The sequence below is a fragment of the Streptomyces sp. NPDC033174 genome, assembly GCF_055577795.1.
On record NZ_JBVIPQ010000005.1, the window covers coordinates 65,767 to 151,598 of the forward strand.

The following is an 85,832-nucleotide window of genomic DNA, read 5'->3' on the forward strand; positions in this document are numbered from 1 at the left end:
AGGGGGGGGGTGGGGGGGGGGGGGGGGGGGTGGGGTGGGGGGGGGGGGGGGGGGGGGAGGGGGGGGAAAAGGGGGGGGGGGGGGGGGGGGGGGGGGGGGGGGGGGGGGGAGACCCCCCCCCCACCCCTGTCTGATCACCCCTCGTCGGCGTAGCCGTCTGTATGGCAATGGCCGCTGAGAGGCTGAGCTGCTGTGGAGAACGGAAAGCAGCCGCTGAACCAAGAAATCTGCACCAAGAAAACGCAGGGCCCCGGGACCGGCGCAGTGGACCCGGGGCCCGGTCAGGGCCGACGGGGTGGGGTCACACCCGCCGCAGTACCGCTACCACCTTGCCGAGAATCGTCGCCTCGTCACCGGGGATCGGCTGGTAGGCCGCATTGTGCGGCAGCAGCCAGACATGGCCGTCCTCCCGCTTGAAACGCTTGACCGTGGCTTCGCCGTCCAGCATCGCGGCCACGATGTCGCCGTTCTCCGCGACGGGCTGGCGACGCACGGTCACCCAGTCGCCGTCGCAGATGGCTGCCTCGATCATCGAGTCGCCGACGACCTTCAGTACGAAGAGCTCGCCGTCACCGACCAGCTGGCGGGGGAGCGGAAAGACGTCCTCCACCGACTCCTCGGCGAGGATCGGGCCTCCGGCCGCGATCCGGCCGACCAGAGGGACGTACGACGCGGCGGGCTTGCCGGTCGTGTCCGTCGGCTGAGCGCTGGGCTGGTCCGAGCCGCGGACCTCGTACGCCCGGGGGCGGTGCGGGTCGCGGCGCAGGAAGCCCTTGCGCTCGAGAGCCATGAGCTGGTGGGCGACCGACGAGGTGCTGGACAGCCCCACCGCCTGGCCGATCTCCCGCATCGACGGCGGGTATCCCCGCCGCTGCACGGAGTCCCGGATGACTTCGATGACCCTCCGCTGCCGGTCCGTGAGGCCGGAGCTGTCCGCCCGGATGCCTGGAGGTCGGCCGGGCAGCGAGCGCGTGGGCTTGGGACCCTCCGGGTTCGTGGCTGCGTCATTCATGGCATGCACCGGCTCGAGTCGGCTCTGGGAGCGGTCCTGTGCAGTGATGATGGCACTGTCTGCGGTAGTGGTCACGTCGGCCCCTCTCGAGATGTTCTCCCTAGCTCGACAACGGTAGTAGCTTTCGAAAGGTTGCGCCAAACACACGTTCGAGTGAAAAATCGCAGATTGTCTTACGCGTGTGTTCGGCTGGGTGTATATGCGCCCCGATCCCTATGGAATTCGGTGCAGACGGTACCGGGCGGCGGCGGCACGGCATGAGCCGGGTGCGCGCCTCCAGTCTGGCACCCGCGGGCCCCGGAGTGGAGGCGGCGCGCGCGTCCCGTACTCTCGTGGCCGGTCTCCAGGGAGAGCCGCGCCGCGACACGCGCGACCTGCTCGAACGGCGACCCAACCCCAGATCTAGTGGTTGGATTGATCCCGCCACCCAGAAGTTGTGGTCCCGGGTCTGCCAAGGCCTTGGCCATCGCCTATGCTTGGGGCTGCTTCGGGGGGCCTTGACGGGCCTGTCGAGGCTATTCAGTCGTGCTGTGAAGGAGGGGTCGGAAGCCATGCACTGTCCCTTCTGCAGGCATCCCGACAGCCGTGTCGTCGACAGTCGCACCACCGACGACGGGACGTCGATCCGACGCCGCCGCCAGTGCCCCGACTGCTCCCGCCGTTTCACCACGGTGGAGACCGCCTCGCTGATGGTCGTCAAGCGCAGCGGCGTGACGGAGCCCTTCAGTCGCACCAAGGTCATCTCCGGCGTGCGCAAGGCGTGCCAGGGGCGGCCGGTCACCGAGGACGCCCTCGCCCAGCTCGGCCAGAGGGTCGAGGAGGCGGTGCGCGCCACCGGCAGCGCCGAGCTGACCACCCACGACGTCGGGCTGGCCATACTCGGCCCCCTGCGGGAACTCGACCTCGTCGCGTACCTGCGCTTCGCGTCCGTGTACCGGGCGTTCGACTCACTCGAAGACTTCGAGGCCGCCATCGCGGAGCTCCGCGCCGAGCGGCCTCCCGCTGAGGAACGCGGGACCGGCGTGACCCGTGAGGTCCCCGTTCCCGCCACCGCCGCCGACTGACCGACGGGCCGGGCGCAGGTGGCCCGGCGATCGGCCGTCGAGCGGCACAAGACCTGTCGAGAGCGCCGTGCGTGGCGTTCCCGGCATCAGAACAGAGAGCGTGCCCTGGGAAGTTTTGGGCACTTCAGGGTGTTTTTGCCCGTATATGGGAGGCGGCATGACAGAGACGGCGAGCGGCCCGGCACGAGGTTCCCGCGCCAAGGGGACCAAGTCGACCAAGGGTCTGCGCATCGAACGCATCCACACCACGCCCGGCGTGCATCCGTACGACGAGGTGGTCTGGGAGCGTCGTGACGTCGTCATGACCAACTGGCGCGACGGCTCGGTCAACTTCGAGCAGCGTGGCGTCGAGTTCCCCGACTTCTGGTCGGTGAACGCGGTCAACATCGTCACCAGCAAGTACTTCCGCGGGGCCGTCGGCACCCCGCAGCGCGAGACCGGTCTGAAGCAGCTGATCGACCGGATCGTGAAGACCTACCGCAAGGCCGGTGAGGACTACAGCTACTTCGCCTCGCCCGCCGACGCCGAGATCTTCGAGCACGAGCTGGCGTACGCCCTCCTGCACCAGATCTTCAGCTTCAACTCGCCGGTGTGGTTCAACGTCGGCACGCCCCAGCCGCAGCAGGTCTCCGCCTGCTTCATCCTGTCCGTCGACGACTCCATGGAGTCGATCCTCGACTGGTACAAGGAAGAGGGCATGATCTTCAAGGGCGGCTCCGGCGCCGGCCTGAACCTCTCCCGTATCCGTTCCTCCAAGGAACTGCTCTCCTCCGGCGGCAACGCCTCCGGCCCGGTCTCCTTCATGCGGGGCGCCGACGCGTCCGCAGGAACGATCAAGTCGGGCGGCGCCACGCGCCGCGCGGCCAAGATGGTCATCCTCGACGTCGACCACCCCGACATCGAGGACTTCATCGAGACCAAGGTCAAGGAGGAGGAGAAGATCCGCGCCCTGCGCGACGCGGGCTTCGACATGGACCTGGGCGGCGACGACATCACGTCCGTCCAGTACCAGAACGCCAACAACTCCGTCCGCGTGAACGACGAGTTCATGAAGGCCGTGGAGTCCGGCGGCAAGTTCGGCCTGCGCGCCCGTATGACCGGTGAGGTCATCGAGGAGGTCGAGGCCAAGTCGCTGTTCCGCAAGATGGCCGAGGCCGCCTGGGCCTGCGCCGACCCGGGCATCCAGTACGACGACACGATCAACCGCTGGCACACCTGCCCCGAGTCCGGCCGGATCAACGGCTCGAACCCGTGCAGCGAGTACATGCACCTGGACAACACCTCGTGCAACCTCGCCTCGCTGAACCTGATGAAGTTCCTCAAGGACGACGGCAAGGGCAACCAGTCCTTCGAGTCCGAGCGCTTCGCCAAGGTCGTCGAGCTCGTCATCACCGCGATGGACATCTCCATCTGCTTCGCGGACTTCCCCACCGAGAAGATCGGTGAGAACACCCGCGCCTTCCGCCAGCTCGGCATCGGCTACGCCAACCTCGGCGCCCTGCTGATGGCGACCGGCCACGCCTACGACTCCGACGGCGGCCGCGCGCTCGCCGGCGCCATCACCTCGCTGATGACGGGTACGTCGTACAAGCGCTCCGCCGAGCTCGCCTCGGTCGTCGGCCCGTACGACGGCTACGCCCGCAACGCCGAGCCGCACCAGCGCGTCATGAAGCAGCACGCAGACGCCAACGCCACGGCCGTCCGCATGGACGACCTGGACTCGCCGATCTGGGCCGCCGCCACGGAGGCCTGGCAGGACGTCGTCCGCCTCGGCGCCAAGAACGGCTTCCGCAACGCCCAGGCGTCGGTCATCGCCCCCACCGGGACCATCGGTCTCGCGATGTCCTGCGACACCACCGGCCTCGAGCCCGACCTCGCCCTGGTCAAGTTCAAGAAGCTCGTCGGCGGCGGCTCGATGCAGATCGTCAACGGCACCGTCCCGCAGGCCCTGCGCCGCCTGGGCTACCAGGAGGAGCAGATCGAGGCGATCGTCGCCCACATCGCCGAGCACGGCAATGTGATCGACGCCCCCGGCCTCAAGACCGAGCACTACGAGGTCTTCGACTGCGCGATGGGCGAGCGTTCCATCTCCGCGATGGGTCACGTCCGGATGATGGCGGCCATCCAGCCGTGGATCTCCGGCGCGCTCTCCAAGACGGTGAACCTCCCCGAGACCGCCACGGTCGAGGACGTCGAGGAGGTCTACTTCGAGGCGTGGAAGATGGGCGTCAAGGCGCTCGCCATCTACCGCGACAACTGCAAGGTCGGCCAGCCGCTCTCCGCCAAGAAGAAGGAGACGGAGAAGGCCGAGGTCACCGCGAAGACCGAGGAGACCATCCGCGCCGCGGTGGAGAAGGTCGTCGAGTACCGCCCGGTCCGCAAGCGCCTCCCGAAGGGCCGCCCGGGGATCACCACCTCCTTCACGGTCGGTGGCGCCGAGGGGTACATGACCGCCAACTCCTACCCGGACGACGGTCTCGGCGAGGTCTTCCTGAAGATGTCCAAGCAGGGCTCCACGCTCGCGGGCATGATGGACGCCTTCTCCATCGCCGTCTCCGTCGGTCTGCAGTACGGCGTTCCGCTGGAGACCTACGTCTCGAAGTTCACCAACATGCGCTTCGAGCCGGCCGGTATGACGGACGACCCGGACGTGCGGATGGCGCAGTCGATCGTCGACTACATCTTCCGCCGCCTGGCGCTGGACTTCCTGCCGTTCGAGACCCGCTCGGCGCTCGGTATCCACTCGGCGGAGGAGCGTCAGCGCCACCTGGAGACCGGTTCGTACGAGCAGTCCGACGAGGACATGGACGTCGAGGGCCTGGCCCAGTCGGCTCCGCGTCAGCAGGAGCCCCCGCAGGTCGTCGCCACGCCGAAGATCGAGGTCCCGGCCCCGAAGCAGGCGCACACCTCGGCGGAGCTCGTGGAGATGCAGCTCGGCATCAGCGCGGACGCGCCGCTGTGCTTCTCGTGCGGTACGAAGATGCAGCGGGCCGGCTCCTGCTACATCTGCGAGGGCTGCGGCTCGACCAGCGGTTGCAGCTGATACCGAGCGCCGTCAGGGCGTGAGGTGAACGGCCGAGGAGGCGGAGTCGATATGTCGGCTCCGCCTCCTTCGGCGTGCGCCGCGCACGCGTGCGCGGCTGTCCAGGTGTGCGCGTCGCTTCTACCGGCGTGCGCGGCGCCGGTTCAGGAGCGGGCCGCGCCCATGAGCGCCGCGAAGGACTGCGGGTCCGTGTCGTAGCCGCGGAACAGCGGGCGGTACTCCCAGCTGCCCGTTCCGACGCGGACGAATTCCGCCACCGTCGCCGCGGTGAACCCGGAGAGCGTGGCGAAGCCGTCGTCGGACAGGACCGTGTAGCCCTCGCGGACGCGGACGCCGGCGTTGGAGATGTCGCCGAACGTCCGACGGCCTCCGCCCTGCTGTATGGCCACGCCCACGACCACGCGCGCGTAGAGGCCGGCAAGACGGTCCAGCTCCAGCGTCAACGCCTCGTCGAAGCCGAAGCCCTGCCCCGTACTGCTTTCGCGGTTGAGGGTGATCGTGCCGTCCGGTGACCTGCTGTCGAAGTGCACGAGGTACGCGGGGACCCCGTACGGGTCGTCCGCCGTGTAGACCCCGGCGACGAGGTCCAGATCGTGCGCCGGTTCACCGAGGGGGCTGGGATCCCACTTGAGCGTGACCTCGACCTTGCCGACCCCCTTGTTGAGACCGCTCACCGGAATCCCCTCTCTCATTACGTACCGTCAACTCCCCGCGTGGACGGGAACGTTGTTCATGGTGTCATGCGGGTGCACTCCCGCGGAGCGCGACCGCGGCCGGTGTCCGGGGCCGTACGATGGCGCGGTGCTGGTCAAGTGGATTCGCTGCACCGTGGTGGACCGTCGGGGGTTCGAGCGTGGGCAGCGGAAGTGGGCGGGGCTGCTGGGTGAGCCGGGATTCCGGGGACAGGGCGGAGGGTGGAGCAGGGGACGGCCCGAAGTGGCCCATGTCTTCGCCTTCTGGGAGAGCCGGGCGTTCTACGACTCGTTCATGGCGCGGTCCCACGACCGGCTGGCCGCGTCGCAGGCGGGCACGTACAAGGACATCCAGGTCAAGCTCTTCGATCACCGCTTCGATGTGAAAACGGGCTTCGAGCCGCGCTTCACGGACGCCGACGTGGTCCGGGTGGCCCACTGCAGGATCCACGAGGAACGGGTCGAGCACTTCGCTCTGATGCAGGAGAAGGTGTGGAATCCGGCGATGGCCGGGTCGCCCGGGATGCTGCGTGGGGTGTTCGGGGAGGCCCCGGGACACGAGTTCCTGGTGCTGTCCATGTGGCGGTCGGCCGCTGAACACGGCAAGTACCGCACCGAGCGGGTGGAACGGCTCGCCCTGCGGGCCCAGATCGAAGCCGATGTGGCAGCGCTGAACGGCGACGTCGTCGCGCTCGAACCGTCCTGGACGGTGTGATCCCCAATCGGGCGCGGGCGGCCGGTGCTTTCGGACCGGATACGCCGGATGGGCCCAGGACGGACACCGGACGCCCACTCGACCGAGCCCGCGCCGGGGGTCGCAACTAGGGTCGACGCATGGCACGACCGCGGCGCATCGTCCTCGTCCGGCACGGAGAGTCCGAGGGCAATGCCGATGACACGGTGTACGAACGGCAGCCCGACCACGCCCTGAGACTCACCGGGGTGGGGCGCCGGCAGGCGGAGGAGACGGGGGAGAGGCTGCGGGAGCTGTTCGGGGACGAGCGCGTCAGTGTCTATGTCTCGCCATACCGCCGCACCCTCGAGACGTTCCAGGCCTTCGGGCTCGACCCGGACCTGGTGCGGGTGAGGGAGGAGCCGCGCCTGCGGGAGCAGGACTGGGGGAACTGGCAGGACCGGGAGGACGTACGCCTGCAGAAGGCCTATCGCGACGCCTACGGGCACTTCTTCTACCGATTCGCGCAGGGAGAGTCGGGCGCGGACGTGTACGACCGGGTCGGCGCGTTCCTGGAGAGCCTCTACCGGAGCTTCGAGGCGCCCGACCATCCGCCGAATGTGCTTCTGGTCACGCACGGGCTCACCATGCGGCTGTTCTGCATGCGCTGGTTCCACTGGACGGTCGCCGAGTTCGAGTCGCTGTCCAACCCCGGAAACGGCGAGACCAGGATGCTTCTGCTCGGGGAGGACGGGCGGTACACGCTCGACCGGCCCTTCGAACGATGGCGTACCCCCGAACCGTACGGCGCCACCGGATAGAGTGGCAGGGCGATGACCGCTGACTCCTCCTCTCTCGACCGGCGCTTCGAACGCGCCCTGGCCAGCCTGCGTGGGCTGTCCGTGGGAGACGCCCTGGGCTCCCAATTTTTCGTACCCGTGAACTATCCGCTGCTGAAACGGCGCGCCCTGCCGCCCGGTCCCTGGCAGTGGACCGACGACACCGAGATGGCCTGCTCGGTTCTCGGTGTGCTCGCCGAGCACCACCGGATCGACCAGGACGCCCTCGCTCGTTCCTTCGCGGAGCACCACGACTTCGACCGCGGCTACGGCCCGGCGGTCAACCGGATGCTCCGGCTGATCAGGGAGGGTGGCGACTGGCGGGAGCTGGCCGCAGAGCTCTTCAACGGGCAGGGATCCTGGGGCAACGGCTCCGCCATGCGCATCGCTCCCCTCGGCGCCTGGTACGCCGACGACCCGGAGCAGGCCACGCACCAGGCCGAGATCTCCTCGTACACCACGCACCAGCACCGCGAGGCCGTCGTGGGGTCCATGGCGGTGGCGGCCGCCGCGGCGCTCGCCGCGGATCCGGCCGGGCCACCCACCCCGGCGGACCTCCTCGACGGAGTGGTCGCCCTCGTGCCGCGCAGCGCGGTGGGGGCGGGGCTGCGCCGCGCGCGGGACATGCTGGACTACGACGACGCGGGAACCGTCGCGGCGGTGCTGGGAAGCGGGCGGCGGACGAGCGCCCACGACACGGTGCCGTTCGCTCTCTGGTCGGCCGCCCGGTCGTTGGGCGACTTCGAGCGGGCGTTCTGGACGACCGCGCAGGTCGGCGGTGACGTCGACACCACCTGTGCGATCGCCGGGGGAGTAGTGGCCGCCGCCGACGGCGGGGCGCCGCCCGGGGAATGGCTCGCCCAGACCGAGGAACTGCCCGGCTGGCTCCCCTCCAAGGCGCCGCACTGAGCCTTGGGCTCCCCACGGCCGGTGGCGTCGCGAGTGTCACGGTCCTGCCACAGCCGCGGACCGGCGGCTGCGCGGGGCCAAGGCGCGGTTAGCCTGTCGGCCACGCGCTGCGCTGATCATGACAAGCGCGCGCCGACGAGAAGCCCGCCCGCACGCGCCGTGGCACCGGCCTGTCCGGGAACGGGCAGGGAGGGGGGCACATGTCAGACACACCGCCCGAACCGTCGCGGGACGCGGCCGCGAACGGGACATCGGGACCGCCCGGGCCCAGCGCGCCGGAGTCGTCGTCGCCCGTGGCGCCCGGTGGAGCGGCCCGGACGACACCGGACCCCGGCTCATCGACGAGGCCGGAGCCGCAGCCGGCCCGGGCGGGGGGAACCCCGGGGACGTCGCCGGGCGCGGCACCCGGTGCGTCCCAGCAGGGTGCGCCGCCGCCGCAGTGGCCGCCGGGGGCGGCGCCGAGGCAGCCGAACCCGTTCGGCCCGCCGAGGCCGCCGACCGTCAGCAGGTTCAGCAAGGTGCGTCCCGCCGCGCCTGCCCGTGTCCCCACGGCCACACTCTGGTCGGCCCTGGTGGCGGCGGCACTCAGCGGTTTCCTGCTCGGCGACGGCCTCGGCGTCAATCTCCTGATCGTCGCCGTCCCCCTCACCTTCGCCGCCTACTTCGCCGCGACGGCCGCGGGCCGGCGGGTCCGCCCCTGGACCCTGATATGGGCCGTCGCCGGAGTCGCCACGCTGGTGATTCCCGCCCTGCGCGACGCCGGCTGGCCCACCTTCCTCGCCGTCGTCTCCGCCCTGGCGCTCGGTTCACTCGCCCTGCACGGCGGCCGGCGCTGGCCGGGCGTCCTCCTCAGCCCCCTGGGACTGCTCGACTCCATCGGCTCCGGCATGGCGTGGGCCTGGGCGGGTGTGCGGGAGCGCGCCGACGGCACCCGCGGACGCTGGGGCCCGGTGGTGCGCACGATCCTGGTGGCCGCGCTGTTGCTCGTCGTCTTCGGCGCGCTCTTCGCGGGAGCCGACGCCGCCTTCGCGGACCTGCTCGGTTCCCTCATCCCCGACATCTCCGTGGCCGACGGACCCTGGCGCTTCTTCCTGTTCTGCCTGGGCCTCGTCGGGGCGCTCGCCGCGGCCCGTACCGCCGCCGCACCCCTGCGATGGGACCGTGTGGCGCTGCGCCCCGGACGGGCCCGAGCGCGGCTGGAATGGGCCCTTCCGCTGGTCGTCCTCAATCTGCTCTTCGCGGCCTTCATCTCGGTGCAGCTCGCCGTCCTCTTCGGCGGATACGACAAGGTGTTGCGGGAAACCGGCCTCACTTACGCCGAATACGCCCGTGAGGGTTTCTGGCAGCTGCTCTGGGCCACCCTGCTCACGCTTCTCGTCATCGGCCTCGCGCTGCGCTGGGCCCCGCGCGACGGTACCCGCGACCGGACCCTTGTCCGCGCGGTCCTCGGCACCCTGTGCGTACTGACCCTGGTCGTCGTCGCCTCGGCGCTGCGCCGGCTGGACCTGTACGTCGACGCCTACGGGCTGACCCGGCTGAGGATCTCGGTCGCCGCCATGGAACTGTGGCTCGGCCTGGTGATTGTGCTGATCATGGTCGCGGGGGTGTTCGGCGCGCGTCTGCTGCCGCGTGCCGTCGCCGCGAGCGCCGCCGGAGCCGTGCTCGTCTTCGGTCTGATCTCCCCGGACGCGATCGTCGCGGAGCGGAACGTCGAGCGGTACGAGACCAGCGGAAAGATCGACATCGGCTATCTGGACGGGCTGTCCGCCGATGCCGTGCCCGCCCTGGACAAGCTGCCGGAGCCGCTGCGCACATGCGCCCTGCGCCACATCGCGGAGGATCTCACCGGCTCCGAGGCCGACTGGTACGCCACCAGCCTGGGGGAGGCGAGGGCGCGGCGGATCCTCGACGAGCACAAGGTCGCCTCGTCCCGCGCGGCATGCGCGGTCCATGACCGGGACGGGTTCGACGACGAGTACGACCCCTACGACCCGTCCGGCGACTACGACCTGAACGAGGACGGCGGGGACTTCGGGCGTCCCTGACGGGGAGGGGCCCGTACAGCCGTCGTGGTCCTGGCCGTAGTCGTTCTTGTGAGCGGAAGCGGGGTCCGTCCCTCCTGGGACGGACCCCGCCCGCGTCCGCGCGTCCCCCGGTCGCCTACGCCACCGGACCCGACGCCTCCGCCTTTCCGCTCAGCGCTTCCAGGTCGCTCTTCCGTACGCGGATCACCACCAGCGCGGTCAGCAGCGCGAGACCCGCCATGGCCACCGCGGCCGTGAAGGCCGTCGATATACCGGCGGTCAGTACGTCATGACCCCAGGGCGCGGGCAGTTCCTTGGAGGTGGCGAACTGTGCCTGCTGCTCCGGTGTCGCCTGCGACAGGAAGGCCGGCACCTGCTTCTCCGCCTCGTTCCTGCTCGCCGTACCGAAGACCGTGACCAGGATCGACAGGCCGAGCGAACCGCCCACCTGCTGGGTCGCGTTGAGCAGTCCGGACGCCGCGCCCGCCTCGTGCTGCGCGACCCCGGAGACCGCGGTCAGGGTCAGCGTCACGAAGTTCAGGCCCATGCCGAATCCGAAGAGCACCATCGGCCCCAGGACTCCGCCGACGTACGAACTGTCCGGCGTGATGAAGGTCTGCCAGAACAGCCCCACACCGGTGATCGCGGAACCGGTGACCATGAACGGCTTGGGGCCCAGGACGGGGAGCAGCCGCTGTGAGAGGCCCGCGCCCGTGATGATCGCGACCGTCACGGGGAGGAAGGCGAGGCCGGACTGGATCGGGCTGTAGCCGAGCACGTTCTGCACGAACAGCACGATGAAGAAGAACATCCCGAACATCGCCGCCGCGAGACTCAGCATGATCAGATACGTGCCCGAGCGGTTGCGGTCGGCGAACATCCTGAGCGGAGTGATCGGTTCCCGGGCCCGCGACTCGACGAGCGCGAAGGCCGCCAGCAGGACCACGGCGGCGACGAAGGAGCCGATGGTGAGCGGGTCGCGCCAGCCCTCCTCCGAGGCGCGGATGAACCCGTACACCAGCGAGGCCATACCGAGCGTCGAGGTCAGCGCCCCCGCGATGTCGAAGCGGCCCGGATGGCGTTCGGACTCGTTGATGTACAGGGGGGTGAGGAAGGCGATGAGCACGCCGATCGGGACGTTGACGAAGAACACCCAGCGCCAGTCGAGCCATTCGGTCAGCATGCCGCCGGCCAGCAGACCTATCGCGCCGCCGCCCGCGGACACGGCCGCGAAGACGCCGAACGCGCGGTTCCGCTCGGGCCCTTCCGGGAACGTCGTGGTGATGAGGGCGAGCGAGGTGGGCGAGGCGATGGCGCCGCCGACGCCCTGCAGGGCGCGCGCCGCCAGCAACTGCCAGGGTTCCTGGGCGAATCCGCCCAGCAGGGAGGCGAGAGTGAAGAGGAGGATTCCGGTCAGGAAGACCCGGCGGCGGCCGAGGATGTCGCCCGCCCTGCCGCCCAGCAGCAGCAGACCGCCGAAGGTCAGCGTATAGGCGCTGAGCACCCAGGAGAGGTCGGTGGTGGAGAAGGAGAGCGCGTCCTGAATGTGCGGGAGCGCGATGTTCACAATGGTGGCGTCGAGTACGACCATGAGCTGACAGGCCGCGATGACGGCCAGGGCGATTCCCGGTCGCCCTTGCCTGCGCGCCGCACCCGGTGGCTTGCTCTGTGTTACCGATTGAGTTGTTGTCACTATGGATCCCCCACGAGTGATTAGTGAACGCACCCGTTCACTGTCGCTCAACGGTAGTGAGTCCCCGTCAGTGAACGCAAGCGTTCACTGACCACTGCCGCGTCAACCGATGTGCACCCATGGAGAGTTGCTGATGGTTACCTCGAGCTCGGCGGCCGCCGCTCGGTCGCAGTCGGCGTCCCCGCGCCGCCGCGGTCCGGTGCTGGAGCGGGCGATTCTGGACGCCGCGCTGGAGCAGCTCAGTACCGTCGGCTGGCGCGGGCTGACGATGGAAGGGGTCGCGGCGGGGGCTCAGACCGGCAAGGCCGCGGTCTACCGCCGCTGGCCGTCGAAGGAGGACCTCGTCGCCGACGCCCTCCGGGCGGGACTGCCCACGCTCGACGAGGCGCCCGACCACGGCAGCGTCCGCGAAGATCTCTTCCAGCTGTGCCGGCGGGTGCGCGAGGCGATGTACTCCAAGCCCGGCTATGCCCTCAGGGCGGTGCTTCACGAATGCGACAGCGCGACCGCCGAACGCCTTCATGGCCTGATCGTTTCGGGGGTGATCGAGCCCTCCACCCGGCTCTTCCGTGAGGTGGTACGGCGGGGGGTCCAGCGCGGCGATGTCCGCGCCGAAGGCCTCGGTGAGCTGGTCTTCGATGTGATTCCGGCCATGATGATGTACCGCTCGAAGGTGTGCGCCAGTGAATGGCGTGACTCCGATATCGCCGAGATGCTCGATCAGGTCATGGTGCCGCTGCTCGCTCCCCGGTCCGTCTGAGAACCAACCGCGAGGCCCGCGGGGGAATCGGGGTACCGCGGGCGGCCCGCATCGGCGTAATCTGTCAGGCGCCATGCCGTACGAACCACCCACTCACACCGTCGAGCGTTCGCTCCGAGCCACCACCGGCGCCAAGATCATCGCCGGGGTCGACGAGGTCGGGCGAGGGGCGTGGGCCGGGCCGGTCACGGTGTGCGCCGCTGTCACCGGACTGCGCCGACCGCCTGCCGGACTCACCGACTCCAAGCTGATCACCCCCAAACGCCGCCTCGAGCTGTGCGGGGAACTGGAGAAGTGGGTCACCGCGTACGCCCTCGGGCACGCGTCCCCGGAGGAGATCGACGAGCTCGGGATGACCGCGGCGCTGCGGCTGGCCGCCGTGCGCGCACTGGACGCACTGCCCGTGCGGCCCGACGCGGTGATCCTCGACGGCAAGCACGACTATCTGGGCAGCCCCTGGAAGGTCCGCACGGTCATCAAGGGTGATCAGTCCTGCGTCGCGGTCGCGGCCGCCTCGGTGATCGCCAAGGTGCGCCGGGACGCGATGATGGCCGACCTCGGTCTGCGGTCGGAGGTGTGCTCCGCCTTCGCCTTCGACGCCAACGCGGGGTACCCCTCGCCCGTGCACAAGGCGGCCCTGGCGGAGCGGGGGCCCACCCCGTACCACCGGCTCTCCTGGGCGTACCTCGACGCGCTCCCCCGGTGGCGGCATCTCAAGAAGATCCGCATCTCCGCCGAGGCGGCCGCACTGGAAAGCGGGGGCCAGCTCGGCTTCGATTTCTGATTCGAGTTCTGAACTGCCGGGCACAGCCAAGGTGAACGGCAATCCGCACTTTTGTGCCCACCCGCCGATGTCACTCGCACCGGCGTTTGATAGACATCCACGTATGCCTCTCATCCCCGAGGAGCCTCAGATTCACGAGAGTGCCCAGGGTCCCCGCGCCACTCCGGCCGCAGGCCGCCCCGCGCCGACCCCCCGTCCCGTACCCGGTCCGCGTTCCGCGGCCTCGCCGCGCCCGGGGCATCCCGGTCCGGCCAGGCCCGCGCCGCCGGTACAGCGCCCGCACCCCGGTGCCGGGCAGTCCCCGTCGTCCCGGCCGGAGAATCGTTCCGTGCCGCAGATCCAGCTGATCCCCGCCCCGGCGGACGGCGCGCTCGACGCCGCCGAGGAGGCCGTGGACCTGCTGCTCGAGACCGGGCGCGCCCCCGGCGACATCCTGGTTCTCACCACCGGTGAGCAGCACCCCTGGGCGACGCACGAGCTGTCGTTCGGGGAGAGCGCCTACTGGGCCCAGCACGACGCCCGCGACGACGTCTTCTTCGCCGACGCCGCCGCCGTCGACCGTGCGTCGGCCCGACCGGTGGTGGTCGTCGCGGTCAACGGAGGCTCCGAGGCCGCCGTCCGCGCGCTGCCCCTGGCGAAGGAGCGTGCGAGCGCGCTCCTCATCGTCTGCGGAGACCCGCAGCGCATCAACGCCGCGCTCGGCGCGGGCGTCTGAGCCGTACGCGGCTCGCACGTCCCGCCAGGCGCGGACTGTACGGACTCGGCACAGCGGTCCTGCCCCGGCTGCCCACACGTGGGCGGCCGGGCCGTGACTGTTCGGCGGTCGTGACTGTTCGGTGCCCGCCGCGTCGGGATCAGCGTGTCCGCCGCGTCCGGGTCAGCGTGCCGCGGTACGTCGCAGCGGCTCCGTCGCGCCACTCGCCGTACGGGGAGCGAAGGACTCGGCGTCGGCCGAGAGCTCCGACAGATCCGTCGGCGGCGACAGCGAGTTGGGCCGCCGGCCACCCCGTCCCTCGCCCAGCACCTGCCAACCGCCGCTGGTCAGCGTGATGTACGCGCCGCAGCGCAGACCGTGGAGCGTGCACGCGTCCCGCAGCCCCCACATCCAGGCGCCGTCCTCCTGCGTCCACCGCTCGTCGCCCTCACGGCAGTAGAGCAGGATCGCGGTCCGCACGGGGGTGCGGCGCCGCAGATCGTGCGGGATGACCCGGCGCAGATGCGCCAGCAGCGTGTTGCGGAACTCCCAGCCGTCCGCGAGGGCGGGGCGACGGGTGAACGAGGCGCTGGCGGCGAGCCGTTCCTCATGATCGAGAACGGCGACGACGGCCGTCGCCGGGCCGGGACGGTGACGGGAATGCAGACCGCTGACAACCTCGCGCGGGTTGCGCAGCAACGGAATTCCGGCCGCCGACCATTCGGCGGGTTCCAGCATCCTGGCGAGGCGGCTGGCGGAATCGGCTGACGCCGTGATCGAGGTGGCTGCGGACGGAGCGAATCCGAAGGTCACGGTCCTCCCTTCGCATACGCGCCCACAGTGCGGGCAGGGTCGGGTGAGGGCGCGCACCGGCACAGCCCTTCCGGACCGCGAACGGGCCGTGCGGGGGGCGCATCCAATTCTTGCGGTCGTATGCGCGGGCGGCAACGAGCAATTGCGGCCGCTGACTGGAATGGGTCGGAATGACACTCATATCCCTGCCCAGTTGAGCCCTTGACGATGCCTCACGTCATCCCTGAACAGCGAGGACCAGGGGAAACACCCCCTGTGCTCCGGCCCGGCGCAGCAGCCTGGCGGCAACCGCGAGCGTCCAGCCGCTGTCGGAAAGGTCGTCCACCAGCAGGACCGGCCCGTCGGCCGCCACCAACTCCTCGGCCAGCGACGGAGGAACGACCAGCGCCTGGTGCAGTCCGCGCACCCGCTGCGCGCTGTTGGTGCGCGAGATCCTCAGGTCCTCCGCCCCCGGCGCGTACTCGACGGAACCGAGCAAGGGCATCCGGCCGATCTCGGCGATGCGGCGGCCGAGCGAGGCGACGAGTTCGGGCCTGCTGTGCGAGGCGACCGTGACGACACCGACGGGCCGGCCCGGGGCGTCCGGCGCCCCCGACGCCCAGCCGCCGGATCCCTTGGACCAGTCGGCCAGCACGCTCACGACTGCCTGCACGACATCGTCGGGCACCGGCCCGTCGGCCGCCCGCGGCGCGAGCATCGGCCGCAGCCGGTTGCCCCACCCGATGTCGGAGAGCCGGCCCAGCGCCCGCCCGGTGAACGCCTGCTCGCCGGCGGGGATCCGGCCCTTCAGGTCGACACCGACCGCGGCGAGACCGGTCGGCCACATCTTGCGCGGCTCCACCTCGACGCCCGGCCGTCCCAGCTCACCCTTGGCGGCGTCCAGCGCGGCACCCGACACCTTGGCTTCGAAGCGCGCCCCCGAGCAGTTGTCGCAGCGCCCGCACGGTGCGGCCTCCTCGTCGTCCAGCTGCCGCCGCAGGAACTCCATCCGGCAGCTGGTGGCCGACGCGTACTCGCGCATCGCCTGCTGCTCCGCCGCCCGCTGGCGCGCCACCCACGCGTACCGCTCGGAGTCGTACACCCAGGGCCGGCCCGTGCTGGTCCAGCCGCCCTTCACCCGGTGCACCGCACCGTCCACGTCGAGGACCTTGAGCATGGTCTCCAGGCGCGTCCGCCGCAGTTCGACCAGAGGCTCCAGCGCCGGGAGCGAGAGCGGCCGCTCGGCCTGCGCCAGTACGTCGAGGGTCCGGCGCACCTGCTCCTCGGGCGGGAAGGCCACCGAGGCGAAGTACTGCCAGATCGCCTCGTCCTCCTTGCCCGGCAGCAGCAGTACCTCCGCATGTTCCACACCACGCCCCGCGCGCCCCACCTGCTGGTAGTAGGCGATGGGGGAGGACGGCGAGCCCAGGTGCACCACGAACCCCAGGTCGGGCTTGTCGAACCCCATGCCCAGCGCGGACGTCGCGACCAGCGCCTTGACGCGATTGGCCAGCAGGTCGTCCTCCGCCTGCTGACGGTCGGCGTTCTCCGTCCGGCCGGTGTAGGACGACACGGTGTGCCCGCACTGCCGTAGATACGCGGTGACCTCCTCGGCCGCCGCGACCGTGAGGGTGTAGATGATTCCCGAGCCGGGGAGCTCGCCGAGGTGATCGGCGAGCCAGGCCAAACGGTGTGCCGCGTCGGGCAGTTGGAGCACGCTGAGGCTGAGGCTCTCCCGGTCGAGCGGGCCACGCAGGACCAGGGCGTCCGTCCCCGCGCCCGTGCCCAGCTGTTCGGCGACGTCCGCCGTCACCCGTGCGTTGGCCGTCGCGGTGGTGGCGAGGACCGGGACTCCGGCCGGCAGATCGGCGAGCATCGTCCGCAGCCGCCGGTAGTCGGGCCGGAAGTCGTGCCCCCAGTCCGAGATGCAGTGCGCCTCGTCCACCACCAGCAGGCCGGTGGCGGCGGCGAGGCGGGGCAGGACCTGGTCGCGGAAGTCGGGGTTGTTCAGGCGCTCGGGGCTGACGAGCAGCACATCCACCTCGCCCGCGGTGACCTCCTCCTGGACCGTGTCCCACTCCTCCGTGTTGGACGAGTTGATCGTGCGGGCGCGGATACCCGCCCGCGCCGCCGCCTCCACCTGGTTGCGCATCAGCGCCAGCAGCGGGGACACGATCACGGTCGGCCCGCTGCCGCGCTCGCGCAGGAGCGAGGTCGCGACGAAATACACCGCGGACTTCCCCCACCCCGTCCGCTGCACGACCAGGGCACGTCGCTTCTCGGCGACGAGCGCCTCGATCGCCCGCCACTGGTCCTCCCGCAGCCGCGCCGTGCCGGTGGCGTCCGAGACGAGGCGGGCGAGTACGGCATCGGCGGAGGCCCTGAGGGCCGCGCGGTCTTCGAGGCGGTCTGCGTTGGTCATGCCCCCATGCAACCCGATGGGTCGGACATTGCGCGAACGCGGCGGCCGCCCTGTGGACAACTCGGCGCCGAGGTTATCCACAGGGGTCGCGGAATGCGGGGTGGCCGGGGGACGGTCGTGACCATGAACAAGCACCACGTAACCGGCGAACCGTCCGACGAACAGCAGATCACCCTGCGCGGCCCCGCCGAGCTGGCCGACGCGCTCCCTTACGTCCTGGGCTTCCGGCCGACCGACTCGATCGTCCTCGTCGCCCTCCACGGCGAGCGAGGCCGCTTCGGCGGGCGGCTCAGGCTCGGCATCCCGCGCTCGCCGCGGGAGTGGTCGCCTGTGGCCGAACAACTCGCGGAATGCCTCGTCGACGGCTGCGAGCGGCGCGGCGCCCGCCCCGACGGCATCGTCGTCTTCCTGTGCCAGGACCCCGGAAGCGGGGAGAGCGGCCGGCAGGTGATGGAGCGGCTGCGGCCGCTCGCGCAGCGGCTGCGCACGGCGTGCGGCGCCCTCGACGTCCCGGTCTACGAAGCCCTTTGTCTCTCCGAGGGGCGGTACTGGTCGTACTGCTGCCCCGACGCCCGCTGCTGTCCTCCCGACGGCACCCCGCTCGCCCTGCCCGGCACGTCGGTGATGGCGGCGGCCGCCGCCTACGCCGGGATCCAGGTGCGGGGTTCCCTGCGGGAGATGGAGGCACGCCTTAAGCCCATGACGGGTCCGCGCGGAGATCGACAGCAGCAGGCGCTGGACACCACAGGCGCCTCGGTGGTGCACCGGCTGCTGGACGAGCGCGGTCGTGAGGAGGTCCGGACGGAGACTCTCCGAGTGGTACGGCGGCTCATGAAGCGACTGGCGGGGACGACGGCAGGGCTGAGCACCGCGGAGGTGGACGCCATGGACGACGGCCTGATCGCCGACATCGAGGCCGCCGTCGTGATTCACGGCCTGCAGGACCGTGAGACACGCGACCGCGCCGCCGAGTGGATGGAGGGACCCCTGGCGGGGCGTGCGCTGCGACTCTGGCGTGCTCTGGCCCGACGCTGCGTGGGCCCGTACACCGAGCACGCCGCCGCGCCGCTCAGCCTCGCGGGCTGGGTCTCCTGGTCCACCGGCGACGAGCCCAGCGCACGTGTCGCACTGGGGCTGGCACTGGCCGCCGACCCGGAGTACGTCTTCGCGCGGCTGCTGCACCAGGCCTGCAACGAGGGCCTCGACCCGGAGTCGCTGCGCAGCTGCCTGCGGGGCGAGCGCCGGGCGAGGGCGGCGGTCGCCGCGCGGGGCGCCGCCCGCGCCCCGCGTCCTCGGGCGGTGCGCCCGCCCATCCCGAAGAAGCCGGACACCCCGGACCGGACGCGGCCGGGGGCGGGCGCGCCTCCTTCCCGGACGCGCACCGCCCGCCGCGCGGGGCACCGGCGTGGATCGAGGAGCGGGCGATGACGGCCGTGACCAGGGCCCCCGTGTCGCCGTTCAGGTGGGTGGCGGAGTCGTACGACCCGTGGAGCCGCACTCCCAGCGGCTGTCCGGAGCGCACAGAAGGCACAGCACACCACCCATGGCCCCCACCGTCCCCGCCTCGCAGCCCGCACCCGCCTCCGGTCACCGGCCCGGTCACCGAAACCCCGCGGACCCCCGAGAGCCCTCCGAGCCGCGCCCCACGCCGGATCAGCGCCGACCGGACCAGCCGCATCCCACAGCCGCCGCCGCCCCGCCCGCAGGGCCTCCTGCTCCGACCATTGGTCCTGGTGCTCCTGCTGGTCATGGAGCCGCTCCTGGGCCTTGCCGCGCGACTGGTCGGGCCGGCGCACTCGTGGCCGTCGCGGGGACCGGCCCGCAGACGGCCGCCCTCCCGGCTCCGCCACCCGCCGGGCGGCCCGGCGAACTGCCGCCCGTCCACAGCGTCCTCATCTGCGTCGCCCTCCCCGGCTTCGCGGTCTCCGCGCCGCACGGACAGCTCACGGGCCAGGGCATGGAAGGCTTCTACCAGGCAGGCCGACGGCTGCTCTCCCGCTGCCAACTGCGAATCGCGGGGCGCGAACCGCTCGCCCTCCAGGCCCGAATGGTCGCCGCCGACCGCGCCCGCTTCCTGGCCGTGGCACGCCTTCCGGGGGACCCCGGACCCGACCCCGGGATCGCCGTGGAGCGCACGCGGGACGCCGACGGCACCGAACGGATCACCCTGCGCAGCTCCGCCGCACGCCCGCTTCGGCTTCCCGTGGAGATCTCGCTGGGGACCGACCTCGCGGACCTCGCGGCGGTGGCGTCGGGCAGTGCAGGGGTCGAACTCCCGGCGAGCGTCCACGCCGCGGGGATGCGCTGGTCGGCGCCGGGCGGGCGGCACGCGACCGTCGTCGCCGACCCGCCGCCCAAGGACGCGCTCGCCGCGGCCGGCCTTCTGCGCTGGGAGCTCGAGCTGCTCCCCGGGGCCGCTCGCAGCATCGAGCTTCGCGTCCGTACGGACCGAGCCGTTCGCCCGGCGGGCCAGTCCGGCGCCCACCCCTTCGCCCGGGCGCGGGCGGAGGGGGACGACCCGCGGACCGAGAAGCTGCTGCGCACCGCCGTCGACGATCTGCGGGCGCTCCTGCTACGGGATCCCGCTCACCCGTCGGACCTGTATGTGGCCGCCGGAGTCCCGTGGCGCTGCGGACCGGTCGGCGCCGAATCCCTCTGGGCCGCGCGCATGGCGCTGCCGCTCGGCACCCGGCTCGCGGCCACGACGCTCCGCGCGATCGCCCGTACCCAACTCGCCCGAGCGGGGCGGCAGTCGGGGCGGATCCCCGGGCCGCTGCGTGACTCCGGCCCTCATCTCCCGCCCCGGTGCACCGGCATCGAAGCCACCCTCGCCTTCCCGGTGGTCCTCGCTGAGGCCCGCAGATGGGGGCTTCCGGACCAGGATGTGGCGGAGCTGCTCCCGGCGGCCGAGCGCTGCCTCGACTGGCTGCGCGCCGCCGCGGACGACGACGGATTCGTGCCGGACCCGGGCCCCGCCGGACCGCGACGGGCCGAGACCCAGGCCCATGCCCACCGTGCCGCCGTGCTCGGCGCCGACCTGCTGGAGGCGTGCGGCCGCCCCGGCGCGGACGGCTGGCGCGAGTGGGCGCGGGCCATGCGGCACCGGTTCCGCGAGGAGTTCTGGCTCGACGACGGCGCCGGCGGCCGTCCCGCCACCGCCCGGACCCCCGGCGAGCGGCCGCTGCCCCACCTCGGCGGCGGCGCCGCGCACCTCCTGGACACCGGGCTCCTCGGCGGCGGGCGACTCGCGCCCGGGCTGCTGGACCCGTCACAGACCGGGCAGCTCGCCAGGCTGCTCGGTACGCCGCCCCTGGACTGCGGGTGGGGACTGCGCAGCCTGGGAGCCAAGGAACCGGGCCACAATCCCTTCGGCCACCGGACGGGAGCCGTGCGGATGCACGAGAGCGCCGTCGCCGTGACGGGACTGGCGGCGGCGGGCTACGAGAAGGAGGCGGTCTCCCTGCTGCGCGGTGTGCTCGACGCGGCCGAGGTGTTCGAGTACCGGCTCCCGGAGATGTACGCGGGGGAGCAGCGCACGGCCGGAAGTGCCCCGGCGCCGCATCCGGCGGCCTGCCGTCCGGCGGCGGTCGGCGCGGGCGCCGCGCTCCAGCTGATGATCGCGCTCGCGGGTGTCCGGCCCGACGCCCCGGGCCGTACGGTCGCGCTGCGCCCGCTGCGCTCCGCGCCGCTGGGCGCCGTGCGGCTCTCCGGGCTCAGTGTCGCCGGGGAGCCGTTCGCGGTACGGGTGAGCAGACTGGGTCTCGGCATGGTCGAGGAGGCCGCCCCGGGCCTCCAGTTGGGGCTGTGAGCGGGTGCGCCGGCACGGCGTCGGAGGGAGGGGAGAGCCCGGTGCAAGAAGTCGTGGCCGGAGATCGCGAGGGGCGTGTTTATCGTCAGGCAGACGACTATGATCGCGGCATGTCTCCCTACGACCCGTCGGCCTTTCCGCCCTTCGCCGTCACCGTCGATCTGGTCGTGCTCACCGTGCGTCGCCACGCCCTGTGTGCGCTGGTCGTGCGACGGGGAGAGCCGCCGTTCCAGGGGCGGTGGGCCCTGCCCGGCGGATTCGTCCGCGCCGACGAGGATCTCGGCGCCGCGGCGGCCCGGGAGCTCGCCGAGGAGACCGGGCTGACCGCCCACGACCCCTCCGCTCCCCACCCCCTGCCGGGCAACGGCGCGCACCTGGAGCAGCTGGCGACCTACGGCGACCCGAAGCGCGATCCACGTATGAGAGTGGTCAGCGTCGCCCATCTCGCGCTCGCGCCGGATCTTCCGGCGCCCCGCGCGGGCGGTGACGCGAACAGCGCGCGGTGGGCCCCCGTCGAGGCGTTGCTCGACCAGGAGACCGGCTTCGGCCGGGAGGACGAGCAGCCCGCGCCGCTCGCGTTCGACCATGCGCAGATCCTCGCCGACGGCGTCGAGCGCGCCCGCTCGAAGATCGAGTACTCCTCGCTCGCCACCGCCTTCTGCCCGCCCCAGTTCACGGTCGGTGAACTGAGGCGGGTGTACGAAGCGGTGTGGGGCGTCGCCCTCGATCCCCGCAACTTTCACCGCAAGGTGACCGGCACTCCGGGCTTCCTGGTTCCGGCGGGCGGCACGACCACGCGGCAGGGCGGCCGGCCCGCCCAGTTGTTCCGAGCGGGCGGGGCGACCCTGCTGAACCCGCCGATGCTGCGGCCGGAGGTCTGACGGACGGTCCACGAGACGCCTGTTCGACATCCGGTCGCGGGGCCGAGGAGTCCCGGTGCGGGGCCCCGTCGGCAGTTAGCGGCTCGACTGGCCCCAACGCTCCGCCAAAAGTCCGAAATGTCGCGTTATCTTTCTGCGGTACCCGCCCAGCCGCCGAGCGGTCTCCTCTACCGCGAGGGAAGCGATGCTCCAGGCCATCGGACTCACCAGCACGTCACGTCGAGGCCGCCCGCCCGCCGTGGACGATCTCTCCTTCGAAGCGCGGCCCGGCAGCGTCACGGCGCTGCTCGGTCCCCCCGGATCAGGCAAGACCACCACCCTGCGGCTGATGCTCGGACTGGAGCCGGCGCGCGGCGTCACCTACTTCCGCGGTCGGCTCCTGCACCGGATCGCCCACCCGGCCCACGAGGTCGGAGTGCTGCTCGGGGACGTGCCGGGCCACCCCTCCCGTACCGTCCGCGGCCAGTTGCGGATGCTCTGCGCGGCGTCCGGAGTTCCCGCCTCCCGCGCCGGCGACCTGCTCCGAGCCGTGGGCCTGGACGGCCTCCAGGACCAGCGCCTCGGGACCCTGTCGCGGGGCATGGACCGCCGACTGGGCCTCGCCTCGGCCCTGTTGACCGATCCGCACGCCCTGGTGCTCGATGAACCGGCCGCCGGTCTCTCCGCCCGCGAGAGGGCCTGGCTGTACGAGTTGCTGCGCGCGCACGCGGACCAGGGCGGCACGGTCCTCTACACGACCGACGATCCCAGGGACGCGGCCCGCAACGCCGACCGTGTCGTCACGATCGACGCCGGCCGGCTCGTCGCCGAACAGGAAGCCGCCGAATTCGCCCGTACCCGACTCCGGCCGCGCGTCGCCGTACGCACCCCGCACGCCGCCCGCCTCGCCTCCGTGGTCCGGCAGGAGGCCCGAGCCGCCCGGCGCTCGGTCGAGGTGGTCATGGAGGACGGCAATCGCCTCTCCGTCTACGGAAGCGATCGCGCCGAGATCGGTGAGACCGCGTTCCGGCACGGCGTCCTCCTCCACCAACTCGCCGACGAGACCGGCGACGGCCACCAGAACGGCGACACCCGCCGGACCGGTGGGGCCTCCGCCCCGCCCGCGCCCCGCCGCGGGCAAGTGCTCCCGCCCGGCTCACCCTCAGACCGCCGGGCCGAGGCCGAGCAGCCCGACGCCGGCGCCGAAGCGGAACCCGCCCCGATCTGGGACCCCGACCCCCGCGGGCTCGAAAGCCCCCTCATCGCGCCGCGTCCTCTGCGCAGCCCCCTGCGCCCCGTGCGGTACGAGATCCGGCGCCTCTTCGGAGTCCGTACAAGCCTGCTGGTCATCGCCGCCGTGCTCGTCGTGTCCGCCGCGGTCGCCGTCCTGCTCGCCCGTGGCGGCAGCACCCCGCTCCCGGCCACCATCGCGGGCTGGCCCGGCGTCTCCCCCCTGCCCCCCGCTGCCCTCGGCGCGGGCCTGCTGGGAGCCCTCTCCTTCGGCGACGAGTACCGCTACCCGGCGCTCTCCTCCGGGCGCGGCACCGTGCCGCGCCGCCTCGGCCTGCTCCTCGCCAAGCTCGCCGTCACCGCGGCCACCGCCCTGCTGATCGCCGTCCTCGTAGTGGCCGTCGACCTGGAGTCCCTGCGACTGGTGTACGGCGGAGATTTGATTCCCGTGCCGCGGAACTGGCTCTCGCTGTGCGGCAGTTGGTTCGGGCTGTCGGTGGGCTGCGCCTGGGCCGGCCTGCTGGCGGCCGGTGTCTTCCGGGCCACCGCCGCCGGGGTGGCGGCCGTCCTCGCCGTCCCCGTCGTCGTCGGCCCGCTCCTGCAGAAGGTCATCACCGGCCCGGCCGCGCGGTCGGCCACCGGACTGCCCGGCAGGCTCCGGGAACTCGTCTGGTTCCAGTGGCCGCACACGGCCGACCACTGGCTGATGGGCGCGCTGCGGTTGGTCGCGCAGCCGGTCGGTGCCGCGCTGTCCCTCTCCCTGACCGCTCTGTTCTGCGCTTATCTGCTCAGCGGCCTTCGCAGTAGGGCCCGTTGGTGACCGCCCCGGTGCCCGAAGACACCCTCTGCCGGGCACCGTGTTCGTAACTGCTGGGCAGTGTGTTCGTAACTCCCCTGGGAATGCCCGGTTCTTTCCGATAAAGCGTCAATTGTGTAGGGGGTGGCGATCACCCTTTCGTGTGCTTTTCACCAAAGACCTCAAGGGCGCTGGAGGGCGCGCCGACAAAGGATGCGTGAGTACCCTTGCGCACACCATGATGACCGCCGCCCGCCCCGCCGACTCCGGCCTCGCCGGCCCGGGCGACCTCGACCGATACGCCTACGGGGAGGCTCCCGGAGCCGACCGCGTCGGCCCGCCCGCCTGGGAGGCGGGTGAAAGCGAGTTGGGCCGCGTCGGCCGCCGGGCGGCGGGCAACCGCGGCCGGGGGCTGCACGGCCAACTCGTCCAGCAGCTCGGCCAAATGATCGTTTCCGGGGACCTGGGCGCCGACCGCCCGCTCGTCCCCGAGGAGATCGGCCAGCGCTTCGAGGTCTCCCGCACGGTGGTCCGCGAATCGCTGCGCGTCCTCGAGGCCAAGGGCCTCGTCAGCGCGCGTCCCAACGTCGGTACGCGGGTCCGGCCCGTCAGTGACTGGAACCTGCTCGACCCCGACATCATCGAGTGGCGCGCCTTCGGGCCGCTCCGCGACGACCAGCGCCGCGAGCTCAACGAGCTCCGCTGGATGATCGAGCCCCTGGCCGCGCGGCTCGCGGCCGGGCACGGCCGCGAGGACGTCCAGCAGCGCCTCACCGACATGGTCGAGATCATGGGCCACGCCCTCGCCCAGGGTGACGGGATCACCTTCTCCCGGGCCGACACCGAGTTTCACGCCCTCCTGATCCAGCTCGCGGGCAACCGGATGCTGGAGCACCTCTCCGGCATCGTCGCCGCCGCTCTCCAGGTCTCCGGCTCCCCGATCACCAGCTGTGACCGTCCCGGGGAGGCCTGCCTCGTGCAGCACGGGCGCATCGTCGACGCCCTCGCGGCCGGGGACGCGAACGCCGCCGAGGCGGCCATGCGGCAGCTTCTCACCGTCCACCCGGAGGTGGAGAGGGTCGTTCCCGCTCCGCGTGAGCACTGACCCGCGGATCGCGGCCGGGTGCAGGGAGTCCCACGCATCGCCTGTCGCCGGACCCGGGGGGAGCCCCGGGGTCCGGCGGTGCGAAATCGGGCAGTAAATGCCGTTCTGGCCGATTCGTGGCATATGTGGTGTGACTCGGGCCACGTGGATTGGGCGTAACACTCCTCGGAACCGTGCGATGACCTAAGAGGTGATAGCCGAGGAGGGAATACAGCAGCCGTACGCGGCGCTGTGCAGCTCCGAGGTTCAGCCCGCGCCGTCGGCACATTCCCAGCCGACGGTCGTCGGCTCCGGCCCGATCATGGGCGGAGCCGGAAGCCGTTTTCCATCGTTCCGAGAGGTTGTTCGTGTCGGCCAGCACATCCCGTACGCTCCCGCCGGAGATCGCCGAGTCCGAGTCTGTGATGGCGCTCATCGAGCGGGGAAAGGCTGATGGGCAGATCGCCGGCGATGACGTGCGTCGGGCCTTCGAGGCTGACCAGATTCCGCCAACCCAGTGGAAGAATGTTCTGCGCAGCCTCAACCAGATCCTCGAGGAAGAGGGTGTGACGCTGATGGTCAGTGCAGCGGAGTCGCCGAAGCGCGCCCGCAAGAGCGTCGCTGCGAAGAGCCCGGTCAAGCGCACCGCCACCAAGACCGTCACCGCCAAGACGACCGTGACGAAGACCGTCGCGGGCTCCGTGGCGGCTGCGGCGGCAGAGGGCGTGGACGCCCCGGCCGACGAGGCCGGAGCCACCGCCCCCAAGGCGGCAGCCAAGAAGGTCGCGGCCAAGAAGACGACGGCCAAGAAGGCCGCCGCGAAGAAGACGACGGCCAAGAAGACGGCCGCCAAGAAGGACACCGACGAGGGCGTCGAGGGCGAAGAGCTGCTCGACGAGGTCCAGCCCGGCAAGGGTGAGGACGAGGAAGCCGAGGGCGAGAACAAGGGCTTCGTCCTGTCCGACGAGGACGAGGACGACGCTCCCGCGCAGCAGGTGGCCGTCGCCGGTGCCACCGCCGACCCGGTCAAGGACTACCTGAAGCAGATCGGCAAGGTCCCGCTGCTCAACGCCGAGCAGGAGGTCGAGCTCGCCAAGCGCATTGAGGCCGGACTGTTCGCCGAGGACAAGCTGGCGAACTCCGACAAGCTGGCGCCGAAGCTCAAGCGCGAGCTGGAGATCATCGCGGAGGACGGCCGTCGCGCCAAGAACCACCTGCTGGAGGCCAACCTCCGCCTCGTGGTCTCGCTGGCCAAGCGCTACACCGGCCGCGGCATGCTCTTCCTGGACCTCATCCAGGAGGGCAACCTGGGTCTGATCCGCGCGGTCGAGAAGTTCGACTACACCAAGGGCTACAAGTTCTCCACGTACGCCACCTGGTGGATCCGTCAGGCGATCACCCGCGCCATGGCCGACCAGGCCCGCACCATCCGTATCCCGGTGCACATGGTCGAGGTCATCAACAAGCTCGCGCGCGTGCAGCGCCAGATGCTCCAGGACCTGGGACGCGAGCCCACCCCGGAGGAGCTGGCCAAGGAGCTCGACATGACCCCTGAGAAGGTCATCGAGGTCCAGAAGTACGGCCGTGAGCCGATCTCGCTGCACACCCCCCTGGGCGAGGACGGCGACAGCGAGTTCGGTGACCTCATCGAGGACTCCGAGGCGGTCGTCCCGGCCGACGCGGTGAGCTTCACGCTCCTCCAGGAGCAGCTGCACTCGGTGCTGGACACGCTCTCCGAGCGTGAGGCGGGCGTGGTCTCCATGCGCTTCGGCCTCACCGACGGCCAGCCCAAGACCCTGGACGAGATCGGCAAGGTCTACGGCGTGACGCGTGAGCGCATCCGTCAGATCGAGTCCAAGACGATGTCGAAGCTGCGCCACCCCTCGCGTTCGCAGGTGCTGCGCGACTACCTCGACTAGTCACGGCCGCACGCACAGCCGCTGAAAGACGCCGGAGCCCGGCTCCCCGAGAGGGGAGCCGGGCTCCGGCGTTCTCCTCCCGGGGTGCGGGATGCCGCCAATTGGTCGACGCTGGGTGAACGGACTTCACCGGAGAGTCAGGGAGGCTCCATGCGTCGTCCCATCGCCCGAGCGGTAACCGGAATTCTGGGACTGATCTCGGCGGCGGCCGTGCCGGTGTCCTCGCCCTCGATCGCCGCCGCGGACAGTGTGATCATCGGCGGACAGCCGGTCTCCGTGGACGACACGCCGTGGGTCGTGGCGCTGTCCAGCCGTGGCCGGTTCGGGGAAAGCCGGGGAGGCCAGTTCTGCGGGGGAGTGGTCGTGGCGCCGACCAAGGTGTTGACGGCGGCGCACTGCCTGGGCCGGGACGTACTGGGCGCGGAGCCGGGGGAGACGGCCGACCTCCGGGTCATCGCCGGCCGCTCGGAACTGCGCGGCAGCGGCGGCCAGGAGATCAAGGTGGCCGCCTCCTGGGTCAATCCGGAGTACGACTCCGCCACCAACGCGGGCGACCTGGCCGTCCTCACGCTCGCCAGCGCCCTGCCGGACACATACGCGATCAAGACTGCACCGACGGGCGACCCGGCGTACGAGCCGGGCACCAGCGCCTCCGTGTACGGCTGGGGCGACACGACCGGGCTCGGCAGCTACGCGTCCGCCCTGCGCGCCGCTCCGGTCAGTGTGCTGGCGGACACGGTCTGCGAGCAGGCCTATCCCGGGGACTCGGACGGCAGGTACCTCGCCACGACCATGCTCTGCGCGGGAGACCCCAAGGGCGGCAAGGATGCCTGTCAGGGGGACAGCGGGGGGCCGCTGGTGGCCCGCGGGAGGCTCATCGGGCTGGTGTCCTGGGGCAGTGGCTGCGGGCAGGCTGAGAGCCCGGGTGTGTACACCAGGGTCTCGGGCGTGCTGCCGGCCGGAGTCCTCTGAGGTGACCCGGCGCGGGGGTATGAGAACGGGCGGTCACCCCCTGATCCGCAGGGGCGCCCGCCCGTCGGCCGGTCCTGAACCGGCCCTTGGCTCGTCGTGGATGAGGTGTCAGCGGTCCTCGTCGACTGCGCTGGCCGGCACTGTGGTCAGCCGGTCCGTCTCATCCTGTATTTCCGCGGCGATCTTCTTGAGTTCCGGCTCGAACTTGCGTCCGTGGTGGGCGCAGAAGAGCAAGTCACCACCGCTGGTCAGGACGACGCGCAGATAGGCCTGGGCGCCGCAGCGGTCGCAGCGGTCAGCGGCCGTCAGCGGGCTCGCGGGGGTCAGAACAGTAGTCACGTCGCCTCTTCTCTAGCTCGACGAGCTGTCGTACCAGGGTCAACATCCAACCAGGCCGAAAACGTTCCCGCTCGTGGCTTTTCCTCGAAACTTCTTCCCAGGTGGCTGTCTGCTGCCGGTTGGCGGCGAATGAGCCGTATTGCTTCGCTCTACGGATTTCGCATTGCTTGTCTCGGTTTGCGCCCTCCCGGCTGTTGCCGGTTGTTCATGAGGACGTGCCCGGAGCCTAAATGGTTCATGCCTGGAAGGGAACGTGATGTGAGCGTCACCCCATCGAGGGATCGAACACGCATACGACTCTGGTCTAGCATGAGAAATCACGAGGGTGGCGTGACAACCGCTCTACCAGGCCTCGGTACCCTCTGACCGGCGACCGAACGCCGGGCCTTTACCCACTGGGCCAGATTTCAAATTCAGCGAGGAGCGAACCGCGTGACCGCCGAAACGTCCGTGCCGTCCAGTGCGCTGCTGACCGCAGACCGTGACGCTTCCAACTACACCGCGCGGCATCTGCTCGTACTCGAAGGACTCGAGGCGGTTCGCAAGCGCCCCGGAATGTACATCGGGTCCACCGACAGCCGCGGTCTGATGCACTGCCTCTGGGAGATCATCGACAACTCCGTCGACGAGGCCCTCGGCGGCTACTGCGACCACATCGAGGTGATCCTCCACGACGACGGCTCGGTGGAGGTCCGGGACAACGGCCGGGGCATCCCGGTCGACGTCGAGCCCAAGACCGGCCTGTCGGGTGTCGAGGTCGTGATGACCAAGCTGCACGCCGGCGGAAAGTTCGGCGGCGGCTCGTACGCGGCCTCCGGCGGTCTGCACGGCGTGGGCGCCTCGGTGGTGAACGCGCTGTCCGCCCGGCTCGACGTGGAGGTCGACCGGAGCAGCGCCACCCACGCGATCAGCTTCCGCCGCGGCGTCCCGGGCATCTTCACCGAGCAGGGACCCGACAGCCCCTTCGACCCGGGGAACGGGCTGCGCAAGATCAAGCGGGTGCCCAAGGGCCGCACCGGCACGCGCGTGCGGTACTGGGCCGACCGGCAGATCTTCCTCAAGGACGCCAAGCTCTCCCTGGACACGCTCTACCAGCGGGCCCGGCAGACCGCCTTCCTCGTGCCCGGCCTCACCATCGTCGTCCGCGACGAGCGGGGTCTGGAGGGTGAGGGGAAGACCGAGGAGACGTTCCGCTTCGACGGCGGCATCAGCGAGTTCTGCGAGTACCTGGCCCAGGACAAGGCCGTCTGCGACGTCCTCCGGCTGACCGGTCAGGGCACGTTCAAGGAGACCGTCCCGGTCCTCGACGAGCGCGGTCACATGACCCCCACCGAGGTCACCCGCGAGCTCGGGGTGGACATCGCCCTGCGCTGGGGAACGGGCTACGACACCGCGCTCAAGTCCTTCGTGAACATCATCGCCACCCCCAAGGGCGGCACCCATGTCACCGGTTTCGAGCGGGCCGTCACCAAGACGATGAACGAGGTCCTGCGCTCGGCCAAGCTGCTGCGCGTGGCCGAGGACGACATCGTCAAGGACGACGCGCTGGAGGGCCTGACCGCGGTCGTGACCGTGCGGCTCGCCGAGCCGCAGTTCGAGGGCCAGACCAAGGAGGTGCTCGGGACCTCGGCGGCGAACCGCATCGTCGCCAATGTGGTCGCCAAGGAGCTCAAGGCGTTCTTGACCTCCACCCGGCGGGACGCCAAGGCGCAGGCGCGCGCCGTCCTCGAGAAGGCCGTCGCAGCCGCCCGGACGCGGATCGCCGCCCGTCAGCACAAGGAGGCGCAGCGCCGTAAGACCGCGCTGGAGACCTCCTCGCTGCCGGCCAAGCTGGCCGACTGCCGCAGCGACGACGTGGAGCGCAGTGAGCTCTTCATCGTCGAGGGGGACTCCGCGCTGGGCACGGCCAAGCTGGCCCGGAACAGTGAGTTCCAGGCGCTTCTGCCGATCCGGGGCAAGATCCTCAACGTTCAGAAGTCGTCCGTCTCGGACATGCTCAAGAACACCGAGTGCGGCGCGATCATCCAGGTCATAGGGGCCGGCTCGGGTCGGACCTTCGACATCGACGCCGCCCGCTACGGCAAGATCGTGCTCCTGGTCGACGCCGACGTCGACGGCGCGCACATCCGCTGCCTGCTGCTCACGCTCTTCCAGCGCTACATGCGTCCGATGGTCGAGGCCGGGCGGGTCTTCGCCGCCGTGCCGCCGCTGCACCGCATCGAGCTGGTCCAGCCCAAGAAGGGCCAGGACAAGTACGTCTACACGTACTCGGACAACGAGCTGCGGCAGACGCTGCTCGAGTACCAGCGCAAGGGGATCCGCTACAAGGACTCCATCCAGCGCTACAAGGGCCTCGGAGAGATGGACGCCGACCAGCTCGCGGAGACCACGATGGACCCCCGGCACCGCACCCTGCGCCGGATCAACATCGGGGACCTGGAGTCGTCGGAGCAGATCTTCGACCTGCTCATGGGCAATGACGTGGCCCCCCGCAAGGAGTTCATCACCAGCTCCGCGGCGACCCTGGACCGCTCACGCATCGACGCCTGACCCGGTCCGCCGTCGCGGCGGACGCAGCCCACGCGGGGGTGGAGCCCGAGGCTCCACCCCTGCGGTACGTCTATCGGCACGGTTCCGTCCCGCGGTCGCGGGACGCCGTCACCTGATGGAGTGAAGAGCGGGGAGAGAAGAGTCCGGGATCTTCCCGCTCTGTCCATCCTTGGGCACGCGGCCGAAACGGTTCGCTGACAAGGAGTTGACGGGTGGAGAAGCCGGAAGGACTCGACGCCGCCGCGGTGCGGATCGACGACCCGTGGTACGACGCGCTGGCCGCCGGGTGGGGGGAGGTGGACGGGACCGGCGGGCCGGCCCCCGTCTCCGTACCGCCGCCGGGGCCCGGGCGCCAGGGCGACCGCACCGAGGCCGACATCTATCTGGAAGTGCAGCGGAGCCCCGCGTTCCAGGAAGTCCGCAGCCGCTACCGGCGGTTCGTCGTGCCGGCCGCCCTCGCCTTCCTGACCTGGTATCTGGCGTACGTCGTCGCGGCCACGACCGTTCCCGGACTGATGGCGCGGCCGGTGGCCGGAGCGGTGAACGTGGCGATGGTGGCGGGGCTGGGGCAGTTTCTCACCACGTTCCTGCTGACCTGGGCCTACGCACGCCACGCCCGGCTGCGCCGCGACCGTGCCGCGCTCGAACTGCGGTGGACCGTCTTCGACGAGACGAGGACTCAGGACACCGGGTCGCAAAACGGCAGGTCGCAGGAGAGCAGCACCCAGGAGATGACGCGGGGGAGGAAGCGTTGACGGGCCACATCCTGACCTCCCATCACCAGACCCTGGCGCTGCTCCTGTTCAGCGCCTTCATCGCGGTGACCCTGGCGATCACCACCTGGGTGAGTCGCAACCGGCACGGCTCGGCGGAGGAGTTCTACGCGGGCGGACGGCTGTTCTCGCCCATGGAGAACGGATTCGCCATCGCCGGGGACTACATGTCCGCCGCCTCCTTCCTCGGCATCTCCGGGCTGATCGCCCTCTTCGGCTACGACGGGATGCTCTACTCGGTCGGCTTCCTCGTGGCCTGGCTCGTCGTCCTGCTGCTCGTCGCCGAACTCGTACGCAACTGCGGCCGGTTCACCCTCGCCGACGTCGTCGCCGCCCGGATGGCCGAGCGCCCCGTCCGGATCGCCGCGGGAACTTCCTCGGTCACCGTGTCCGTTCTCTATCTGGTGGCGCAGATGGTGGGGGCGGGAAGCCTGGTCGCGCTGCTGCTGGGCGGGACGAGCGAAGCCGCGCGCTCGTGGACCGTCATCGGGGTCGGCGCTCTGATGGTCGTCTATGTGTCGCTGGGAGGGATGCGGGCCACCACCTGGATCCAGATCGTCAAGGCCGTGCTGCTGATGGCGGGCACGATCGTGCTCACCGTGCTCGTACTCGTCCGCTTCCACGGCGACATCAACCAGCTGCTCACCACCGCGGCCGAACGCAGCGGCCGCGGCAGGGACTTCCTCGCCCCCGGCCTCAAGTACGGCGGGGACTGGACCGCGCGTCTGGACTTCATCAGCCTCGGCCTGGCGCTCGTCCTGGGCACCGCGGGGCTGCCGCACATCCTGTCCCGCTTCTACACCGTGCCGACGGCGCGGGCCGCACGCCGCTCGGTCGTCTGGTCCATCGGTCTCATCGGCAGCTTCTACCTGATGACGATCGTGCTCGGCTTCGGCGCCGCGGCAATCGTCGGCACCGCCGAGGTCCGCGCGTCCAGCGCCGCGGGCAACACCGCCGTGCCGCTCCTCGCCCTGGACCTGGGCGGCGGGGCGGGATCGACCGGCGGCACCGTGCTGTTCGCGGTCGTCGCGGCGGTCGCGTTCGCGACGATCCTGGCCGTCGTCGCGGGGATCACGCTGGCCTCGTCCGCCTCGGTGGCGCACGACCTGTACGCCTCGCTGCGACGGCGGCGGGCCAAGCAGTACAGCGAGGTGGCCGTCGCCCGGCTCGCGGCGGCCGGTATCGGCGCGGCCGCGATCGGACTCGGACTGCTCGCCCGCGACCTCAATGTGGCCTTCCTCGTCGGCCTCGCCTTCGCGGTCGCCGCCTCCGCCAACCTGCCCGTGCTGCTCTACTCGCTGTTCTGGCGGAACTTCACCACCCGCGGCGCCGTCTGGTCGGTCTACGGAGGACTGATCCCGGCCATCCTGCTGGTGGTGCTCTCCCCGGTCGTCTCCGGCAGCCCCGAGGCGCTGTTCCCGGGCGTGGACTTCCATGTCTTCCCGCTCCAGAACCCGGGAGCGGTCTCCATCCCGCTCGGCTTCCTGGCGGGATGGATCGGTACGGTCACCTCGCCCGAGCCGCCGGACGCGGCCAAGCACGCCGAAACGGAGGTCCGGGCGCTGACCGGCGCGGGGGCGGTGTGATCGTGGGGGGGGGCGGACCCTAGCCGCTCGGCGCCCAGGCGTACCGGTGCTCGGGGCGGCCCGTCTCGCCGTACTTCAGCGACAGGCGCACCCGGCCCGAGCGTTCCAGGAGTTTCAGGTAGCGCTGGGCGGTCTGGCGGCTCATGCCGGCCCGCTCGGCGATCTCCTGCGCCGACAGTGGCCCGTCGGCGGCGAGCAGGACTCTCCGCACCAGCTCGGCCGTCGTGGGGGAGTGCCCCTTGGGCAGGGCCGTCTCCCCCGAGCCCGCCGACAGGGCGCCGAAGATCCGGTCCACCTCGGCCTGTTCGGCCTCACCGCCGCCGTCCAGGGTGCGGCGCAGCAGTGCGTACGCCTCCAGCTTGGTGCGCAGCCCGGCAAAGGTGAACGGCTTCACCAGGTACTGCAGCGCGCCCTGACGCATCGCCGCCTGGACGGTGGCCACATCGCGTGCCGCCGTCACCATGATCACGTCGGTGTGGTGCCCGAGCCGCCGCAGCTCGCGGACGACGGCGAGGCCGTTCTCGTCGGGCAGATAGTGGTCCAGGAGCACCAGGTCGACGGGGACCTCGGCGATGAGGGCGAGCGCCTCCGCCGCCGAGTGGGCCCGGCCGACGACCCGGAAACCAGGGATCTTCGCCACATAGGCCGCGTTGATCCGCGCGACCCGGACGTCGTCGTCCACCACCAGTACGTCGATCATCGCGTCTCCGTCACGGGGACGGGCCCCGGCTCGGTGAGGGCCTCGGGCAGGACGACGGTGAATTCGGCGCCGCCGCCCGCGGCCTCGTCCACCCGGACGCTGCCGCCCGCGCGCTCCGCCAGCCGCCGCACCATGGCCAGACCCAGACCGCGCTTGCCGTGGGAGGGTGGTTCCTTGGTGGACCAGCCCTCCGCGAAGATCAGCTCACGCGCGTCGGCCGGAACGCCCGGCCCGCTGTCCGTGACCCGCAGCAGTGCCGTACGCCGCTCCGCCCGCAGTTCGACCTCCACCCGGGCGTCCTCCGACCCGGCCGCCGCGTCCAGCGCGTTGTCGACCAGGTTGCCCACGACGGTCACCAGCTCGCGCGGATCCACCAGCCGGTCGGGCAGCAGGGTGCCCGCCGCGATCCGCAGGGAGACTCCCCTTTCCGCCGCGACCGTTGCCTTGCCGACCAGCAGCGCGGCCAGCAGCGGATCGTGCACCTTCTCGGTGACCTGCTCGGCGGTCGCCCGGTGCACACCGACCACCTCGGTGACGTACTCCACGGCCTCCTCGTGCATCTCCAGCTCCAGCAGGCCCAGGAGGGTGTGCATGCGGTTCGCGTGCTCATGGTCCTGGGCGCGCAGGGCGTCGATGAGTCCGTGCGTCGAGTCGAGCTCGCGTCCCAGGCGCTCCAGCTCCGTGCGGTCGCGCAGGGTCGCCACCGCGCCGCCGTCGTCGGTGGGCATCCGGTTGGCGATCAGTACCCGCCTGCCGCGTACGGTCACCAGATCCTCGCCCGTGACCCGGCCGGTCAGCACGTCGGTGGTCCGGCCCTCGCCCAGTACGTCGTCCAGGGCGCGGCCCCCGGCCTCCGGACCGATGCCCAGCAGCCGCTGCGCCTCGTCGTTCAGCAGCCGGATCCGGCCGGCCCGGTCGAGGGCGACGACGCCCTCCCGGATGCCGTGGAGCATCGCCTCGCGCTCGGCGAGGAGCGCCGAGATGTCGGAGAACGCCAGGTCGTGGGTCTGTTTCTGCAAACGGCGGGAGATCAGATAGGCGGCGAGTGCCCCGACGGCCAGAGCCCCGCCCGCGTAGGCGAGGAGCCCCGGGATGGCGGCCAGGAGCCGGGCGCGGACGCTGTCGTACTCGATCCCGACCGAGACGGCGCCGACGACCGCGCCGGTCTTGTCACGCAGGGGCACCTTTCCGCGAGCCGAGCGTCCGAGCGTGCCACTGTCGATCTCCATGACCTCCCGGCCGGCGAGCGCCTCGCTGGGGTCGGTCGAGACGATCTTGCCGATCTGGCCGGCGTCCGTGTGGGACCAGCGCACGCCGTGCCGGTCCATGATCACGACGTACTCGGCCCCGGTCGCCCGCCTGATCCGCTCGGCCTGTGCCTGCACGGGCCCGTCGGTGGCCGGAGGGGAGCCGAGCAGCTCGCCCGCGACCTGCGGGGACGCGGTCGTCTCGGCGATGGCGAGCGCGCGGCGCATCGCCTGGTCGTCGAGCTGCGCGCTGAGCGGTGCCAGGAAGAGGCCCGTGGCCAGGACGGTGACGCCGGTGGCGACGGCCAGCTGCATCAGCAGGACCTGGGAGAAGACGCGCCGCGGCCAGCCGAACCGGCGGCGCCGTTCGGGCACCCGCGCGGCGGGGTTCGGTGCGGGGCTCATGTGTACGAACGGTAGAGGCCGGGCGTCCTTTATGAAACCTCCGGCGGCAACGCGCCCCGAGGTGCCTCCCTCCTCCCGGACGCGTGGGCCCCACGCACATGACTCGCGCGGATTGCGGTCCATTTTCATTTTCCTGAAAGCCATGGCGAAAGCGGCCGGGCGGCGATATGGCGAGGGCGCGAGGCCCCTGGAGACCCTCGCCGAGCACGCACCGGTCGGAGCTCCGGCGACCGCGGCCAACCTCGGTGAGGAGCCCCAGGCCCTCCCCGTGCATACCGAGGTGCTGCCGGCCAGCGGACCGCTGAGCCCGGACGGGTCGCTCGCGCCCGACACGGCGGCCTGGCCGCGCGCGCGACGGGCCCGCCTATTCTGAAGGGCGCCCTTCAGAAGGGCGCCAGGAAAAGCCGCAGACCGAGAAGGGCGCCTCCTTGAGCACGCAGCAGATCCCCGTCGTCGTCCTCGCGGGTTTTCTGGGGTCCGGCAAGACAACGCTGCTCAACCATCTGCTGCGCAGCGCCCGCGGCACCCGGATCGGGGTGATGGTCAACGACTTCGGCGCCATCGGGATCGATGCCATGACCGTCGCCGGACAGGTCGGCTCGACCGTCTCGCTCGGCAACGGCTGTCTGTGCTGCGCCGTCGACACCAGTGAGCTGGACGAGTACCTGGAGATCCTCACCCGGCCCGCCGCCCGCCTCGACGTGATCGTGATCGAGGCGAGCGGTCTCGCCGAACCGCAGGAACTGGTCCGCATGATCCTCGCCAGCGAGAACGACCGGATCGTGTACGGCGGGCTCGTCCAGGTCGTCGACGCCGTCGAGTTCGACGCGACCAGGAAACGGCACCCGGAGACCGACCGGCACCTGGCCATCGCCGACCTCGTCGTACTCAACAAGAGCGACCGGGTCGACGAGGCGGAGCACACGCGGATCCACGCCGACGTGACGGCACTCGCCGACCGCGCGGCGGTGCTCAGCGCCGCGTACGGACGGATCGACCCCGAGGTGCTCTTCGACCGGGTGGTGCCCGACGGCGAGATCGAGGGCCAGCTCTCCTTGGACGAGCTCCTGGCCGAGGAGGACGGCCACCACGACCATCCGCACGCCGCTTACGAGACGCTCTCTTTGGCCTCCGACGTCCCCCTGCACCCCCGGCGCCTGATGGAGTTCCTCGACTCCCGTCCGGAAGGGCTCTACCGGATCAAGGGCTTCGTCGACTTCGGCGCGGCCGATCCGGCCAACCGGTACGCGGTGCACGCGGTCGGCCGGTTTCTGCGCTTCTACCCCGAGCCCTGGCCCGGCGGCGACGAGCGGCTCACCCGGCTCGTCCTCATCGGTTCCGGTATCGACGCCGACGGCCTGCGCGAGGCAGTGGCCGGCTGCCGGGTGAACGGACCGCAGGACGCACCCGACGAGCACAGCATGTGGGGCGTCCTGCGATATGTACCGGAGCTCCGGGACGAGCCGGAGGGCGAAGAAGCGCGGGCGTAGCTACGAGGCCGGGCCCGCCAGCACCGCCACCGGGCTGGTCAGCGGCGTCCCCGAGCCGTCCCGGCGCGGGTCGGTCTCCGGCAGCTGCGCCGGAGCGCCGTTCTGCTGCGCCGCCCTGGCCGGGGCCGGTCCCGCCCACGCCAGCACCAGGACGTCCTCACCCTTCAGGAAGCGCTGACAGCGCACGCCACCCGTGGCCCGGCCCTTGCGGGGGTACTGGTCGAACGGTGTGAGCTTCGCCGTCGTCACCCCGTCGTCCAGCGTCCCGGTCGAGCCCGCGACGGTGAACACCACCGCGTCCGCGGCCGGGTCCACCGCCGTGAACGAGATCACCTCGGCGTCCGCGGCGAGCTTGATCCCCGCCATACCGCCAGCCGGCCGGCCCTGCGGCCGCACCTGGGAGGCCTGGAACCGCAGCAGCTGGGCGTCGGAGGTGATGAAGACCAGGTCCTCCTCGCCCGTACGCAGCTCCATCGCGCCGACGATCCGGTCACCCTCCCTGAGGGAGATGACCTCCAGCTCGTCCTTGTTCGCCGGATAGTCGGGCACCACCCGCTTCACCACGCCCTGGAGCGTGCCGATCGCCAGACCGGGCGAGGACTCGTCGAGCGTGGTCAGACAGACGACCGTCTCGTCCTGCTCGAGCGTGAGGAACTCCGACAGCGGGGCCCCGCCCGACAGGTTCGGGGCGGAGGCGGTGTCCGGGAGCTGCGGCAGATCGATCACCGAGAGGCGCAGCAGCCGCCCGGAGGAGGTGACCGCACCGACGTCGCCGCGCTGGGTGGCCGGCACCGCCGAAACGATCACATCGTGCTTGGTGCGCCTGGCCTCGTCGTCGGCCGGGACGTCGGCCGTGGCCGTGCGCGCCAGCAGACCCGTCGAGGAGAGCAGCACCCGGCACGGGTCGTCCGCGACCTCCAGCGCGACGGCCGCGACCGGCGAACCCGCCGACTCGAGCAGGACCGTGCGCCGGTCGGTGCCGAACTTCTTCGCCACCGCGGCGAGTTCGGTCGAGACCAGCTTGCGCAGCTCGGTGTCGGACTCCAGGATCCCGGTCAGCTCGTCGATCTCGCCGTTCAGCCGGTCCCGCTCGCTCTCCAGCTCGATCCGGTCGAACTTGGTGAGCCGGCGAAGCGGCGTGTCCAGGATGTAGACGGTCTGCGTCTCGCTCAGCGAGAACCGGCCCATCAGCCGCTCCCTGGCCTGCGCCGAGTTGTCACTGGAGCGGATCAGCCGGATGACCTCGTCGATGTCGAGGAGGGCGACCAGCAGACCGTCGACCAGGTGCAGCCGGTCGCGCTTCTTGCCGCGGCGGAACTCGCTGCGCCGCCGCACGACCTCGAAGCGGTGGTCGAGATAGACCTCCAGGAGCTCCTTGAGGCCCAGCGTCAGCGGCTGGCCGTCGACCAGCGCCACGTTGTTGATACCGAAGGACTCCTCCATCGGCGTCAGCTTGTAGAGCTGCTCCAGAACGGCCTCCGGCACGAAGCCGTTCTTGACCTCGATCACCAGACGCAGGCCGTGGGAGCGGTCGGTGAGGTCCTTGACGTCCGCGATGCCCTGCAGCTTCTTCGCCGAGACCAGGTCCTTGATCTTGGCGATCACCTTCTCCGGGCCGACCGTGAAGGGCAGTTCGGTGACGACCAGGCCCTTGCGGCGCGCCGTGACGTTCTCCACGGTCACGGTGGCACGGATCTTGAACGAGCCGCGGCCGTTCTCGTACGCGTCCTTGATCCCGCTCAGGCCGACGATCCGGCCGCCGGTCGGAAGGTCGGGGCCCGGCACGAAGCGCATCAGCGTCTCGAGATCGGCGCCGGGGTGCTTGATCAGATGCCGGGCGGCGGCGATCACTTCGCCCAGGTTGTGCGGAGGCATATTGGTCGCCATGCCGACCGCGATCCCGGACGCGCCGTTGACCAGCAGGTTCGGGTAGGCCGCCGGGAGGGTGACCGGCTCGCGCTCCTGCCCGTCGTAGTTCGGCTGGAAGTCGACCGTGTCCTCGTCGATCGACTCCGTCATCAGCGACGTGGCGTCGGCCATCCGGCACTCGGTGTACCGCATGGCGGCCGGCGGGTCGTCGTTGCCGAGCGAACCGAAGTTGCCGTGGCCGTCGACGAGCGGCAGGCGCATCGAGAACGGCTGTGCCATGCGCACCAGCGCGTCGTAGATCGACGCGTCGCCGTGCGGGTGCAGCTTGCCCATGACCTCGCCGACGACCCGGGCGCACTTCACATAGCCGCGCTCCGGCCGCAGCCCCATCTCGTTCATCTGGTAGACGATGCGGCGGTGCACCGGCTTCATGCCGTCGCGTGCGTCCGGCAGGGCCCGGGAGTAGATCACCGAGTACGCGTACTCGAGGAAGGAGCCCTGCATTTCGTCGACGACGTCGATGTCGAGGATCTTCTCCTCGAAGTCGTCGGGCGGCGCGGTCTTCGTGCTGCGGCGGGCCATCGCGGCTGCGGCTCCTTACCAACATGGTTGATCTGACGCGGACCATTGTGGACCGTCCCACTGACAGCCCCGACCGCGACCCGGAAGAGGGACGGTACCCCGGGCCGGGAACTTCGCCAGGCGTCAGTGCGCTTGCATACAGTGGCAGGACTTTTCCATATAGCGATCGAAGGGACGTACATGCCCATGGGTCACACGGCCACAGCCCAGGCCGGCTCCGGCGGCCTGACAGCGACCGAGCACCGCCTGGCCAACGGCCTGCGCGTGGTGCTCTCCGAGGACCACCTGACCCCGGTCGCCGCGGTGTGCCTCTGGTACGACGTCGGCTCGCGCCACGAGGTGGCGGGGCGGACGGGCCTCGCCCACCTCTTCGAGCACCTGATGTTCCAGGGCTCGAAGCAGGTGCAGGGCAACGGTCACTTCGAGCTGGTGCAGGGCGCCGGCGGCTCGCTCAACGGCACCACCAGCTTCGAGCGCACCAACTACTTCGAGACCATGCCGGCCCACCAGCTGGAGCTGGCGCTCTGGCTGGAGGCCGACCGGATGGGCTCGCTGCTGGCCGCCCTGGACGACGAGTCCATGGAGAACCAGCGCGACGTGGTCAAGAACGAGCGCCGCCAGCGGTACGACAACGTGCCCTACGGCACCGCCTTCGAGAAGCTGACCGCCCTCGCCTACCCGGAGGGGCACCCGTACCACCACACCCCGATCGGCTCGATGGCCGACCTGGACGCGGCGACGCTGGAGGACGCGCGGAACTTCTTCCGGACGTACTACGCGCCGAACAACGCGGTGCTGTCGGTCGTCGGTGACATCGACCCCGAGCGGACGCTCGCCTGGATCGAGAAGTACTTCGGCTCCATCCCCTCGCACGACGGCAAGCAGCCGCCGCGCGACGGCACGCTGCCCGAGATCATCGGTGAGCAGCTGCGCGAGGTCGTCGAGGAGGAGGTGCCGGCGCGCGCGCTGATGGCCGCCTACCGGCTGCCCCACGACGGCACGCGCGAGTGCGACGCCGCGGACCTTGCCCTGACCGTGCTCGGCGGCGGCGAGTCGTCCCGGCTGCACAACCGGCTGGTGCGGCGCGACCGGACCGCCGTCGCGGCCGGCTTCGGGCTCCTGCGCCTGGCCGGCGCGCCCTCGCTGGGCTGGCTGGACGTGAAGACGTCCGGCGGCGTCGAGGTGCCGCACATCGAGTCGGCGGTCGACGAGGAGCTCGCCCGCTTCGCCGCCGAGGGCCCCACGCCCGAGGAGATGGAGCGCGCGCAGGCCCAGTTGGAGCGCGAGTGGCTGGACCGGCTCGGCACGGTCGCGGGCCGCGCGGACGAACTGTGCCGCTTCGCGGTCCTGTTCGGTGACCCGCAGCTGGCCCTGAGCGCCGTCCACCGGGTGCTCGACATCACCGCGGAGGAGGTGCAGGCGGTCGCCAAGGCCCGGCTGCGCCCCGACAACAGGGCGGTGCTGGTCTACGAGCCCGTCCAGGCAGATGCAGAGGCCGGCGCCGAGACCGCCGAGCAGAGCGACGAGGAAGAGGGAGCGGACCAGTGAGCGACGCTGCCGTGTCTTTGACCAGCATGGACTTCCACCCGCAGCCGCAGCCGGGCACCGCGACGCCGTGGGCCTTCCCGGCTCCGGACCGCGGCCGTCTCGACAACGGTCTGACGGTGCTGCGCTGCCACCGCCCCGGCCAGCAGGTCGTGGCCGTCGAGATCTTCCTCGACGCCCCGCTGGACGCCGAGCCGGAGGGCCTCGACGGCGTCGCGACGATCATGGCGCGCGCCCTGTCGGAGGGCACCGACAAGCACACCGCGGAGGAGTTCGCGGCGGAGCTGGAGCGCTGCGGCGCCACGCTGGACGCGCATGCCGACCACCCGGGTGTCCGGGTCTCGCTCGAAGTCCCGGTCTCCCGGCTGCCGAAGGCGCTCGGCCTGCTCGCCGAGGCGCTGCGCGCGCCCGCCTTCGTCGACACCGAGATCGAGCGTCTCGTACGCAACCGCCTCGACGAGATCCCGCACGAGACGGCCAACCCGGGTCGCCGCGCGGCCAAGCAGCTCTCCAAGGAGCTGTTCCCGGCCTCCTCGCGCATGTCGCGTCCGCGCCAGGGCACCGAGGAGACCGTCGCCGGCATCGACTCGGCCGCCGTGCGGGCCTTCTACGAAGCCCATGTCCGGCCCGCCACGGCCACCGCGGTGATCGTCGGCGATCTCACGGACGTCGACCTGGACGCGGTGCTCGCCGACTCCATCGGCGACTGGACCGGGAACACCGCCGAGCCCCGCCCGGTGCCGCCGATCACCGCCGACGACACCGGCCGTGTCGTCATCGTGGACCGTCCCGGCGCCGTGCAGACGCAGCTGCTGATCGGCCGCATCGGACCCGACCGGCACGACCGTGTGTGGCCGGCCCAGGTGCTCGGTACGTACTGCCTCGGCGGGACCCTGACGTCCCGTCTGGACCGTGTCCTGCGCGAGGAGAAGGGCTACACCTACGGCGTGCGGGCCTTCGGGCAGGTGCTGCGCTCGTCCGCCCCCACGTCGCCGGGAGGGGCCACGGGCGCCGCGATGCTCGCGATCAGCGGCTCGGTCGACACCCCCAACACCGGCCCGGCGCTGGACGATCTGTGGAAGGTCCTGCGCAAGCTCGCCGCCGAGGGGCTCACCGACGCCGAGCGCGACGTGGCGGTGCAGAACCTGGTGGGTGTGGCCCCGCTCAAGTACGAGACGGCGGCGTCCGTCGCCGCCACGCTCGCCGACCAGGTCGAGCAGCACCTCCCCGACGACTTCCAGGCGCAGCTGTACGCGCGCCTCGCGGAGACCGGCACGGTCGAGGCGACGGCGGCCGTCGTCAACGCCTTCCCGGTGGACCGTCTGGTGACGGTGCTCGTGGGTGACGCCGCGGAGATCGAGGAGCCCGTCAGGGCGCTCGGCATCGGCGAAGTGACCGTCGTCACCGGCTGATTGAGCGCGTCCCGAGGATCGAGGACCCCGACGTCACGTTACGTCGGGGTCTTCCCTTTTGTCTGGATTGGGAGGGAAGCTGGGTGTATGGCCTGTGGCGTGCACTACAAAACAGCGTGTCTGTTTGGTGATTGAAAGACGATCCGCTTAGCGTCATGGGCGCTGTCCGCCAGTTGCACCCGCCGCACCCGCGGCATCGGGCAGCCATCGCCGAGTCCCCGTCAGGCGCGAGCCTGGGGAGCCGGGGACCCAATCAGTCCCTGGGGTGAATCGGACGCCTTCGCGCCTCGCGTGCGGAGGGGCCCGTAGGAGACCTTCCTGCTCCGAACCCGTCAGCTAACCCGGTAGGCGAGAAGGAAGGAAAGGATCAGCCACTACATGGCGTTCACCCGTGCCACCGGGAAGCACCGTGCCCCGAGCCGCCTGACCCGCCGAAGCGCGCACGTCGCCGGAGTCGCGGCGCTCGCCACCACCGGCGTCATCGGATCCCTCGCCTCCCCGGCGCTCGCCGCCGACACGGAGCCCCTCCCCGTGGACACCGGCCTCACCCAGGCCGTGGTCGTCGACTCGCTCGCCGACCGCATCAACGCGCAGGCCGCCGCCCAGGAGCGGGAGGCCGTGGAGGCCATCGCCAGGGCGAAGGCGGAGGCGAAGGCCCGTGCCGAGGCCAAGCGCAAGGCCGAGGCCCGCGCCAAGGAGATCCGCGAGGCCAAGGAGCGCGCCGCCCGTGAGGCCGAGCGCAAGCTCCTCAACTCCTACCGTCTCCCGATCGCCGGCTCGTTCGTCACCACCGGCTACAAGACCGGCGGCTCGCTCTGGTCCTCGGGCAGCCACTCCGGCGTCGACTTCCGGGCCGCCTCCGGCACCAAGGTCGTGGCCGTCGGTTCCGGCACCGTCGTGGAGGCCGGCTGGGGCGGCGCGTACGGCAACAACATCGTGATCCGGATGAAGGACGGCACGTACACGCAGTACGGCCACCTCTCGTCGATCGGTGTCTCGGTCGGCCAGTCCGTCACGCCGGGCCAGCAGATCGGCCTCTCCGGCTCGACGGGCAACTCCACCGGCCCGCACCTGCACTTCGAGGCCCGGACGAGCCCGGAGTACGGCTCCGACATCGACCCGATCGCCTACCTGCGCTCCAAGGGCGTCAACGTCTGACCCCGACCCATCCGCTTCTCGCGCCCCGCGCGTCCCGAAGGCCCCGGCTCCTCGCGAGCCGGGGCCTTCGGCGTACCGGGAGCACGCCGCCGGGTGTTCTGGCCAAAAGATATCCATGGATTACCGGCAGCCATCGGAAATCCCGTCCCGCTGCAATACAGTTCACTAACAGGCAGTTCACGAACCGGCATCGGTCGGATGGGTTTCGCGCGGATTAAGGCGGAGGTTGAACATGCGCATTCCCGCGCATTCGGTATGCACGGCGATCCGCGACGACATCGTCGCGGGTGTCTTCGAACGCGGCAGCCGGCTGACCGAGGAACAGCTCGCGCGCCGCTACGGAGTCTCGCGCGTCCCGGTCCGCGAGGCCCTGCGCACCCTGGAGTCCGAGGGCTTCGTCGTCACGCGCCGCCACGCCGGCGCCTGTGTCGCCGAGCCGAGCGACCGGGAGGCCGCCGACCTTCTGGAGATCCGTACGCTGCTGGAGCCGATGGGGGCCGCGCGCGCCGCCCAGCGTCGCACCGAGGCCCATCTCAAGGTGCTGCGCGGCCTGGTCAGGCTGGGTCAGGAGCGGGCCAGGCGCGGCCAGGGCGAGGATCTGCGCTCGCTGGGCGGCTGGTTCCACGAGACGCTGGCCCAGGCGTCCGGCAGCCCCGGACTCACCGCACTGCTCACCCAGCTGCGGCACAAGATCGCCTGGATGTACGCGGTCGAACTCCCGGCGGAGCCGGTCGAGGCCTGGGCCGAGCACGGCGCGATCGTCGACGCCGTGGCGCGCGGCGACGCGGAGCGGGCCAGGGCGCTGACCGCGCTGCACGCCGAGCGTTCGGTTCCCATGCACCGGTTGCGCGGCCCTGTGAGAACCTCGCAACACGCAGTAAACACCGCGAGCGCCCGGAATTAACAAACGCGCCGTATACAAAGAACGAGGAAATGAGGGGCGTTAATTCTGCTGCCCGCCGACGGGGAATAGAGGCGGCGAAAAGCAGAAGAGCCGCACTGCCGGGAGAATTCCCGGTCAGTGCGGCTCCGCCGCAATTCGAAATGCCGCCGAGCGCGCCTGCGCCCCGATGGTTCAGACGGTCTCGGGGAGCTCGTCGAGACCCTCGGCGACCAGCTTCGCCAGACGGTCCAGGGCCACCTCGGCGCCCTCGGCCTCCGACGCGAGCAGGATCTCCTCGCCACCCTGGGCGCCAAGACCGAGCACCGCCAGCATGGACGCGGCGTTGACCGGGTTGCCGTCGGCCTTGGCGATCGTCACGGGGACGCCGGAGGCCGTGGCGGCACGGACGAAGATGGACGCGGGGCGGGCGTGCAGGCCCTCGGCCCAGCCGACGTTGACGCGACGCTCTGCCATGGTGTTGCCCTTCGGGTCTTAGCCAGTCTCAGCGGTTGTCTAGACCAGTCTCTCATGTGCTGCGGGGTGCTCGTGCCGAGCGCCGGCCTCGTGGGACGACGGCGCGCCCTTCTCGGATCGCCTGGTTCCGACACCCTCCACGACCGGTGCCTCCACCGTACGCTTGGCCCCATGCAGACCCCGTCGGATCAGCCGGAACACGCCTATCCCGATCACTGGGAAGCCGATGTCGTGCTGCGCGACGGTGGCACCGCCCGCATCCGGCCGATCACGGCGGACGACGCCGAGCGGCTCGTCAGCTTCTACGAGCAGGTCTCGCCGGAGTCGAAGTACTACCGCTTCTTCGCGCCCTACCCCCGGCTCTCCGCCAAGGACGTCCACCGCTTCACCCACCACGACTTCGTCGACCGGGTGGGCCTGGCGGCCACCGTCGGCGGTGAGTTCATCGCGACCGTCCGCTACGACCGGATCGACGAACGGGGGCTGCCCGCGAGCTCGCGCCCGTCGCCCGCCGCCACCCCCGGCGGGGGGCCCTCCGCGCCCGCGCCTCCTGTCTCCGACGAGGCCGAGGTCGCCTTCCTCGTCCAGGACGCGCACCAGGGCAGGGGGGTCGCCTCCGCGCTCCTCGAACACATCGCGGCCGTGGCGCGGGAGCGCGACATCCGGCGGTTCGCAGCGGAGGTGCTGCCTGCCAACTCGAAGATGATCAAGGTGTTCACGGACGCCGGGTACACCCAGAAGCGGAGCTTCGAGGACGGAGCCGTACGCCTCCAGCTCGACCTGGAGCCCACCGACCGGTCGCTCGCCGTGCAGCGCGCCCGCGAGCAGCGCGCCGAGGCACGGTCCGTACAGCGCCTTCTCGCCCCCGGCTCCATCGCCGTCATCGGCACCGGCCGGGCGCCCGGCGGGGTCGGCCGCACGGTCCTGCGCAACCTCCTCGAAGCCGGCTACACCGGGCGTACCTACGCCGTGAACACGGCCTTCCCCGAGGGCCGCAGCGAGATCGACGGCGTGCCGGCCTACCGCTCGGTCGGCGACATCGTCGCCGACATCGGTGAGCCGGTCGACCTGGCGATCGTCGCCGTCCCCGCCACGCGCGTCCCGAGTGCCGCCGCCGACTGCGGCGAACACGGGGTGCGCGGCCTGGTCGTCCTGTCGGCCGGATACGCGGAGAGCGGCGCCGAGGGCCGGGAGCGGCAGCGGGAACTGGTGCGCCAGGCCCGCTCCTACGGAATGCGGATCATCGGTCCCAACGCCTTCGGGATCATCAACACCGCGCCGGACGTACGGATGAACGCCTCGCTGGCCCCGCAGTCACCGGCGGCCGGGCGCATCGGCCTGTTCACGCAGTCCGGTGCCATCGGCATCGCCCTGCTGGCCGGGCTGCACCGGCGCGGCGCGGGCCTCTCCTCCTTCATCTCGGCCGGCAACCGCGCGGACGTCTCCGGGAACGACCTGCTCCAGCACTGGTACGACGACCCCGAGACCGATGTGGTCCTCCTCTACCTCGAATCGATCGGCAACCCGCGCAAGTTCACCCGGCTCGCACGGCGCACAGCCGCCGTGAAGCCCGTCGTGGTGGTCAAGGGCGCACGGCACAGCGGCAGTGCGCCCCCCGGGCACGCCGTGCCGATCACCCGGATCCCGCACACCACCGTCTCCGCCCTGCTGCGCCAGGCGGGGGTCATCCGCGTCGACACGGTCACCGAACTCGTCGACGCCGGTCTCCTCCTCGCGGGCCAGCCGCTCCCCGCGGGCCCCAGGGTCGCCATCCTCGGCAATTCCGAATCGCTGGGCCTGCTCACCTATGACGCCTGTCTGACCGAGGGGCTGCGCCCGCTCCACCCGCGCGACCTGACGACGGCGGCCACCCCCGACGACTTCCGTGCCGCCCTCGCCGAGGCGCTGGCCGACAGCGCGTGCGACGCGGTCGTGGTGACCGCGATCCCCTGGGTCGGCGAGAACGGCGTCACCGAGTCGGGCGACGGCGAAGTCCTCGCCGAGGCCCTCCGAGCGGCGGCGGCGACCTCCCCGGCGAAGCCGGTCGTCGTGGTCCACGTCGAGATGGGTGAACTGGCGGAGGCCCTGGCAGCGGCGGCGAGCACCGCCCCGGGCGCCCCCTCCGCCCCACCGCGCCCTCCCGCACCTTCCACCCCTCCCGGACCTTCCACCTCTCCCGCCCCCACGGCGCCGCCCTCCGCCGACTCCTCCGCCGACTCCGCCGCGCCGCCCGCCCCCGCGGCGCCGGCCGACGGGGGAGACGAGGTGCCGCGCAGCGCCCGCATCCCCGCCTATCCTGCCGCCGAGCGCGCCGTCCGCGCGCTCGCCGAAGCCGTCAAGTACGGACAGTGGCGCCGCCAGATCGCCGAACCGGGACGGGTGCCCGAGTACGACGGCATCGACGAGGCGGGGGCCGCCGCGCAGATCGCACGCGCCCTCGGGGACGAACCGCCCGAGCGTGGAGTCACCCTGACCGCGGAGGCCGCCCACGAGCTGCTGGGCCGGTACGGCATCCAGGTGCTCCCCACCCTTCCCGCGCCCACCCCCGACACCGCCGTCGCGGCCGCCGCCCGACTCGGCTTCCCGGTGGCCCTGAAGACCACCGCCCCGCACCTGCGCCACCGCCCCGACCTCGGCGGCGTACGCCTCGACCTCGCCTCCGAGGAACAACTGCGCACCGCCTACAGCGAGCTGACCGAGACCCTCGGCAAGCCCGAGGAGCTCCAGCCCGTCGTCCAGGCGATGGTCCCGCGCGGCGTCGACACCGTCGTCCGCGCGGCGATCGACCCAGCCGTCGGCGCCGTCCTCTCCTTCGGCCTCGCCGGCGCCGCGTCGGAGCTGCTCGGCGACACCGCCCACCGGCTCGTCCCCGCCACCGACCGGGACGTCGCCGAACAGATCCGTTCCCTGCGCACGGCCCCGCTCCTCTTCGGCTGGCGCGGCTCGGCGCCGGTCGACACGGCCGCCCTCGAAGAGCTCCTGCTGCGCGTGTCGCGACTGGTCGACGACCACCCGGAGATCATCACCGTCGGTCTCGAGCCGGTGGTCGTCGCCCCGCGCGGCCTGTCCGTGCTCGGCGCGACCGTCCGCCTCGCCCCACCGCCCGCCCGGACCGACATCGGCCCGCGCAGCCTCCCCAGCTACTGAGGGCAGCCGGGGGCCCGTGGCCCCGTAGGATGGAGTCCATGGCGAAGACCGGTACGACGACCCAGGGGCTGCGCGCGGCGATCGAGCGCAGCGGCTATTACCCGGCCCTCGTGGCCGAGGCGGTGGAGGCCGCCGTAGGCGGCGAGCCGATCGCGTCGTACCTGGTGCACCAGGAGACCACGTTCGACGCCAACGAGGTCCGCCGCCATGTCACCGTGCTCGTCCTGACGGCCAACCGGTTCATCGTCAGCCACACCGACGAGCAGAACGCCGACACCACCTCCCCGACGCCGTACGCGACCACCTCCACCGAATCGGTCAAGCTCGACCGGATCTCGTCGGTCGTGGTCAGCCGGGTCGTCGCCAACCCGGAGTCGTACACCCCGGGCACCCTGCCCCGCGAGGTCGTCCTCACCATCGGGTGGGGCGCCGTCTCCCGGATCGACCTGGAGCCCGCCGCCTGCGGCGACCCCAACTGCGACGCGGACCACGGCTACACCGGCAACTCCACCGCGGACGACCTGAGCCTGCGGGTCAGCGAGGCCGGCGACGGCCCGGACACCGTCCGCCAGACGCTCGCCTTCGCCCAGGCACTCTCCGAGGCCACCGCGGCCACGGCCGCCCCGGCGACCGGAGTCACCCGCTGATGGCTCAGCCCTCCGCCGTGACGTCCGGCTGGCCGGACGACCCCGTTCCGCTCGCCCTGGACACCGCGCCCGTGCCGGAGTACTCCTTCGGTTCGCTCGCCGACGTGCTGCCGACGATCGTCGCGGGCCAGGGGGTTCCCGGCTTCGACGCGCGGATCCGCGAACTGACTCCGGCCGACCGGAACTGCGTGTTCCTCATCGACGGTCTCGGCTGGGAACAGATCAAGGCCCACCCCGACGAGGCGCCCTACCTCACCTCCCTCCTCGGCAGCTCCCGGGGCGGCACCGGGCGCCCCATCACCGCGGGCTTCCCCGCCACCACCGCGACCTCCCTCGCCTCGGTCGGAACGGGACGGTTCCCCGGCACCCACGGACTTCCCGGCTACACGGTCCGCGACCCCGGGACCGGCGAGCTGATGAACCAGCTCCGCTGGCGGCCGTGGACCCCGCCGAAGGTGTGGCAGCCGTACCCCACCGTCTTCGAGCTGGCCGACGCGGCCGGCGTGTACACGGCCCAGGTCTCGTCCCCGGCCTTCCGGGACACCCCCCTCACCAAGGTCGCGCTGACCGGCGGAACGTTTCACGGGCGGCTCACCGGCGAGGAGCGCATGGACCTCGCCGCCGAGCAACTCGCCGCCGGGGACCGGTCGCTGGTGTACACGTACTACAGCGAGCTGGACGGCGCCGGACACCGCTTCGGCGTCGACTCGGACGCCTGGCGCGGACAGCTGATGTTCGTCGACCGGCTCGTCCAGCGCCTCGCCGAGCAGCTCCCGCCCCGCTCGGCGCTCTATGTCACCGCCGACCACGGCATGATCGACATCCCCTTCGACGAGCGGTCGCGGATCGACTTCGACGAGGACTGGGAGCTGCGGGCCGGCGTCGCCCTGCTGGGCGGCGAGGGCCGGGCGCGTCATGTCTATGCCGTGCCCGGCGCCGAGAACGACGTCCTGACCTGCTGGCGCGAGGTGCTCGGCGAGCAGTTCTGGGTGGCGAGCCGCGACGAGGCGATCTCGCTCGGCTGGTTCGGGGACGAGGTCGACGATCGGGTCCACGGCAGGATCGGCGATGTCGTCGCCGCCGCCTGCGACGACGTCGTGATCACCGCCTCCGTCAATGAGCCGCACGAGTCGGCGATGGTCGGGGTGCACGGCTCGATGACCGCCGTCGAGCAGCTGGTGCCCCTGCTCGAAGTACGCTCGTAACCCTTCCCACGCCGCTGCGCGGGCACCGCCGACCCGATCCGCGACAGACCCGAAAGGTCCTCACCCTCCCATGCCCGAGCTGGTGTTCTTCTCCGGAACGATGGACTGCGGAAAGAGCACCCTCGCTCTGCAGATCGAGCACAACCGGTCCGCCCGGGGCCTGCAGGGCATGATCTTCACGCGGGACGACCGCGCGGGCGAGGGCAAGCTCTCCTCCCGCCTCGGCCTGGTCACCGACGCCGTCGAGGCCGCCGAGGGCTTCGACTTCTACGCGTACCTCGTCGACCGGCTCTCCAAGGGCGGGCGTTGCGACTACGTCATCGCGGACGAGGCGCAGTTCCTCGCCCCGGAGCAGATCGACCAGCTCGCCCGGGTCGTCGACGACCTCGATCTCGACGTCTTCGCCTTCGGCATCACGACCGACTTCCGCTCCAAGCTCTTCCCGGGCTCCCAGCGGCTCGTCGAACTGGCCGACCGGGTCGAGGTCCTCCAGGTCGAGGCCCTGTGCTGGTGCGGCGCCCGCGCCACGCACAACGCGCGGACCGTCGGCGGCCGGATGGTCCTCGAGGGCGCGCAGGTCGTCGTCGGTGATGTCAACGGCGTCGACGAGATCGGCTACGAGGTGCTCTGCCGCCGCCACCACCGGCGAAGGATGACCGCGGCGACCGCCCATGCGGCGGCCCTCTCCCCGGACGTCCTGCCCGTCGAGGACTCCACCGCGCTCAGCGGGCGGCCGACCGCACGATCGTGAACACCGCGCCCTCCGGGTCGGCGACAGTGGCCAGCCGGCCACTGGTGCCCTCCCTGGGCGGCCGCAGCACCTGACCGCCGAGGTCGGTGATCAGCCGGGCGGTGGCGTCGGTGTCGGCGACCTCGAAGTACGTCATCCAGTGGGCGCCCCGGCCGTGCGGAGGGGCGTTGCCGACGCCGTGCAGCGAGGCCACCGGGCGCCCCTTCACGTGCAGCGTCACATAGTCGAAGTCGGCCGAGACGACCGGCTCGCTCTCGTACCCGAAGACCGTCTCGTAGAACTTGGCGACCATCGAGGTCTCCGGTGTCAGCAGCTCGTTCCAGGCCGGGGCGCCGGGGACGCCTGCCACCGCCGTGCCGGCGTGCGCGGCGGCCTGCCACACGCCGAACACCGCCCCACCGGGATCGGAGCAGATGGCGAGCCGCCCCGCGTCCTCCGCGTCCAGCGGTCCGACAGCCACGGTTCCTCCGCAGCCCCGGATCGCCTCCGCCGTCTCGTCGGCGTCGTCCGTGGCGAGATAGGGGGTCCATGCGACCGGCAGATGCCGGTCCGCCGGCAGCCGTCCGATACCGGCGACCTCATTGCCGTCGAGGAGCGCGCGGACGTACGGCCCCAGTTGCTGCGGCCCGGGGCGGAACTCCCACCCGAACAATCGCGCGTAGAAATCCTGGGTCGAGTCAAGGCCGTGCACCATCAGACTCACCCAGCAGGGCGTGCCGGGCGTGTGCCGAGTCGCCTCGGTCATCGTCACACTCTCCTCGGACCATGTGGTGGCCGTGCGCGGGGACTGGTGCGCGCCGCCGTCGTACGGGACGGATGCGGGCCCTGCGCCCTGGCGACGCGGGGATTTCCCACGTCCAGATGGTTCCACCACCCGGCACCGAGCGCTCCCTGGCCGCGCCGCTTTTGGCGCGATACCGCCGGGAGGAGGCCCGGATTTTCGGCGTCCCATCCGCTTCGCCGTCGTTACGCCCGGACGGGCATGGTCGCCCCGGCCCACCACTGCGCGAGGATGGCACCCATGAACCCCATCATCACCGCAGACGAAGTCGCAGGCGAGTCGGCAGGGGCGTATCCTCCGGTGCTCCTCGACGTCCGCTGGCAGCTGTCCATGGCCAAGGCGGCCGGAGCCGCCCCGTTCGACGGGCGCGCCGCCTACGAAGCGGGGCACATTCCCGGTGCCGTCTACATCGACCTCGACGCCGAACTCGCCGGGCCGCCCGGAGCGGGCGGGCGCCACCCCCTGCCCGACCTCGCCGTGTTCGGCGCGGTGATGCGCCGGGCCGGCGTCCGCGCCGGAACCCCGGTCGTCGCGTACGACGGCGGGCAGGGCTGGGCCGCGGCGCGCGCCTGGTGGCTGCTGCGATGGACGGGGCACCCGTCGGTACGGGTCCTCGACGGCGGCCTCGCGGCCTGGTCCGGTCCCCTCTCGACGGAGATTCCCTCTCCCGAGGAGGGCGACTTCCAGCCGGTACCCGACCCGGCGGTCCTGCTCGACGCGGACGGGGCCGCGGCGCTGGCCCGCAGGGGTCTGCTGCTCGACGCGCGGGCGGAGGAGCGTTACCGGGGTGACGTCGAGCCGCTGGACCGGGTCGGCGGGCACATTCCGGGCGCCGTCTCGGCACCGACGACGGAGAACGTCGAGGCGGACGGCCGGTTCCGCCCGGCCGCCGAACTCGCCGAACGCTTCAAGGGCCTGGGCGCGGCCGGCAGCGAGATCGGCGTCTACTGCGGCTCGGGCGTCTCCGGAGCCCACGAGGTCCTCGCCCTGGAAATCGCGGGCTTCCCGGCGGCGCTGTACGCGGGCTCCTGGTCGGAATGGTCGAGCGACGAGTCCCGCCCGGTGGCGAAGGGCCCGGAACCGCAGTAGGCGGGGCGGCGGGAGGCGTGTCACATGGCACGCCTGAACGCCGGTTCCGAACCCGCGGTAGTGCGGGGCGGCAGTGTGGCATGGCATGTGTGACCGCTGGATCGGAGCCGCGCGCAGCGGCGGGGACCGTGTCGATGGCATGGCACGTGAGACAGCCGGTACCGGACCGGGAGCAGGGCGGGCGGCGGGGGCGGCGGTGTGGCAGGCACGTATGACCTGCCGAGTCGTACCCGCGAGAGCTGCGGGGGCGGCGGGGGCCGTGTCGCATGGGACGCGTGGCCGCCGGGACCGGGCCCGGAGCCGTGCGGGGCGGCGAAGGTCGCGTCATGTGGCACGCGTGACCCCCCGGCGCGCGCGGTGCCATGGCGCAGGCCGGTTCCGCCATGGCACGGGAGCCTTGGTCGAGCGCGAGGGCCGACCCGCCCGCCCCACGACCAAGGCCGGTGCCGTCATGGCACCGGCCTTCGCCGAACGGGCGGACTCGCCGGCCCGTTACTCCTGCTTCTTGCGGCGCGTGCCGAAGACGATCTCGTCCCAGCTAGGGACGGCCGCCCTGCGGCCCGGGCGGACGCCGTCCGCCTCCGCCTGGCGGTCGGTGGTGCCGGTCAGACGATCCCGATGGCCGCTCACCGCACGCGGCATCAGCACATCGGCGTACGCCGCGCCCGCGCCGGCCGAGGCCGCGGGCGGCTCCTCCGCCTCGGGCTCCTGGTCCGGCTCCGGCACCGGCTCGATCGCGGCCGGGCGGTCCGGTACCACCAGGTCGCCCCGGAAGCTCGGTACCGCCTCCAGAAGACTGGTCAGCGAATCCCGCTCGCTGCCCGTGCTCTCCTCCGCCTCCGCGGCGGGCGCGACAGGCGTCGGCCGCTCCAGCTGACGGTCGAGGGCCCGGTCCAGCGGGCGGTCCCTGGGCAGCCGGGCGATCCTCGGTACGAACGGAAAGCTGGGCTCCGGAGCGACCGCGACGGTGTCGTCGGTCTCGCCGATCAGCGCCCGCGCCTCGTCGTCGACGGCCTGGACGAGCCGCCGCGGCGGGTCATACGTCCAGCTCGCCGTGTGCACTTCGCCGGCCACCCGGTAGACGAGCAGGACTTCCCAGGTGCCGTCGTCACGGCGCCAGGAGTCCCACTGCACGGTGTCCTTGTCGGCGCCGCGCAGCAGCAGCCGCTCCTGGACCGCCTCCCCGAGCTGCGGGCCGGTGTTCTCGCCGGGCCTGCGCACGGGTGTCTTGCGGGCGCGCTCGGCCATGAAGGCACGCTCGGCGAGTACGGGCCCCTCGAAGCGCCGGACACGGTCGACGGGGATACCGGCGAGCTGGGCGACCTCTTCCGCGGAGGCTCCGGCACGTATCCGCGCCTGGATGTCTCGCGGGCGGAGGTGGCTCTCCACCTCGATCTCGATCTGGCCGAGACGCGCGCGGTCGTTGCGCACGGCGGCGCGCAGCCGCTCGTCGATCGGAAGCGTGTACTCCGTGCTGTCAGCAGCCTTCAGCACCAGTCGTGTGCCGTCGTTGGAGACGGCCACGACACGCAGTTCGGGCATGGGGACCTCCCGGGTGGTGCCTGCCGACGTCACGTGCGTCGCTGCTTCCGCTAGTCGAGTGTGGCCTGCCCGGGTGCAGCCTGCCACAACATTGCCGAGTTGCCCGGCGTGTCGGGCATGGGCCCTGGAACGCCGTTATGGCACGGTTACCTATTTGCGACGCAGAGTGACTGGATCGTCACTCTGCGCAGCAGGCGCCCGTGCGTTGCCGCGGCGCCGCCGGTTCGAGTGCCACTTTCGGCCCCCTTCCGCCGGTTCCGGACCCCCACGCAGGAGCCGGACCCAGGGCTCGCCACAGTACTCCATTCGGGCCACCTGGGTGGACCGCCGCGCCGCCGAACTTCTCCCCGGGTACGGGAGTTGAATGCCGGGCGTCACCGAAGTGCGTGTCGTCCTTCACGGAAACACCGGAATCGGAACCATTCCCTTCGCCCAAAAGTCCCTTCTGGGTGCACAGCCGGACAGATGGGCAAGCAGGGGTTGGAGATGCATCGGAAGCCGGACACGGGGGCAGAACGGACAGAACCGGAAGGGGAGTCGGGGAAGACGAAGCGGCTCGAGCTGAGCGTCGCCCAGGTCTCGGGCAGCGCCGTCGCCGCCGTCGTGGCCGCCAAACTCGCCTCCAACCTGGGGGTGTACGGCACGATCCTCGGCGCTGGAGTGATCAGCGTCGTGGCGACCTGCGGCGGCACGGTCTTCCAGCATCTGTTCAAACGGACCGGTGAGCAGCTCCGCGAAGTCTCCGTCCAGGTGAGGCCGAAGGGCCGCCGGGAGCCGGTCCGTTGCTCGCCGCGCGCCGAGGCCCGCGCCCCCGGTGAGGAGTCCGCCCCGAGTGGAGGTTCCAGCGGGGACTTCGGCGCGGCCACCACGCACGGCACCCGGGTGCGGGGCTGGAAGCGCTCGGGCGTCGCCGCCGCGCTCGTCTTCCTCGTCACCATGGCGGGCATCACCGGCTATGAACTGATCTCCGGTCAGGACTTCAGCGGCACCAAGGGGACGACCACCTTCTCCTCGGTCGTTCGGGATGACCACGGCGCGAACGCGCCGTCGACCGACGCCCCGCGGAAGACGCCCGGCGGCGGCTCGCGGCGGGAGGCAGGCAGAACGCCGGGGACGGACGACGACCGGTCGCAGGAGGGGAGTTCGGCCGGGAGCGCGGGTGACGGCGCCGGCCGGAACGCAAGCCCCACGCCGGACGATCCGACGCCCTCGCCGTCGGCGAGCGACGACCCCACGACGGGCCCGGCCCCGACGGCCACGCCGACTCCCCCCTCGACGGCCACACCCACGCAGCCTTCGAGCGGTGACGCGGGTGTCGCGGGCGGAGCCGGTTCGCCGAGCCCGCCTCCGGCCGCGCGGTGAGCGTCAGTCGCCCAGGACCCGCCGCAGGTAGTCGTTCCCGAACCGGCGGTCCGGGTCCAGCCGGTCGCGCAGCGTCGTGAACTCGCCGAAGCGCGGATAGACATCGGCGAGGTACGCGGCGTCCCGCGTATGCACCTTGCCCCAGTGCGGACGGCCGCCGTGCGCCGTCATGATGCGCTCCACCGCGGTGAAGTAGGCGCGATGGGGCGTGCCCTTGTAGAGGTGCACGGCGATGTAGGCGGTCTCCCGGCCCGACGCGGTGGAGAGCGTGATGTCGTCGGCGGGGGCGGTGCGGACCTCCACCGGGAAGCTGATCTTCAACGGTGAGCGCTCGACCATCGCCTTCACCTCGCGCAGCGCGGCGACGGCCGCCTCGCGCGGCAGTGCGTACTCCATCTCCACGAAGCGCACCCGGCGCGGCGATGTGTAGACCTTGTAGGGGATGTCCGTGTACGTCCGGGCGGACAGCGCGCGGCTGGAGAGCTTGGCGATCGCCGGGATCGTCGCTGGGACCGCGCGGCCGAGCGAACAGACCACCTGGAAGAGCCCGTTGGACAGCAGCTCGTCGTCGATCCAGGCGCCGACCCGTCCGGGCGGGGCTGCGGGACCCGCGCTGCGGTTGTTGCGCTTGGTGTTGCAGTTGCCCGTGTGGGGGAACCAGTAGAACTCGAAGTGCTCGTTCTCCGCGTGCAGCGCGTCGAACTCGGAGGTGACCTTGTCGAAGGTCATCGGCTCCTCGCGCGCGGTGAGCAGGAAGACCGGCTCCACGGCGAAGGTGATCGCGGTGATGACGCCGAGGGCGCCCAGGCCGATCCGTGCGGCCGCGAACACCTCGGGGTTCTCCTTCTCGGAGCAGGTCAGCAGCGAGCCGTCCGCCGTCACCAGCTCAAGTCCCCGGATCTGCGCGGCGATCGACGCGGACTCCCGGCCGGTGCCGTGCGTCCCGGTCGAGACCGCGCCGGCGACCGTCTGCTCCATGATGTCGCCCATGTTCGTGAGCGAGAGACCCTCGCGGGCCAGGGCGACGTTCAGCCGCTTGAGCGGAGTGCCCGACTCCACGGTCACGGTCATCTCGTCGCGGTCGATCCGCCGGATTCCGGTGAGCAGGTCGGGGCGGATCAGTACCCCGTCGGTGGCGGCTATCGCGGTGAAGGAGTGCCCCGTACCCACCGTCTTGACCCGCAGACCGTCCTCGGCGGCCCGCCGCACGGTCGCGGCCAGTTCCTCGACAGAGGCGGGGCTCGCTTCCCGTACCGGCCGCGCGGTCACCGTCCCCGCCCAGTTACGCCACGTGCTGCTCGCCGTCTTCGTGCTCCCGCTCACGCTGCCCCTCCCGAGTCGGCACCGGCCTGCACAGCCGGCGGTACCCCAGGACGCCCACCGCGACCGTGAGCGCTCCCGAGACCACAGGCACCACGTACCCCGCCTTCGCCCCGAACGCGTCGACCACCCAGCCGGCGGCCGAGGAGCCGAGCGCCACGCCGATCGCGAGCCCGGTACCGGTCCAGGTCATGCCCTCGGTCAGCTTGGTGCGCGGTACGTGCGCTTCGACGAGGGCCATGGTGGTCACCATCGTCGGTGCGATGGACAGGCCCGCGACAAAGAGCGCCACGGCCAGCAACGGCAGGTTCCCGGCCAGTAGGAGGGGGATCATACTCACGGCCATCGCACAGACGCCCAGGAGCCACCGGCGGGACGGCTCGCTCTTGAGGTGCAGCAGCCCGAAGACCGCTCCGGCCAGACAGGAACCGAGGGCGTAGACCGCGAGGACCAGGCTCGCCGCCGGCTTGTTGCCCTGCTCCTCGGCGAAGGCGACCGTCACGAGATCGATCGAGCCGAAGATCGCGCCGGTGGCGACGAAGGCCAGCGCGAGCACTTGCAGGCCGGGGGAGCGCAGCGCCGAGCCGCCGCTGTCGTGCTCGTGCGGATGCGGGACGGGCTCGGTGGCGCGCTGGGCCGTCAGCCAGAAGACGCCGACCACGAGGAACGCGGCGGCGAGCAGCGGGCCCGCCTCGGGGAACCAGGTGGTGGAGAGCCCGATGGAGATGATCGGGCCGAGGATGAAGCACACCTCGTCGGCGATCGACTCCCAGGAGTACGCCGTGTGCAGTTCGCGCGGCGAGCCCCGGTAGATCTCCGCCCAGCGGGCCCGGGTCATGGCGCCGATGCTCGGCACACAGCCGACGCCGGCGGAGAAGACGAACAGCGTCCAGTCCGGGGCGCCCTGCTGTGCGCAGAGCAGCAGACCGGCGACGGCGGCGACGGAGACCAGGGCCGCCGGGCGCAGCACCCGGCGCTGGCCGTGGCGGTCGACGAGCCGGGAGATCTGCGGGCCGACCGCGGCGGCGGACATGGCCAGGACGAAGGTGAGGCCGCCGGCGAGCGCGTAGCGACCGGTGAGCTGCGAGATCATCGTGACGATGCCGATGCCCATCATGGACAGGGGCATCCGGCCGAAGAAGCCGGCCAGGGAGAACGCCTTCGTGCCGGGGGCGGCGAAGATCGCGCGGTAGGGACTGGGCAAGGAGCTCTCCGGGCTTCCGTTCAACACGTGTCAATTAATTGCTAAAGCCTACGGTGTTGAAGTCAGAGCGGCCACGGCCTTTTCCGGCCACCGCTTTCTCCCGCTTTCCACCCTGCGGGGTCTGCCGGTTGTCCGCCTGTCAGTGGCTGGTGGGAGGATCGATCCATGTCCGATCAGCTCGATCCAGCCCCGTACGACGCCCTTCTGCTGCTCTCCTTCGGCGGTCCGGAGGGACCGGACGACGTGGTGCCGTTCCTGGAGAACGTGACCCGTGGCCGAGGCATCCCCAAGGAGCGGCTCAAGGAGGTCGGCCGGCACTACTTCCTCTTCGGCGGCGTCAGCCCGATCAACGACCAGAACCGCGCGCTGCTCGACGCGCTGCGCAAGGACTTCGCGCAGGCCGGACTCGACCTGCCGGTCTACTGGGGAAACCGGAACTGGGCGCCGTACCTCACCGACACGCTCCGCGAGATGGTCACCGACGGGCGCCGCCACATCGCCGTCCTCGCCACCAGCGCCTACGCCTCCTACTCCGGGTGCCGCCAATACCGGGAGAACCTCGCCGACTCCCTCTCCGAGCTGGAGGCCGAGGGGCTGCCGCTGCCCCGGGTCGACAAGCTCCGGCACTACTTCAACCACCCCGGCTTCGTAGGCCCCATGGTCGAGGGCGTCCTGAAGTCGCTCGGTGAGCTCGACGAGTCCGTGCGCTCGGGCGCCCACCTCGCCTTCACCACGCACTCCATCCCCGACTCCGCGGCCGACTCGTCGGGCCCCGTGGAGGAGCACGGCGACGGGGGTGCGTACGTCCGGCAGCACCTGGAGGTCGCGCGCCTGGTCGCGGAGGCCGTGCGGGAGGAGACCGGGATCGCCCACCCCTGGCGGCTCGTCTACCAGTCGCGCAGCGGCGCCCCGCACATCCCGTGGCTGGAGCCGGACATCTGTGACCACCTGGAGGAGCTGCACGGCGCCGGCGCCCCCGCGGCCGTGATGGTGCCCATCGGCTTCGTCTCGGACCACATGGAGGTCCTGTACGACCTGGACACCGAGGCGACCGCGAAGGCCGCGGAACTCGGGCTGCCGGTGCGGCGCTCGGCGACGGTCGGCGCGGATCCCCGGTACGCCGCCGCCGTCCGCGAGCTGGTTCTGGAACGCGCGGCGAGCGAGCGTGGAACGCGGGTGGAGCGCTGCGCGCTCGGCTCGCTGGGCGCCTCGCACGACCTGTGCCCCATCGACTGCTGCCCGGCCCGCGTGGAGCGGCCCGCCGCGGCCGGCGCAGACAGTCCGTACGCATGAGCCGCGCCGGCCGCGTGAGCGGCGCACACCACCCGTACCTGCCCGCGGACGCCGCGACCGACTCGCTGCGGGCAGAACTGCTCGGACTCGCCCTGGAGGCCGCACGGCGGGCCGGCGCCCTGCTGCGTGACGGCCGCCCCGACGACCTCGCCGTCGCCGCGACCAAGTCGAGCCCCATCGACGTCGTCACGGAGATGGACATCGCCGCCGAGAAGCTGATCACCGGCTTCCTCGCCGAGCACCGCCCGGAGGACGGCTTCCTCGGCGAGGAGGGCGCCGCGAGCCCGGGCACCAGTGGCGTCCGCTGGGTGATCGACCCGCTCGACGGCACCGTGAACTACCTCTACGGGCTGCCGACCTGGGCGGTCTCCATCGCCGCCCAGTGGCAGGGCGAGACGGTCGTCGGAGTCGTCGAGGCGCCCATGCGCGGGGAGACGTACCACGCCGTCCTCGGCGCGGGCGCCTTCCTCGGTGACCGGGCACTGCACTGCCGCCGCCCGGCGCCGCCCCTGGACCAGGCGCTGGTGTCCACCGGCTTCAACTACGTGACCGCGGTCCGCACCCACCAGGCCGACGTCGCCCAGCGCCTCGTCCCACGCCTGCGCGACATCCGCCGCAGCGGCTCGGCGGCCGTCGACCTGTGCGATGTCGCGGCGGGCCGGCTGGACGGGTACTACGAGCGGGGACTGCACCCCTGGGACCTGGCGGCGGGTGATCTCATCGCCCGCGAGGCCGGAGCCCTCACCGGCGGCCGTCCCGGCGAGCCGCCTTCGTGGGACCTGACGGTCGCCGCATCCCCGGGTGTCTTCGAACCCCTCCAGGAGCTCCTGGACGAGTTCGGCGCCTGGCACGACTAGCGTGACCGACGTCGAAGGGCCTCCACAGGGCCGTGAGGGGCCCTTCAGCGGCCCCTGAGCACGCGAAAGGGCCCCGCTGTCATCCCGTGACAGCGGGGCCCCACGCGTCCTGTCAGACGCTCGCGGCGCCGACCTCCACACCATGTTCGGCGGCGAGACGGCGCAGGTCCTCCAGCTCCGCCTGCTCCACCTCCGCCAGGAAGTCGTCGCCCGCGTCGCGAGCCCGCGTCAGGTCGGTTTCCGTGGTCCTTATGCGCTGCAGCAGTCCTGCCGTGAAAGCGTCCATCGTGCGCCCCCTCGTCATGGGTCGGTGGCACGGGGGTGTGCCGAGGGTGATGGATCACGCCCGCACCTCTGGGGGACAGAGCGGTTAGTGGTGTGCCACATACAGGGCGTGATCGCGGGTGTGCAGTCGTCCTCCCCAAGCCGTTCCTCAGAGAAACCTCAACTGGTCGGGGAATCCGATGAATTCCCCGGGCCGGGCGTGCGCGGGGCCGCCCGGGCCCCGGCCTCGCGCCGCCTTCGAGGGCCCCCGGTCCCGGCCGCCTTACAGCCGGTTTACGCGCGTTCGGGGCAGGATGGACACGCACAGTCAGTGCCCACGATCAGCCCGGAGCCGGGCTCGGAGGAAGGAACAACGACGTGCGCGTACTCGTCGTCGAGGACGAGCAGCTGCTCGCCGATGCGGTGGCCACCGGACTGCGCCGGGAGGCCATGGCCGTCGACGTCGTGTACGACGGCGCCGCGGCGCTGGAGCGGATCGGGGTCAACGACTACGACGTCGTCGTACTCGACCGGGACCTCCCGCTGATCCACGGCGACGACGTCTGCCGCAAGATCGTCGAGCTCGGCATGGCGACCCGCGTCCTGATGCTCACCGCCTCGGGCGACGTCAGCGACCGCGTCGAGGGCCTCGAACTGGGCGCCGACGACTACCTCCCCAAGCCCTTCGCCTTCAGCGAGCTCACCGCCCGTGTGCGGGCCCTGGGGCGGCGTACGACCGTGCCGCTGCCCCCCGTCCTGGAGCGCGCCGGCATCAAGCTCGACCCCAACCGCCGCGAGGTCTTCCGCGAGGGCAGGGAGATCCAGCTCGCACCCAAGGAGTTCGCGGTGCTGGAGGTCCTGATGCGCAGCGAGGGGGCCGTCGTCTCGGCCGAGCAGCTCCTGGAGAAGGCCTGGGACGAGAACACCGACCCGTTCACCAACGTCGTACGCGTCACCGTCATGACACTGCGCCGCAAGCTGGGCGAGCCGCCGGTGATCGTCACCGTCCCCGGCTCCGGCTACCGGATCTGATCCGTGGCCACGACTCCCGCGCCGCCGCAGGCGCCCCCGAAACCGACCTGGGACCCCCGGGACCCGGTGCGCCCGCTGCTGCGGCCGACGATCCGGATAAGGCTCACGCTGCTGTACGGCGGGATGTTCCTGATCGCCGGCATCCTGCTGCTGTCGATCATCTATCTGCTCACCGCGCAGGCGCTGAACATCAGCGCCGGCGATCTGCCGTTCAAGATCGTCAAGGGTGAGGTCACGGCCACGACCTCCTGGTGCGTGCTGCCCGACGCCGGCACGGGCGAGCAGTTCAGCCAGGCGGTGTCGGCCTGCCTCCAGCACCAGCGCGAGCTGGCCCTCGACGACCTGCTGCGCCGCTCCCTCTTCGCCCTGCTCGGCCTCAGCATCATCGCCTTCGCCTTCGGCTACGCCATGGCCGGCCGCGTCCTGTCCCCGCTCGGTCGGATCACCCGTACCGCGCGGCAGGTGGCCGGATCCGACCTCAGTCGCAGGATCGAGCTGGACGGCCCGGACGACGAGCTCAAGGAGCTCGCGGACACCTTCGACGAGATGCTGGACCGGCTGGAGCGCGCCTTCACCGCGCAGCAACGATTCGTCGCCAACGCCTCCCACGAGCTGCGCACCCCGCTCGCGATCAACCGCACGCTCCTGGAGGTCCACCTCTCCGACCCAGGCGCCCCCACGGAGCTCCAGCAGCTCGGCAAGACCCTGCTGGCCACCAATGAGCGCAGCGAGCAGCTGGTGGAGGGGCTGCTGCTGCTCGCCCGCAGCGACAACCAGACCGTCGAGCGCAAGCCGGTCGACCTCGCCGAGGTCGCCTCGCGCGCCCTCGACCAGGTCAGGGGTGAGGCGGACGACAAGGGCGTCGAGATCCGCGGGGAGCGGGCGCCCGCCGTCGTCCAGGGCAACGGCGTGCTCCTGGAGAGGATCGCGCTGAACCTGATCCAGAACGCGGTGCGGTACAACATTCCCGAAGGCGGCTGGGCGGAGGTCACCACCGAGGTCCAGCACGGCCAGGCGGTCATGGTGGTCTCGAACACGGGACCAGTGGTTCCCGCGTACGAGATCGACAACCTCTTCGAGCCGTTCACCCGGCTGAGGCAGGAGCGGACCGGCAGCGACAAGGGCGTCGGACTCGGCCTGTCGATCGCCCGATCCGTCGCGCGGGCCCACGGTGGCCGTATCATCGCGGAGCCCCGAGAGGGCGGAGGTCTCGTGATGCGTGTCACCCTGCCGGTCTGACGCCCCGCGCGAGCCGTCCAAGCAGTTCGCTTTGCGCGGAATTTTCAGGACCCGTTCCCGGAACGTCCGTGTGTGATCGATCACAAGAGCGGATTTATGTATCTCTACTCTCCGTGATCAAGAACCTCGCCGGAAAACCAGGAAAAGTCCGGGTTTCCGGGGGTCCAGATCACGGGAAGTACACGGGGTGACGCCTGTGAAGTGCGGCAACGGACCGTGTACGGTCCGGTTCGCCACCCAAACCTGATCACTCTTGAGGGGTCCGGTTGGGTGTCGATTGAGTAACAGACCTTGATGTGAGGCAAAATCTCCGCCTCGGGTCGGGCACAAGTCCGGCCTCTCACGCGTTACGTGCGCTGGAGACACCGCAACCACCCAGAGGGGGAGAGCGACATGGCAACGGATTACGACACCCCACGCAAGACCGATGACGACGTCGATTCGGACAGCCTTGAGGAACTGAAGGCCCGCCGGAACGACAAGTCCACCTCGACGGTCGACGTCGACGAGTTCGAGGCCGCAGAGGGCCTGGAGCTGCCCGGAGCAGACCTCTCCAACGAGGAGCTGGCCGTCCGGGTCCTGCCCAAGCAGGCCGACGAGTTCACCTGCATGAGCTGCTTCCTCGTGCACCACCGCAGCCAGCTGGCACGGGAGAAGAACGGCCAGCCGATCTGCCGCGACTGCGACTAGGTCCGGTCGGCCGTGGCAGGCGACTCACCGTTCAGGAAACGGCGGTTCCGGCTCCCTGGGGCGCCGGAGACGCACCAGGGCGGCACAGCCCCGGCCGAGGGCGCACCCGCGCCCGAGGAGGCCGGGAACTCCGCCCTCCTGCCCTCCCATGGCGCACCCGACGACGAGCGGGGCCTGACGGCCTCGCTCGAAGCAGCCCAAGCAGCCGAAGCGGCTGAACCAGCAGACGCGGCCGAAGCAGCCGACGCGACCGGGAAGGATCGGGCCGTCACCAAGCGGTCCGGTGTTCTGGCCCGGCGCCTCGGGGCCGGCCGGCGCGGTACCAAGCCCGCCTCCGCCTCCGGCGGGGCCCGGCTCGACGCCGTCCGGCGCGGCGTGAAGAAGGGCGGAGAGAGGGTAAAGGCCGGTATCGGCCATCTCGCCGACCGGATCATCGAGAACGCACCACGCGTACCCGTGCGGGACCTGACCACCCTGCGCAAACAGTTCCCCGGCCTCGGGCCGGAGGAGATCGCCGACAAGCTGATCTCCGGCGCGGCCAACGCCACCTCCACCGTGGGCGCCGGCATCGGCGCGGCCGCCATGCTGCCCGTGCCCCCCGCCATGCCCGCCGAGCTGGCGGCCGAGATCACCGGCGTCGCGGCGATCGAGCTCAAGCTCATCGCCGAGCTCCACGAGGTCTACGGCATGCGGCCCCCCGGGAACCTCACTCAGCGCTCGGCCGCCTATCTGACCTCCTGGTCGGAGGAGCGCGGCATCGACATCACGAAGCCGACCACGCTCAACGCCGCCCTCGGGGGCCAGCTCAAGCGCGAGCTGCGCCAGCAGATCACCAAGCGTCTGGTCCGCAACCTGCCGAGCCTGGCGCCCTTCATGGTCGGCGCCGCCGTGGGCGCGGTGATGAACCGGCGCGACACCAAGAAGCTCGCCGAGCACGTCCGCAAGGATCTGCGCAAACGCCAGATTCCCTGGGACGCGCTTCCACAGCTGCCCCCGCTCGAACAGCCCGACGATCCCAAGCGGCTCGAGTTCTAGCGGGGCCGAGCCCCCGGGGGCGGATCAGGCCGCGTCGCGCACGTCCTCCAGCGCCGCGGCCAGGGCCTGCGGATTCCGGCTGGAGACGTACACGTACGGCGTCGGGTCGGCCGGGTCGACGATCTCGACCCGCAGCGCCGACGGGATGTAGCTCCGCAGCAGCATGTAGGCGCGCGGGTCCGCCTTGTGCGTGCGCCAGGCGCGCGCCTCCTCGGCGTCCAGCACCTCCGCCGCACCCAGCGCCGACACCGGGATCCTGGCGTCACCCGCGACCAGCGAGCCGGCCACCACCCGGACGCGCGCCGAGCCGTACGAGGACACCGCGACCGAGGCCACGGCCGCCGCGACGATCAGGCCGCCGAGCATCGGCACGGGCCCCAGCGGCATCAGGATCAGACCGCCGGAGACCCCGATGAGCGCGGCGATCAGCCACCAGGAGCGGGGCGCGGTCAGTCGTTCGTCGTACTGCGGGGCGGAAGGCTGCATGAAACCAAGCTTGGCACGGCGCGACCTGCGGCTACCCGCGCGGGTAAGGTCTGCGGCTGTGACAGGAACATCTGGTGCACTCAAGCCACCGGCCGACGCCATACCGCCGGTACGCCACCCCGACGCTCCCGCTCCCGGTGAGCTCCTCGGCGCGCACTACGAGCACTGCTTCGGCTGCGGCGGAGGACAGCCCCACGGGCTGCACCTGGAGGCCCGGGCCGGGGAGGGCGTGACCGTCACCGCCGAGTTCACCGTCACCGGCGACCACCAGGGAGCGCCGGGTCTGGCGCACGGCGGCATCCTGGCCACCGCACTGGACGAGACCCTCGGCTCGCTGAACTGGCTGCTGCGGGTCATCGCGGTGACGGGCCGGCTGGAGACCGACTTCGCCCGCCCGGTGCCCGTGGGCACGGTGCTGCACCTGCAGGCGGAGGTCACGGCGGTGGCCGGCCGCAAGATCTACTCCACGGCGACCGGACGGATCGGCGGGCCCGAGGGCCCGGTCGCGGTCCGCGCCGACGCCCTCTTCATCGAGGTCAAGGTCGACCACTTCATCGACAACGGCCGCCCGGAGGAGATCCAGGCGGCGATGGCCGATCCCGACCAGCTCCGGCGTGCCCGCGCCTTCGAGGTGAACCCCTGATGCGTACCCCTGTCGACGTACTGATCCGCCGCGTGGACCCGGAGGTGCCGCTCCCCGCGTACGGACACCCGGGCGACGCCGGACTCGATCTGGTGACCACCGAGGCCGCCGAGCTGGCCCCCGGCGAGCGGGCCGTGCTGCCCACCGGTGTCTCGATCGCACTGCCCGACGGGTACGCGGCCTTCGTGCACCCGCGTTCGGGGCTCGCAGCTCGTTGCGGAGTGGCCCTCGTGAATGCCCCGGGGACGGTGGATGCCGGGTACCGTGGAGAGATCAAGGTGATCGTGGTCAATCTGGACCCGCGCGAGAGCGTGCGGTTCGAGCGGTTCGACCGGATTGCTCAACTGGTCGTCCAGCAGGTCGAGAAGGTGCGCTTCCACGAGGTGGCGGAGCTTCCCGGCTCGGCGAGGGCCGAGGGGGGCTTCGGTTCCACCGGCGGTCATGCCGCCGTGGACGGCACTACGGGTGGGAATCGATACGCTTCGGTCGTATCCGACCGGGAAGGACAGTGACGTGTTCGGACGTCGCAAGAAGAGCGGTGCCGCTGGGGACGCAGCGGGCGAGGCCGAGCAGGTCGTCGACGCGGTTGAGCCCGATGAGGACAGCGCCGCGGACCGGCCGCGCCGGGTGAACCTTCCGCCGGCGCCCCGGCCAGACGGTCCGTGGGACATCTCGGAGGTCTCCAAGCCCGACGAGGGCCGGGTGGACCTCGGTGGCATCTTCGTACCCGGAGTCGAGGGCATGGAGCTGCGGGTGGAGGTCGCGGGTGACGCGATCGTCGCCGCGACGGTCGTACTGCGCGACAGCGCCGTACAGCTCCAGGCCTTCGCCGCTCCGAAGAAGGAAGGTATCTGGGGCGAGGTCCGCGAGGAGATCGCCTCCGGCATCACCCAGCAGGGCGGCATCATCGACGAGGTCGAGGGTCCGCTGGGCTGGGAGCTGCGGGCCCAGGTACCCGTGCAGCTGCCGGACGGCACCGGCGGCGTGCAGCTCGTGCGTTTCGTCGGCGTGGACGGCCCCCGCTGGTTCCTGCGGGGCGTCATCTCCGGCCAGGGCGCAGTGCAGCCCGAGGCCGCCGGCCTGCTGGAGCAGATCTTCCGGGACACCGTGGTCGTCCGTGGTGAAGGGCCGATGGCCCCGCGCGACCCGATCGTCCTGAAGCTGCCCAACGACGCGCAGATGGTTCCCGAGGGCGTTCAGCAGGAGGACCAGGAAGGCTCCCGCTTCTCCGGCGGCATGGGCCAGCTCCAGCGCGGACCGGAGATCACCGAGGTGCGCTGACCTCGCGTGGGGCGGCGCGCTGCCGCCGCCCCTGTCATTCCGTACGGTCCGATGGGCCGCACCCCCTCCCCGGGAGTGCGGCCCATCGGCGTTGTGCGGAGCCCCCGCGCGACCGTGGAGGGGAAGCACCGGACCATTGCCCGCGCAGCTGGCGCCTGCACATACTGACGCCCGCATCGATCGATCACGGGGGATTCCAGGATGAGTGAGAGCAGCAGCGCGCGGCCGGGCACGGCGGTCGCCGAGCACACGGACACCGGCCCCATGGTCCGGGTCGAGAACGTCCACCGCTCGTACGGCAACGGCGCCGCGGCCGTCCACGCGCTGCGCGGCGTCTCCTTCGCCATCCCGCGCGGCGAACTCGTGGCGCTCAAGGGCCGCTCCGGCTCGGGCAAGACGACGCTGCTCAATCTGGTCGGCGGCCTCGACTCACCGGACCGGGGCACCATCACCGTCGACGGCACCGACCTCGCCGGGCTCGGCGAGAACGGGCTGCTCGCCCTGCGCCGCGACCGGATCGGCTTCATCTTCCAGTCCTTCGGCCTGATCCCGATCCTCGACGCCGCCGAGAACGTCGGCGTACCGATGCGGCTGCGCAGGGCGGATCCGCGCGAGCGCGAGGAGCGGGTCGCGCTCCTGCTGGCCCTCGTCGGCCTCGCCGACCACGCCGCCCAGCGGCCCGGGGAGCTCTCCGGCGGCCAGCAGCAGCGCGTGGCCATCGCCCGGGCCCTCGCCAACAGGCCCGCCCTGCTCATCGCCGACGAGCCGACCGGCCAGCTCGACGCCGAGACCGGGCTCGCGGTCATGGAGCTGCTGCGCGCGGTGGTCCGCAGCGAGGGGGTCACGGCCCTGGTCGCCACCCACGACGCTCAGCTGCTGCGTCTCGCCGACCGCGTCCTGGAGCTCAGCGACGGCGAGATCATCGAGCACCGCCCCGACGCGTGAGGCCCGGCGGGCGGGACAGCGAGGCACGACCCCGCGGGCTCCCGTACCCGGCCCGGCACGATCCGGAGGACACGACCTACGACAGCCGGGCCGCGCTCAGGAGCAGATGGTGCCGCTCCGGGAGGCTGTTCGTACGGGCCGCCGCCGCCCGGTAGTGCTCGGCGGCGGCCGCGCTGTCGCCGGTCATCGCGAGCAGATGAGCGCGCACCACGTCGAGCCGGTAGTGCCCGGCGAGGGCGCCGTCGGACGCGAGCGCGTCGAGGACGGCGAGACCGGCCTGCGGCCCCTCGACCATGGCGACGGCGACCGCCCGGTTGAGCGTGATGAACGGGTTGTCGGTGAGCCCCTCCAGTACGCCGTACAGCGCGAGGATCTGCGGCCAGTCCGTCTCCCGCGCCGTAGGGGCCTCGTCGTGGACCGCCGCGATCGCCGCCTGCACCTGATACGGGCCGACCGGCCCCCGGGGCAGCGCCTCGGTGATCAGCGCGACGCCCTCCGCGATCGCGTCGGCGTCCCAGCGGCCCCGGTCCTGCTCGGCCAGGGGGATCAGCTCGCCGTCCGGGCCCGTACGGGCGGGTCCGCGCGCCTCGGTCAGCAGCATCAGCGCCAGCAGCCCGGCCACCTCGCTGTCGTCCGGGAGGAGCCGGTGGGCCGCGCGAGCCAGCCGGATCGCCTCCTGCGACAGCTCGACCCGGCGCACCTCGGGTCCCGCGCTGCTCGCGTACCCCTCGTTGAAGACCAGATAGAGCACGTGCAGCACCGACGCGAGCCGCCCCGCCCGCTCGTCGGGCTCCGGCATGCGGAACGTCGCTCCCGACGCCTTGACGCGCTGTTTGGCCCGTGAGATCCGCTGTCCCATCGTCGCCTCGGGCACCATGAACGCCCGCGCGATCTCGCCCGTCGTCAGACCACCCACCGAGCGCAGCGTCAGCGCGATCGCCGACGCGGGCGACAGCGTCGGATGGCAGCAGAGGAACAGCAGTATGAGCGTGTCGTCCCGCCCCGCAGGGCCCTCCTCGTCCGCCGCCGGAGCCGCCCGCCGATCCGCCGGGAGCTGCCGCGCCACCAGATCCTCCCGACGCCGCCGCGCCCGCTCGCCCCGGACCTGCTCGGCCATCCGGCGCGACGCCACCTGGATCAGCCAGCCGCGCGGATTGCCGGGCACCCCCTCCACGGGCCACTGTGCCGACGCGGCGAGGAGAGCCTCCTGGACAGCGTCCTCGGCGGTGTCGAAGTCGCCGTACCGCCGGGTGAGCACGCCGACGACCCGCGGCGCGAGGGTGCGCAGCAGGTCGTCGAGGGAAGGCTCGCCGCTCAGCGCGGCCTCACAGCTCGGCCGGCGGCGCCGACATCACTTCACGCACCTCGATCGGCATGTTCAGGGGCCGACCGCCGGGGCCGGGAGCCGTGGAGATCCGCGCGGCCAGCTCCACCGCCCGCTCGGAGGACTCGCAGTCGACGATCCACCACCCGGCCAGGAACTCCTTGGTCTCGGCGAACGGCCCCTCGGTGACCACGGGCGAGCCGTCGCCGGCGGCGCGGACGATCTTCGCTGTACCGGGCATGGCCAGACCCTGCGCGTCCACCAGCTCGCCGTCCGCGGAGAGCTTCTCGTTCGTGTCCCGCATGAAGGCGATGTGCGCCCGGATCTCCTCCGGGGTCCAGGAAGTGATGGGCGCGAAGTCCGTCGTCGCCTCGCTGAACTGCATCAACAGCATGTACTTCATGGTGTGCTCCTCGAGTCCCGTGGTCCCGGTCGTGGCCCTGAGGCCTGGTTTCACGGACAGGTCGATGCCGGCCCACCGTTTTCGACATCCCGACGGGAATCCGCGGAAAAAAGTTAGCGGGCTTTCCGGCCGCCCGCGCCGGGACACATCAGAATCCCGTCAAGACGCCCCGGGACCCTCCCGGGCCGCGAATCGTCCGTTTCGCTGGACGTAAGGTCGTGTGCCATGGGACGCGGCAAGCTACGGATCTACCTCGGCGCGGCACCGGGCGTCGGGAAGACGTACGCGATGCTCTCCGAGGCCCGTCGCCGCGTCGAGCGCGGCACGGACTGCGCCGTGGCCTTCGTCGAACACCACGGCCGCCCGCGCACCGAGGCCCTGCTGTGCGGCCTCGAGGAGATCGGGCGCCGGGAGATCCCGTACCGCGGTGGCGTCCTCACCGAGATGGACGTGGACGCCGTACTGGAACGGCGCCCGGCCGTCGCCCTCGTCGACGAGCTCGCCCACACGAACGTCCCCGGCTCCCGCAACGCCAAGCGCTGGCAGGACGTCGAGGAACTGCTCGCCGCCGGGATCGACGTCATATCCACCGTCAACATCCAGCACCTGGAATCACTGGGTGACGTCGTCGAGACCATCACCGGCGTGGGCCAGCGCGAGACCGTCCCCGACGAGGTGGTCCGCAGAGCCGACCAGGTCGAGCTCGTCGACATGTCACCGCAGGCGCTGCGGCGCCGCATGGCCCACGGCAACATCTACCAACCCGACCGCATCGACGCGTCCCTCTCCAACTACTTCCGCCCCGGAAACCTCACCGCCCTGCGCGAACTGGCGCTGCTGTGGGTCGCCGACCGGGTCGACGAATACCTCCAGCAGTACCGGGGCGAGCACAACATCCGCGCCACCTGGCAGGCCCGCGAGCGCATCGTGGTCGGCCTCACCGGAGGCCCCGAGGGCCGCACCCTGATCCGCCGCGCCGCCCGGATGGCCGCCAAGGGCTCCGGCAGCGAGATCCTCGCCGTCTACATCTCCCGCAGCGACGGACTGACCTCCGCGTCCCCCAAGGAACTCACCGTCCAGCGGACCCTCGTCGAGGACCTCGGGGGCTCCTTCCACCACGTCATAGGCGACGACATCCCCTCCGCCCTGCTGGAGTTCGCGCGCGGCGTCAACGCCACCCAGATCGTCCTCGGCTCCTCGCGCCGCAAGACCTGGCAGTACATCCTCGGACCCGGCGTCGGCCAGACCGTCGCCCGGGACTCCGGCCCCGACCTCGACGTGCACATCGTCACCCACGAGGAGGTCGCCAAGGGACGGGGGCTTCCCGTCGCCGGCGGCGCCCGCCTCGGCCGCTCCCGGATCATCTGGGGATGGCTGGTCGGAGTGGCCGGCCCGGCCCTGCTTGCCCTCCTGCTCACCCATGTCGCCGCCGACCCCGGCCTCGCCAACGACATGCTGCTGTTCCTGTCGCTGACCGTGGCCTCCGCGCTCCTCGGCGGACTGCTGCCGTCGCTGGCCTCCGCCGCCTTCGGCTCGCTCCTGCTGAACTACTACTGCGCGCCGCCCCTGCACCGCTTCACCATCTCCGACCCGCGCGACATCGTCGCCATCGCCGTCTTCTTCGGCGTCGCCACGGCGGTCGCCTCGGTGGTCGACCTGGCCGCGCGCCGCACCCACCAGGCCGCCCGGCTGCGAGCCGAGTCGGAGATCCTCTCGTTCCTCGCCGGCAGTGTGCTGCGGGGGGAGACGACCCTGGACGCCCTCCTGGAACGGGTCCGCGAGACGTTCTCCATGGAGTCCGTCGCCCTGCTGGAGCGCGGCGGCGACATCGAGCCGTGGACCCGCGCCGGCAGCGTCGGGCCCCGGCCCGTCGCCCGCCCGGAGGAGGCCGACGTCGACATGCCCGTCGGCGACCACATGGCCCTCGCGCTCTCCGGCCGCGTCCTGCCCGCCGAGGACCGGCGGGTCCTCGGCGCCTTCGCCGCGCAGGCCGCCGTCGTCCTGGACCGGCAACGGCTCGTCGGCGCCGCCGAGGAGGCCCGCGAACTCGCCGAGGGCAACAAGATCCGCACCTCCCTCCTCGCGGCCGTCAGCCACGACCTCCGTACGCCCCTCGCGGGCATCAAGGCCGCCGTCTCGTCACTGCGGTCCGACGACGTCGACTGGTCCGAGGAGGACCGTGCCGAGCTCCTCGAAGGCATCGAGGACGGCGCGGACCGCCTCGACCACCTCGTCGGCAACCTCCTCGACATGTCACGGCTCCAGACCGGCACCGTCACCCCGCTCATCCGCGCCATCGACCTCGACGAGGTCGTCCCCATGGCGCTCGGCGGTGTTCCCGACGGCAGCGCCGAGCTGGACATCCCCGAGTCGCTGCCCATGGTCGAGGTCGACAAGGGCCTGCTGGAGCGCGTGGTCGCCAACATCGTCGAGAACGCCGTCAAGTACAGCCCCGGCGGCGTTCCCGTCGCGGTCGCCGGCAGCGCGCTGGGGGACCGGGTCGAGCTGCGGGTCGTGGACCGGGGGCCCGGTGTCCCCGACGACAGCAAGGAGCACATCTTCGAGCCGTTCCAGCGGTTCGGTGACGCCCCGCGCGGCGCCGGGGTGGGTCTCGGTCTCGCCGTCGCCCGCGGCTTCGTCGAGGCCATGGGTGGCACCATCACCGCGGAGGACACCCCCGGCGGCGGGCTCACCATGGTCCTGACCCTCCGCGCCGCGGCCGGACCCCGGGCCGCCCCGGGCGGGTCCTCTGCCGCCGGGCCCCGGGCAGCCCCGGGCGAGCCCTCCGCCCTGGTCACCTCATGAACCTCATGAAGCCGCACGCCGACGCAGCCCACGCGCCGCAGCGAGAAAGCAGGTCCGCACCCATGACCCGGGTCCTCGTGGTCGACGACGAGCCGCAGATAGTGCGCGCACTCGTGATCAATCTGAAGGCGCGCGCCTACGAGGTGGACGCGGCGCCCGACGGCGACACCGCACTCCGGCTCGCCGCCGAACGGCACCCCGACGTCGTCGTCCTCGACCTCGGGCTGCCCGACATGGACGGCGTCGAGGTGATCAAGGGCCTGCGGGGCTGGACCCGCGTTCCCATCCTCGTGCTCTCGGCCCGCCACACCTCCGACGAGAAGGTCGAGGCCCTCGACGCGGGCGCCGACGACTACGTCACCAAGCCGTTCGGCATGGACGAGCTGCTCGCCCGGCTGCGCGCCGCGGTGCGCCGGGCCGAGCCTGTCGGCGGCGACGACACCGTCGTCGAGACGGCGGGCTTCACCGTCGATCTCGCCGCGAAGAAGGTCCACCGGGACGGCCGCGACGTGCGCCTCACCCCCACCGAGTGGCATCTGCTGGAGGTCCTCGTCCGCAACAGCGGCCGGCTCGTCAGCCAGAAGCAGCTGCTCCAGGAGGTCTGGGGGCCGTCCTACGGCACGGAGACCAACTATCTCCGCGTCTACATGGCACAGCTGCGCCGCAAGCTGGAGGCCGACCCCTCGCACCCGCGGCACTTCGTCACCGAGCCGGGCATGGGTTACCGCTTCGAGCGATCCTGAGGCCGTCGGCGGACGCCCCCGGACGCCGTTGCGCGCCGATGGTGACCGGTACGCTTTCTGTATGAGTGCTGCACCGCGTACAGAGAAGCCGGCCGGGCGTTTCCGCCGGATGCTCGACCGCCTGTCCACCTCGCAGGAGGATCTGGAGTCGGAAGAACTCCAGGAGGACACCCAGGCGTCGGGGTGCACCCGAATCTCCGACTGCAACGACCGCCAGATAGTCAAGGTGACTGGTACCTTGCGCACGGTCACCCTGCGTCCTCGCGCCGGTGTGCCGGCGCTGGAGGCGGAACTCTTCGACGGCACGGCCCCGCTCGACGTGGTGTGGCTGGGCCGTCGGTCCATCGTGGGTATCGAGCCGGGCCGTAAGCTCATCGCTTCCGGCCGGATCTCCATGAGCCACGGCCGCCGGGTTCTCTTCAATCCCAAATACGAGCTCCGACCGCTCGGACAGGAGTAGCCGGTGACGTCATTCGACAAGCCGACCGCCGACCAGGACAGCGCGGGCCACAGCGCCGCCGATCAGGACGCCGCAGACCACGAGGCGCGGCAGGCCGACCGAGCGGCGAAGGCCGTGACCGAGGCCGCCCTCTTCGAGGCCTTCGGCGGCGTGCGCGGCATGGTGGAGACCGTCCTGCCCGGGCTGCTCTTCGTCACGATCTTCACGCTCAACAAGGACCTGCACATCTCGGCCATCGCGGCCCTCGGGGTGTCCCTGCTGCTCGTCGTTGTTCGGCTGATCCGCCGTGACACCGTGAAGCACGCCTTCAGCGGGGTCTTCGGCGTCGCCTTCGGCGTGGTCTTCGCGATGATGACCGGCAACGCCAAGGACTTCTACCTCCCCGGCATGCTCTACACGCTGGGTCTCGCCGTCGCCTACATCGTCACCACGATCGCCGGCGTTCCCCTGATCGGGCTGATTCTCGGTCCGGTCTTCAAGGAGAACCTCTCCTGGCGGACCCGCAATCCAGGTCGCAAGAAGGCGTACGCGAAGGCCAGCTGGGCGTGGGGTCTGATCCTGCTCGCCAAGTGCGCGGTCCTCTTCCCGCTCTACTGGTGGGCCGACACCACCCAGTTCGGCTGGGTCCTGATCGCCCTGAAGATCCCGCCGTTCCTGCTCGCGGTCTATCTGACGTGGATGTTCCTGGCCAAGGCGCCACCGCCGATCGACGTCTTCGCGGAGATGGAGGCGGAGGAGCGCGCCGAGAAGGAGCGCAAGGCCGCCGCGAGGGAGCGCCAGGCGTAGCCGCCGCCATGACACGTGTGGGGCCCGGAACCGAATCGGTTCCGGGCCCGCCGCTTTCCGGGACCTGGCCCAGGCCCGCCCTGTCAGGGCGGCAACTGTGACGGACGCTCGGTCACCGGGGCTCGGGGGCCGGCGCCGGCGGCCAGCTCCAGCAGCTCGTCCACCGTCCACTGGTCGGACGCGTGCTCGCCGTCATGGTGCGGCGCCTGCGCGACACCATGGGCGCCCATCCGCCGGTCGTCCCGCTGACGCTCACGCACCGGCATCACCCCCCGCGGCGTGCCGCGCTGGTCGGAGAGGGTGCTCACCATCCTCACCGAGGCGGGCTTCGAAGGGGAACGGCGGGTCACGCGCTGCGCGGCCTGCTCAGTTACGTCATCGGGGCGATCCAGCTGGAACACCTCGGGCCCCTGTCGGCGAGGGCACGGTTGCCGTCGCCGCCCTGCCGCCGGGCGAGTTCCCGTACATGGCCGAGACGGCGCGGCACGCGGGGAACGTCAGCGCCGACCAGGAGTTCCTCGGCGGGCTCGCCGTGCTGCTGCGCGGCCTGCGCGCACTTTGAACGACGACTTGCCGCCGTTACGACCAGAACGCGTCATAGGCCGCTTGATCGGACCACAGGTCCCAGCACTCGGTGATCCTGCCGTCTCGGATGTGGAGGACGAGCGCGTAGTCCAGGTCGAGTTCCTTGCCCTCTCGAGAGGCCGTGACGTGGAGCAGGGCGACCGTGTGCTGGTCGTTGGCGAGCACGTCGTGGAGCTGCGGACGGTACGTGCCCCCCGACATCTCGAATTCCCGTTGGAACAGGGCGAAGGTGGCCTCTCGACCACGGAAGTCACCCGCCAGCGGGCCCTGGCCCGGGTTGTGCCACACCACATCGGGGTGGAATACCTCCGCCAGCGCGTCCATGTCGCCGGCCATGAAGGCGGCCATGGTCCGTTGAAACACGGCGATGTTCGGATGATCGGTCATCACAGCCTCCCTTTGGCTCCCGCGAACGTAAACCGGAGGCCGGCCAGGCAGTCACAGCCACACCGGGTCGACCGGCCCACGCTTACCTGATTGGGCTCAACCGGAGCCACGAACGCGGTGGCACGCCTGGCACAGGCAGCCGCCGACAAGCAGATCGAGAAGAGGACGCCCCGATGAGCTGGAGCCGTGAGGAGATGGCGGCGCGAGCGTCGGCGATCTGGCGGATCTGGTCCTCGCGCTTGCCGACTCCCGCGGCATCGGGCGGTTTTCGTACGCGGGAGTCTCGCTCGGCGGGGCCGTGGGCCTGCACCTCGCCGTCCACCACCCCCGAGCGCGTGGAACGGCTCGCCGTCGTCTGCTCCTCGGCACGCTTCGGGGACCCGGCCGGCCCGCTGGAACGGGCCGCGCTGGTACGCCGGGACGGGACCGGCGCCGCGCTGGCCCTCGTCCGCGCGGGCGTGCCCCACGCCGAGGCCGCCCTCGCCGCGGGCTGCGCCGACGTACTCCATCCAGCGGCTGTCTACTGCGGCGTACCGGCGGCAAACGGCCTTCGCGGTCGCGCGACGTGTACTCGCCGAACGGTGACCATGGCGAGCGGTGACCATGGCGAACGGTGACCCAGGGCGAGCGGTGGCCCGGGCCGACAAGAGAGCCCCGGAACCGCGACGGTTCCGGGGCCCTCTCCAGTGGCACCGCGTCAGCTCGGCGCGTCCTCGCGCGTCACCGACAGCAGGGCCTCCAGCTGCTCCTCGCGTGCCTGCGCCGCCACGAACAGCAGCTCGTCGCCCGCCTCCAGCGTTTCCTCGGCGCTCGGCGTGAGCACCCGCGAGCCGCGGATGATCGTCACCAGTGAGGTGTCCTGCGGCCATTCGACGTCGCCGACGGCCGTGCCCGCGATCGCCGACTCCGGCGGCAGGGTCAGTTCGACCAGGTTGGCGTCGCCGTGGCTGAAGCGCAGCAGCCGGACGAGGTCGCCGACGCTCACCGCCTCCTCGACCAGGGCCGACATCAGACGAGGCGTGGAGACGGCGACATCGACGCCCCAGGACTCGTTGAACAGCCATTCGTTCTTGGGGTTGTTGACCCGCGCGACGACCCGGGGCACTCCGTACTCGGTCTTGGCGAGCAGCGAGACGACCAGGTTGACCTTGTCGTCACCGGTGGCCGCGATGACCACGTTGCAGCGCTGCAGCGCCGCCTCGTCCAGCGACGTGATCTCACAGGCGTCGGCGAGCAGCCACTCCGCCTGCGGCACCCGCTCCACCGAGATGGCGGTGGGTGCCTTGTCGACGAGGAGCACCTCGTGCCCGTTCTCCAGCAGCTCGCCCGCGATGGAACGGCCCACCGCGCCTGCGCCCGCAATAGCGACCCGCATCAGTGACCGCCCTCCTCAGGGCCCTCGGCGAAGGCCGCCTCGACCTTCTCGACGTCGTCCGTACGCATCATCACGTGGACGAGGTCGCCCTCCTGAAGCACCGTCTGCGACGTCGGCAGAACCGCCTCGCCCAGCCGGGTGAGGAAGGCGACGCGCACGCCGGTCTCGTCCTGCATCCTGCTCACCTTGTGGCCGATCCAGGCGCCGGAGGTGTGGACCTCGGCGAGCTGCACCCCGCCGCTCGGATCACGCCACAGCGGCTCGGAGCCGGAGGGCAGCAGCCTGCGCAGCATCTGGTCGGCGGTCCAGCGGACCGTGGCGACGGTGGGGATGCCGAGGCGCTGGTAGACCTCGGCGCGCCGGGGGTCGTAGATACGGGCGGCGACGTTCTCGATGCCGAACATCTCCCGCGCCACCCGGGCGGCGATGATGTTCGAGTTGTCGCCGCTGCTGACGGCGGCGAAGGCGCCGGCCTCCTCGATCCCCGCCTCGCGGAGGGTGTCCTGGTCGAAGCCGACACCGGTCACGCGCCGGCCGCCGAAGCCGGAGCCCAGACGGCGGAAGGCCGTGGGGTCCTGGTCGATGACGGCGACGGTGTGACCTTGCTGTTCCAAGGTCTGCGCGAGAGCGGCTCCCACGCGCCCGCAGCCCATGATGACGATGTGCACCTGCACCTACCCCGCAGTCCTGGTCATCCCGCTGACCTGCGAAAACACCCTGCTCACTCTTCTCTCTCAGCCTGGCCCGGCCTGCTGGGCCGCCCTGCTCGGCTCTTTTGAGCCAACAGTGCGCGAAGGCGCCCGAACACGAGCTTAAGCCGGGACGGCTCCGATGCCCTCATCCGTAAGGACGCCCGGTGTCCGCTCACAGGTTCACACGGGTGAAGCGCCCCGCGATGTGCAGATCCGCCTCGATCCGCTCGGCCGTCGCCCGCAGCTCCGGTAGCACCACGTCCACACACTCCCGCAGGGTGCGGCGGCTGCTGTGCATGGCCACGTTGACCGCCGCCACGACCTGCCCGGCCCGGTCCCTGACGGGTACGGCGATCGAGCGGAGGCCCTCCTCGAGCTCCGCGTCGACCAGCGCGTACCCCTCCCGCCGCACCCGGTCCAGGGCGGCGGTGAGCTCCGGCAGCCCGGTGAGGGTGTACGGGGTCAGCGGCAGCCGTTCGGCACGCCCGAGCAGCGCGTCACGCTCGTCGGGCGGGAGGTTCGCGAGGATCGCCCGGCCCATGGAGGTGGCGTACGCCGGGAAGCGGGTGCCGACCGCGATGTCCGCGCTCATGATGCGACCGGTGGCGACACGCGCCGTGTACTGGATGTCGTCGCCCGCGAGGACCGCCAGGGACGACGAGTCGTGCACGCGCAGGGTGAGCGCGGCCAGATGCGGCGCGGCAATCTGGGGGAGCGTGGTCCGGGACAGCGGGGCGAAGCCGAGGGCCAGGACGCGGGGGGTGAGGCGGAAGGACCGTTCGTACGAGCTGACGTACCCCAGGTAGTCCAGGGTGATCAGGGCGCGCCGGGCGGTGGCTCTGGCCAGACCGGTGGCCTCGGCGACGGCGGTGAGCGTCAGCTCGTCGCGGCCCTCGTCGAAGGCGGTCAGCACGGTCAGTCCGCGGGCGAGCGATTCGATGAAGTCCCGGCCCAGTTCCTGTTTGGAGGCGGCCGTCCAGGCGGCGAGGGGGGCCGTCCGGGCGGCGGACTGCGGTGCCGGAACGCCGGCCGGGACCGGTGCGGAACCGTCGCGGTGGCGCGCGGACGAGGCAGCCGGGCGCGTGATGGCGGCGCGGCGCAGTTCCCGTTCCATGGCCCGTACGGTCGCACGCAGCCGGGGCAGCATCGCGGTGCGCAGGGACGTGGCGCTGTGCCGGCTGGTGTGGCTGACCACGCTGGCCACGCACGCGACGCCCCCCGCCGGGTCCCGCACGGGAACGGCCAGCGCGATCAGCCCGGGTTCGATGAGCTGGTCGTCGACCGCCCAGCCGTGCCGCGACGCGTGCGCGGTCCGGTGCCGGAACTCCGTACGGGACCTGGGGTCCCGGGGCTTCTCCCGGGGCGCTACGGCGGGAAAGCCGCTGTCGTCCGGGTCGGCGGCCAGCCGCTCCTCCCACCGCGCCCACTGCTCCGGCGTCCAGCCGGCGGCGAAGAGGGCGCCCGGCGCGGTGCGCTCGGCGGGCAGCAGGTCGCCGATGCGGAAGCTGAGCGACATCGCGCGGCGCCGGGTGGCCTGGTGGACGAAGCGGATGCCGTCGCCGTCGCTCACGGCGAGGGACACCGACTCGTCGAGTTCGTCGGCGAGGGCGTCCGCGAGCCCGCCGAGCAGGCCCGGCAGCCGGATGGAGGACAGATAGGCGTTGCCGAGTTCCATCAGACGGGGGGAGAGCGAGGCACCCCGGCCGTCGAGGCGGAGATAACCCATGCGGGCGAGCGTCGAGGTGACCCGGTCGACGGTGGAGCGGGCGAGGCCGGTGGCCCTTTCGAGCTCGCTGAGGCTCGCCGTGCCGTCGGCCTCGGTGAGCCGGAGCAGCACTCCGATCCCGCGCATGAGCGGGGTGACGGCCTCGGCCGGGGGCTCGGTCTGGGGCATGGGCTCTCCGTGCTCGGCGTGGCGGGGACGCGTTGACAGGGGCGAGCGGCGGCCCGCGCACTCACCCTTCCAGCATAGTGAAAGGAACTTCACTGTACGAACACCTCGCCCCGCTTCCGCGGCGTCGGGGCTGCGCGGCGCCCTCGCCTCACCCGCGGCAGCCGTGGGCCGTGCTCGTATGCCAGGCCCGAACGCCTGCGCCCAGCCGAGAACGTACGCGTCCGTCCGCCACAGGAGAGCCGATGCGGCCCACTGTCGGGATCGTCGGCGGGAGCTCCTCCGGCGTGCTGCTCGCCCGTCCCCTGCACAACGCCGGAATCGACAGTGTGGTTCTCGAGAGCCGCGATGGTGCCTACGCCGAGCGGCGCCGACGCGCCGCAATACCGGAGCAGACGACGGTCGACGCCCTGCACGCCGCCGGCGCCGGGGCGCGGCTCGACCGCGAGGGGCCGGCCCACGACGGCATCGAGCCGCGGTACACGACCGCCTCGCCCGACGGATGCCTGCGAGTGCCGACGGGGGGAACGCGTGTCCATCCCGGAGGCCATGACCGGGAGATTCGGTAACGACGGGGGTGGTGGTTGGGCGCCGTACACACGCACGGCTTACGATCCCTTGCGTGTCCAAACTGACCGACCTGCCCAAACGGATTCTGATCGGACGGGCCCTGCGCAGCGACAGGCTGGGAGAAACCCTCCTGCCGAAGCGCATCGCACTCCCCGTCTTCGCCTCGGACCCCCTCTCCTCGGTGGCGTACGCGCCCGGGGAGGTGCTGCTGGTCCTCTCCATCGCGGGTGTGTCGGCGTACCACTTCAGCCCCTGGATCGCGGCAGCCGTCGTGGTCCTGATGTTCACCGTCGTGGCGTCGTACCGGCAGAACGTGCACGCCTATCCCAGCGGCGGCGGCGACTACGAGGTCGCCAACACCAACCTCGGACCGAAGGCCGGACTCACCGTCGCGAGCGCCCTGCTCGTCGACTACGTCCTCACCGTCGCCGTCTCCATTTCTTCCGGAGTGGAGAACCTCGGCTCGGCCGTCCCCTTCGTCATCGAGCACAAGGTGCTCTCCGCCATCGCCATCATCGTCCTGCTGACGCTGATGAACCTGCGCGGAGTGAAGGAGTCCGGCAAGCTCTTCGCCATCCCCACCTATGTCTTCGTCGCCGGCGTCTTCATCATGATCGCGTGGGGCGCCTTCCGGGGGATCGTCCTCGACGAATCCATGAGGGCCCCCACCGCCGACTTCGAGATCAAGCCCGAGCACCAGGGCCTGGCCGGCTTCGCGCTGGTCTTCCTGCTGCTGCGCGCCTTCTCCTCCGGCTGCGCCGCCCTCACCGGCGTCGAGGCGATCTCCAACGGCGTCCCCGCCTTCCGCAAGCCGAAGTCCAAGAACGCCGCGACGACCCTCGCCCTCATGGGCGCGCTGGCCGTCACCATGTTCTGCGGCATCATCGGCCTGGCCATGGCCACCAAGGTGAAGATGGCCGAGACGCCCGAGCACGACCTGCTGCGCGGCGGGGTCCCGGTCGGCGAGGGCTATGTCCAGAACCCGGTGATCTCCCAGGTGGCGGCCGCCGTCTTCGGCGACGGGACGTTCTTCTTCGTCATCCTCGCCGCGGCCACCGCGCTCGTCCTCTTCCTTGCGGCCAACACCGCCTACAACGGCTTCCCGCTCCTCGGCTCGATCCTCGCCCAGGACCGCTACCTGCCGCGCCAGCTGCACACCCGCGGCGACCGCCTCGCGTTCTCCAACGGCATCGTCCTGCTGGCCGGCGCGGCCATCCTGCTGGTCTGGCTGTACGGGGCCGACTCGACCCGGCTGATCCAGCTGTACATCGTCGGTGTCTTCGTCTCCTTCACCCTCAGCCAGACCGGCATGGTCCGGCACTGGAACCGCCACCTGAAGACCGAGACGGACCCGGCGGCCCGCCGGCGGATGATCCGCTCGCGCGCCATCAACACCTTCGGCGCCTTCTTCACCGGCCTGGTCCTGGTCGTCGTCCTCGCGACCAAGTTCACCCACGGCGCGTGGGTCGCCCTCCTCGGCATGGTGATCTTCTACGGCACGATGACCGCGATCCGTAAGCACTACGACCGGGTGGCCGAGGAGATCGCGGCGGCCGAGGAGCGCCCCGACGAGTACGTCCGCCCCTCGCGGGTCCGGTCCATCGTGCTGGTCTCCAAGCTCCACAAGCCGACGCTGCGCGCCCTCGCCTACGCCAAGCTCCTGCACTCCAACGAGCTGGAAGCGCTGAGCGTCAACGTCGATCCCGACGAGACCAAGGCGCTCAAGGCGGAGTGGGAGCGGCGCGGGATCAACGTCCCGCTGAAGATCCTCGACTCCCCCTACCGCGAGATCACCCGGCCCGTCATCGACTACGTGAAGAGCCTGCGCCGGGAGAGCCCGCGCGACGCGGTCAGCGTCTACATCCCGGAGTACGTGGTCGGCCACTGGTACGAGCATCTGCTGCACAACCAGAGCGCCCTGCGCCTCAAGGGCCGGCTGCTGTTCACCCCGGGCGTCATGGTCACCTCGGTGCCCTACCAGCTCCAGTCCTCCGAAGCCGCCAAGAAGCGGGCCAAGAAGCGCCAGGAGTGGAACCCGCCCGGCGCGGTGCGGCGCGGGCCGGTCGAGAAGCGCAAGGAGACCGCCGGCAGGAGCTGAGCCGTCGGCACGAGCTGAGTGGTCGGCCGGGCACGTAGACTGGTGGGCTGCCGCCCGGCCGCACCCCCTCTTTCCCTGGAGTCACTCCCCATGCAGAACGCCGAAACGTCTTCGCTGGTCGGGGAGGAGTACGAGGTCGAGGTCGGGCCCGTCGCGCACGGCGGCCACTGCATCGCCCGTACCGAGGAGGGCCGCGTCCTTTTCGTCCGGCACGCGCTGCCCGGCGAGAAGGTCGTCGCCCGGGTCACCGAGGGCGAGGAGACCTCGCGCTTCCTGCGCGCCGACGCCGTACGGATCCTCGACGCGTCCAAGGACCGCGTCGAGGCCCCGTGCCCGTACGCCGGACCCGGCAAGTGCGGCGGCTGCGACTGGCAGCACGCCAAGCCGGGCGCCCAGCGCCGCCTCAAGGGCGAGGTCATCGCCGAGCAGCTCAAGCGCCTCGCCGGGCTCACCCCCGAGGAGGCCGGCTGGGACGGAACCGTCATGCCCGCCGAGGGCGACAAGCTGCCGCCCGGCGAGGTGCCGCAGTGGCGGACCCGGGTGCAGTACGCCATCGACGACGCGGGCCACGTCGGCCTGCGGCGCCACCGCTCGCACGACGTCGAACCCATCGAGCACTGCATGATCGCGGCGCCCGGAGTGAGCGAGCTCGGCATCGAGGAGCGGCTCTGGGAGGGCATGGCCTCGGTGGAGGCCATCGCCGCCACCGGCTCCGGCGACCGCCAGGTGATCCTCACTCCGCGCCCCGGCGCCCGGCTGCCCCTCGTGGAGCTCGACAAGCCCGTATCCGTCCTGCGCGTCGAGGAGAAGGACGGCGGGGTCCACCGGGTCCACGGCCGCGCCTTCGTCCGGGAGCGCGCGGACGACCGCACCTACCGGGTGGGCAACGGCGGCTTCTGGCAGGTCCACCCGCAGGCGGCCCGCACCCTCGTTCTCGCCGTGATGCAGGGCCTGCTGCCCCGCAAGGGCGACTCCGCCCTCGACCTCTACTGCGGCGTCGGCCTCTTCGCCGGCGCGATCGCCGACCGCGTCGGCGACCAGGGCGCGGTCCTCGGCATCGAATCGGGCAAGCGCGCGGTCGAGGACGCCCGCCACAACCTCCAGCACTTCGACCGCGTCCGCATCGAACAGGGCAAGGTCGAGTCCATCCTCCCGCGCACGGGCATCACGGACGTCGACCTGATCGTCCTGGACCCGCCCCGCGCGGGCGCGGGCAAGCAGACGGTCAAGCACCTGTCGGGCCTGGGCGCCCGGAGGATCGCGTACGTGGCGTGCGACCCGGCGGCGCTGGCAAGGGACTTGGCGTACTTTGCGGAGAACGGCTACAAGCCGCGGACGCTGAGGGCGTTCGACCTGTTCCCGATGACGCACCACGTGGAGTGCGTGGCGATCCTGGAGCCTGCCGCGAAGGGCCTCTGACCTGCCGTTTTGCATTTCAGGTGGTCAGCTCGACCTGTTTTCGCTCGCGGAATGCGTCGACTGAGGTTCGCTTGTGCAGAACGCTTTGAGCTGCAGGTTCAAGGGCCGGCGTGGGTCTCGCGGCGACGTGGCGATGCGCAATGCAGAATTTTTGACGCTCGGATGACGCTCGAATATCGGAAGCCTCAATCTCGGACCTTTCCGGCCCTGGGCCGCAGACCGGACCGTCGGCGCGGGGCAAGGACTCCGGTTCGTGGGGCCGACTGCACCTCGCCAGCGGCGGCGCGTGCTGCTGCCTCGTCGCACGCACCTCGGAACCGAGACCGCGGCCCGACCGGGCCACGAAGGACGGCGTCGTGGTCGGAGGCTGGTATCACCTCGCCATCCAGATACCAGTCCGGTATCATTCCTGTATGGCGATGACACTCCGACTCCCCGAAGACCTTGACGCGAAGCTCACCGAGCGGGCTCGTCGGGTGGGTCGCAGCAAGCAGGAACTTGCCATCGAGGCCATCCGTGACGCCCAGCACCGGGCCGAGCTGAAGGTCGATGACGTCCTGGCCGAGCTGATGGACAGCGATGCGGAGATCCTGGACTACCTGAAGTGACCCAAGTGCGCTACATCCATATCGACGAGATCCTGGCCATCGCTCGCACGGTCAACGATACCGAGCACAGCGTGCGTGACATGGGACTCTTGGTGTCAGCGATCGAACGGCCCCGAACGAACGTGTTCGGGGCCGAGCTGTATCCCACGCTGCACGAGAAGGCGGCGGCACTGCTGCACTCCGTCGCTCGCAATCACGCGCTGATCGACGGCAACAAGCGCACCGCCTGGCTTGCCATGCGTGTCTTCCTGCGGTTCAACGGCGTCAGCGCCAGTACCGCCCCGCCACCCGTCTCCGTGGCTGGCCCGTTCGTCGAGGAAGTCGCGCAGGACAACATCGATGTACCGGCTATTGCCAAGCGCCTGTCGGCCTGGTTCCCCGTTTCCTGACGTTCGACGTCGTGGGTACGGGACGGAATGAGGTTCTGGGAGCGGTGCTGGCTCCTGGCAGTTCGCTGGGGGACTGACCCGTTCGTTCAGCGGGTGGATTCGTATGCTTTTGCGAGACGGGGCAGCGGGTCCGCTCGGCGCGAGAATGGCGTCCCACGCGCCTTCCCGTTTGGGCGGCAGGCAAGGTCCACATTGGCTACGGCGGTCTCTTCCCAACCAACACCCGCCCCTGCTTTCCCAGCGGTCACGGAACGCGGTGTCCGTGCCCCTCGCGCGCTCCCCGTGCGCACTGAGCCGGTCCTCTCGCCTCCAACAAGCTGTGTCTGCGGTATCCACCGTCCACGTCCACAGCTTGGAGGTGGGACAAGGTGCCGGAGGAATGGATACGGGCTCTCGTGGCGGACTTTGGATCCGAGTGCAGGGAGCGTCTGCGGGTCAGCGACACGGAGGCGCCCATCAGCCTGCCGGTGGCGAAGCTGGTGGAAACATTCGGGGCGCGCTGGAAGCTGAGTCCTCGCCTTCATCCTGAGTATCCCTTGCCCGAGGCCCGGGTGCGTCCGGACTACGCGGTGGAGACATCGGGGCGCATCACCGGCTTCCTGGAACTGGAGGCGCCAGGGCACGACGTCACGCCCGACAGCTTCACGAAGCGGGACCGGGAGCAGTGGGAGCTGATGCGCGGACCGCGGTGGCCCGGTACCAGTCCGGTTCCTGCGGGTACAACTCGGGCGCGCAGGTGCGCCCGGACGAGGGCTCGTGCGGCGGTGACGCGGTCGGGGTTCTCGTCGGTGGCCTCGGCAGCGTCGAAGGCCGGGATGCCGCCCAGCCCGTGCTCCGCGTCGTCGAAGTTGTCCAACCTGGTGTTCGGTGCGGGAGACGCCGTGTAGGCGTCGCTTCCCCAGTCCTGCCGGTCGGAGAAGATTGGGTGGGTGCCAGACCTTCGTGCCCACGACGACGAGGACCTCGGGGTCATTCCCTCAAAGGCGGTCGTGGAGAGCGGTGCGTAGGGCTGGGCCGCCGGGCCGTTCAGATCCACGCCCCGGCCGGGCGCGGCGATCATGACGCGGGCGCCGAAGCGTGCGTCGACGGCTCACCCGCAGGTTCGGGGGTGACGGGCGTGCTCGCCGTAGCTCGGGTCGGTGATCGCCGGCGGGTTCACGAACTGGCCGACGCGCGCGGACTGTCGGCCGCCGAACCGCTCGGCGAAGAAGGAGGGCGTCCCTTCGCCCTCCGATTGCCGAGCAGCCTTGGAGAACCGTGCGGCGCACGTCGGCGGCGAACGGTCCGTCGTAGGAGGCAGGGCCGGGGGGGGGGGGGGGGGGGGGGGGGGGGGGGGGGAGAGGGGAGGGGGAGAGGGGGGGGGGGGAGGGGGAGGTCATTATGCGGTCGAGGAGCCGTACT

The 85,832-nt window shown here is 71.4% G+C and carries 73 protein-coding genes, 2 pseudogenes and 1 riboswitch; of the genes and pseudogenes, 51 read left to right on the plus strand and 24 right to left on the minus strand.

What is annotated here, in order from left to right; all coding sequences use genetic code 11:
* Positions 1-301 precede the first annotated feature (301 nt).
* On the minus strand, positions 302-1,087 hold the full coding sequence (gene lexA, locus ACZ5VC_RS17225; protein ID WP_468704662.1) for a transcriptional repressor LexA: 786 nt from the start codon (positions 1,085-1,087) through the stop codon (positions 302-304).
* Positions 1,088-1,563: 476 nt separating this feature from the next.
* Between lexA and nrdR the strand changes: the two genes are divergently transcribed.
* Entirely contained in the window at positions 1,564-2,076 is a 513-nt protein-coding gene (gene nrdR / locus ACZ5VC_RS17230; protein ID WP_468704660.1) for a transcriptional regulator NrdR, read from the plus strand.
* Positions 2,077-2,233: 157 nt separating this feature from the next.
* Complete coding sequence (locus ACZ5VC_RS17235) at positions 2,234-5,119, plus strand: vitamin B12-dependent ribonucleotide reductase (RefSeq protein WP_469120873.1); 2,886 nt, start codon at positions 2,234-2,236, stop codon at positions 5,117-5,119.
* Positions 5,120-5,262: 143 nt separating this feature from the next.
* Here the strand turns inward: ACZ5VC_RS17235 and ACZ5VC_RS17240 are convergent, their stop codons facing one another.
* Positions 5,263-5,793: a TerD family protein gene (locus ACZ5VC_RS17240; RefSeq protein WP_469120874.1), complete on the minus strand. Its 531-nt coding sequence runs from the start codon at positions 5,791-5,793 to the stop codon at positions 5,263-5,265.
* Between the two features lie 127 nt (positions 5,794-5,920).
* On the opposite strand from ACZ5VC_RS17240, the gene ACZ5VC_RS17245 reads away from it, so the two are divergent.
* From ACZ5VC_RS17245 to ACZ5VC_RS17260, 4 genes are all read left to right on the plus strand, one after another.
* On the plus strand, positions 5,921-6,526 hold the full coding sequence (locus ACZ5VC_RS17245) for a YdbC family protein (protein ID WP_469120875.1): 606 nt from the start codon (positions 5,921-5,923) through the stop codon (positions 6,524-6,526).
* Between the two features lie 119 nt (positions 6,527-6,645).
* Positions 6,646-7,305 carry a histidine phosphatase family protein gene (locus tag ACZ5VC_RS17250; protein ID WP_469120876.1) on the plus strand — a complete coding sequence of 220 codons (660 nt, stop codon included), beginning with the start codon at positions 6,646-6,648 and terminating at the stop codon, positions 7,303-7,305.
* Between the two features lie 12 nt (positions 7,306-7,317).
* Entirely contained in the window at positions 7,318-8,232 is a 915-nt protein-coding gene (locus tag ACZ5VC_RS17255) for an ADP-ribosylglycohydrolase family protein (protein ID WP_468704650.1), read from the plus strand.
* Positions 8,233-8,432: 200 nt separating this feature from the next.
* Positions 8,433-10,277 (plus strand): DUF4153 domain-containing protein, encoded by a 1,845-nt coding sequence (locus ACZ5VC_RS17260; protein WP_469120877.1) that lies wholly within the window; start codon positions 8,433-8,435, stop codon positions 10,275-10,277.
* A 115-nt stretch (positions 10,278-10,392) separates the two neighbouring features.
* Here ACZ5VC_RS17260 and ACZ5VC_RS17265 read toward each other — a convergent pair whose 3' ends face one another.
* Positions 10,393-11,847 carry an MFS transporter gene (locus ACZ5VC_RS17265; RefSeq protein ID WP_469120878.1) on the minus strand — a complete coding sequence of 485 codons (1,455 nt, stop codon included), beginning with the start codon at positions 11,845-11,847 and terminating at the stop codon, positions 10,393-10,395.
* Between the two features lie 235 nt (positions 11,848-12,082).
* On the opposite strand from ACZ5VC_RS17265, the gene ACZ5VC_RS17270 reads away from it, so the two are divergent.
* From ACZ5VC_RS17270 to ACZ5VC_RS17280, 3 genes are all read left to right on the plus strand, one after another.
* Positions 12,083-12,709, plus strand: coding sequence for a TetR/AcrR family transcriptional regulator (locus tag ACZ5VC_RS17270; protein WP_469120879.1), 627 nt, complete (start codon positions 12,083-12,085; stop codon positions 12,707-12,709).
* 73 nt (positions 12,710-12,782) lie between these two features.
* A complete protein-coding gene (locus ACZ5VC_RS17275) occupies positions 12,783-13,493 on the plus strand; it encodes a ribonuclease HII (RefSeq protein WP_468704639.1) in 711 nt (236 codons plus the stop codon).
* A gap of 103 nt (positions 13,494-13,596) precedes the next feature.
* Positions 13,597-14,208, plus strand: a complete 612-nt coding sequence (locus ACZ5VC_RS17280; protein WP_469120880.1) for a hypothetical protein — start codon at positions 13,597-13,599, stop codon at positions 14,206-14,208.
* A 162-nt stretch (positions 14,209-14,370) separates the two neighbouring features.
* On the opposite strand, the gene ACZ5VC_RS17285 is transcribed toward ACZ5VC_RS17280, so the two are convergent.
* Together ACZ5VC_RS17285 and ACZ5VC_RS17290 are read right to left on the minus strand one after the other, a co-directional pair.
* Positions 14,371-15,000, minus strand: a complete 630-nt coding sequence (locus ACZ5VC_RS17285) for a hypothetical protein (RefSeq protein WP_469120881.1) — start codon at positions 14,998-15,000, stop codon at positions 14,371-14,373.
* 217 nt (positions 15,001-15,217) lie between these two features.
* On the minus strand, positions 15,218-17,401 hold the full coding sequence (locus tag ACZ5VC_RS17290) for a RecQ family ATP-dependent DNA helicase (RefSeq protein WP_469120882.1): 2,184 nt from the start codon (positions 17,399-17,401) through the stop codon (positions 15,218-15,220).
* A 123-nt stretch (positions 17,402-17,524) separates the two neighbouring features.
* On the opposite strand from ACZ5VC_RS17290, the gene ACZ5VC_RS17295 reads away from it, so the two are divergent.
* The 7 genes from ACZ5VC_RS17295 to ACZ5VC_RS17325 all read left to right on the plus strand — a co-directional run bounded on the left by ACZ5VC_RS17295 (position 17,525) and on the right by ACZ5VC_RS17325 (position 28,070).
* Positions 17,525-18,829 (plus strand): DUF4192 domain-containing protein, encoded by a 1,305-nt coding sequence (locus ACZ5VC_RS17295; RefSeq protein WP_469120883.1) that lies wholly within the window; start codon positions 17,525-17,527, stop codon positions 18,827-18,829.
* A 370-nt stretch (positions 18,830-19,199) separates the two neighbouring features.
* On the plus strand, positions 19,200-21,209 hold the full coding sequence (locus ACZ5VC_RS17300; protein WP_469120884.1) for an amylo-alpha-1,6-glucosidase: 2,010 nt from the start codon (positions 19,200-19,202) through the stop codon (positions 21,207-21,209).
* 110 nt (positions 21,210-21,319) lie between these two features.
* On the plus strand, positions 21,320-22,090 hold the full coding sequence (locus ACZ5VC_RS17305; protein ID WP_468704585.1) for an NUDIX hydrolase: 771 nt from the start codon (positions 21,320-21,322) through the stop codon (positions 22,088-22,090).
* Positions 22,091-22,274: 184 nt separating this feature from the next.
* A complete protein-coding gene (locus ACZ5VC_RS17310; protein ID WP_469120885.1) occupies positions 22,275-24,119 on the plus strand; it encodes an ABC transporter ATP-binding protein in 1,845 nt (614 codons plus the stop codon).
* A gap of 193 nt (positions 24,120-24,312) precedes the next feature.
* The gene (locus ACZ5VC_RS17315) at positions 24,313-25,200 is read left to right on the plus strand and encodes a FadR/GntR family transcriptional regulator (RefSeq protein ID WP_469120886.1); all 888 of its coding nucleotides are present in this window, start codon (positions 24,313-24,315) and stop codon (positions 25,198-25,200) included.
* A 347-nt stretch (positions 25,201-25,547) separates the two neighbouring features.
* Positions 25,548-27,098, plus strand: coding sequence for an RNA polymerase sigma factor (locus ACZ5VC_RS17320; RefSeq protein WP_469120887.1), 1,551 nt, complete (start codon positions 25,548-25,550; stop codon positions 27,096-27,098).
* 150 nt (positions 27,099-27,248) lie between these two features.
* Positions 27,249-28,070, plus strand: coding sequence for a S1 family peptidase (locus ACZ5VC_RS17325; RefSeq protein WP_469120888.1), 822 nt, complete (start codon positions 27,249-27,251; stop codon positions 28,068-28,070).
* A 108-nt stretch (positions 28,071-28,178) separates the two neighbouring features.
* Here ACZ5VC_RS17325 and ACZ5VC_RS17330 read toward each other — a convergent pair whose 3' ends face one another.
* A complete protein-coding gene (locus ACZ5VC_RS17330) occupies positions 28,179-28,409 on the minus strand; it encodes a DUF7455 domain-containing protein (protein ID WP_468704570.1) in 231 nt (76 codons plus the stop codon).
* Positions 28,410-28,841: 432 nt separating this feature from the next.
* Between ACZ5VC_RS17330 and ACZ5VC_RS17335 the strand changes: the two genes are divergently transcribed.
* The 3 genes from ACZ5VC_RS17335 to ACZ5VC_RS17345 all read left to right on the plus strand — a co-directional run bounded on the left by ACZ5VC_RS17335 (position 28,842) and on the right by ACZ5VC_RS17345 (position 33,318).
* Positions 28,842-30,959 (plus strand): DNA gyrase/topoisomerase IV subunit B, encoded by a 2,118-nt coding sequence (locus ACZ5VC_RS17335; protein WP_469120889.1) that lies wholly within the window; start codon positions 28,842-28,844, stop codon positions 30,957-30,959.
* Between the two features lie 212 nt (positions 30,960-31,171).
* Positions 31,172-31,714, plus strand: a complete 543-nt coding sequence (locus ACZ5VC_RS17340; protein WP_469120890.1) for a DUF485 domain-containing protein — start codon at positions 31,172-31,174, stop codon at positions 31,712-31,714.
* A gap of 11 nt (positions 31,715-31,725) precedes the next feature.
* Positions 31,726-33,318, plus strand: a complete 1,593-nt coding sequence (locus tag ACZ5VC_RS17345) for a solute symporter family protein (RefSeq protein ID WP_469121313.1) — start codon at positions 31,726-31,728, stop codon at positions 33,316-33,318.
* A 19-nt stretch (positions 33,319-33,337) separates the two neighbouring features.
* Here the strand turns inward: ACZ5VC_RS17345 and ACZ5VC_RS17350 are convergent, their stop codons facing one another.
* On the minus strand, positions 33,338-34,018 hold the full coding sequence (locus ACZ5VC_RS17350) for a response regulator (protein WP_469120891.1): 681 nt from the start codon (positions 34,016-34,018) through the stop codon (positions 33,338-33,340).
* Positions 34,015-35,670 carry a sensor histidine kinase gene (locus ACZ5VC_RS17355; RefSeq protein WP_469120892.1) on the minus strand — a complete coding sequence of 552 codons (1,656 nt, stop codon included), beginning with the start codon at positions 35,668-35,670 and terminating at the stop codon, positions 34,015-34,017. Before ACZ5VC_RS17355 ends, ACZ5VC_RS17350 begins: the two co-directional genes overlap by 4 nt.
* Before the next feature lie 142 nt (positions 35,671-35,812).
* Between ACZ5VC_RS17355 and ACZ5VC_RS17360 the strand changes: the two genes are divergently transcribed.
* Both ACZ5VC_RS17360 and ACZ5VC_RS17365 read left to right on the plus strand, forming a co-directional pair.
* On the plus strand, positions 35,813-36,043 hold the full coding sequence (locus tag ACZ5VC_RS17360; RefSeq protein WP_469120893.1) for a hypothetical protein: 231 nt from the start codon (positions 35,813-35,815) through the stop codon (positions 36,041-36,043).
* Positions 36,044-36,098: 55 nt separating this feature from the next.
* Complete coding sequence (locus tag ACZ5VC_RS17365; protein WP_469120894.1) at positions 36,099-37,160, plus strand: CobW family GTP-binding protein; 1,062 nt, start codon at positions 36,099-36,101, stop codon at positions 37,158-37,160.
* On the opposite strand, the gene ACZ5VC_RS17370 is transcribed toward ACZ5VC_RS17365, so the two are convergent.
* Positions 37,161-39,611, minus strand: a complete 2,451-nt coding sequence (locus tag ACZ5VC_RS17370) for a DNA gyrase/topoisomerase IV subunit A (protein WP_469120895.1) — start codon at positions 39,609-39,611, stop codon at positions 37,161-37,163. It lies immediately after the preceding gene.
* A 180-nt stretch (positions 39,612-39,791) separates the two neighbouring features.
* On the opposite strand from ACZ5VC_RS17370, the gene ACZ5VC_RS17375 reads away from it, so the two are divergent.
* From ACZ5VC_RS17375 to ACZ5VC_RS17390, 4 genes are all read left to right on the plus strand, one after another.
* Positions 39,792-41,159, plus strand: coding sequence for a M16 family metallopeptidase (locus tag ACZ5VC_RS17375; RefSeq protein WP_469120896.1), 1,368 nt, complete (start codon positions 39,792-39,794; stop codon positions 41,157-41,159).
* A gap of 26 nt (positions 41,160-41,185) precedes the next feature.
* On the plus strand, positions 41,186-42,568 hold the full coding sequence (locus tag ACZ5VC_RS17380) for a M16 family metallopeptidase (protein WP_469121314.1): 1,383 nt from the start codon (positions 41,186-41,188) through the stop codon (positions 42,566-42,568).
* 198 nt (positions 42,569-42,766) lie between these two features.
* A riboswitch (cyclic di-AMP (ydaO/yuaA leader) is annotated at positions 42,767-42,933 on the plus strand.
* A 13-nt stretch (positions 42,934-42,946) separates the two neighbouring features.
* Positions 42,947-43,726: a M23 family metallopeptidase gene (locus ACZ5VC_RS17385; protein ID WP_469120897.1), complete on the plus strand. Its 780-nt coding sequence runs from the start codon at positions 42,947-42,949 to the stop codon at positions 43,724-43,726.
* A 232-nt stretch (positions 43,727-43,958) separates the two neighbouring features.
* Positions 43,959-44,630 carry a GntR family transcriptional regulator gene (locus ACZ5VC_RS17390; protein ID WP_469120898.1) on the plus strand — a complete coding sequence of 224 codons (672 nt, stop codon included), beginning with the start codon at positions 43,959-43,961 and terminating at the stop codon, positions 44,628-44,630.
* A gap of 171 nt (positions 44,631-44,801) precedes the next feature.
* On the opposite strand, the gene ACZ5VC_RS17395 is transcribed toward ACZ5VC_RS17390, so the two are convergent.
* Positions 44,802-45,083 (minus strand): HPr family phosphocarrier protein, encoded by a 282-nt coding sequence (locus ACZ5VC_RS17395; protein ID WP_469120899.1) that lies wholly within the window; start codon positions 45,081-45,083, stop codon positions 44,802-44,804.
* Positions 45,084-45,254: 171 nt separating this feature from the next.
* On the opposite strand from ACZ5VC_RS17395, the gene ACZ5VC_RS17400 reads away from it, so the two are divergent.
* The 4 genes from ACZ5VC_RS17400 (at position 45,255) to ACZ5VC_RS17415 (ending at position 50,833) form a co-directional block, all read left to right on the plus strand.
* Positions 45,255-48,230, plus strand: a complete 2,976-nt coding sequence (locus ACZ5VC_RS17400) for a bifunctional acetate--CoA ligase family protein/GNAT family N-acetyltransferase (protein WP_469120900.1) — start codon at positions 45,255-45,257, stop codon at positions 48,228-48,230.
* Positions 48,231-48,268: 38 nt separating this feature from the next.
* The gene (locus ACZ5VC_RS17405; protein ID WP_469120901.1) at positions 48,269-48,877 is read left to right on the plus strand and encodes a DUF5998 family protein; all 609 of its coding nucleotides are present in this window, start codon (positions 48,269-48,271) and stop codon (positions 48,875-48,877) included.
* A complete protein-coding gene (locus ACZ5VC_RS17410; protein ID WP_469120902.1) occupies positions 48,877-50,082 on the plus strand; it encodes an alkaline phosphatase family protein in 1,206 nt (401 codons plus the stop codon). Before ACZ5VC_RS17405 ends, ACZ5VC_RS17410 begins: the two co-directional genes overlap by 1 nt.
* Positions 50,083-50,152: 70 nt before the next feature.
* On the plus strand, positions 50,153-50,833 hold the full coding sequence (locus ACZ5VC_RS17415; RefSeq protein WP_469120903.1) for a thymidine kinase: 681 nt from the start codon (positions 50,153-50,155) through the stop codon (positions 50,831-50,833).
* On the opposite strand, the gene ACZ5VC_RS17420 is transcribed toward ACZ5VC_RS17415, so the two are convergent.
* Entirely contained in the window at positions 50,805-51,578 is a 774-nt protein-coding gene (locus ACZ5VC_RS17420) for a VOC family protein (RefSeq protein WP_469120904.1), read from the minus strand. The two genes, ACZ5VC_RS17415 and ACZ5VC_RS17420, sit on opposite strands and share 29 nt — an antisense overlap.
* 276 nt (positions 51,579-51,854) lie before the next feature.
* Here ACZ5VC_RS17420 and ACZ5VC_RS17425 point away from each other — a divergent pair, with 276 nt between their 5' ends.
* On the plus strand, positions 51,855-52,703 hold the full coding sequence (locus ACZ5VC_RS17425) for a sulfurtransferase (RefSeq protein WP_469120905.1): 849 nt from the start codon (positions 51,855-51,857) through the stop codon (positions 52,701-52,703).
* Between the two features lie 492 nt (positions 52,704-53,195).
* Here ACZ5VC_RS17425 and sepH read toward each other — a convergent pair whose 3' ends face one another.
* Complete coding sequence (gene sepH, locus ACZ5VC_RS17430) at positions 53,196-54,245, minus strand: septation protein SepH (RefSeq protein ID WP_469120906.1); 1,050 nt, start codon at positions 54,243-54,245, stop codon at positions 53,196-53,198.
* Positions 54,246-54,731: 486 nt separating this feature from the next.
* Here sepH and ACZ5VC_RS17435 point away from each other — a divergent pair, with 486 nt between their 5' ends.
* Entirely contained in the window at positions 54,732-55,607 is an 876-nt protein-coding gene (locus tag ACZ5VC_RS17435) for a hypothetical protein (RefSeq protein ID WP_469120907.1), read from the plus strand.
* Positions 55,608-55,610: 3 nt separating this feature from the next.
* Here ACZ5VC_RS17435 and ACZ5VC_RS17440 read toward each other — a convergent pair whose 3' ends face one another.
* Positions 55,611-56,930 carry a D-arabinono-1,4-lactone oxidase gene (locus tag ACZ5VC_RS17440; RefSeq protein ID WP_469120908.1) on the minus strand — a complete coding sequence of 440 codons (1,320 nt, stop codon included), beginning with the start codon at positions 56,928-56,930 and terminating at the stop codon, positions 55,611-55,613.
* Positions 56,890-58,131, minus strand: coding sequence for an MFS transporter (locus tag ACZ5VC_RS17445; RefSeq protein WP_469120909.1), 1,242 nt, complete (start codon positions 58,129-58,131; stop codon positions 56,890-56,892). Before ACZ5VC_RS17445 ends, ACZ5VC_RS17440 begins: the two co-directional genes overlap by 41 nt.
* A gap of 165 nt (positions 58,132-58,296) precedes the next feature.
* On the opposite strand from ACZ5VC_RS17445, the gene ACZ5VC_RS17450 reads away from it, so the two are divergent.
* Both ACZ5VC_RS17450 and ACZ5VC_RS17455 read left to right on the plus strand, forming a co-directional pair.
* Positions 58,297-59,424, plus strand: coding sequence for a ferrochelatase (locus ACZ5VC_RS17450; protein ID WP_469120910.1), 1,128 nt, complete (start codon positions 58,297-58,299; stop codon positions 59,422-59,424).
* The gene (locus ACZ5VC_RS17455) at positions 59,421-60,281 is read left to right on the plus strand and encodes an inositol monophosphatase family protein (RefSeq protein ID WP_469120911.1); all 861 of its coding nucleotides are present in this window, start codon (positions 59,421-59,423) and stop codon (positions 60,279-60,281) included. Before ACZ5VC_RS17450 ends, ACZ5VC_RS17455 begins: the two co-directional genes overlap by 4 nt.
* Before the next feature lie 112 nt (positions 60,282-60,393).
* Here the strand turns inward: ACZ5VC_RS17455 and ACZ5VC_RS17460 are convergent, their stop codons facing one another.
* Complete coding sequence (locus tag ACZ5VC_RS17460; protein ID WP_469120912.1) at positions 60,394-60,567, minus strand: hypothetical protein; 174 nt, start codon at positions 60,565-60,567, stop codon at positions 60,394-60,396.
* 356 nt (positions 60,568-60,923) lie between these two features.
* On the opposite strand from ACZ5VC_RS17460, the gene ACZ5VC_RS17465 reads away from it, so the two are divergent.
* From ACZ5VC_RS17465 to ACZ5VC_RS17480, 4 genes are all read left to right on the plus strand, one after another.
* Positions 60,924-61,577, plus strand: coding sequence for a response regulator transcription factor (locus ACZ5VC_RS17465; RefSeq protein WP_468704520.1), 654 nt, complete (start codon positions 60,924-60,926; stop codon positions 61,575-61,577).
* 3 nt (positions 61,578-61,580) lie between these two features.
* Positions 61,581-62,816: a sensor histidine kinase gene (locus tag ACZ5VC_RS17470; RefSeq protein ID WP_469120913.1), complete on the plus strand. Its 1,236-nt coding sequence runs from the start codon at positions 61,581-61,583 to the stop codon at positions 62,814-62,816.
* A 393-nt stretch (positions 62,817-63,209) separates the two neighbouring features.
* The gene (locus ACZ5VC_RS17475; RefSeq protein WP_003955561.1) at positions 63,210-63,506 is read left to right on the plus strand and encodes a DUF4193 domain-containing protein; all 297 of its coding nucleotides are present in this window, start codon (positions 63,210-63,212) and stop codon (positions 63,504-63,506) included.
* Between the two features lie 12 nt (positions 63,507-63,518).
* A complete protein-coding gene (locus ACZ5VC_RS17480) occupies positions 63,519-64,541 on the plus strand; it encodes a hypothetical protein (RefSeq protein WP_469120914.1) in 1,023 nt (340 codons plus the stop codon).
* A gap of 24 nt (positions 64,542-64,565) precedes the next feature.
* On the opposite strand, the gene ACZ5VC_RS17485 is transcribed toward ACZ5VC_RS17480, so the two are convergent.
* A complete protein-coding gene (locus ACZ5VC_RS17485) occupies positions 64,566-65,027 on the minus strand; it encodes a DUF3093 domain-containing protein (protein ID WP_469120915.1) in 462 nt (153 codons plus the stop codon).
* Positions 65,028-65,085: 58 nt separating this feature from the next.
* Here ACZ5VC_RS17485 and ACZ5VC_RS17490 point away from each other — a divergent pair, with 58 nt between their 5' ends.
* The 4 genes from ACZ5VC_RS17490 (at position 65,086) to ACZ5VC_RS17505 (ending at position 67,896) form a co-directional block, all read left to right on the plus strand.
* Positions 65,086-65,670, plus strand: a complete 585-nt coding sequence (locus ACZ5VC_RS17490) for a PaaI family thioesterase (RefSeq protein ID WP_469120916.1) — start codon at positions 65,086-65,088, stop codon at positions 65,668-65,670.
* Positions 65,670-66,182, plus strand: a complete 513-nt coding sequence (gene dut / locus ACZ5VC_RS17495; RefSeq protein ID WP_468704504.1) for a dUTP diphosphatase — start codon at positions 65,670-65,672, stop codon at positions 66,180-66,182. Before ACZ5VC_RS17490 ends, dut begins: the two co-directional genes overlap by 1 nt.
* A gap of 1 nt (position 66,183) precedes the next feature.
* Complete coding sequence (locus tag ACZ5VC_RS17500) at positions 66,184-66,951, plus strand: DUF3710 domain-containing protein (RefSeq protein WP_469120917.1); 768 nt, start codon at positions 66,184-66,186, stop codon at positions 66,949-66,951.
* Between the two features lie 201 nt (positions 66,952-67,152).
* Complete coding sequence (locus tag ACZ5VC_RS17505; RefSeq protein ID WP_469120918.1) at positions 67,153-67,896, plus strand: ABC transporter ATP-binding protein; 744 nt, start codon at positions 67,153-67,155, stop codon at positions 67,894-67,896.
* Positions 67,897-67,972: 76 nt separating this feature from the next.
* Here the strand turns inward: ACZ5VC_RS17505 and ACZ5VC_RS17510 are convergent, their stop codons facing one another.
* Together ACZ5VC_RS17510 and ACZ5VC_RS17515 are read right to left on the minus strand one after the other, a co-directional pair.
* The gene (locus tag ACZ5VC_RS17510; RefSeq protein WP_469121315.1) at positions 67,973-69,214 is read right to left on the minus strand and encodes an RNA polymerase sigma factor; all 1,242 of its coding nucleotides are present in this window, start codon (positions 69,212-69,214) and stop codon (positions 67,973-67,975) included.
* 7 nt (positions 69,215-69,221) lie between these two features.
* A complete protein-coding gene (locus tag ACZ5VC_RS17515) occupies positions 69,222-69,623 on the minus strand; it encodes a YciI family protein (RefSeq protein WP_469120919.1) in 402 nt (133 codons plus the stop codon).
* Between the two features lie 225 nt (positions 69,624-69,848).
* Between ACZ5VC_RS17515 and ACZ5VC_RS17520 the strand changes: the two genes are divergently transcribed.
* The 4 genes from ACZ5VC_RS17520 (at position 69,849) to ACZ5VC_RS17535 (ending at position 74,417) form a co-directional block, all read left to right on the plus strand.
* Positions 69,849-72,428 carry an ATP-binding protein gene (locus tag ACZ5VC_RS17520; RefSeq protein WP_469120920.1) on the plus strand — a complete coding sequence of 860 codons (2,580 nt, stop codon included), beginning with the start codon at positions 69,849-69,851 and terminating at the stop codon, positions 72,426-72,428.
* Positions 72,429-72,490: 62 nt separating this feature from the next.
* A complete protein-coding gene (locus ACZ5VC_RS17525) occupies positions 72,491-73,171 on the plus strand; it encodes a response regulator (protein ID WP_469120921.1) in 681 nt (226 codons plus the stop codon).
* A gap of 61 nt (positions 73,172-73,232) precedes the next feature.
* Positions 73,233-73,631, plus strand: coding sequence for an OB-fold nucleic acid binding domain-containing protein (locus tag ACZ5VC_RS17530; protein ID WP_468704496.1), 399 nt, complete (start codon positions 73,233-73,235; stop codon positions 73,629-73,631).
* Positions 73,632-73,634: 3 nt separating this feature from the next.
* On the plus strand, positions 73,635-74,417 hold the full coding sequence (locus tag ACZ5VC_RS17535) for a DUF3159 domain-containing protein (protein ID WP_469120922.1): 783 nt from the start codon (positions 73,635-73,637) through the stop codon (positions 74,415-74,417).
* Between the two features lie 83 nt (positions 74,418-74,500).
* Here the strand turns inward: ACZ5VC_RS17535 and ACZ5VC_RS17540 are convergent, their stop codons facing one another.
* Together ACZ5VC_RS17540 and ACZ5VC_RS17545 are read right to left on the minus strand one after the other, a co-directional pair.
* Complete coding sequence (locus ACZ5VC_RS17540) at positions 74,501-74,818, minus strand: hypothetical protein (RefSeq protein WP_469120923.1); 318 nt, start codon at positions 74,816-74,818, stop codon at positions 74,501-74,503.
* 178 nt (positions 74,819-74,996) lie between these two features.
* The gene (locus ACZ5VC_RS17545) at positions 74,997-75,389 is read right to left on the minus strand and encodes a nuclear transport factor 2 family protein (protein WP_469120924.1); all 393 of its coding nucleotides are present in this window, start codon (positions 75,387-75,389) and stop codon (positions 74,997-74,999) included.
* 199 nt (positions 75,390-75,588) lie between these two features.
* On the opposite strand from ACZ5VC_RS17545, the pseudogene ACZ5VC_RS17550 reads away from it, so the two are divergent.
* A pseudogene (locus tag ACZ5VC_RS17550) lies at positions 75,589-75,814 on the plus strand (alpha/beta fold hydrolase); the annotation flags it as partial.
* A 272-nt stretch (positions 75,815-76,086) separates the two neighbouring features.
* On the opposite strand, the gene ACZ5VC_RS17555 reads toward ACZ5VC_RS17550, so the two are convergent.
* The 3 genes from ACZ5VC_RS17555 to ACZ5VC_RS17565 all read right to left on the minus strand — a co-directional run bounded on the left by ACZ5VC_RS17555 (position 76,087) and on the right by ACZ5VC_RS17565 (position 79,350).
* Complete coding sequence (locus tag ACZ5VC_RS17555) at positions 76,087-76,764, minus strand: potassium channel family protein (RefSeq protein WP_468704488.1); 678 nt, start codon at positions 76,762-76,764, stop codon at positions 76,087-76,089.
* A complete protein-coding gene (locus tag ACZ5VC_RS17560) occupies positions 76,764-77,432 on the minus strand; it encodes a potassium channel family protein (RefSeq protein WP_468704863.1) in 669 nt (222 codons plus the stop codon). Before ACZ5VC_RS17560 ends, ACZ5VC_RS17555 begins: the two co-directional genes overlap by 1 nt.
* A gap of 196 nt (positions 77,433-77,628) precedes the next feature.
* A complete protein-coding gene (locus ACZ5VC_RS17565; protein WP_469120925.1) occupies positions 77,629-79,350 on the minus strand; it encodes an IclR family transcriptional regulator domain-containing protein in 1,722 nt (573 codons plus the stop codon).
* Positions 79,351-79,592: 242 nt separating this feature from the next.
* Here ACZ5VC_RS17565 and ACZ5VC_RS17570 point away from each other — a divergent pair.
* From ACZ5VC_RS17570 to ACZ5VC_RS17590, 5 genes and pseudogenes are all read left to right on the plus strand, one after another.
* Positions 79,593-79,829 (plus strand): annotated as a pseudogene (locus ACZ5VC_RS17570) (FAD-dependent monooxygenase); the annotation flags it as partial.
* Between the two features lie 140 nt (positions 79,830-79,969).
* Entirely contained in the window at positions 79,970-82,015 is a 2,046-nt protein-coding gene (locus tag ACZ5VC_RS17575) for an APC family permease (protein ID WP_469120926.1), read from the plus strand.
* 90 nt (positions 82,016-82,105) lie between these two features.
* Positions 82,106-83,434 carry a class I SAM-dependent RNA methyltransferase gene (locus ACZ5VC_RS17580; protein ID WP_469120927.1) on the plus strand — a complete coding sequence of 443 codons (1,329 nt, stop codon included), beginning with the start codon at positions 82,106-82,108 and terminating at the stop codon, positions 83,432-83,434.
* Positions 83,435-83,847: 413 nt separating this feature from the next.
* Positions 83,848-84,042: a ribbon-helix-helix protein, CopG family gene (locus tag ACZ5VC_RS17585; protein ID WP_468704479.1), complete on the plus strand. Its 195-nt coding sequence runs from the start codon at positions 83,848-83,850 to the stop codon at positions 84,040-84,042.
* Positions 84,039-84,431: a type II toxin-antitoxin system death-on-curing family toxin gene (locus tag ACZ5VC_RS17590; RefSeq protein WP_030566794.1), complete on the plus strand. Its 393-nt coding sequence runs from the start codon at positions 84,039-84,041 to the stop codon at positions 84,429-84,431. The genes ACZ5VC_RS17585 and ACZ5VC_RS17590 overlap by 4 nt, the downstream gene beginning before the upstream one ends.
* Positions 84,432-84,993: 562 nt before the next feature.
* Here ACZ5VC_RS17590 and ACZ5VC_RS17595 read toward each other — a convergent pair.
* A complete protein-coding gene (locus ACZ5VC_RS17595; RefSeq protein ID WP_469120928.1) occupies positions 84,994-85,491 on the minus strand; it encodes a hypothetical protein in 498 nt (165 codons plus the stop codon).
* Positions 85,492-85,832: the final 341 nt, after the last annotated feature.

Coding starts and splice junctions, on each gene's coding strand:
- ACZ5VC_RS17585 (WP_468704479.1), top strand. CDS start 83,848: ATGGCGATGACACTCCGACTCCCCGAAGACCTTGACGCGAAGCTCACC.
- nrdR (WP_468704660.1), top strand. CDS start 1,564: ATGCACTGTCCCTTCTGCAGGCATCCCGACAGCCGTGTCGTCGACAGT.
- ACZ5VC_RS17565 (WP_469120925.1), bottom strand. CDS start 79,350: ATGCCCCAGACCGAGCCCCCGGCCGAGGCCGTCACCCCGCTCATGCGC.
- ACZ5VC_RS17450 (WP_469120910.1), top strand. CDS start 58,297: ATGTCCGATCAGCTCGATCCAGCCCCGTACGACGCCCTTCTGCTGCTC.
- ACZ5VC_RS17275 (WP_468704639.1), top strand. CDS start 12,783: ATGCCGTACGAACCACCCACTCACACCGTCGAGCGTTCGCTCCGAGCC.
- ACZ5VC_RS17290 (WP_469120882.1), bottom strand. CDS start 17,401: ATGACCAACGCAGACCGCCTCGAAGACCGCGCGGCCCTCAGGGCCTCC.
- ACZ5VC_RS17280 (WP_469120880.1), top strand. CDS start 13,597: ATGCCTCTCATCCCCGAGGAGCCTCAGATTCACGAGAGTGCCCAGGGT.
- ACZ5VC_RS17375 (WP_469120896.1), top strand. CDS start 39,792: ATGCCCATGGGTCACACGGCCACAGCCCAGGCCGGCTCCGGCGGCCTG.
- ACZ5VC_RS17325 (WP_469120888.1), top strand. CDS start 27,249: ATGCGTCGTCCCATCGCCCGAGCGGTAACCGGAATTCTGGGACTGATC.
- ACZ5VC_RS17260 (WP_469120877.1), top strand. CDS start 8,433: ATGTCAGACACACCGCCCGAACCGTCGCGGGACGCGGCCGCGAACGGG.
- ACZ5VC_RS17385 (WP_469120897.1), top strand. CDS start 42,947: ATGGCGTTCACCCGTGCCACCGGGAAGCACCGTGCCCCGAGCCGCCTG.
- ACZ5VC_RS17425 (WP_469120905.1), top strand. CDS start 51,855: ATGAACCCCATCATCACCGCAGACGAAGTCGCAGGCGAGTCGGCAGGG.
- ACZ5VC_RS17530 (WP_468704496.1), top strand. CDS start 73,233: ATGAGTGCTGCACCGCGTACAGAGAAGCCGGCCGGGCGTTTCCGCCGG.
- ACZ5VC_RS17435 (WP_469120907.1), top strand. CDS start 54,732: ATGCATCGGAAGCCGGACACGGGGGCAGAACGGACAGAACCGGAAGGG.
- ACZ5VC_RS17305 (WP_468704585.1), top strand. CDS start 21,320: ATGTCTCCCTACGACCCGTCGGCCTTTCCGCCCTTCGCCGTCACCGTC.
- ACZ5VC_RS17595 (WP_469120928.1), bottom strand. CDS start 85,491: ATGATCGCCGCGCCCGGCCGGGGCGTGGATCTGAACGGCCCGGCGGCC.
- ACZ5VC_RS17295 (WP_469120883.1), top strand. CDS start 17,525: ATGAACAAGCACCACGTAACCGGCGAACCGTCCGACGAACAGCAGATC.
- ACZ5VC_RS17520 (WP_469120920.1), top strand. CDS start 69,849: ATGGGACGCGGCAAGCTACGGATCTACCTCGGCGCGGCACCGGGCGTC.
- ACZ5VC_RS17410 (WP_469120902.1), top strand. CDS start 48,877: ATGGCTCAGCCCTCCGCCGTGACGTCCGGCTGGCCGGACGACCCCGTT.
- ACZ5VC_RS17350 (WP_469120891.1), bottom strand. CDS start 34,018: ATGATCGACGTACTGGTGGTGGACGACGACGTCCGGGTCGCGCGGATC.
- ACZ5VC_RS17235 (WP_469120873.1), top strand. CDS start 2,234: ATGACAGAGACGGCGAGCGGCCCGGCACGAGGTTCCCGCGCCAAGGGG.
- ACZ5VC_RS17360 (WP_469120893.1), top strand. CDS start 35,813: ATGGCGAAAGCGGCCGGGCGGCGATATGGCGAGGGCGCGAGGCCCCTG.
- ACZ5VC_RS17400 (WP_469120900.1), top strand. CDS start 45,255: ATGCAGACCCCGTCGGATCAGCCGGAACACGCCTATCCCGATCACTGG.
- ACZ5VC_RS17250 (WP_469120876.1), top strand. CDS start 6,646: ATGGCACGACCGCGGCGCATCGTCCTCGTCCGGCACGGAGAGTCCGAG.
- dut (WP_468704504.1), top strand. CDS start 65,670: ATGCGTACCCCTGTCGACGTACTGATCCGCCGCGTGGACCCGGAGGTG.
- ACZ5VC_RS17390 (WP_469120898.1), top strand. CDS start 43,959: ATGCGCATTCCCGCGCATTCGGTATGCACGGCGATCCGCGACGACATC.
- ACZ5VC_RS17455 (WP_469120911.1), top strand. CDS start 59,421: ATGAGCCGCGCCGGCCGCGTGAGCGGCGCACACCACCCGTACCTGCCC.
- ACZ5VC_RS17485 (WP_469120915.1), bottom strand. CDS start 65,027: ATGCAGCCTTCCGCCCCGCAGTACGACGAACGACTGACCGCGCCCCGC.
- ACZ5VC_RS17255 (WP_468704650.1), top strand. CDS start 7,318: ATGACCGCTGACTCCTCCTCTCTCGACCGGCGCTTCGAACGCGCCCTG.
- ACZ5VC_RS17420 (WP_469120904.1), bottom strand. CDS start 51,578: ATGACCGAGGCGACTCGGCACACGCCCGGCACGCCCTGCTGGGTGAGT.
- ACZ5VC_RS17460 (WP_469120912.1), bottom strand. CDS start 60,567: ATGGACGCTTTCACGGCAGGACTGCTGCAGCGCATAAGGACCACGGAA.
- ACZ5VC_RS17355 (WP_469120892.1), bottom strand. CDS start 35,670: ATGAGCCCCGCACCGAACCCCGCCGCGCGGGTGCCCGAACGGCGCCGC.
- ACZ5VC_RS17525 (WP_469120921.1), top strand. CDS start 72,491: ATGACCCGGGTCCTCGTGGTCGACGACGAGCCGCAGATAGTGCGCGCA.
- ACZ5VC_RS17415 (WP_469120903.1), top strand. CDS start 50,153: ATGCCCGAGCTGGTGTTCTTCTCCGGAACGATGGACTGCGGAAAGAGC.
- ACZ5VC_RS17380 (WP_469121314.1), top strand. CDS start 41,186: ATGGACTTCCACCCGCAGCCGCAGCCGGGCACCGCGACGCCGTGGGCC.
- sepH (WP_469120906.1), bottom strand. CDS start 54,245: ATGCCCGAACTGCGTGTCGTGGCCGTCTCCAACGACGGCACACGACTG.
- ACZ5VC_RS17475 (WP_003955561.1), top strand. CDS start 63,210: ATGGCAACGGATTACGACACCCCACGCAAGACCGATGACGACGTCGAT.
- ACZ5VC_RS17395 (WP_469120899.1), bottom strand. CDS start 45,083: ATGGCAGAGCGTCGCGTCAACGTCGGCTGGGCCGAGGGCCTGCACGCC.
- ACZ5VC_RS17555 (WP_468704488.1), bottom strand. CDS start 76,764: ATGCGGGTCGCTATTGCGGGCGCAGGCGCGGTGGGCCGTTCCATCGCG.
- ACZ5VC_RS17265 (WP_469120878.1), bottom strand. CDS start 11,847: ATGGTCGTACTCGACGCCACCATTGTGAACATCGCGCTCCCGCACATT.
- ACZ5VC_RS17580 (WP_469120927.1), top strand. CDS start 82,106: ATGCAGAACGCCGAAACGTCTTCGCTGGTCGGGGAGGAGTACGAGGTC.
- ACZ5VC_RS17405 (WP_469120901.1), top strand. CDS start 48,269: ATGGCGAAGACCGGTACGACGACCCAGGGGCTGCGCGCGGCGATCGAG.
- ACZ5VC_RS17505 (WP_469120918.1), top strand. CDS start 67,153: ATGAGTGAGAGCAGCAGCGCGCGGCCGGGCACGGCGGTCGCCGAGCAC.
- ACZ5VC_RS17545 (WP_469120924.1), bottom strand. CDS start 75,389: ATGACCGATCATCCGAACATCGCCGTGTTTCAACGGACCATGGCCGCC.
- ACZ5VC_RS17270 (WP_469120879.1), top strand. CDS start 12,083: ATGGTTACCTCGAGCTCGGCGGCCGCCGCTCGGTCGCAGTCGGCGTCC.
- ACZ5VC_RS17310 (WP_469120885.1), top strand. CDS start 22,275: ATGCTCCAGGCCATCGGACTCACCAGCACGTCACGTCGAGGCCGCCCG.
- ACZ5VC_RS17515 (WP_469120919.1), bottom strand. CDS start 69,623: ATGAAGTACATGCTGTTGATGCAGTTCAGCGAGGCGACGACGGACTTC.
- ACZ5VC_RS17370 (WP_469120895.1), bottom strand. CDS start 39,611: ATGGCCCGCCGCAGCACGAAGACCGCGCCGCCCGACGACTTCGAGGAG.